The organism is Psychrobacillus sp. FSL H8-0484 (assembly GCF_038005325.1).
GTDB lineage: Bacteria > Bacillota > Bacilli > Bacillales_A > Planococcaceae > Psychrobacillus.
This window is the reverse complement of record NZ_JBBOSZ010000001.1, coordinates 1,481,617-1,596,959: the sequence shown is the minus strand read 5'-3', so window position 1 is coordinate 1,596,959 and position 115,343 is coordinate 1,481,617. Positions and strand designations below refer to the sequence as shown.

130 protein-coding genes, 3 pseudogenes and 1 riboswitch (2 of these 134 only partly in view) are annotated in these 115,343 nt (G+C 36.1%); of the genes and pseudogenes, 16 read left to right on the top strand and 117 right to left on the bottom strand.

From position 1 onward, the window contains the following. A protein-coding gene (locus MHH81_RS07505; protein ID WP_340919664.1) for a M50 family metallopeptidase crosses the window boundary here: on the bottom strand, positions 1 to 348 show its 5' end (the start). 741 nt of this gene lie to the left of the window's left edge; only the first 348 of its 1,089 coding nucleotides appear in the window; the start codon lies at positions 346 to 348; the stop codon falls past the left edge of the window. 208 nt (positions 349 to 556) lie between these two features. Here MHH81_RS07505 and MHH81_RS07500 point away from each other — a divergent pair. After that, positions 557 to 1,537, top strand: a pseudogene (locus MHH81_RS07500) (IS3 family transposase); the annotation flags it as partial. Between the two features lie 49 nt (positions 1,538 to 1,586). Here MHH81_RS07500 and MHH81_RS07495 read toward each other — a convergent pair. From MHH81_RS07495 to MHH81_RS07445, 11 genes and pseudogenes are all read right to left on the bottom strand, one after another. Next, a pseudogene (locus MHH81_RS07495) lies at positions 1,587 to 1,871 on the bottom strand (IS3 family transposase); the annotation flags it as partial. A gap of 134 nt (positions 1,872 to 2,005) precedes the next feature. Further along, positions 2,006 to 2,695, bottom strand: a complete 690-nt coding sequence (locus MHH81_RS07490) for an amino acid ABC transporter permease (RefSeq protein ID WP_340919662.1) — start codon at positions 2,693 to 2,695, stop codon at positions 2,006 to 2,008. 31 nt (positions 2,696 to 2,726) lie between these two features. Continuing rightward, the gene (locus MHH81_RS07485; RefSeq protein ID WP_340919660.1) at positions 2,727 to 3,398 is read right to left on the bottom strand and encodes an amino acid ABC transporter permease; all 672 of its coding nucleotides are present in this window, start codon (positions 3,396 to 3,398) and stop codon (positions 2,727 to 2,729) included. Between the two features lie 191 nt (positions 3,399 to 3,589). Beyond that, positions 3,590 to 4,423: a transporter substrate-binding domain-containing protein gene (locus tag MHH81_RS07480; RefSeq protein ID WP_340919658.1), complete on the bottom strand. Its 834-nt coding sequence runs from the start codon at positions 4,421 to 4,423 to the stop codon at positions 3,590 to 3,592. A 5-nt stretch (positions 4,424 to 4,428) separates the two neighbouring features. Next, positions 4,429 to 5,199: an amino acid ABC transporter ATP-binding protein gene (locus MHH81_RS07475; protein ID WP_340925170.1), complete on the bottom strand. Its 771-nt coding sequence runs from the start codon at positions 5,197 to 5,199 to the stop codon at positions 4,429 to 4,431. Between the two features lie 43 nt (positions 5,200 to 5,242). Further along, positions 5,243 to 6,280, bottom strand: a complete 1,038-nt coding sequence (locus tag MHH81_RS07470; RefSeq protein WP_340919655.1) for an NAD/NADP octopine/nopaline dehydrogenase family protein — start codon at positions 6,278 to 6,280, stop codon at positions 5,243 to 5,245. A 57-nt stretch (positions 6,281 to 6,337) separates the two neighbouring features. After that, positions 6,338 to 7,015, bottom strand: coding sequence for a GntR family transcriptional regulator (locus MHH81_RS07465; protein WP_340919652.1), 678 nt, complete (start codon positions 7,013 to 7,015; stop codon positions 6,338 to 6,340). 674 nt (positions 7,016 to 7,689) lie between these two features. Continuing rightward, positions 7,690 to 7,956, bottom strand: coding sequence for an alpha/beta hydrolase (locus MHH81_RS07460; RefSeq protein WP_340919650.1), 267 nt, complete (start codon positions 7,954 to 7,956; stop codon positions 7,690 to 7,692). Positions 7,957 to 8,049: 93 nt separating this feature from the next. After that, complete coding sequence (locus tag MHH81_RS07455) at positions 8,050 to 8,178, bottom strand: hypothetical protein (protein ID WP_340919647.1); 129 nt, start codon at positions 8,176 to 8,178, stop codon at positions 8,050 to 8,052. Positions 8,179 to 8,449: 271 nt separating this feature from the next. Continuing rightward, a complete protein-coding gene (locus MHH81_RS07450) occupies positions 8,450 to 9,028 on the bottom strand; it encodes a recombinase family protein (RefSeq protein WP_445678076.1) in 579 nt (192 codons plus the stop codon). Between the two features lie 556 nt (positions 9,029 to 9,584). Beyond that, a complete protein-coding gene (locus MHH81_RS07445; protein ID WP_340919645.1) occupies positions 9,585 to 10,460 on the bottom strand; it encodes a hypothetical protein in 876 nt (291 codons plus the stop codon). A 327-nt stretch (positions 10,461 to 10,787) separates the two neighbouring features. Here MHH81_RS07445 and MHH81_RS07440 point away from each other — a divergent pair, with 327 nt between their 5' ends. Continuing rightward, on the top strand, positions 10,788 to 11,183 hold the full coding sequence (locus MHH81_RS07440; RefSeq protein WP_340919643.1) for a VOC family protein: 396 nt from the start codon (positions 10,788 to 10,790) through the stop codon (positions 11,181 to 11,183). A gap of 356 nt (positions 11,184 to 11,539) precedes the next feature. After that, positions 11,540 to 11,695, top strand: a complete 156-nt coding sequence (gene sspO / locus MHH81_RS07435; protein WP_340919641.1) for a small acid-soluble spore protein O — start codon at positions 11,540 to 11,542, stop codon at positions 11,693 to 11,695. Positions 11,696 to 12,194: 499 nt separating this feature from the next. Here sspO and MHH81_RS07430 read toward each other — a convergent pair whose 3' ends face one another. The 14 genes from MHH81_RS07430 to MHH81_RS07365 form a co-directional block, all read right to left on the bottom strand. Next, the gene (locus MHH81_RS07430; RefSeq protein WP_340919639.1) at positions 12,195 to 12,440 is read right to left on the bottom strand and encodes a cold-shock protein; all 246 of its coding nucleotides are present in this window, start codon (positions 12,438 to 12,440) and stop codon (positions 12,195 to 12,197) included. 221 nt (positions 12,441 to 12,661) lie between these two features. Beyond that, positions 12,662 to 13,138, bottom strand: a complete 477-nt coding sequence (locus tag MHH81_RS07425; RefSeq protein ID WP_340919636.1) for a hypothetical protein — start codon at positions 13,136 to 13,138, stop codon at positions 12,662 to 12,664. Positions 13,139 to 13,347: 209 nt separating this feature from the next. Next, on the bottom strand, positions 13,348 to 13,614 hold the full coding sequence (locus MHH81_RS07420; protein ID WP_340919634.1) for a hypothetical protein: 267 nt from the start codon (positions 13,612 to 13,614) through the stop codon (positions 13,348 to 13,350). 388 nt (positions 13,615 to 14,002) lie between these two features. Further along, complete coding sequence (locus MHH81_RS07415) at positions 14,003 to 14,740, bottom strand: hypothetical protein (protein ID WP_340919632.1); 738 nt, start codon at positions 14,738 to 14,740, stop codon at positions 14,003 to 14,005. 824 nt (positions 14,741 to 15,564) lie between these two features. Beyond that, positions 15,565 to 15,744, bottom strand: a complete 180-nt coding sequence (locus MHH81_RS07410) for a hypothetical protein (protein ID WP_340919631.1) — start codon at positions 15,742 to 15,744, stop codon at positions 15,565 to 15,567. 189 nt (positions 15,745 to 15,933) lie between these two features. Continuing rightward, positions 15,934 to 16,230 carry a hypothetical protein gene (locus MHH81_RS07405; RefSeq protein ID WP_340919629.1) on the bottom strand — a complete coding sequence of 99 codons (297 nt, stop codon included), beginning with the start codon at positions 16,228 to 16,230 and terminating at the stop codon, positions 15,934 to 15,936. Between the two features lie 262 nt (positions 16,231 to 16,492). Further along, the gene (locus tag MHH81_RS07400; protein ID WP_340919627.1) at positions 16,493 to 17,263 is read right to left on the bottom strand and encodes a DUF4037 domain-containing protein; all 771 of its coding nucleotides are present in this window, start codon (positions 17,261 to 17,263) and stop codon (positions 16,493 to 16,495) included. 174 nt (positions 17,264 to 17,437) lie between these two features. Continuing rightward, positions 17,438 to 18,001 carry a hypothetical protein gene (locus MHH81_RS07395; RefSeq protein ID WP_340919625.1) on the bottom strand — a complete coding sequence of 188 codons (564 nt, stop codon included), beginning with the start codon at positions 17,999 to 18,001 and terminating at the stop codon, positions 17,438 to 17,440. A gap of 98 nt (positions 18,002 to 18,099) precedes the next feature. Further along, entirely contained in the window at positions 18,100 to 18,330 is a 231-nt protein-coding gene (locus MHH81_RS07390; protein ID WP_340919623.1) for a hypothetical protein, read from the bottom strand. 321 nt (positions 18,331 to 18,651) lie between these two features. Further along, positions 18,652 to 19,299 carry a hypothetical protein gene (locus tag MHH81_RS07385; protein WP_340919621.1) on the bottom strand — a complete coding sequence of 216 codons (648 nt, stop codon included), beginning with the start codon at positions 19,297 to 19,299 and terminating at the stop codon, positions 18,652 to 18,654. A 263-nt stretch (positions 19,300 to 19,562) separates the two neighbouring features. After that, positions 19,563 to 19,781 carry a hypothetical protein gene (locus MHH81_RS07380; RefSeq protein ID WP_340919620.1) on the bottom strand — a complete coding sequence of 73 codons (219 nt, stop codon included), beginning with the start codon at positions 19,779 to 19,781 and terminating at the stop codon, positions 19,563 to 19,565. A 577-nt stretch (positions 19,782 to 20,358) separates the two neighbouring features. After that, a complete protein-coding gene (locus tag MHH81_RS07375) occupies positions 20,359 to 21,042 on the bottom strand; it encodes an MFS transporter (RefSeq protein ID WP_340925167.1) in 684 nt (227 codons plus the stop codon). A 69-nt stretch (positions 21,043 to 21,111) separates the two neighbouring features. Next, positions 21,112 to 21,576, bottom strand: coding sequence for a GNAT family N-acetyltransferase (locus MHH81_RS07370; RefSeq protein WP_340919618.1), 465 nt, complete (start codon positions 21,574 to 21,576; stop codon positions 21,112 to 21,114). Between the two features lie 194 nt (positions 21,577 to 21,770). After that, complete coding sequence (locus tag MHH81_RS07365; RefSeq protein WP_340919616.1) at positions 21,771 to 21,947, bottom strand: hypothetical protein; 177 nt, start codon at positions 21,945 to 21,947, stop codon at positions 21,771 to 21,773. An 803-nt stretch (positions 21,948 to 22,750) separates the two neighbouring features. Between MHH81_RS07365 and MHH81_RS07360 the strand changes: the two genes are divergently transcribed. Further along, positions 22,751 to 24,205, top strand: coding sequence for a PQQ-dependent sugar dehydrogenase (locus MHH81_RS07360; protein ID WP_340919612.1), 1,455 nt, complete (start codon positions 22,751 to 22,753; stop codon positions 24,203 to 24,205). A 527-nt stretch (positions 24,206 to 24,732) separates the two neighbouring features. Here MHH81_RS07360 and MHH81_RS07355 read toward each other — a convergent pair. Beyond that, positions 24,733 to 25,293, bottom strand: coding sequence for a hypothetical protein (locus MHH81_RS07355; RefSeq protein ID WP_340919610.1), 561 nt, complete (start codon positions 25,291 to 25,293; stop codon positions 24,733 to 24,735). A 322-nt stretch (positions 25,294 to 25,615) separates the two neighbouring features. On the opposite strand from MHH81_RS07355, the pseudogene MHH81_RS21305 reads away from it, so the two are divergent. From MHH81_RS21305 to MHH81_RS07340, 3 genes and pseudogenes are all read left to right on the top strand, one after another. Further along, positions 25,616 to 25,716, top strand: a pseudogene (locus MHH81_RS21305) (IS1595 family transposase); the annotation flags it as partial. 231 nt (positions 25,717 to 25,947) lie between these two features. Continuing rightward, positions 25,948 to 26,265, top strand: coding sequence for a DUF6442 family protein (locus MHH81_RS07345; protein ID WP_340919608.1), 318 nt, complete (start codon positions 25,948 to 25,950; stop codon positions 26,263 to 26,265). Position 26,266: 1 nt separating this feature from the next. Next, positions 26,267 to 26,476, top strand: a complete 210-nt coding sequence (locus MHH81_RS07340; protein WP_340919604.1) for a helix-turn-helix transcriptional regulator — start codon at positions 26,267 to 26,269, stop codon at positions 26,474 to 26,476. 278 nt (positions 26,477 to 26,754) lie between these two features. On the opposite strand, the gene MHH81_RS07335 is transcribed toward MHH81_RS07340, so the two are convergent. From MHH81_RS07335 to MHH81_RS07260, 16 genes are all read right to left on the bottom strand, one after another. Then, positions 26,755 to 27,060 carry a YpoC family protein gene (locus tag MHH81_RS07335; protein ID WP_340919601.1) on the bottom strand — a complete coding sequence of 102 codons (306 nt, stop codon included), beginning with the start codon at positions 27,058 to 27,060 and terminating at the stop codon, positions 26,755 to 26,757. Beyond that, a complete protein-coding gene (gene nth / locus MHH81_RS07330; protein WP_340919599.1) occupies positions 27,047 to 27,703 on the bottom strand; it encodes an endonuclease III in 657 nt (218 codons plus the stop codon). Before nth ends, MHH81_RS07335 begins: the two co-directional genes overlap by 14 nt. Before the next feature lie 8 nt (positions 27,704 to 27,711). Continuing rightward, positions 27,712 to 28,422: a DnaD domain-containing protein gene (locus MHH81_RS07325; protein WP_340919597.1), complete on the bottom strand. Its 711-nt coding sequence runs from the start codon at positions 28,420 to 28,422 to the stop codon at positions 27,712 to 27,714. 46 nt (positions 28,423 to 28,468) lie between these two features. Beyond that, on the bottom strand, positions 28,469 to 29,764 hold the full coding sequence (gene asnS, locus MHH81_RS07320) for an asparagine--tRNA ligase (protein WP_340919594.1): 1,296 nt from the start codon (positions 29,762 to 29,764) through the stop codon (positions 28,469 to 28,471). A gap of 15 nt (positions 29,765 to 29,779) precedes the next feature. Next, positions 29,780 to 30,268: a cell wall elongation regulator TseB-like domain-containing protein gene (locus MHH81_RS07315; protein ID WP_340919591.1), complete on the bottom strand. Its 489-nt coding sequence runs from the start codon at positions 30,266 to 30,268 to the stop codon at positions 29,780 to 29,782. A 2-nt stretch (positions 30,269 to 30,270) separates the two neighbouring features. Beyond that, positions 30,271 to 30,441 carry a YpmA family protein gene (locus MHH81_RS07310; RefSeq protein WP_340919588.1) on the bottom strand — a complete coding sequence of 57 codons (171 nt, stop codon included), beginning with the start codon at positions 30,439 to 30,441 and terminating at the stop codon, positions 30,271 to 30,273. Positions 30,442 to 30,469: 28 nt separating this feature from the next. After that, positions 30,470 to 33,217 carry an ATP-dependent DNA helicase DinG gene (dinG, locus tag MHH81_RS07305; protein WP_340919587.1) on the bottom strand — a complete coding sequence of 916 codons (2,748 nt, stop codon included), beginning with the start codon at positions 33,215 to 33,217 and terminating at the stop codon, positions 30,470 to 30,472. 452 nt (positions 33,218 to 33,669) lie between these two features. After that, complete coding sequence (gene panD, locus MHH81_RS07300) at positions 33,670 to 34,053, bottom strand: aspartate 1-decarboxylase (RefSeq protein WP_340919585.1); 384 nt, start codon at positions 34,051 to 34,053, stop codon at positions 33,670 to 33,672. A 4-nt stretch (positions 34,054 to 34,057) separates the two neighbouring features. After that, complete coding sequence (panC, locus tag MHH81_RS07295; protein ID WP_340919582.1) at positions 34,058 to 34,903, bottom strand: pantoate--beta-alanine ligase; 846 nt, start codon at positions 34,901 to 34,903, stop codon at positions 34,058 to 34,060. Next, the gene (panB, locus tag MHH81_RS07290; RefSeq protein ID WP_340919580.1) at positions 34,878 to 35,735 is read right to left on the bottom strand and encodes a 3-methyl-2-oxobutanoate hydroxymethyltransferase; all 858 of its coding nucleotides are present in this window, start codon (positions 35,733 to 35,735) and stop codon (positions 34,878 to 34,880) included. Before panB ends, panC begins: the two co-directional genes overlap by 26 nt. A 238-nt stretch (positions 35,736 to 35,973) precedes the next feature. Next, entirely contained in the window at positions 35,974 to 36,954 is a 981-nt protein-coding gene (locus MHH81_RS07285) for a biotin--[acetyl-CoA-carboxylase] ligase (protein WP_340919578.1), read from the bottom strand. Continuing rightward, the gene (locus tag MHH81_RS07280; protein ID WP_340919576.1) at positions 36,938 to 38,206 is read right to left on the bottom strand and encodes a CCA tRNA nucleotidyltransferase; all 1,269 of its coding nucleotides are present in this window, start codon (positions 38,204 to 38,206) and stop codon (positions 36,938 to 36,940) included. Before MHH81_RS07280 ends, MHH81_RS07285 begins: the two co-directional genes overlap by 17 nt. Beyond that, a complete protein-coding gene (gene bshA / locus MHH81_RS07275; RefSeq protein ID WP_340919574.1) occupies positions 38,124 to 39,254 on the bottom strand; it encodes an N-acetyl-alpha-D-glucosaminyl L-malate synthase BshA in 1,131 nt (376 codons plus the stop codon). The genes MHH81_RS07280 and bshA overlap by 83 nt, the downstream gene beginning before the upstream one ends. 12 nt (positions 39,255 to 39,266) lie before the next feature. Beyond that, the gene (gene mgsA / locus MHH81_RS07270; protein WP_340919573.1) at positions 39,267 to 39,674 is read right to left on the bottom strand and encodes a methylglyoxal synthase; all 408 of its coding nucleotides are present in this window, start codon (positions 39,672 to 39,674) and stop codon (positions 39,267 to 39,269) included. Positions 39,675 to 39,684: 10 nt separating this feature from the next. Beyond that, on the bottom strand, positions 39,685 to 40,461 hold the full coding sequence (gene dapB / locus MHH81_RS07265; protein WP_340925165.1) for a 4-hydroxy-tetrahydrodipicolinate reductase: 777 nt from the start codon (positions 40,459 to 40,461) through the stop codon (positions 39,685 to 39,687). A gap of 2 nt (positions 40,462 to 40,463) precedes the next feature. Then, positions 40,464 to 40,796 carry a nucleotide pyrophosphohydrolase gene (locus MHH81_RS07260; RefSeq protein ID WP_340925164.1) on the bottom strand — a complete coding sequence of 111 codons (333 nt, stop codon included), beginning with the start codon at positions 40,794 to 40,796 and terminating at the stop codon, positions 40,464 to 40,466. Positions 40,797 to 40,904: 108 nt separating this feature from the next. Between MHH81_RS07260 and MHH81_RS07255 the strand changes: the two genes are divergently transcribed. Continuing rightward, positions 40,905 to 41,774: a YitT family protein gene (locus MHH81_RS07255; protein ID WP_340919570.1), complete on the top strand. Its 870-nt coding sequence runs from the start codon at positions 40,905 to 40,907 to the stop codon at positions 41,772 to 41,774. Positions 41,775 to 41,896: 122 nt separating this feature from the next. On the opposite strand, the gene MHH81_RS07250 is transcribed toward MHH81_RS07255, so the two are convergent. The 34 genes from MHH81_RS07250 to prsW all read right to left on the bottom strand — a co-directional run bounded on the left by MHH81_RS07250 (position 41,897) and on the right by prsW (position 71,847). Continuing rightward, the gene (locus tag MHH81_RS07250; protein ID WP_340925163.1) at positions 41,897 to 42,574 is read right to left on the bottom strand and encodes a zinc metallopeptidase; all 678 of its coding nucleotides are present in this window, start codon (positions 42,572 to 42,574) and stop codon (positions 41,897 to 41,899) included. A gap of 60 nt (positions 42,575 to 42,634) precedes the next feature. Then, entirely contained in the window at positions 42,635 to 43,231 is a 597-nt protein-coding gene (locus tag MHH81_RS07245) for a DUF1405 domain-containing protein (RefSeq protein ID WP_340919568.1), read from the bottom strand. Positions 43,232 to 43,295: 64 nt separating this feature from the next. Beyond that, positions 43,296 to 44,075: a menaquinol-cytochrome c reductase cytochrome b/c subunit gene (locus MHH81_RS07240; RefSeq protein WP_340919566.1), complete on the bottom strand. Its 780-nt coding sequence runs from the start codon at positions 44,073 to 44,075 to the stop codon at positions 43,296 to 43,298. A gap of 41 nt (positions 44,076 to 44,116) precedes the next feature. Then, positions 44,117 to 44,791, bottom strand: a complete 675-nt coding sequence (gene qcrB / locus MHH81_RS07235; RefSeq protein ID WP_340919565.1) for a menaquinol-cytochrome c reductase cytochrome b subunit — start codon at positions 44,789 to 44,791, stop codon at positions 44,117 to 44,119. Between the two features lie 21 nt (positions 44,792 to 44,812). After that, positions 44,813 to 45,316, bottom strand: coding sequence for a QcrA and Rieske domain-containing protein (locus MHH81_RS07230; protein WP_340919563.1), 504 nt, complete (start codon positions 45,314 to 45,316; stop codon positions 44,813 to 44,815). A gap of 155 nt (positions 45,317 to 45,471) precedes the next feature. Continuing rightward, entirely contained in the window at positions 45,472 to 45,918 is a 447-nt protein-coding gene (locus MHH81_RS07225) for a YpiF family protein (RefSeq protein WP_340919561.1), read from the bottom strand. Positions 45,919 to 45,929: 11 nt separating this feature from the next. Then, a complete protein-coding gene (locus MHH81_RS07220; protein WP_340919559.1) occupies positions 45,930 to 46,481 on the bottom strand; it encodes a ReoY family proteolytic degradation factor in 552 nt (183 codons plus the stop codon). A gap of 20 nt (positions 46,482 to 46,501) precedes the next feature. Beyond that, entirely contained in the window at positions 46,502 to 47,746 is a 1,245-nt protein-coding gene (locus tag MHH81_RS07215) for a tetratricopeptide repeat protein (protein WP_445678075.1), read from the bottom strand. 696 nt (positions 47,747 to 48,442) lie between these two features. Further along, complete coding sequence (gene aroA / locus MHH81_RS07210; RefSeq protein ID WP_340919557.1) at positions 48,443 to 49,744, bottom strand: 3-phosphoshikimate 1-carboxyvinyltransferase; 1,302 nt, start codon at positions 49,742 to 49,744, stop codon at positions 48,443 to 48,445. A 16-nt stretch (positions 49,745 to 49,760) separates the two neighbouring features. Then, positions 49,761 to 50,861: a prephenate dehydrogenase gene (locus MHH81_RS07205; RefSeq protein ID WP_340919555.1), complete on the bottom strand. Its 1,101-nt coding sequence runs from the start codon at positions 50,859 to 50,861 to the stop codon at positions 49,761 to 49,763. Next, the gene (gene hisC / locus MHH81_RS07200; RefSeq protein ID WP_340925159.1) at positions 50,861 to 51,961 is read right to left on the bottom strand and encodes a histidinol-phosphate transaminase; all 1,101 of its coding nucleotides are present in this window, start codon (positions 51,959 to 51,961) and stop codon (positions 50,861 to 50,863) included. The genes MHH81_RS07205 and hisC overlap by 1 nt, the downstream gene beginning before the upstream one ends. A gap of 136 nt (positions 51,962 to 52,097) precedes the next feature. Next, complete coding sequence (gene aroH / locus MHH81_RS07195; protein ID WP_340919553.1) at positions 52,098 to 52,460, bottom strand: chorismate mutase; 363 nt, start codon at positions 52,458 to 52,460, stop codon at positions 52,098 to 52,100. A 3-nt stretch (positions 52,461 to 52,463) separates the two neighbouring features. Then, on the bottom strand, positions 52,464 to 53,549 hold the full coding sequence (aroB, locus tag MHH81_RS07190) for a 3-dehydroquinate synthase (protein ID WP_340919551.1): 1,086 nt from the start codon (positions 53,547 to 53,549) through the stop codon (positions 52,464 to 52,466). Between the two features lie 3 nt (positions 53,550 to 53,552). Beyond that, positions 53,553 to 54,734 (bottom strand): chorismate synthase, encoded by a 1,182-nt coding sequence (gene aroC / locus MHH81_RS07185; RefSeq protein ID WP_340919549.1) that lies wholly within the window; start codon positions 54,732 to 54,734, stop codon positions 53,553 to 53,555. A gap of 103 nt (positions 54,735 to 54,837) precedes the next feature. Then, complete coding sequence (locus MHH81_RS07180) at positions 54,838 to 55,608, bottom strand: CheR family methyltransferase (RefSeq protein WP_340919547.1); 771 nt, start codon at positions 55,606 to 55,608, stop codon at positions 54,838 to 54,840. A gap of 112 nt (positions 55,609 to 55,720) precedes the next feature. After that, positions 55,721 to 56,167 (bottom strand): nucleoside-diphosphate kinase, encoded by a 447-nt coding sequence (gene ndk / locus MHH81_RS07175; RefSeq protein ID WP_340919544.1) that lies wholly within the window; start codon positions 56,165 to 56,167, stop codon positions 55,721 to 55,723. A gap of 99 nt (positions 56,168 to 56,266) precedes the next feature. Continuing rightward, positions 56,267 to 57,241 carry a heptaprenyl diphosphate synthase component II gene (gene hepT, locus MHH81_RS07170; protein ID WP_340919542.1) on the bottom strand — a complete coding sequence of 325 codons (975 nt, stop codon included), beginning with the start codon at positions 57,239 to 57,241 and terminating at the stop codon, positions 56,267 to 56,269. 20 nt (positions 57,242 to 57,261) lie between these two features. Beyond that, positions 57,262 to 57,966: a demethylmenaquinone methyltransferase gene (locus MHH81_RS07165; RefSeq protein ID WP_340919541.1), complete on the bottom strand. Its 705-nt coding sequence runs from the start codon at positions 57,964 to 57,966 to the stop codon at positions 57,262 to 57,264. 3 nt (positions 57,967 to 57,969) lie between these two features. Next, positions 57,970 to 58,731: a heptaprenyl diphosphate synthase component 1 gene (locus tag MHH81_RS07160; protein ID WP_340919538.1), complete on the bottom strand. Its 762-nt coding sequence runs from the start codon at positions 58,729 to 58,731 to the stop codon at positions 57,970 to 57,972. A 129-nt stretch (positions 58,732 to 58,860) separates the two neighbouring features. Further along, positions 58,861 to 59,082, bottom strand: coding sequence for a trp RNA-binding attenuation protein MtrB (gene mtrB / locus MHH81_RS07155; protein WP_340919535.1), 222 nt, complete (start codon positions 59,080 to 59,082; stop codon positions 58,861 to 58,863). Between the two features lie 67 nt (positions 59,083 to 59,149). After that, a complete protein-coding gene (gene folE, locus MHH81_RS07150) occupies positions 59,150 to 59,719 on the bottom strand; it encodes a GTP cyclohydrolase I FolE (RefSeq protein ID WP_340919533.1) in 570 nt (189 codons plus the stop codon). A gap of 311 nt (positions 59,720 to 60,030) precedes the next feature. Then, entirely contained in the window at positions 60,031 to 60,303 is a 273-nt protein-coding gene (locus tag MHH81_RS07145; protein WP_340919531.1) for an HU family DNA-binding protein, read from the bottom strand. A 172-nt stretch (positions 60,304 to 60,475) separates the two neighbouring features. Next, positions 60,476 to 61,954 carry a stage IV sporulation protein A gene (gene spoIVA, locus MHH81_RS07140; protein WP_340919529.1) on the bottom strand — a complete coding sequence of 493 codons (1,479 nt, stop codon included), beginning with the start codon at positions 61,952 to 61,954 and terminating at the stop codon, positions 60,476 to 60,478. Positions 61,955 to 62,044: 90 nt separating this feature from the next. Then, entirely contained in the window at positions 62,045 to 62,755 is a 711-nt protein-coding gene (locus MHH81_RS07135; protein ID WP_340919527.1) for an LptM family lipoprotein, read from the bottom strand. Positions 62,756 to 62,768: 13 nt separating this feature from the next. After that, on the bottom strand, positions 62,769 to 62,972 hold the full coding sequence (locus MHH81_RS07130) for a DUF2768 domain-containing protein (RefSeq protein ID WP_340919524.1): 204 nt from the start codon (positions 62,970 to 62,972) through the stop codon (positions 62,769 to 62,771). 270 nt (positions 62,973 to 63,242) lie between these two features. Then, positions 63,243 to 64,262, bottom strand: a complete 1,020-nt coding sequence (locus MHH81_RS07125; protein ID WP_340919522.1) for an NAD(P)H-dependent glycerol-3-phosphate dehydrogenase — start codon at positions 64,260 to 64,262, stop codon at positions 63,243 to 63,245. Positions 64,263 to 64,290: 28 nt separating this feature from the next. Then, positions 64,291 to 65,601: a ribosome biogenesis GTPase Der gene (gene der / locus MHH81_RS07120; RefSeq protein ID WP_340919520.1), complete on the bottom strand. Its 1,311-nt coding sequence runs from the start codon at positions 65,599 to 65,601 to the stop codon at positions 64,291 to 64,293. A gap of 106 nt (positions 65,602 to 65,707) precedes the next feature. Then, a complete protein-coding gene (gene rpsA, locus MHH81_RS07115; protein ID WP_340919518.1) occupies positions 65,708 to 66,847 on the bottom strand; it encodes a 30S ribosomal protein S1 in 1,140 nt (379 codons plus the stop codon). A 93-nt stretch (positions 66,848 to 66,940) separates the two neighbouring features. Next, positions 66,941 to 67,528: a lysophospholipid acyltransferase family protein gene (locus MHH81_RS07110; RefSeq protein ID WP_340919516.1), complete on the bottom strand. Its 588-nt coding sequence runs from the start codon at positions 67,526 to 67,528 to the stop codon at positions 66,941 to 66,943. A 1-nt stretch (position 67,529) separates the two neighbouring features. Beyond that, positions 67,530 to 68,204, bottom strand: a complete 675-nt coding sequence (cmk, locus tag MHH81_RS07105; RefSeq protein WP_340919514.1) for a (d)CMP kinase — start codon at positions 68,202 to 68,204, stop codon at positions 67,530 to 67,532. Between the two features lie 77 nt (positions 68,205 to 68,281). Continuing rightward, positions 68,282 to 68,929, bottom strand: coding sequence for a flagellar brake protein (locus tag MHH81_RS07100; protein WP_340919512.1), 648 nt, complete (start codon positions 68,927 to 68,929; stop codon positions 68,282 to 68,284). 74 nt (positions 68,930 to 69,003) lie between these two features. Continuing rightward, positions 69,004 to 70,287, bottom strand: coding sequence for a PepSY1/2 domain-containing protein (locus MHH81_RS07095; protein ID WP_340919510.1), 1,284 nt, complete (start codon positions 70,285 to 70,287; stop codon positions 69,004 to 69,006). Between the two features lie 9 nt (positions 70,288 to 70,296). Continuing rightward, complete coding sequence (gene sleB, locus MHH81_RS07090; protein ID WP_340925157.1) at positions 70,297 to 71,061, bottom strand: spore cortex-lytic enzyme; 765 nt, start codon at positions 71,059 to 71,061, stop codon at positions 70,297 to 70,299. Positions 71,062 to 71,154: 93 nt separating this feature from the next. Next, positions 71,155 to 71,847 carry a glutamic-type intramembrane protease PrsW gene (gene prsW / locus MHH81_RS07085; protein ID WP_340919508.1) on the bottom strand — a complete coding sequence of 231 codons (693 nt, stop codon included), beginning with the start codon at positions 71,845 to 71,847 and terminating at the stop codon, positions 71,155 to 71,157. A gap of 79 nt (positions 71,848 to 71,926) precedes the next feature. Here prsW and MHH81_RS07080 point away from each other — a divergent pair, with 79 nt between their 5' ends. Continuing rightward, complete coding sequence (locus MHH81_RS07080; RefSeq protein WP_340919506.1) at positions 71,927 to 72,898, top strand: asparaginase; 972 nt, start codon at positions 71,927 to 71,929, stop codon at positions 72,896 to 72,898. 650 nt (positions 72,899 to 73,548) lie between these two features. Here the strand turns inward: MHH81_RS07080 and MHH81_RS07075 are convergent. From MHH81_RS07075 to MHH81_RS07050, 6 genes are all read right to left on the bottom strand, one after another. Then, complete coding sequence (locus MHH81_RS07075) at positions 73,549 to 74,529, bottom strand: YpdA family putative bacillithiol disulfide reductase (RefSeq protein WP_340919505.1); 981 nt, start codon at positions 74,527 to 74,529, stop codon at positions 73,549 to 73,551. 25 nt (positions 74,530 to 74,554) lie between these two features. Beyond that, positions 74,555 to 75,322, bottom strand: coding sequence for a metallophosphoesterase (locus tag MHH81_RS07070; RefSeq protein WP_340925156.1), 768 nt, complete (start codon positions 75,320 to 75,322; stop codon positions 74,555 to 74,557). Between the two features lie 87 nt (positions 75,323 to 75,409). Further along, positions 75,410 to 76,042 carry a CBS domain-containing protein gene (locus tag MHH81_RS07065; RefSeq protein WP_340919503.1) on the bottom strand — a complete coding sequence of 211 codons (633 nt, stop codon included), beginning with the start codon at positions 76,040 to 76,042 and terminating at the stop codon, positions 75,410 to 75,412. Between the two features lie 73 nt (positions 76,043 to 76,115). Next, entirely contained in the window at positions 76,116 to 76,706 is a 591-nt protein-coding gene (locus MHH81_RS07060; protein ID WP_340919500.1) for a LysM peptidoglycan-binding domain-containing protein, read from the bottom strand. Positions 76,707 to 76,789: 83 nt separating this feature from the next. Continuing rightward, entirely contained in the window at positions 76,790 to 78,208 is a 1,419-nt protein-coding gene (locus MHH81_RS07055; RefSeq protein WP_340919497.1) for a RecQ family ATP-dependent DNA helicase, read from the bottom strand. After that, the gene (locus MHH81_RS07050) at positions 78,201 to 79,175 is read right to left on the bottom strand and encodes a helix-turn-helix domain-containing protein (RefSeq protein WP_340919494.1); all 975 of its coding nucleotides are present in this window, start codon (positions 79,173 to 79,175) and stop codon (positions 78,201 to 78,203) included. The genes MHH81_RS07055 and MHH81_RS07050 overlap by 8 nt, the downstream gene beginning before the upstream one ends. A gap of 171 nt (positions 79,176 to 79,346) precedes the next feature. On the opposite strand from MHH81_RS07050, the gene MHH81_RS07045 reads away from it, so the two are divergent. After that, positions 79,347 to 79,595: a ferredoxin gene (locus tag MHH81_RS07045; protein WP_340919491.1), complete on the top strand. Its 249-nt coding sequence runs from the start codon at positions 79,347 to 79,349 to the stop codon at positions 79,593 to 79,595. 46 nt (positions 79,596 to 79,641) lie between these two features. Here MHH81_RS07045 and MHH81_RS07040 read toward each other — a convergent pair whose 3' ends face one another. From MHH81_RS07040 to MHH81_RS06985, 12 genes are all read right to left on the bottom strand, one after another. Then, on the bottom strand, positions 79,642 to 80,235 hold the full coding sequence (locus MHH81_RS07040) for an ECF transporter S component (RefSeq protein ID WP_340919488.1): 594 nt from the start codon (positions 80,233 to 80,235) through the stop codon (positions 79,642 to 79,644). Between the two features lie 154 nt (positions 80,236 to 80,389). After that, positions 80,390 to 80,522, bottom strand: a riboswitch (FMN riboswitch). 200 nt (positions 80,523 to 80,722) lie between these two features. Continuing rightward, positions 80,723 to 82,000: a hypothetical protein gene (locus MHH81_RS07035; RefSeq protein ID WP_340919486.1), complete on the bottom strand. Its 1,278-nt coding sequence runs from the start codon at positions 81,998 to 82,000 to the stop codon at positions 80,723 to 80,725. After that, positions 81,993 to 82,529, bottom strand: coding sequence for an RNA polymerase sigma factor SigX (sigX, locus tag MHH81_RS07030; RefSeq protein WP_340919483.1), 537 nt, complete (start codon positions 82,527 to 82,529; stop codon positions 81,993 to 81,995). Before sigX ends, MHH81_RS07035 begins: the two co-directional genes overlap by 8 nt. A 50-nt stretch (positions 82,530 to 82,579) precedes the next feature. Further along, on the bottom strand, positions 82,580 to 84,355 hold the full coding sequence (locus MHH81_RS07025; RefSeq protein WP_340919480.1) for an ATP-binding protein: 1,776 nt from the start codon (positions 84,353 to 84,355) through the stop codon (positions 82,580 to 82,582). Then, on the bottom strand, positions 84,348 to 85,064 hold the full coding sequence (locus tag MHH81_RS07020) for a response regulator transcription factor (RefSeq protein ID WP_340919478.1): 717 nt from the start codon (positions 85,062 to 85,064) through the stop codon (positions 84,348 to 84,350). Before MHH81_RS07020 ends, MHH81_RS07025 begins: the two co-directional genes overlap by 8 nt. A gap of 120 nt (positions 85,065 to 85,184) precedes the next feature. Then, positions 85,185 to 86,363 (bottom strand): c-type cytochrome biogenesis protein CcsB, encoded by a 1,179-nt coding sequence (gene ccsB / locus MHH81_RS07015; RefSeq protein WP_340919476.1) that lies wholly within the window; start codon positions 86,361 to 86,363, stop codon positions 85,185 to 85,187. A gap of 4 nt (positions 86,364 to 86,367) precedes the next feature. Continuing rightward, positions 86,368 to 88,017, bottom strand: a complete 1,650-nt coding sequence (resB, locus tag MHH81_RS07010; RefSeq protein WP_340919473.1) for a cytochrome c biogenesis protein ResB — start codon at positions 88,015 to 88,017, stop codon at positions 86,368 to 86,370. 13 nt (positions 88,018 to 88,030) lie between these two features. After that, complete coding sequence (gene resA / locus MHH81_RS07005) at positions 88,031 to 88,567, bottom strand: thiol-disulfide oxidoreductase ResA (protein WP_340919472.1); 537 nt, start codon at positions 88,565 to 88,567, stop codon at positions 88,031 to 88,033. 95 nt (positions 88,568 to 88,662) lie between these two features. Continuing rightward, complete coding sequence (locus MHH81_RS07000; protein ID WP_340919469.1) at positions 88,663 to 89,397, bottom strand: pseudouridine synthase; 735 nt, start codon at positions 89,395 to 89,397, stop codon at positions 88,663 to 88,665. A gap of 106 nt (positions 89,398 to 89,503) precedes the next feature. After that, positions 89,504 to 90,463: a D-alanyl-D-alanine carboxypeptidase family protein gene (locus MHH81_RS06995; RefSeq protein WP_340919465.1), complete on the bottom strand. Its 960-nt coding sequence runs from the start codon at positions 90,461 to 90,463 to the stop codon at positions 89,504 to 89,506. 53 nt (positions 90,464 to 90,516) lie between these two features. Then, on the bottom strand, positions 90,517 to 91,104 hold the full coding sequence (gene scpB, locus MHH81_RS06990; protein ID WP_340919463.1) for an SMC-Scp complex subunit ScpB: 588 nt from the start codon (positions 91,102 to 91,104) through the stop codon (positions 90,517 to 90,519). Next, positions 91,076 to 91,855, bottom strand: coding sequence for a segregation/condensation protein A (locus tag MHH81_RS06985; RefSeq protein ID WP_340919460.1), 780 nt, complete (start codon positions 91,853 to 91,855; stop codon positions 91,076 to 91,078). The genes scpB and MHH81_RS06985 overlap by 29 nt, the downstream gene beginning before the upstream one ends. 55 nt (positions 91,856 to 91,910) lie before the next feature. Between MHH81_RS06985 and MHH81_RS06980 the strand changes: the two genes are divergently transcribed. Continuing rightward, positions 91,911 to 92,414, top strand: coding sequence for a DUF309 domain-containing protein (locus tag MHH81_RS06980; protein ID WP_340919457.1), 504 nt, complete (start codon positions 91,911 to 91,913; stop codon positions 92,412 to 92,414). A 5-nt stretch (positions 92,415 to 92,419) separates the two neighbouring features. Here the strand turns inward: MHH81_RS06980 and MHH81_RS06975 are convergent, their stop codons facing one another. The 12 genes from MHH81_RS06975 to MHH81_RS06920 all read right to left on the bottom strand — a co-directional run bounded on the left by MHH81_RS06975 (position 92,420) and on the right by MHH81_RS06920 (position 103,213). Beyond that, on the bottom strand, positions 92,420 to 92,845 hold the full coding sequence (locus MHH81_RS06975; protein ID WP_445678074.1) for a GNAT family N-acetyltransferase: 426 nt from the start codon (positions 92,843 to 92,845) through the stop codon (positions 92,420 to 92,422). Between the two features lie 232 nt (positions 92,846 to 93,077). Further along, positions 93,078 to 94,394, bottom strand: coding sequence for a diaminopimelate decarboxylase (lysA, locus tag MHH81_RS06970; RefSeq protein WP_340919456.1), 1,317 nt, complete (start codon positions 94,392 to 94,394; stop codon positions 93,078 to 93,080). A gap of 69 nt (positions 94,395 to 94,463) precedes the next feature. Continuing rightward, positions 94,464 to 95,882, bottom strand: coding sequence for a spore germination protein (locus MHH81_RS06965; protein ID WP_340925152.1), 1,419 nt, complete (start codon positions 95,880 to 95,882; stop codon positions 94,464 to 94,466). Positions 95,883 to 95,908: 26 nt separating this feature from the next. After that, positions 95,909 to 96,697, bottom strand: coding sequence for a SigF/SigG family RNA polymerase sporulation sigma factor (locus tag MHH81_RS06960; RefSeq protein ID WP_340919454.1), 789 nt, complete (start codon positions 96,695 to 96,697; stop codon positions 95,909 to 95,911). Then, the gene (spoIIAB, locus tag MHH81_RS06955; protein WP_340919452.1) at positions 96,697 to 97,143 is read right to left on the bottom strand and encodes an anti-sigma F factor; all 447 of its coding nucleotides are present in this window, start codon (positions 97,141 to 97,143) and stop codon (positions 96,697 to 96,699) included. The genes MHH81_RS06960 and spoIIAB overlap by 1 nt, the downstream gene beginning before the upstream one ends. Continuing rightward, positions 97,133 to 97,489 carry an STAS domain-containing protein gene (locus MHH81_RS06950; RefSeq protein WP_340919450.1) on the bottom strand — a complete coding sequence of 119 codons (357 nt, stop codon included), beginning with the start codon at positions 97,487 to 97,489 and terminating at the stop codon, positions 97,133 to 97,135. The genes spoIIAB and MHH81_RS06950 overlap by 11 nt, the downstream gene beginning before the upstream one ends. A 490-nt stretch (positions 97,490 to 97,979) precedes the next feature. After that, positions 97,980 to 99,284, bottom strand: coding sequence for a pyrimidine-nucleoside phosphorylase (locus tag MHH81_RS06945; RefSeq protein WP_340919448.1), 1,305 nt, complete (start codon positions 99,282 to 99,284; stop codon positions 97,980 to 97,982). A gap of 15 nt (positions 99,285 to 99,299) precedes the next feature. Further along, positions 99,300 to 100,478, bottom strand: a complete 1,179-nt coding sequence (gene deoB, locus MHH81_RS06940) for a phosphopentomutase (RefSeq protein WP_340919446.1) — start codon at positions 100,476 to 100,478, stop codon at positions 99,300 to 99,302. A gap of 72 nt (positions 100,479 to 100,550) precedes the next feature. Further along, positions 100,551 to 101,453: a site-specific tyrosine recombinase XerD gene (gene xerD, locus MHH81_RS06935; RefSeq protein WP_340919444.1), complete on the bottom strand. Its 903-nt coding sequence runs from the start codon at positions 101,451 to 101,453 to the stop codon at positions 100,551 to 100,553. A 168-nt stretch (positions 101,454 to 101,621) separates the two neighbouring features. Further along, the gene (fur, locus tag MHH81_RS06930; RefSeq protein WP_053589843.1) at positions 101,622 to 102,062 is read right to left on the bottom strand and encodes a ferric iron uptake transcriptional regulator; all 441 of its coding nucleotides are present in this window, start codon (positions 102,060 to 102,062) and stop codon (positions 101,622 to 101,624) included. A gap of 85 nt (positions 102,063 to 102,147) precedes the next feature. After that, the gene (locus MHH81_RS06925) at positions 102,148 to 102,615 is read right to left on the bottom strand and encodes a hypothetical protein (RefSeq protein ID WP_340919440.1); all 468 of its coding nucleotides are present in this window, start codon (positions 102,613 to 102,615) and stop codon (positions 102,148 to 102,150) included. 55 nt (positions 102,616 to 102,670) lie between these two features. After that, complete coding sequence (locus MHH81_RS06920) at positions 102,671 to 103,213, bottom strand: NUDIX hydrolase (protein WP_340919438.1); 543 nt, start codon at positions 103,211 to 103,213, stop codon at positions 102,671 to 102,673. A gap of 156 nt (positions 103,214 to 103,369) precedes the next feature. On the opposite strand from MHH81_RS06920, the gene MHH81_RS06915 reads away from it, so the two are divergent. Beyond that, entirely contained in the window at positions 103,370 to 104,272 is a 903-nt protein-coding gene (locus MHH81_RS06915) for an aldo/keto reductase (RefSeq protein WP_340919437.1), read from the top strand. Between the two features lie 201 nt (positions 104,273 to 104,473). On the opposite strand, the gene MHH81_RS06910 is transcribed toward MHH81_RS06915, so the two are convergent. The 3 genes from MHH81_RS06910 to MHH81_RS06900 form a co-directional block, all read right to left on the bottom strand. Next, positions 104,474 to 104,812 carry a hypothetical protein gene (locus MHH81_RS06910; protein ID WP_340919435.1) on the bottom strand — a complete coding sequence of 113 codons (339 nt, stop codon included), beginning with the start codon at positions 104,810 to 104,812 and terminating at the stop codon, positions 104,474 to 104,476. A gap of 764 nt (positions 104,813 to 105,576) precedes the next feature. Then, positions 105,577 to 105,837, bottom strand: a complete 261-nt coding sequence (locus MHH81_RS06905; protein ID WP_340919433.1) for a YqkE family protein — start codon at positions 105,835 to 105,837, stop codon at positions 105,577 to 105,579. 168 nt (positions 105,838 to 106,005) lie between these two features. Further along, positions 106,006 to 107,187 (bottom strand): acetyl-CoA C-acetyltransferase, encoded by a 1,182-nt coding sequence (locus MHH81_RS06900; RefSeq protein ID WP_340919431.1) that lies wholly within the window; start codon positions 107,185 to 107,187, stop codon positions 106,006 to 106,008. Between the two features lie 185 nt (positions 107,188 to 107,372). On the opposite strand from MHH81_RS06900, the gene MHH81_RS06895 reads away from it, so the two are divergent. Continuing rightward, the gene (locus MHH81_RS06895; protein WP_340919429.1) at positions 107,373 to 108,269 is read left to right on the top strand and encodes a hydroxymethylglutaryl-CoA lyase; all 897 of its coding nucleotides are present in this window, start codon (positions 107,373 to 107,375) and stop codon (positions 108,267 to 108,269) included. An 11-nt stretch (positions 108,270 to 108,280) separates the two neighbouring features. Further along, positions 108,281 to 109,210, top strand: a complete 930-nt coding sequence (locus MHH81_RS06890) for an alpha/beta hydrolase (protein ID WP_340919428.1) — start codon at positions 108,281 to 108,283, stop codon at positions 109,208 to 109,210. A gap of 201 nt (positions 109,211 to 109,411) precedes the next feature. On the opposite strand, the gene MHH81_RS06885 is transcribed toward MHH81_RS06890, so the two are convergent. The 5 genes from MHH81_RS06885 to yneA form a co-directional block, all read right to left on the bottom strand. After that, on the bottom strand, positions 109,412 to 109,633 hold the full coding sequence (locus tag MHH81_RS06885) for a YneF family protein (protein ID WP_340919425.1): 222 nt from the start codon (positions 109,631 to 109,633) through the stop codon (positions 109,412 to 109,414). Positions 109,634 to 109,783: 150 nt separating this feature from the next. Further along, entirely contained in the window at positions 109,784 to 111,784 is a 2,001-nt protein-coding gene (gene tkt, locus MHH81_RS06880; protein ID WP_340919423.1) for a transketolase, read from the bottom strand. An 87-nt stretch (positions 111,785 to 111,871) separates the two neighbouring features. Then, positions 111,872 to 112,105: a DUF896 domain-containing protein gene (locus tag MHH81_RS06875; protein WP_340919421.1), complete on the bottom strand. Its 234-nt coding sequence runs from the start codon at positions 112,103 to 112,105 to the stop codon at positions 111,872 to 111,874. A gap of 65 nt (positions 112,106 to 112,170) precedes the next feature. Further along, positions 112,171 to 112,818, bottom strand: a complete 648-nt coding sequence (locus MHH81_RS06870) for a YneB family resolvase-like protein (RefSeq protein WP_340919419.1) — start codon at positions 112,816 to 112,818, stop codon at positions 112,171 to 112,173. Next, positions 112,815 to 113,132 (bottom strand): cell division suppressor protein YneA, encoded by a 318-nt coding sequence (yneA, locus tag MHH81_RS06865; protein WP_340919417.1) that lies wholly within the window; start codon positions 113,130 to 113,132, stop codon positions 112,815 to 112,817. Before yneA ends, MHH81_RS06870 begins: the two co-directional genes overlap by 4 nt. A 177-nt stretch (positions 113,133 to 113,309) precedes the next feature. On the opposite strand from yneA, the gene lexA reads away from it, so the two are divergent. After that, entirely contained in the window at positions 113,310 to 113,930 is a 621-nt protein-coding gene (gene lexA, locus MHH81_RS06860; RefSeq protein ID WP_340919415.1) for a transcriptional repressor LexA, read from the top strand. Positions 113,931 to 114,175: 245 nt separating this feature from the next. Continuing rightward, complete coding sequence (locus MHH81_RS06855) at positions 114,176 to 114,439, top strand: excalibur calcium-binding domain-containing protein (protein ID WP_340919413.1); 264 nt, start codon at positions 114,176 to 114,178, stop codon at positions 114,437 to 114,439. Positions 114,440 to 114,601: 162 nt separating this feature from the next. Here the strand turns inward: MHH81_RS06855 and MHH81_RS06850 are convergent, their stop codons facing one another. Together MHH81_RS06850 and MHH81_RS06845 are read right to left on the bottom strand one after the other, a co-directional pair. After that, complete coding sequence (locus MHH81_RS06850) at positions 114,602 to 115,027, bottom strand: OsmC family protein (RefSeq protein ID WP_340919410.1); 426 nt, start codon at positions 115,025 to 115,027, stop codon at positions 114,602 to 114,604. Positions 115,028 to 115,047: 20 nt separating this feature from the next. Beyond that, positions 115,048 to 115,343, bottom strand: partial view of an amino acid ABC transporter ATP-binding protein gene (locus MHH81_RS06845; protein WP_340919408.1) — the 3' end only. 451 nt of this gene lie beyond the right edge of the window; only the last 296 of its 747 coding nucleotides appear in the window; the start codon falls outside the window, past its right edge; it ends in the stop codon at positions 115,048 to 115,050.

Here is a 115,343-nt window from a genome sequence, read left to right as displayed (position 1 = left end):
CGCTACAAAAATCGCCCACTTTTTAGTAAGAGATTCCTTCTTCATCTGTGGTGGCAACATCATTGCTACTCCACCAAAAAATAACCAATGTTTGTTCTCTTTCATTTTGATTCCGTCTATTGTTTTTTCAATTTGGACTGGTCCAAATGCAAAGAAAACAAATTCAAAACCACTCAAGTATCCGAAAATGACATGACCAAGTTCATGCATAGCAATTGCTACCCACATTGCTAACAAAAGACTCCCTATTATGGCTGTCATTTCATATGTATCTTTAAAACTAAGTCCAACTAAAATTAGAAGGAATCCAAAAAAAGATACCCATTTAGGTGTTAAAATAGATTTCATTTCCATTCTCCCTTTTTACTCACTCAGTAAACAATTATAGATAAATATTATCTTTCTTCTTCAACTAAACTGCTGCGTTAGTTTAAGTGTAACATTCACAATGGATCCCCGAAATCATATTGATGTTTTGAACGTAAAAATAGACCATCGAAATGAACTGCACCCCAATTGTTAGACACAATCTAACAATTGGAGGTGCAGTTTTTCTATGACAAAATATAGTCCTGAATTAAAATTACAGGCAGTTTTAACGTATCTAAAAGGAACAGCTTCCTTTAAAACAATAGCTGATCAATTTAATATTAGCTCAAGCCCATTAAAGGATTGGGTAGCCCAGTATAAAGAAAATGGAGTAGAAGCTCTTCATTCTTCCTATACAAATTATGATTTGAACTTTAAAATGGATGTACTAAACTATATAAATGATTTTGGAGTAACTCCTAATAAAGTAGCCGCGATTTTTAACATCCCATCTCCATCAACGGTACATAAAAGGGTTAAATTGTACACCACAACTGGTATTGACGCTCTGAAATCAAAGGAAAAGGGGCGTCCATCCATGAAAAAAGAGTCAAATAAACAATCAAAACGAGTTCCAGTTGAAGGATCAGTCGAAGCTCTTGAAGCACGTATTAAGCAACTTGAAATGGAAAACGAGTATTTAAAAAAGTTGAATGCCTTAGTTCAAAACAAGGAAAATCACCAAACAAGTCAAAACACAAATAGTCTTTCAATTAAGGCACAAATATCAGGTGAAGGAGCTCGTTGAGCTCGCTGGTATTCCACGAAGTACTTATTATGATTTAGTGAAGAGAATGAATCGTCCAGATTCAGATGCCGAGTTAAAAGCTGAGATTAAAGCGATTTATGAAGAGCATGAAGGTCGTTACGGTTACCGTCGTATTCGCGATGAGCTAGTGAACCGTGGGCAAAAAATAAATCATAAGAAGGTTCAACGCATTATGAAAGAGCTAGGTTTAAAGTGTGTTGTGCGTATGAAAAAATATAGGTCTTATAAAGGTACTGTTGGTAAGACCGCACCAAATATTTTAGACCGCAATTTTACTGCAGTTGCCCCCAATCAGAAATGGGTAACGGATATTACGGAGTTTAAATTACTTGGCGAGAAGCTTACTTATCACCTGTTTTAGATTTATTTAACGGAGAAATTATTACGTATACAATCGGCTTGAACTGCGCCATAAATTTCGGACAGTATAATAAAAGCAACCTTCTACTTAAGCAGCTATCAGATGACTTCGGTATTCCACCGGAGTCATCTTTTTTAGATTCCATTGTCTTCTTGATTCATTGTAGAAGATCATGTAGCGATCGACCAGTTGTTTTAATTCTTCAAATGTTTGTGATTGTTTATATTCCATCTCATCTTTCATGTGACCAAAGAAGGATTCCATTGGCGCATTATCAATACAGTTGCCTCTTCGAGACATAGATTGCTTCAAATTCATTTGTTTCACACGTTTTTGAAATTCTGGATGTATATAATGGAACCCCTGATCGGAGTCACGAGTGTAGAATCTGTAGGAAATCAATCAAGATTAAGAGTACCTGCTGCTTAAAGAGGCATACAAAAACGCCCATGCGGTTGCAAGGACGGATGTGTATGTATGGATGGGGCTTGTGTGATGGCATGAGCTCATTTGATTCGCACATCATTCTCATAGCGGTCGGCGAACTTGGTGATTAAAATACCGATTCCCCAGTAAATGAGTGCCACCATCAAGAAAGCCTCGACAAAGCGAAAGTTCTGGGCTGCCATGATTTTGGCTTGTGCAAAGATATCAATCACGGTGATTAAAAACCCGAGTGAAGTGGCTTTGATGGCCACTGTGAAAGAGTTTGCGAAATCAGGGATGGCATGGACAAAAGCTTGCGGGGCAACAATTCTCGTAAACGTTTGAGAAAAACTATAGCCCAAGGATTGCGCCGCCTCAATTTGCCCCGGATCTACCGCTAAAAATGAGCCTCGGATGATCTCAGATTGAAAGGCAGACAACGTGAGGCTAACTGTGACAATTAAAATAACCAGAGGCGACATATTGTTCATATTATAATCGATACCTAGAAGTGTAACGATGAACTGTCCAATGGCAGGGAGTGCATAATACATCAAGTATAAAAACACCACCATAGGTGTCCCTCGTAAAAACAGTTTAAATAATTTTGTAAGTTGATCCAGCACAGGGATTTTATATTGTTGTATCAGAGCCAACACCACTCCTAGAAAGGTGGATAATACAAGTATAGTAATCGCTATGAGTAAGGTTTCAGGAAGTACACCCAATATCCCTAAAAACATTTCGTATGAAGCCTCTAAATCAAACATGTTAATCCCCCCTGCTTATTGTGTTTAACCTTTATCGAATGGCCACTCTCTTCTCCAGTTTTCTAACCAATCCGTCCGTTGTGAAGCACATAGCCGAAAACATCAAGGCAATGATAAAGTAAATTAGGATTTGATTAGTACCGTAAGATCGTGAGATAGACAATTCTGCGGTTCCCATAATATCCACGATGCCAATGGCAAAGATCAACGACGTATCATGAATCAAGTAAACCAAGGCATTGCCGTATCCCGGGAGAGCAACAGGAACCATTTGGGGCAGAATAATTCGGAAAAACTTTTGCATTGGTGTGTACCCCAAGCTATCTGCAGCTTCATGTTGACTTTTTTCAACGGCGAGATAAGCGGGTCGAAACACTTCAGAAATATAACCAGAATGATAAAATCCCATGGAAATAATAGCAGCATGCATCGGGCTTATATCATATGTGCCCAAACCGATGAGAGGTAACACTTTTGGAATTCCAAAGTACGCTATAAATAGTAAAATCAGTCCAGGAACACTTCGCGCAAAAGATACATACAAATCGGCTAATTGACTAATGACGGGAATTCTCTTTAGTCGCACAAACGTTAATAGCACAGCAAAGAGTAACCCAAGCGCAGCCGACAAGATGATGATGATAATATTGATCGGAAGCGTTTTAAGAAACTCCATTAGTAATTCTTGCATACCCGTTTCCATCGTCATTTCTCCCTTCTCTAATGAATATCTCTTCTGTACATGACGGTGTCATGTCTATGTTTTTCGTCTTAGTCTACATCCATATTCTCAAGGGATTCAACCAAACGAGAGAATATGGATGTGCTCTAGTCGATCCGGAGATATTCACTATGACCTTATCTGACTCGAACCAAGACGTTCATGTAAAAGCCTCAATCGTATTGAAACACATCTTCTGCGTAGAATTCAGTAGACAACTCAGAAAGCACGCCTGCTTCTGCCAATTCCTTTAGACCTTCATCGATGGCCTGTTTCAGTTCCTCATTTTCCTCTGATTTGTGAATCATAAAGAACGTAGGAATAATTTTGACTGGGTCCAATCCCACAACAGGTAGATTTTGATCTTCAATGATTTCGATTTGTCCGTAACTCGATGGATAGAACAACGCATCATATTTGCCAGTCGCCACTTCTTTTAGTCGATCTGCGATTGGAATTCCCACATCAGCCAAATCATACTCTAGCTTAAATTCAGGATTTTCTTCTTCCCAATCCTTAACAGTTTTATATGTGGCACCCGCTGGGGATAGAGGAGAAATTTTCTTCCCTACCAAATCTTGAATGCTCTCAATTCCACTATCTTCTGCCACGTAAATCTTGACCAGGGCACGACCACTCGATTCTGAAGGAATGATATATTGCTCTGCACGTTCCTCCGTGAACCCTAGACCACCTGCCAACATGTCGTACTTTCCAGTAGCTAGTCCTGTTTCACCCGCTGAATCTTCCACACCGAACAATTCAAATTCATAGTCTTCAAGTACTTTATCCAGTTCTTTTATCAGCTCAGGCTCATAACCCGTCACTTCGCCGTTCTCATCGACCCAGCTCAATGGTTTTGACGTGTGGCCAGTCGCCACTTTGATTGTTCTTACGCCTGAATCCCCAGTGCTCTCAGCTTGTGACTTGTTGTCAGTGGAATTGCATGCAGTAAGGAGAGATAAACCCAGTACAGAAGCTGCTACTAAAATTGACTTTTTCTTCATTCTCATCAACCACCCTTAATGTTTAATTTTTGTTGGTCTTGCTCTGCATAGATCTTTTTCAAAAACTGCCTTGTTCTCACATTCACTGATTTCTCGAAGATTTGTTCAGGCGTTCCCACTTCCACAATGTAACCATTTTCCATAAAGACCACTTTGTCGGAAATCCGCTTGGCGAAGTCCATTTCATGGGTGACAAGAAGCGTTGTCATGCCGGACTTTGCTACATCTTCTATTACTTTCAATACCTCCTCTACTAATTCGGGATCAAGAGCTGAAGTAGGTTCATCAAACAAAATCAACTCGGGTTCAAGCGCCAAGCCACGTGCAATGCCGACCCTTTGTAATTGTCCTCCCGATAAGCGAGATGGATATTCATTTATTTTATCTTTAAGACCTACCTTTTCTAATTGTTTCAAACTCATGGCATACGCTTCGTTTTTGGACTTTTTCTGAACGGCTATTTGAGCATCCATTACATTTTGGATGACCGTCTTATGTTTGAAAATGTTGAACATCTGGAACACCATGGCGGTTTTCCTGCGAAGCTTTAGGGTGTCTTGCTTGGATAAACTTTGATAATTGAGATGCAGATCCCCGATTTGAATTTCGCCCTGTTGGGGTTTTTCTAAGTAATTGATGCATTTTAATAAGGTGGTTTTCCCTGTTCCACTCGGACCAATAAACGATACAACCTCGCCTTTTTCGACCGATAGGTTAATACCTTTCAACACTTCTTTTTGGTTGTATGAAACATGCAAGTTTTTAACGTGTAAGATAATCTCTACCTCCCCAAGTGCTTTATTTCAAATCCTATATGTGCTATACCATGGACATCCGCCGTAGATTCTCCTCGGTCAACCCCTGAAAGCGAATCCCTACTTGCCTATAGTCGCTGTTCATAAGTAAAGATGCCGTGCTGATGATGGAGTCGGTATACGGTGTTGCCAACCCTAAGATTTTCCCTAATTCTGAAATCGGAACAAGTCCAAAAGGAATGTCTTCTGTCAGATACCTATAATCGAGTGTCGTAGGACCTAATCCAGTAGGAAACAAGCCAGGCAAAGCTTCATATAACGTGGGATAATCGGAATCATAAAATTCATTCAAGATACTCAAAATACTTTGAAGATCGACATGTAGACGACTTGCTATTTCCATTCGTTCTTTATCCATCTTTTCTACGTAGTTACAGGAATAGGGAGATGCTCCGTCAGGATAGAACTGAAATCTCTCGGATGCGTCAATCCTTGCCGCGTTAAACAGGGTGATCGGAGGATGAATCACCACATTGGAATTATTTAAGGAAGTCTCAAATACACTTTCTCCCGGAATCAATTGCGGAAACCTTTCCATAAACGATGGAGCAATCTGGTTCTCTTTACGCAACGTACTAATTAGTACGTTGTATTTAATTTTAGTGATCGCTACTGAACCGACTTGATCGGCCAAACTGACAAAAGGCATGGCACTCGTTTCGGCCACTGTAATGTTCTTTTCTGTAATCAAATCAGTACCCAGAATTCGTTCACATTCTAGTGCACCCCAGTAGCCTGGAAAAAAGATGATGGTTTGATTGGGTTGCAAGAACGGTTTAATTTGATTGACAATCGTCTCATGCCCTATAGCCGTCGTCGATACAATGATAAACTGGGCCTCTGCAATCACCTGATCTATGGTGGTCGATGCCTCTAAATCGACGTGCCCCGAATAGATCCCTTTCACTTCCAACCCTTGTGTAGAAATTCTTTCAGCTTTCTGTGGATCACGGGTATACAATTTCACGCTTTCTCCGTTCAATTTCAGATATCCTGCAATGGCCTGCCCTGTATTTCCACCGCCCATTACTGCATATGTCATGAACTCTTCCTCCTCTCATATGGTTCGCAATCTGTTTCAATCTGTACCTTTCTCTTGTTAGAATTGGGTATGTTCGTATTTTTCGACCGTCTTGATGGCTTGATTCAACGAACCTAAAATATGTTTCTTCATTTCTTCTACTGCGTTGATCTTGTCTTTTTGGATGATGTAATGAAGGATCATCTTATGTTCTTTTACGGATTGTTTTGTATCGCCAATACTTTTGTGTGCCAATCGCCTGTACCGGTTGATCATGCTGTTGAGCTGATACAAGAACTTGACCGCTATCTTGTTGCCACTCACCGTGTAAATGTATTCGTGGAATTGCTTACCAAATCGATCGATTGTCTCATAATCTTCCAGGCTTATCGCCATTTTGAGTAATTTGATGAGATGGGTTAAGTGGTCAATGTCCTTTTGCGTGATATTATCAATGGCATCTTCAACGACAATCCCTTCCAAGTTGCTACGGATAACAAATATTTCTTTCACTTCTTGGATCGAAATCGGCGCCACATTCATTCGGCCGTTTAAACTGCGATTGACCAATCCTTCCAGTTCCAAGATCTGAAGAGCTTCTCTAAGAGGGGTTCGACTGATCTGTAGCTCTTTGGCTAACTCTTCCTCCGCAATTGGTTGACCCGGTTCCAGTTCACCTTTGATGATCATTTCTCTCAACGCTTTATGTGCAATATCTTTCGTAGAGACTCGACTGACTTTTGCTCTTTCATTCAACTGGTTCACCGCCTTTAAAATAATTGTATACAATTATAAAGTTATTCTAGCACACATTTTAAAAAAAGAAATAGAATATTTCGTTTTTTCTGATTTTTTTTTTTTTTGTACCTGTGCGCACTAATCGAATAATTTCTCGACATTAGTAGCTACCACGTCATTCCTAGCATTTTTCCTCTCACCCGAACAATTAATCTATACATCCATATTCACTCTGCATAAAGAAAGACCTCGCTGCAGCAAGGGGCGGTGAATAAATATACTTAGTGTATAAATCCGACGGGTGCGCTAGTGTTGCTTATTAGTTATACACGCACAAATATGGATAATTTTACAACAAATTTTGACTGCTGAAATTAAAAAAAGGACCCGGATCTCTAAAGATGATTCGGTCCCCTTTTTTTGTCATTTAATTATGGGCGAGTTTATGAAGAAATAGGCTGTGCAACGACATAGGCTTCGCAAAGGAATTTTTGTCCCTGCAGCTCGAGAATCATTTATAATTAGTTTGGTCAGATCAAAATTATTTGTAATTAACTACATTCTCGATACTTTAGAAACAGAAATCTGAAACGGATCCAGTACAAAAGGGAAACTATCCATCGTGAATTTACCTAAGCGGCTAATATCCTTATTTGGGGCAATTTGATCACGAACTTTCTGATTACTTGTATCTACAAGGTCGTTACAATCAAACCTTTAACTTGTTTGCTCATACTAGCCGCATGATATGCAAGCATGCCTCCGATACTGGCTCCTAATAAAACAATTGGTTTACCGTCTCGCTTGAATTCCTGTTTGATGAACTCCGTAATTATTTTTACCCAATCTCGGTAATCCATGGATTTTAATGACTCAGTGAAACTGAGACCATAAAGAGGGAGATCTGGGGATACAACATCATATCCATGTACTTGTAGCATCCTTGCATAGGGTGCCAATAGCCGACCGTTTCCAGCTGCACCATAAATTAAAATAACTTAAATTTGCGAACTTGGAAAGGGCATTCGATCCAGATGGATATGATAATCGTTCTAATCCCACCATTCTTCTTTTGGTAGATTTTTTTCATTTATTCGCAGTTCTTCAGGAAAAAATCTCTGATATTTCTTCCAATAAACTTCGGTTTCATTGTATGTTAAATTTTTTGTATTAGAATTCACTCTCTTTTCCCCCAAACCGTATTGTAATGGCATTTGCTATCTCTTCTAAAACAAAGTAACGGGGGTATTTCGTGTGGTTTTATGCAATCTTATTACATATTTCTAACAAATCTTAATCTTTAAATCTGTTACACTTGGGAAACAAAAAATGTTTAAACTTCAAATTTACCTCCTCCTTTACTATATAGACCATATTATTTATAATTCCGTTTCAAATAAACTTGTTCTTTTACTAAACTGCTTCGTTAGTTGCACAAGATCACTTCTTCGTTTATTCTTTCATCTTCAAATAAATAGTTGGCTTCGGCACGCCAGTTATTTTAACGATGTCAGCAACAGTCAAACCATTTTCCTCTCTTGTAGCCATCAAATTTAATGCTTGTTGGACTTTCTTTTCCGGTTGTCCAATACGGCCCATATGTTTCCCTGCTGCCTTTGCTCGTTTCCTACCTTCACTCGATCTTTCAACAATAATATCACGCTCAAATTGTGCAAAGCCCCCTAAGATGTTGAACATCAATTTGTTTAGGCTTGTGTTGTCCTTACCTGCTCCAAACGTTATGTTGTCCCGAAGGAAAACAACACTAACACCTTTCTCGTTTAATTCTGTAACAATTTTATTTAAGTCGATAATGCTTCGAGCCAATCGATCAATTTTCGTACAAACCACTGTATCGCCTTCGCGAACATATTCAAGTAATTCTTTTAGCTTGATACGATTCTTTGTGCTTGTGCCAGTTACTTTCTCAACGAACAACCTTTTACATCCTTCTTCATTTAAGGCTTCAATTTGTGCCGATAAATCTTGACCGTCGCCCGACACGCGACCATAACCAACTTTTTCACCCACAATTCCACCCCTCTGTTTAATTGTTATCAATGTTTTGTACTAATATTTATATACATACTTTTAGACAGATATTCGGTGGGATATGGAATACATTTCGAATGAATTATTGATGGTCTATTTCTTAACACTTTTAGACTTTGGATCTCCCCTTCGTATTTCTGAATACCTACATGCTCTGTTTCAACAGGAAGTGTAATAACCACAAATAACTCCTGGCCCAATGTAAATGGTAAGTAGTAAAACTTACACATAACGAAGGTTCCAGGAGCTATATTAATTTTTCCCTTAAGTTCCCTGCCATTAAGTCAGCTTGCTTTACCACCATTTCCACATTGTGTTCCTGTAGATCAAGTTGATGGCCGTATTTCTTCAGCAGGTGCAGTGCATATTTCTCAATCAATAGGTGTCGGTGGTTTCAATTAGTTAAAGTACTAAGCACCCGTTAGCTTAAGGACAATCTTTCACAAACTTATTATCACTTTGATTTACTGAAATAACTCAAATAAAAAGAAGCGTTCCTTCTCTGAAAGAAACACCCCTTTCGTAAGAACTATATTTAATCAAACGTACGGCATTGTTTTTCGATTTCTTCTTGCGAAATATGTTTCTTTATTTTTACGTTTGTCACTTGTAACCCTGTTAGGTTAGAATCACTTACAGAAAAAGTAAGTTTATCATAATCTCCACCGTGGTGTCCTGAATAGTTTAAAGCACTGCCAAAAATGAGATGTCTCCTAGGATCTCCATCAATGGGTTCAATATTGATTTTTGGACAGTCAAAAAATTCCGAATAAGATGGGCCCAAATGATATAAATAACGTGTAAACAATGCTTCTTCAAGTAACTCTTCTTTAGTAGGTCCGTCCACTTCTTTTCTCCACCCTACCATGAGCCAATCATAAAGAGATTGTGACTTTAATCGCACTTTTTGTCTATTTTCCGAAACGATTAATTCCCCTTCTTTAGCCGTGCAGGTTTTGCTTTTATTGTCAACTACACATGTATAAGCGGGTTCAATAGTGATCACTTCATCATTTGCCATTTTTAACGTCAATTTATTGGATGGATTATCTAAAGATACCTCGATTGTTCCATTAACTCGGTCAGAGTTATTAAGCCAGTAAACTACTTTTCTGAGTACACGTTCTTGAAAACCATCATTGATACTGAATACACGCTGAAGTCCGGAATTATTTTCAACTTTAATGTTTTGAACATCATTATGCACTAATGAATGCGTCATCAATTGTTCCAAAAAAGGTTGATTGGTATTCTTTTTTGCTTCAGCCATTTGGCTGGCTGAATTAATTAAATTTACATCAAAAAAATACTTATTAATAAAGTCTTGGTTAGGTGCTTCTTGCTTCGCAAAAACAACAGTATTATTTACGAGAAATAGGATACAAAAAAGCACGTAGAGTTTTTTCTTCAATAAAGCCCACCTACCTTTTCTTTATAGGTACCTTTCCCGAATATTCTTCAACTATCCTGCTGCGTTAGTTCAATAAGAAAAAAGGCTTTACCACTAATTGAAGTAAAGCACCCATTAGTTGAATAAGCACCTTCTCTTTTATTACACATTATAGTCGAAAGCTTATTAGATATTAATCGTATTTTGTCCACCCATATGTCATACTTCAAACTTCATGTATCAAATGGAATTAGCGATAAATTTTTTTCCATTCTTAATGAAACTTAAGAGGGATTTCTTAATTGAGTGTAGAAAAATATATGTGCAAACAAAACACAGGAGGCTACTATGACTAATTTAATTTCACATATTGCTACACTGGAAATACCTGTTACTAATTTAGAAGAATCTATAGAGTTTTATATCGATATCCTTGGTGCCGAAGTCCACTTTCAAGGAGAAAAAAATGCTATGCTTACTATGAAATCAAAAGGAGTTCCAACGATTTTTTTGGTTGAAACTGAAGAAATTAATGGATTATCATTCAGAAATACAAATACTAATATCGTTCATAGCGTAATTGACTTTTATACTCCTTCCTTAAAAGAATTATATGAGTGGCTTGAAGGAAAACAAGTTGAAGTTGGTCCTTTAAATTTACAAGGCGATTTTGGAGGTTTTGGATTTAAAGATCCTTCTGGAAATTGGTTAAGTGCCTGCAATATCCTTCACCCAGAACAGTAAAAAATTTTTTTTACTGTTCTGGGTGAAGGCGTTTTGCGCCTTTCTTTCTAGTACACATAATGAGTCTAATGCGACATAAAAACTACCATTCTCTTCTTCAACTAAACTGCCCCGTTAGCCATCCATGAAGACCAGCTTCACCACAGAATATGAAAGAAAATTACGTTCTTCCATGGTAGTACAATAGGCTATCACAGAAAGAAGTAACTTTTTTACATTCTTTAAATGCTGCGAAGGAGAGAACCTAGTAACCGCATTTGAAGAGATAATCAATTACAAAACAATTACCGTAAGATTTAACAAAAATGCATACTAAGGACACCACGTGGCAAACTAAAATCATGGAGGTGTATATAGTGAGCAAAAGCCCGAATAACAATTTAAGTGGTAACGCTAGTGATGAGCAAGCGGCTAGGAAGAATTTATCAAGAGAGTTTGATCATGAACTTGCAAACAAACCCTTGACACCGGCAGAGAGACTTAATAATAAGAAAACGAAGAAGCGGCAATGAGCTAAAATGATGTAAGCCCGAATTATAAAAAATAAGCGCACCTTTTTTAAATCGAATACACGGCTTACTTCATTTATTTACTATATTCCGTTTAGATCCGTAAAAAGTTCCTCAGGTATTCGTAGAAATCCAAACCGTTACTTTTGGCGGTTACTGCGATACTCAGACAGATGGCGTTTGCTTTTCTCCAATACTATCCGACAGACGTAAATGCCTCTGACAAATTGATGCATTGGTCAACAACATTACCTATTACGTGTATCGTCTTTAATAAGTTATCAAAATGATACAACAAGCCCCCATCTATAGTAAGGTGGGGGCTATTTGACGCATAAATTTATAATACAATCGCACAAGCTCTATTCCGATGGCATCGTATTATTATTTACACGAGAGGGGTGAACATACTTGTTATATGAACGAAAACGGTTCGTAAAAGTTCGAAATTACACGCAATCTTTCTTCAACTAACCTGCTGCGTTAGTTGAATAAGATTTCTTTAGACAGAGATAATTATTACATTTTCTGCAACTTGTTTCTGGTCAGTAGAATTTGGGTTTTCAATTAAATCAAAGGATACTTTTTGACCTTGTTTAAGGAATCTGAATCCATCCGAAAATCTTTCTTTATCAAGTAAAATCGAACTAAAATGAACAAAAACATGATTTCCATCCTCACCGTCAAGCATAATTCGACCATAACCCTTGTCTTCTTTAAACCATTTAACGATTCCCTCTCGTTTCATATTCGTTCGACCTCCTTCCCATTTCTTTCTTGAACTAACCTGCTGTGTTAGTTCAATAAGAAAAAGCTACCCTTACAGGCAGCCACTTGTTTAACTAAAGCACCTGTTAGCCATCAATGAAGCCCTGCTTCACCACAGAATATGGAAGGAAATTACGTTCTTCCATGGTAGTTGAATAAGGAGTAATAAGGGAAGTCAGTACCATTTCTTCTTGGTATTTACTATCTAGCCAAATCTCCGAAGGCAGAAGTAAATTCTGTTCTTACCTGGATGATGAATTCTATCGGTTCTCCGGTATTATCTTTGGTATGTAGATTCTCACGGGTCTTACCTTCATACCAAGTTCTCTTACCATCAAAGGTCTTTTTAATCTCTTCGTCGCCTTCAAAGTAAATTTCAAAACCTTTTTCTTGTTCTTTATAATAATCATACACTTCTTTTTCACTAAGTTCAGAATATAACTTTTTGTAGACAACTACAGTTGGTTGTCCCCCACTACCCCATGGTCCTCCACCGTAGCTAACTCCATAATCAAATCCTTGTTCAAGCACTTTTGTTTTTGGAGGAAGTGGATAAGAAAAGACTTTATTTGCAAACTCTTCAGCAGTCTTTTTATCTTGGCTAAAAAAAGATACAACCAACCACGAAAGTGCTAAAATGATTGATAAGATAATCAAAATCTTATACTTTTTATTCAAGAAACCTCTCCTCTCTTAATATCTCTTTTTATACCCCTGCCTTATTCCATGTACTTAAATAATTCCTCATATTATCTCAACTTCGCCAACTTTCTATAAACTCCTTCTTATTCAACTAAACTGCTGCGTTAGTTCTATAAGAAAAAAGGCTTTACTCCTTCTTGAAGTAAAGCACTCGTTAGTTGAATAAGAAAAAAAATTTATTACTTCTATTCATTAATATTAAAGATCTTGTAAATTGCAAACAGAATAGTAGCAAGTCCAATCCCAAAAAGTATACTTCCGGCGGCCAAGAAATTATTTGTGAAACCTTCAATTACAATTAGGTATATTGAAGTGTCTGCCCCACCTTGTTTGGCTAGCCACTTTTCGGCAAGTGATGTTCCAAAATTCACACTGAAAAATAGCAATATAAAACCAATTGCAGATAATAAAGAAGCTAATACACCCAAACCTATTAATTTATCTTTTTTCAAGACACTTCCTCCATTCCATTCTTCCTAACCTGCCCTTAACTTTAATGCGTTTGAAACAAATTGAGGTTCCAAATAAAGTAAGTATTACAATGAAAATTAATATGAAAAAAGAGTTGCCGAAGCAACCCTATGATCTTTACTAAAGCACCCGTTAGCCATCCATGCAGCACAAAATCAGTGCTGCACCACAGAGAATGAAAATGGTTAGGAAGTGTCAATACTGATACTGACCTTAATCCAGTCATCAGTATTCCATAAGCTTATTTACGCTCTCCTCTTTTTTTAACGATTAATCAGGGGTCTTCTTAAGTATTGTCATTTTTCTTTTCTTGAAGAAACTAATTTTCATGGTAGTTTAACTAGAAAACCCCTATCCACAAATCAAAAATTAGTTCTCTGATATTAATCTTACAAACTCAGCATAACTCGGCAGAGAGTCCGATTCAGGAACTTCGTTATAAGAATAATTTTTAAAAACTCCAACTATATCTAGTTGACCATCTTCAGGTAAAGCCTCTAATTTGTCGCCCAATGATTTTCTTAAATCTTCATTATTTGTAATTTCAAAGAAGATACTTCCTTTTTCAAATTGCCATAATGTGTGTGGCATGGTCTCCAAATTCTCTTTGACTATAAAGGAATACTCACTTTCTCCACTCACATCATGAATGATGGAGCCTCTGACTTCAAATTCACCAGTGAATTTTATAAAGTAACCTGTTGCGTCATTGTTTGCCTCCTTCTTTACATCTGAAACGATTAGATCGGCGATTTGGTTATCCGTTTTTACTTGATCAGGAGAAAAGATATTCAAAGCATCGGCGATGGTACGATTACCCGAAATGGAAAATCCCAGTACATTCTGATAACGATTAATTATTTCTTTTTGCTTTTCATTGTCGATTTGTAATGAAGTTATTTCACTAGTTAATTGATCTTTTTTCCTAGATGCTTCCAAGCTAGCTATTTTCAAATCTAATTCTAATTCCTCTTTAACTACTGATAACTTTGCATTTTCTTGCTTTAACTGTTCATTTTCTTGTTTTAAATCATTCCCAGACCCATTATTAGAACATCCACTCATGATCAATATAGAAATTATGATAATCGTATATAAATATTTCACAGACACCCTCCCAGTTTTAACTACTTATAATTTTTCATTATCAATTCTTATAACTCGTTAGTTCAATAAAAAAGTACCAGTTCCAACTTTAAGTAAAGTATCCCTTAAAACACCTTTTTTTGTTCAAAAATTTCACATATATTAACTTATTCAACGCCATTCACACATAAACCTTCTTATTCCACTAACCTGCAGCTTTAGTTCAATAAGAAAAAATGCTTTACCCTTCTTGAAGTAAAGCACACCGTTAGTTTAGGTATAATACTTCACAATCAGTGCTGAAAATTTAGGTTAAAATCAATATATATGTTAAGGGAATTAAGATTAAATGAGCAAAAAATATCAACCAAGTATGCTTAGTATTCTGATTTAATTTCATGGAACGCTTAAATAAGTAATTCAAAATAGTAGAACCTACGACTGTAACGAATAAGGAGAAACTATAAAATATTATATCTAATGTACTTTCAGAAACAGTAGGACTATCTGCTGCAAAAGTTAGCATAAAAAGTAAAGGGTAGCTGCACGGGTAAACGAGTATATAGGAAAAGAAATAAAGCAAATATTTAATAGAAGTTATTTTAGTCATACTTTTATATCTCCTTAGATAAAAATTTTGAAGTTATTATCAATATTCTATATAAAATTAATGAACTCCTTATTAAACTAACCTGCACCTTTAGTTCAATAAGAAAAAAGCCTTTACTCCTTCTTGAAGTAAAGCACTCGTTAGTGCAAGAAGACTCTAATTATGCTGAGGGGATAATAACTCTTGATAGCTAAATAATTCTGCTAATTTTATTGTTCTTAGAATGACCGGAACTTTAATGTTTAGGTTTTTGTCCTTGCAACTTACTTAAGAGAAAAATTGTTGTAGCGAATATAAAAATAGTTGTACTTAACCACATTGTAATTCCGTTCCAATAACCGTCTAAGAAAGAAATATTACTTATAATAAGTTGCATTAAAACAACAGTAATATATAAAATTAAATTGTAACGCAAAAATCTCCCCCCTTTTTTCGGTATAGTATTCTGTCTGATGCTTGAAAAACTCCATATACAATACCTACTTCGATACCCTTCAGAAAATTCCTCCTCCCTTGTTGAACTAAACTGCTGCGTTAGTTCAATAAGAAAAAAGGCTTTACTCCTTCTTGAAGTAAAGCACCCGTGGGTTAAATAGAATTCTTTTTATTTTTGAACATTAGATGTATTCTTTTCACTTTTCGTTTCTAAGTAGGGCATTTTTGTAATAATAATTGGATCACTGAATTTAGCATTTGGAATTAATTGAGGTCCACCAATATTACTTGGCATATATTCAACATTTTCAGCTTCAGGAGGAAGTGGTTCGTTAACAGAGTCAATTATTATGAACTTCCGTTTATATTGTTCCTTACTTATTTCCTGTCCTACTTCCTTGTTACTACATCCGAATGAAGAAACACTAATAATCATAGTTAATGTAACTAATATTAATTTTTTCATTATCCTCAATTCCTTATTATTCATTTTTATTAAAGTGGCGAACTATTTATCACAAGCTTTTCTTCACATCAAGAAATTTAAACCCATACGCTAATTAGACGTATGATTGGCAGAAAATGTTACTTTATTCTTTGAGGATCAATCCGTAAAACATCTATTCAATTGCTTAAGCTTCTTCAACTAACCTGCTTCGTTAGTTCAATAAGAAAAAAGCTTCACTTCTTCTTGAAGTAAAGCACCCGTTAGCTTAACAAGGTTTCTATTATATTTCATTTTTTGGTCTCAAAAATAACGATTTATCAAGAACTAAAGATAAATCTAATTGAGGAAGTTCACGTTGTATTAGTTCGTACATTTCCTCAATTATTACTTCTAATTCTCTTATAGAAACCTTTGGGTCATCAAGAAAAATAGACTCTAAGCGATTTGATATATTTTTAGGAGTGATTTCCATTGAACTGAGTGTATGTTTTTGCCACTTAAAGGCTGGATGGTGTACGAATTGACGGTTTAAACCGAATAATACGCCCATCAAATTGGTTTGAACGGCTACCATTACTTTATAAAGCATTAACCAATCTTTACGCACTAGTAAAGCCTCACGATTAGTCCATCTGTTTCCTAAAAAAATATTCTCCTTTACCATAGCCACACTTAATTCATAAGGGTATTTACTTACTTTCTCCTTCATGCAATTAATAACAAAATCACCGCTAAGGGTAACTCCGTTATAAACCGTAGCTACAATACATTGCTTATCTAAATCCGTATCATAAGATATAATTACATCTCCTATAACTTTGTTAATTGTATCTGTTAGAAAATTGCTTATTTCTAATTTTACACCCTGAGTTATGTAAGTTTCTGACCATTCCTCTTCTTCATATGGGTGAAAGTCAATAATATTACCATTTAATTCTACGATTGGAGCCTTCCTTTCCTCGTCAGTAGGAGCTCCTTTCCAAAAAACAAATAGTTCAATATCCGAATATTCATCATGCCAATTTCGTGATACAGAACCTCCTAAATCCACATAATCTCTCCCTTTCGGAAACCTTTTTTGCTTCTTCCACTAAACTGCTTCGTTAGTTGAACAAGAGACGCTCTACCTTATTGAAGTAAAGCACTCGTTAGCCATCCATGAAGCCCTGCTTCACCAGAAAATTTGCAAGAAAATTACATTCTTCCATGGTAGTTTAATAAGATTTTATCGATATCCACCTTCAGCTTCAGGAAGTTTTTTATATTCGTCTTTATTTTTAACTAAAGAGAAAACGTAATTTCGTAACTCAATTAATTGCTTATCATCAGATGTTTCTGAACAGTACTGTTCAGAAACGGTATGAGTAATTACACCACCATTAATCGTAATTTCCCATTCATCTTCACTAAAGGGTATTCTTAAACAATTTGTTTGTGGATTAGTGTTTTTCTTTCCTGTTATATTTATCTCTTTCATTTTCTGATAAATCTTATCCATTTCTTCTGTTGTAAATGTCAAATTAGTTGTTACTGTTCCATCAGCTACTAAATCCTTTGTTACTGTGTCTTCATAGGTATTAATTACATTCCTTTTACGAACACCAAACTCCACGATAAAATCGAAGTCACTTGGTATTGCTTCTGGCATAGTAATAGTATTACTATCTTCTATTACCGCTTCTTTCTCCTCGATTACTTGATTTTCTTGTGAACAACCAATTAGGAGAAAACAAGTAAGAAGTAAAATAAATAAACCTGTCTCACTTTTCTTGAATTTATTTTTAAACATTTCCATAGCCCCTTATTTATCCATAGTTATTCAACTAACCTGCTGCTTTAGTTTAAAAAGTTCTAAAAAAAAATCGTTAATCCAAGAGATTAACGCAGTTAAAAGCCATTTAAATTCATCATTCGGTTCAATAGATACAATTGATATAACACAGGAAATATTAAAGCTAGAAGAAGACTCAATACTGCAAAAAGTTTTGATTGTCTTATTAGACGGTCATCATCATTTTTTAAATGTTCAAAATATGTAAGAGAGAAATATAGACAAATAGCAAACGTAAAAGCAGAAAATATCCCTATCCATATCCCCATAGACCCCAGTTGATTCACACTTGAAACCGCCTTTCACTTATCAAATAACCAAATTATACCATTAGAAGTTGATACTGTCATTTTTTTGTTACCCTGCCTCTTTAGTTGAACAAGAAAAATGTGCTGAAATAACAACTCAATAATTTTTCACTAAAGCACTCCGTTAGTTGAAGAAGAATTCGAACTATATATATCTTGTCCATTACACACTTCTTCGTAACCAAGACACTTGCTTCAGAATGGGTTAGTATGCAAACAACCTGTACACAGTTTTCTCAGGAATTAAAATTAATGAGAATAAGAATGCCTTGCCATAAATATATGTGAGATTTTTTTCACTTATTTACTCTCCTCTATAACTTTTTTCATTATGTCTTCAAATAAATCCTTATCTAACAATTGACTATCTTTGTTACTATTGTCGTTACTATTAATGTTTCTGTTATCTTTTATCTCAATAGTTGTTAACACATCGTCTCTTAAAGCCCACTTTTTAATTATATTATTATCAATAATAGAGTAAATGTTAGTTTCCTCTCCTAAAATCCAGTAGGTGTCTGTCCCATCAAATCGATCTCCAACTGCTTTTTTAAGAAATAAAATATATTTTTCATCTTTTTCAAATAATGGATTTCCATTAAAACTATATTCTTTGGTTCCTTGTTGTAATACCTTAATATCTTTTAGGCTTGAATCATTCGTATAAGAATTTATTATTTTTGCATCAAATAACGTCTTTGGTGAAGGTTCTTTTATTTCTTCTAAGTATTTATCTATTTCTATTTCTGCAATTAATTCTGCCTCACTAACAGCTTCCTCAAAACTATATGTTTCTAATAAAGCTGTAGTCGTCCCTACTTCTACTATTTCTCTCTCTAAATCACCATTGTTAGCAGTCTTATTATCTCCCTTATCTTTCTCCACGAGATAAATAATAGTACCAAATACCAACAACAATCCCAAAGCGATGAAAAATGTTTTTTTCATTCCGAAATCTCCTTTTTTCTATATTGGGCACAAAATGCATATTCTTTGTTGTATTAACAAAAGCTCTTTCAGCATTTGTTTTTAGAAAATGAAGCATATAAAAAGGTTGAAGAATTAAGTAAATAAGTATCCAAGTTGGTAGAATTAGCAGCAACAAGTGATATTAAAGAGTAAAATAATTAGATAACACATTGTTTCCTTCTTGAACTAACCTGCTGCTTTAGTTCAATAAAAGTCCTTTTAGAATAGAAACACTAAGTAATTTAAGTAATAGAAGATTCTTTCTTCTGCTTCCTTCTATATAGATAACGCCATATATAAAAAATCAACCAACCCATTACAGGAAATAAAGACACCAAAGATTGGTATTTAATTTCAGTAAAAAGCATAAATAATACACTTCCTATCACAACTGGTACCATAATAACAAACCATATTCTAACTTCCTTGTTTTTAAAACTTAGTTCAAATCGGTCACTCATATACCTACACCCCTAATTTGAAATTATTTTTTCTTATACGTTAATATGTAATTATTTCCAAAAAGATTAATATTTAGTTCAACTATCCTGTTTCGTTAGTAACAAAGAGTCTCCACTTGTTAGTTGAATAACTGAATAATCAGCTGTTTATTAAAGTGTAACACATTTACAAATATTGGTGTTCTTTGTTAAGTCTCGGAGAACAGCACTCAGACGATTCGAGAATGGGATAGATGGATAATTTAATGGTATGGATTGCTCTCACAGTCGATTCTATGAAGCGTTCTTGTGATTGTTATGAGAGCATAACAAAAGGACTTCCATATATGAAAATTAATCATAAACACAAGTCCTGTTCTTATTAAACTAAAGCACCCGTTAGTTGAATAAAAAAAAGCTATACCCTCGATAGTTGAACAAAGGGTTATTCTCTTTTTGTAGCCAGTTTTAACTGATAAATTCTTTTCTTTATAGATCCCATCATTATCAAATATTAATAACTTCTCTTTGAATATTTCCCCAACCAATTAACTGTCTTCTATTTGTTAATTGGTCCTTTACTTATGTCTTCAAAAAATCAATTAACTTCTTTTATTACTTTTGAATTCAGTGTAAATATTACTGAAATGACCACGATTAAGATTCCACATAAAAGCATTATGTTTGAGATTGTTAGGTTCATGACAAGAGCCAATGAAACAAAAGCGTAGGAGAGAGGAACAAGTCCATTAGACGAGGCATTAATAAGGCTCATCACTCTTCCCATTTTTTCTTCATCACTTTGCTCTTGAATAGTTGAAATGAGTGAAACATTAATAATGGATGAAAGTACACCCATCATTGAAAGCAAGACAATGCCTTGCCAAAGAAATCCGATTTGACCAAGTAGGGACAGGAGAATTCCGAGGAAAGTTATCATTATTAGGATGATCAATCCCCTTTTCTTTCTTAAGTTAAGTATCCCGACAATTATTGCCCCAACGAGCATCCCTCCTTGGTAAGAACTCTGTAAGAAGCTTAAATCTAAAGCCACTCCATAAATCACTTTATCCACTATGAGTGGTATGCCCATAAGTAGAGGACCAAAAAAGAAAAAGTTAATAATCACTAGAATAAAGAGCATATTTTTTAGAAAGGGCATCTTCCAAACATAGGTTAATCCTTCTCTTAATTTCTCTTTTGTCGAACCCTTTTTTTGTGGAATTGTATTTACATCTTCTTTTATTAAAAACGAGAAAATGAAAGTCATAGTTAAGAAGATAGCGATGATTTTTTGTAATGTGACCTACCCCAATTAGTTTCTTAACACACTAATACTCCCTATGTCTTTTCAATTAAATTCATAGCGCATTGTATGGCTCACATCTATAAATCCTTGCTTTTCATATAAAGTAATAGCACCAATATTTTCAGACAGTACATTCAACTCTAAGTAATCTAAATTTCGATTTTCAGCCCATTTTTTTGCTTCTAATAACAAAGCTGAACCAATTCCTTGAGATTGATATTTGGTTCCAACAATTATATCTGGAATAAATGCGTATTTATGTTCAACCAAACACGTATATGATGGTGTGATTAGTTCTTGAATAAGTAAAAAACCTATAGTACAGTTATCAATTTCAGCTAATAAAATATCCGAATCCTTTTCATTGATTGTTTTCCTTATAAACTCTAAATCCTGCTTTGCAGGCTTTATATATTTGGGCTGAAAGTTTGACATTTTTAAAAAAAGCTCTTGATATAAAATTTCTATTTGATTAACTTGCTCTAGCGTAGCTAACTTTATATTCATATTGTTCCTCCAAAGTTCTTTTAAAATTATTTAAAGCAATATACTCTTATGTGAAATAATAACATATTTCTAAATTTAGAATTAACTATTCAAAATCTGATATTTATTAAGCTAACCTGCCCCGTTAGCTTAATAAGGAAAAAGTCTTTACTCCCTTCTTGAAGTAAAGCACTCGTTAGTGTAAAACTAATAATTCATTTTGCAGTATTTTTAAACAAGTTTAATCCAGTAATCCCTACGATTATGGAAATAAATAGCACTACATAAATAATCTCTCTGTAATCAGCTTCGGTAGTGTAATCAACGTATAGCCAAAATACCTCAATAAACAGAACAAGAACCCAGACAATAAATAGATACAGCAATTTCAATATTTCCCCTCCCAAATTCCTTATCTCTCTATTACTAATTCTTTAACAAGTCCGATACTCCTTCTTGAACTAAACTGCATCGTTAGTTTAAGTACATTCCTTCACAAACTAATTCAAATTTTGACATAAATATCCAGTTTAGGAGAAGTATATTTTATTAAATGTAGGGAAGGCGTCATCATACCATTTTACGATAAATCAACCTTTTCCTTTAACATAGCCTAAAAATAAAAGAATGGCCGCTTTTCTATTAATTATGTTAGTGTCCGAAGGAAGATACAATTTCGGGCACTACATCCTTTTCTACGTTTTGTTCCCTGCTAATTCTAACAAAGAGGTGTTGGTTTGGAATAAAAATTGATTAAAATACAGCTACAAATGCTGATTCTAATAGAAAATCATAGCCCCTATTTTGAAAAAAGATTGATCAAAAAGGGGCTATTTTTTATCCCTCTTCCCTATCTCGAGGTGACATTTATGTTTTTATAGTTATAACCTTATTTAAAGGATAGCTTTCAATTTTTAATTTTATATTATAAATAGAATGTTCAGTCAGTTCAATTGTTTCAAAACTAGCTAGAAGTCTTGCTTCCTCCCTTGCTTTATAAAACATCAAATGATCAATTTGTCAATATAATGTGCAAAAACAAATACGTCCCCAATGACCGCCCTGGATTCTTCCGACGTTGGTGCGGAAAATGGTGCAATGCCTTGTCAGATTCTCCGGCCCTACTTTGGTACTAATAGAACAGTTCTAATCATATTCATAAAAAAGAAAACAATAAGAAGGAGTCTAAAGTTAGTTGATAAAAGTTAAGGTTAGTTTACGGCCCATTGTAAATAAAATAAATTTACCCACTGTTTTGAAAACGACTATAGTTCCGGGTGACTCAATCGAAAGATTATTTATTGCAACCCAGGTAGGAGAGATCTTTTACATTGGAAACGGAGTTATAAGGACTTTTTTAGATATTCGCCCGCGAATCATAAAACTAGGTGTTTCTGGTGGTGGATATGATGAACGAGGATTGATAGGGCTAGCGTTTCATCCCGAATTTCATTATAACGGTCTGTTTTATCTTCATTATTCTGTAGCTGGTACACAAGGTCCAGGTGCTCTTCCTAATTCAGAAGCTGCAGGACGAGGCCAAGATGGTCTTCCTGAATTTTTTCAGCCTAATCCGTGTGACCCCAGAACCTTAAACCTAAAGTGGATTAATAGAGAAACTCAATTTGATCATATTGATACAGTTGAAGAATGGATTTTACAATCGAATGGTCAACCTCAAAAACGGCGGGCATTACTTAACTTAAAAAGACCATTTTTTAATCATAATGGTGTCAATAGCTTAAACTTTTCACCTGAAACAGGAAAACTTGTTTTAACAACCGGAGATGGTGGATCAGGCTATGATCCATTTAATTTAAGCCAGGATGATATGGAAATCGCCGGTAAAATAATTGAAATTGATGTAGCTAAGAATACATTTATCGGTAATCCACCCGTAGTCACACGTTTTAATGAACTTCCCGCACCTATTCAGGAAACACTTACGGTAATTGCCAAAGGAGTTCGTAATATACCCGGTATTTCATTTCAAAGGTTTGATAATCAGTATATCAAATATGTGGGAAATGTCGGACAGGATTTAGTAGAGTCGATTTTTTCATTCGTTCATTATAAACCAATACCGGTTACTCAACTTATTCAAGCTTCTTTAATGAAATCCGAACCTGACCAAGAAGGATTTATTAACTTTGGCTGGCGAGGGTGGGAAGGTGCTTTTCCTGCTTCCATTATAAGGGGCTGCTCTGCAAATCCGACTTTGGAGGAGAAAACAATTGCATATTACAATGATGCAGTAAAAACTTCAGTGTTACGTCTTCAGCCTCTGACTAGTTATTTTCATAAGGATCCCCGACCTGATAAGTTTGGAGGTACTGCACTTACAGGAGTGCAAGCCTATATGGGAAATGGAATTCCCGATTTAAAGGGCAGCGTTGTGTTTACCGATTTTGCCCGGGATGAAGGATCTCAACCACCGGTTAGAGGGGTTTTAGCTTGTACCAAGGTAAGTCCAGATTGTAAATTAAATGATTTTAGTGTTATTGAAACCGATTATAATTTTGGGTCTCAATCAGCTTTTTATGTTAGTTTGGGAACGAATCTGAATCAAACCAGACTATATTTAGGGGTTTATGGCTCTATGAACGTGACTGATTTTAACCAAGGTACTATTTTTGAAATTGTTCCATGATTCATAACTATTAAATTCGACTTAATACCAGATGAATCTCTTTCTTGGATTTAATTGAATCGAAAAATAAAACAAACAAGAGAGCAATCAGGCTCCCTTGTTTGTTTATTTTTCCGGGTATTTAAAAGCTGAACACCTTGATTTCATCCGGAATATTTGTATTTCTCTTACATTAGAACGGATATCATGTTGCTTTTACTTGTAAGATAACTCGCAGTCTCTGAAGAAGTTATATTCCGCGGCAGCAGGCCTGTCGAGAATTTTCCTGATGAGTTTCATTGGATTAGATAAGGAATGTAGTATGGTTGAACGGATTATCCGGGTGGTCTCCCAATCACAAATCCACACTTTAAACCGGAAGGAAAACTACAGCCATCGTTTTTACTTGCCCAGCATCCTATGCAACCGCCTAAACTGGTTGTTACATTTGCCCCACATACGGCGATTATAGGCTTCGATTTCAACGATGACTCTTCTCGGTACAAAAATCTATACCGTTCCAAATACTGGGGTGATTTGGAGAGTCACTAAGTTATAACGGTCTTTAATTTTTTAAGGAAGAATAAAGCCAGCTCAACCCATAACCAGTTATAAAGGAAAGAAAATACAAAAATACTTCCTGCTGTAAGGAATGAATAGGAATCAGATACGGTTGGACCAAGTACCGGAAAGTGGAAAACATATAGTAGACTCATACTACCTAACGTTAAGAGTATGGCACCAATAAAAATAATGCTTAATCTCTTCTTGAAAAAGGAAAAAGCTGCACCTATACCAATCCCTAACAACCCTGTTGTAAAAGGAAAAATGACTAGTTCACTTGGAAACAGTATGAATAGCAACAGGATGGTAAGAAAATAAGACATCACTCCAATCTGAAGGGAAAACATTGCACCAATCAAAATGGGTAAAGTAGCAAATGGGCTGATAAAATATCCGATCCCTGGTAAAAAGCCACCAGCTGCCTGAAGTACAGCAGCCAAACAGGCGAGAAAAGATCCTAAAACAAGCCTCTTCGATTTTGTATGTTTACGAAATTCTAATTGGGCAAATCGAACCTCATCTGAAATTGATTTTAAAAAACACATCGGTCCACCTCATTCAAAACGGTTATTAGATACAATACAACGCAACGTCCTCCAACAAACAAAAAAAGTTTCTTTTTTTCATTAGAACTTCTTATAAAAATAGTATTTTTACTATTGATATTTTATTACTTTTTTAAATAACCTTTTCAATACTTAACAGACACACCATTTTATTTTTTTACTTTAGCTTATTGAACTAAAATTAACCCCTTCAACAGTGATATTCACAGATGCTTGGAGAGCATTTAAAACGTATGCGAATGATAAAGGGTTTACGCACTATCGTTTTAAAACAGGTACAGAAAGAACAAAAGGCATCTATCATCCAGAATGTAAACAAACTATCACCAACGTTTAAAACAATGGATAATGCGATATAAAGGTGTTGCAACGAAATATCTGCAACATTATTTGGCGTGGTTTTGTTCTTGGACTCAATTTCATTTGATACAGATGAACGAAGTATTCGCACATTTGCGGTTGAAAGTTGCTTGTACCCAACGAATGAAACTAATACATCTATTTGCAAAAATAAATTTTCAGCTTAATCTTTTTTTATATTCCCTTTAAAAAGGAATATATTACAAATTAACGACAAGTTTTATTGACACTTTGACAAGTTTTGTTTACAATCAATATGGAGGTGATGATACAATGAATAAAGATGAAATTTTAGCTAAAAGTCGGAAAGAAAATGTGTATATGGATGAAAGAGAAGAAAAAATAGATAGTGAATCAGGTTTAACAGGATATATTGGCATTACCATTCTTCTTATTTTGTTTATCGTTTTTAAAGGAACAATGAAGCAACCTATCGCAGATATATTATCAATTTTAACTGCACATTTAACAATCGTTTCCATTTATAAATACCGACGAATTCCAGAAAAGAAATTCTTCTTAACAACAGGTGTTATTTACGGTTTAATTACATTGTTTTTAATTGGTTTCTATGTAATTGAGGTACTGTAATATGAAAGAAGAATTAAATCTAAAGAATAACTTGAAAGTTGCCAGAGTCGAAAAACATTTATCTCAAACTGAATTAGCTAAATTAGTTGGTGTCTCTCGTCAAACTATTAGTTCAATTGAGACAGGTCAATTTAATCCAACTGCAAAGTTAGCATTAATTTTATGCATCGCATTGGATAAAAAATTTGAAGAACTTTTCTATTTTAATTGATTAAGTAAGCGTACTCGAAGCAACAATCGAATACGCTTTTTATTTTGAAGAAAATCAAAAATCAAGTTAAACAGAGCCTAAAACTAAAAAAGGAAACAAGATCCGAAAACAATGAGAAACAAAGTAAATATGTATATCCATTTTCGAGAATGTACAATAAGTGCTGGAATCTGGCCATTCACTGAGTGATATAGCCTCTCATACTCATTAGAAAAAGCGAGCTGTCCTGCTCTTAGGACGACTCGCTTTTTATATTGTTCAAGAAAGCATTAATTCTTCTATTTTTGGGTTTCCATAACGCGAAGACGTGCAATTTTCTTTTTAGTTTCATTAAAAAGCTCGTCTAATTGGCGAAATGCTGCATAGCTATGTCTATTTTTTTTGATAAATGCAAATCGCTCCTCAAAATTTAGTGGGTCTGCTCCTTCTGCTTTTTCTAAAACATTTGCTAGCAGAACGATACCATTCTCCATTAATTCTGTCGTAGGTTTTCGCTTATCTTTGAAAAGATCAGTTAATTGTACCCTAATTTCTATCCAATCATCGAAGTCTTGTTGAAAATTATCGTGATCAAGCTTGGGCAATTTTATTCATCCTTTTCTTACCTTCTCTACAAACTGACAATAGTGGACAGGTCGGACAATTCGGGTTCTGTGCTTTGCAATGATAACGACCGAAGAAAATAAGTTGATGATGTGCTTTGGACCATAGTTCCATTGGTGTCTTTTTCATTAACGTTTCTTCCACTTGGAGCACGGAATCCTTCCATCTACAAAGCCCTAAACGTTTGGATACTCGTTCTACATGTGTATCCACCGCGATTGCAGGAATATCGAAAGCGACAGAAACTACCACGTTTGCGGTCTTTCGCCCTACTCCAGGAAAAGTCGTAAGCAAATCGCGGTTAGGTGGAACTACCCCATCGTACAATTCTATTAATTGTTTACTCAATGCTTGTATGTTTTTAGCTTTATTGCGATATAGACCAATCGAACGAATGTCATTTTGTAATTCTTCGATGGATACTGCTAAGTAATCTTCTGGCTTCTTATATTTTTGAAATAAGTCTTTTGTTACTTTATTTACTAATACATCAGTACACTGTGCAGACAATAAAGTAGCTACTAATAATTCGAAAGGGTTTTCATGCACTAGCTCACAATGAGCATCTGGAAACATTCGTTCCATCTCATCTAGGCAATATTGCCATTGTGCTTTCGTAAGCATCTTTTCACCTACTCTCTTTCTTCTAACCAGTTATAAAAAGGCACTTTCGCTGAACCCGATTGTGGCTCAGCTGATTTTTGGGCTGGAATATGTTGTCTAAATTGAGCTGTTTGATTTTCAGCTGCTTCAACGGTTTTAATATTTTTCTTTTTCCATTCGAATAAAATACGGTCGATATATCGTAAACTGAGCTTCTGTGATAACACCGCTTCTTTTAATGCTAACCGAATTAAGGAAGCAGAATGCTGGTCTTGGTCAAACCACATACCAATAGTTTCATATTCCATTGGTGACAATAGTCGACCAAATTCTTGTTCAAACAATTTATAAATTTCGCCTTCTTGGACCCGAACTTGCTCGTCCTGCATACTATTTTCTTGTTGCTCGACACAATCTACAAGCAACTCCCATAGATGATTAAAAGCATAGTATTCATAGAGAACACCATTTGGATCTTTATGCTGCTCGATTTGAATTAAACCTTTTTGCACAAGACGCTGTAAAATAGTCACTACTTTATTTTCATTGAAATGTGTACGGTCCACTAAATTTTGTGGTGTCGGAAAATGATTTCCTGCTTCTCCATAAGCAAATAAATGCAATAAGAGAATAGCTTCCTCATCTTTAACATTAATGGCTTTATAATGGCTAAAAAAAAGCTGGGAAATGGTTACATTTCCCTGCTCAGTCCAGATACGGAGACGATCTCGCTTTTGCATACTCGTACTCCCTTTCTTATTATATTACTTTTAAATTATTTACTGATTACGGATATAAACGGTTCAATAAACGTGGGAATGGAATCGATTCACGTACATGCTCTGCTCCACTTAGCCATGCTACAGTTCGCTCTAATCCTAATCCAAATCCAGAGTGTGGTACGGAACCTTGTTTACGAAGTTCCAAATACCAAGCATATGAGGATTCATCTAGGCCATGTTCTGCTAAACGTTGTTTTAATAAATCATAATCATGAATACGCTCAGATCCACCAATGATTTCTCCATACCCTTCTGGTGCGATTAAATCTGCACATAATACAACATCATCTCTGTGTGGATGTGGTTGCATATAGAATGGTTTAATACCTAATGGGTAATGTGTGATAAAAACTGGCTTGTCATATGCTTCCGCAATTGCTGTTTCATGTGGAGAACCAAAGTCATCGCCCCACTTAATGTCATCAAATCCTTTTTCATGTAAAAACTTGATTGCATCATCGTATGAAACACGTGGGAATGGCGCTTTAATATTTTCAAGTTTAGAAACATCGCGATCTAGACGCTCTAATTCCAATGTGCAGTTTTTCAATACAGCTTGTGCAATATATTCTACATATTGCTCTTGTACTTCTAAGTTTTCTTCGAATTCTACGAATGCCATTTCTGGCTCAATCATCCAAAATTCAATTAAGTGACGACGAGTTTTGGATTTTTCCGCACGGAAAGTAGGTCCAAATGAAAATACTTTTCCTAAAGCCATTGCTGCTGCTTCCATATACAATTGACCTGATTGAGAAAGAAATGCATCCTCATCAAAATATTTTGTATGGAATAATTCTGAAGTTCCTTCTGGTGCTGATCCTGTTAAGATTGGTGGATCCATTTTAACGAAACCATTTTCGTTGAAGAATTCATATGTAGCACGTATAATTTCGTTACGAATTTTCATAATAGCATGTTGTTTTCTTGAACGAAGCCATAAATGACGGTTATCCATCAAAAATTCAGTACCATGTTCTTTAGGTGTAATTGGAAAATCAACTGCTGCATGAATCACTTCTATTTCTTTTACTTGTATTTCATAACCAAATGAAGAGCGATCATCTTTTAATACTTCACCAATGATATACATGGATGTTTCTTGCGTCATACCTTTAGCAGTTTGGAAAATTTCTTCTCCAACCTCTTCTTTGACAACAACTCCTTGTACAAAACCAGAACCATCACGAAGCTGTAAGAATGCAATTTTACCGCTTGAACGTTTATTTGCAAGCCATGCACCAAGTTTTACTGTTTCTCCAACATGACTTGCCATGTCTTTAATCATAATTTTTTTCATGTTATCCTCCTAGGTTTATAAGTTTGAAATTCGCTTCCACCAATCTCCATTATCAAATAATAGATAGACGTAATTAAGTTTGTTTGTTTCATTGACATACGTTATTTCCCAAACTGGCCCTACTTCTTCTACACCAAGTTTTGCATGCAATAATTTACTATTTGTTTCATCTTCCATCGCTAGTTGGATTGCTTGCTCTTTCGATATTCCATCTTGTAACTTCACTTCCATAATTGCATCATCGTTTTCTTTTTCAGGAATGAAAAATGCTTTTTCCTCACCCTTTGCCGTCTTACCAATGATGGTGTGGAATGTAGTAGAACTGTTATATACATAAGCATCTTCTACCTGTGCTAATAAATTGTTTTCGGTTACATAGGTTTCGGCTGATTTATTAGCATCTTTAAACGGTGCTTTTGCTTGAAAGTAAATTAGTAGACTGAGAATAACTGTTAAACTAACAGCAAAAACAACAAGAAATAATAGCCATCTTTTAAGTATCATTGTTAAGTCCTATAAATCGTAAAAACAGCTTTTTCTTGGTCGTCTTTATCTAGCGCTAGTCCGAACATTAAATCTCGCTCTTTTAATGTTCGATTTAGTACGTCAACTAATTTATACAAGTCCGATTGGTAATTGACTGTGACGGTTGACAGCACATCAATTTTGTTTTCCATATTTCTACCCGCTTTCTAAAACTAATCCTCAATTAGTATACCAATTTTCTAGCTCTAAAACCATATTTTCTAACGATACTTTCTTTACTGGAATATTAGGAATTGCCTGTAAAAAGTCACTTCCATATGACTTCGTTTCAATTCTTCTATCTAATACGATAAAAACTCCTTTATCGGTAGATGAGCGTATTAAACGACCGAATCCTTGTCTAAATCGGAGGACCGCTTCTGGGAGTGAATAATTTGAAAATGGATTTAGGCCATTTTTTGTTAAGAGTTCTGCCCTCTTTTTAAATAATGGGTCGTCTGGAGATGAAAATGGTAAACGAACCATAATAATGACCGAAAGGGCATCTCCCGGTACATCCACACCTTCCCAAAAGCTATTCGTCCCAAAAAGCACCGATTTTGAAAAGCGTTGAAATGATTTCAATAAGCGCATTCTACTTCCAGAAGTCATGCCTTGTGCAAATAACATATAATCTTCTAGTAAATTTGTGTCTTGAATTAAATCAACTGTTTTCCGAAGCATATCTTGTGATGTAAATAAAACAAAGCATCTGCCTTCAGACACAAGCACTGTCTGTACAATCGCCTCAGCTACTGATTCAATATAATCATTCTGAGATACATGTTGAATATCGGGCATATCTTCCACTATTAAAAGTTCTGCTCCATTATAATAGTTAGACGCAACTTTAAACTGATGTATCGGAATTTGAGGACTTAATCCAAGTTGAGCAGTGATAAAATGTTTATTTGATGGTACCGTTAGCGTTCCAGAGGTCCAAATGACTGCTCCAGCCTCTCTTAGTGGTGCCATTGCATCATTTATATCTTCCTGATAGTTTAATGGTCTTTTAATAATTGTTAAGCTACCAGGTATACTTCTCTTATCAATTTCTAACCATTTCGCTTCTACTGCCTCATCTTGCAAAAATATTTCATCCCATTCACTAACTTTAATCTCTAGCTCTCTTAACCAATATTCCCACTCGTTTAACAAAATAGGTGTTAGTTCTTCTTCTACATTCTTTGAGTAAGAATCAATAATCGATTTAGCAGATAATACATACGTTTGAATAGACGTGGCAACTGAACGGAAAATAGAACTATCTAAATTCAACCCTTCTAACGCTACCATTCGTTTAGTACTTTTTGAATGAGCACCTAAATGTTGAATAGATGAAATAATATAAGAAACTGCTCGATCAAATGTACATACAACGTCTACAAACTGTTTTTCCAGTCTTAATTGCAAAGCTAATGGTATTCTTAGTAATGCAAGTTTACCTAGTAATTGATCTGTATCTAACGTACCAAACTGACCTAATGCATACTTCCAATTTGTATAGGAAAAAATACGTTCTTTACGAGACATACTTGCATGAATTAGTTGGTGAGCTTCATCAATTATGACTGCACAACCATGCGATAAGAGTTTATTTTCTCTTTCTTTGTCTGCTAGAACCATCGCATGATTTGTTACTAAAATATCACATTTTTCACTTTTGCGAACAGCTCGTTTATAAAAGTCAAAGTCTCCAACTTCCCTTAACTTCGACTGTGCGGTTCTTCTAATTTTATCGACGAATAATTGACCTCCACCAGAAACGTTTAATTCTGTTAAGTCCCCTTCCTCCGTCATCGTTAGCCATACTAATATTTGCATCACTGTAAATGTTTCATCATAGGACTCATCTTCCAGCTGAAGATGTTGCCAAAAGCGATACAAATCAATATAATGGTGCATCCCCTTTAATTTCGCTACACGCGTTTCAGTACCTAAAATTTCATTTAATTTTGGAATTTCTTCTAACACTAACTGATCAATTAAATGGGTTGTATATGTACTAATAATAATAGGTTTTTGACGATCTAACCCATAAATCGCAGTTGGTAGCAAATAGCCTAATGTTTTCCCAATGCCGGTTTCCGCTTCGCAAACTATTTCTGTTTGTCTTTCTAGCGCATGATGAATTTCGTCCATTAATTCAAACTGACCATATCTTTCTTCAAAACGGGAAAAACCTTTTTGAAATAATTCTTTTTTTAATTCTTTTGTGGAAGGGTACGGTATGGACGATGGATACAGATTGCTTTCTACTATTTCTTTGATGGGTATCCCTCGATAAAGTGGAAAATCATTCGACTCCACTTCTTTTCTCTTTTTTGTTAAGACATCAAAGAATAGGATCGACAAATTAGACTTTAACTGAAAAGATCTTTTATGTAATAGTTCTATCGTTTTTAGAGGCAGACTTAAAAGCTGCTCAATGCATTTTAACAATAAGTGTGCAGTAGCTAATGCATCATCGTCTGCTCGATGAGCGGATTGTAATTCTATATGCAATTCTGTAGCAATATCCTGCAGTTTGTAACTATATACATTTGGAAACATTAGCTTGGCAAATTCAACTGTGTCCATAGTTTTGCAAATCAACTTTGGTAGCCCTACTCGTATTAATTCTTTCTGTAGAAACGAAAGATCAAAATGAATATTATGTGCAACAAAAATATGATCTTGCAGTAAATCCAAAATTTCTGGACCGATTTCTTCAAATCGCGGAGCATTTTGCACATCGACGTCTTTAATTTTCGTTAAATCTTGAATAAAAAATGGAATCGGCTTTTCTGGATTAACAAATGTAGAAAAAGTATTCACTATTTTGCTGTTTTCAATAAACACTATTGCAAGTTGAATAATACGGTCACCATTGGAAGATGAATGGCCTGTTGTTTCAATATCGACAACTGCATATTTATGATTTTCCATCTTTCTTCAACTCACAGTCATTATAATTAGCTTGGTAATTCTCTCTTTTTTTGCATCTTTATAAAAAATTGTACCACATTCCTTAAATAGAAACGAAAAATATGCTAAATAGAAAAGGGGATGTCCTTAAAGTCATATAATGACTGATAGATGGTCCCTTTTCCATTGTATTGATTTCCGTTCTAGACGGACGCTCTCCGCGGGCATGGCTTCAGTCTCCTCGTCGCTTTCGCTCCTGCGGGGCCTTCACTTCATGCACCTGCCACTTCGCTTTCGGTGCAGAAAACATCTGCTATTCCCGCTGGAGTCGCCGTCTTTCACTACAATCAATTGCCTACAAAAAATAGTAGTTTAATAAAAAGTATACAAAAAACAGGTGTAGAAAAAGAGAGTCGTTTTTCTACACCTGCTTCAATTTATGGGCTTGTTGGACAGCCCATTTAGAAAAGTTCTTACATGACAGTTGCTTCCGGTTCATAATGAATAATTTGATTTATTGTGTTGTCTGGATTCATAATGGCAACAGTTGGTTGATGTGTTTTCACTTCTTCATTCATTACATACGCATACGATAATATAATAACTATATCCCCACGTTGCACAAGACGTGCTGCTGCACCATTCACACAAATTACGCCACTGCCACGTTCTCCCGCAATAATATAGGTTTCAAAACGAGCACCATTGTTATTATTGACGATATGCACTTTTTCATTTGGTAACATACCAACTTCATCTAAAATATTTTGGTCAATTGTAATACTTCCTACATAATTTAAATCCGCTTCCGTGACTACTGCACGATGAATCTTTGCGTTTAACATCATTCTTAACATTCCGTCACACTTCCTTTGTTTCTACTAAAATATTATCTATTAAACGAGCTTTTTCAAAAAATACAGCTGTTGCAAATAAAAGTTGATCGGTTTGTTCCGAAACAAGTTGTAATGTTGGGTAGGTTAATACTGCAAAATAGTCTATTTTCCCAGACGTATTTTCTACAATATGCGCTTTTCCTTTTGCAATTGCTTCTTCTACATTTTTTGATTGCTTCCATGTCTCTGTAGCTAGTTGTAAAGCTTTGTATAAATGAACCGCTTGCGCTCGTTCTTGTTGACTTAAAAAGACATTTCGAGAACTTTTTGCAAGTCCATCCGCTTCACGAACTGTTGGAACTCGTACAATCTGTACCGGAAAATTATATGCATTTACAAATGTATCAATAATTGCTAGCTGCTGCGCGTCCTTTTGCCCAAAGTATGCTTTAGTTGGTTGAACGAGATTGAAGAGCTTCGTAATAACTTTTAAAACTCCATCAAAATGACCTGGTCTACTTTCTCCACATAATTTCGTCGAAAGCTCTCCTACTTGGATCGTAATACCGCTTTCAAATGGATACATTTCTTCTGGAGTCGGAACAAAGAGTACATCTACTCCCGCTTCAGTAGCTAGTTTTGTATCACGTTCTATATTTCTTGGATATCGATCTAAATCTTCATTTGGTCCAAATTGGGCAGGATTCACGAAAACACTTGCTACAATGAAATCATTTTCTTCTCTAGCTTTATTTAATAATGCTTGATGTCCTTCATGTAAGTATCCCATTGTAGGAATAAACCCAATTGTTTTCTCTTTATTTACCTCAATAATATGCTTTAACTCATTGATTGTTTGAACTGTTTGCATGATTGCCTCCGTACAATTGGTTTAGTTGCTCTTCCTTCATCGTAAATGAGTGCTCAAGCGCTGGGAAGACACCACTCTTTACCTCTTCTACATACTGTTTAATACCATCAATAATTGGAACACCAACGTTTGCAAATTCTTTTACAAATTTAGGAATGTGATGTGTACCGTATTTCACCATGTCGTGGAACACTAATACTTGACCATCTGCAGTAGCTCCTGCTCCAATTCCAATGGTAGGTATTGTTAGGGCTTCGGAAATTTTTTCAGTAAGCTGATAGGGTATACACTCTAATACAAGTGCACAAGCACCTGCTTGTTCGCATTTTTTGGCATCTTCTATTAATTTTTCTGCAGCTTCTGTCGTTTTACCTTGGACTTTATAACCACCAAGTACACCAGCAGATTGTGGCAACAAGCCAAGATGAGCAACAACTGGAATTCCAGCAGATGTCAACTTTTCAATAACAGGTAGCACATCATCAGCACCTTCAAGTTTGACCGATTGAGCACCTGTTTGTTGCATGATTCTCACAGCATTTGCAAGCGATTGATCAACTGATCCGTGGTATGTGCCAAAAGGCATATCTACTACTAAAAAGGTGTTTGGTGCACCTCTCCTAGCAGCTTTTCCGTGATGAATCATATCCTCCATTGTTACAAGTACTGTAGAGTCGTAACCAAGGACGACCATTCCTACTGAATCTCCGACTAACACCATATCAATTTCTGCATCTTCTGCAAACTTAGCTGTTGGAAAATCATACGCTGTCATCATGGTAATCTTTTCGTTGTTCTTCTTCATGTTCAAGAAATTACTTGTCGTTTTCAAAAAATCCCTCCTCATATTAAGTGAAGAGAAAACCAAATATAAAGCCCTTCAAATCCAGTTATGGACAGAAGGGCAGAAAATGTAAATTAGTAGGTTTTCTCCGTCCCTGTCAATCATAGATCAAGGCAGACTATTCAATTGAATTGCAAATTACAACAGGTGCAGTTCTATTCAGATACTGCCCTACGCATACAGAATAACAGAAAATATTGGCTACGTCCAAATTATCTTCTCATAATTAAATTAGATGAATATCTGCCGAGTAAATACCTCGAATTTCTCCATTATCTAGTTGAAGCTCTAGTACTCCATCGTTTGTAATGCCAATCGCAACGCCTTCTAACGTTTCCCGCAGTAAGTTTGCTCGAATACGTTTACCTATCGTGCAATTATAACTTTCCCAAAGTATTTTAATTGGTTCAAAGCCATTTTCAACATATATATTCGAATACTTTTCCAGATAATCTAGAATTTTAGCTACTAGAACCACACGATCTATTTCATCGCCGGACTCTATTTTTATGGAAGTAGCGATGGATTGAATGGATTGTTCAAACGCATCGATCTCCTGATTTACATTTACGCCAATACCGATAATAATTGACTGGACTCGATCCATATCAGCTTGCAGTTCTGTTAAAATTCCTGTCACTTTTTTCCCGTTGATCTGTAAGTCATTTGGCCATTTTATATTTGGTGAACATTTGGTCGTATCTTCAATTGCACGTGCTATAGCTACAGCAGAAACCAATGTAAATTGCGCTGCAAATTGTGGACTTATTTCCGGGCGAATGATGACACTCATCCAAATCCCTTTATTTGCAGACGAATCCCAACTACGTTCTAGTCTTCCTCTACCAGCTGTTTGTTCCTCCGTAATAACAACTGTTCCATGAGGGGCACCTTCCCTTGCTATGGAAGCTGCGATATTTTGAGTGGAATCACAAACAGGATAATAGACAATATTTCTTCCTAAGTACTCTGTTTGTAAATTGGGAGTTATTCGTTCAGGCGAGACAATGTCAGGGATTGATTTCAAGACATATCCTTTTTTCTTGATAGCCTCTATAACATAGCCGTCATCCTCAATACTTTTTAAATGTTTCCAAATCATGGTGCGAGAAATTTTTAATTCGTCAGCAAGCTTTTGGCCTGAAATCGGGATTCCCTCTGCACCTAGTAATTGGGAAAGAATCTTTTCTTTAATTGGGATATTCATGAAAAAACCATTCCTTTATATGTTTTCTATCATTTTTTAACCTGTTATTTACTATCGAGAGCGTTGCGTTTTCAAGAACTTCCCTAATCCACGGACCGCTTTTTCGTCCTGTCCACTCCATAAAATCATGACCACTTACCACAATATCTTTAACAGTCGAAATAGGAATGGAGGCTTTCATGTGATGAATATCTTCCTCTGTATAAGGAACATCCTTATTCCATATAGCTTTTGCATAGCTTGCAGCAATTACTAATACTTCTTCCGTAAACTGAAAAAAGTCATAAGGCGTCCAATCTCCCTTTTGTAGTTGGTCTACCGCCTTCACTACATTTTTCACATGTGCTTTTTCGGCATTAGAACATCTATAAAAGGAGAGGATAGCATTTACTTCCGTAGGTTGCTGCATGAGCACAAAATATGCCCATCCATTCGCTGGATTTCCAAAGCTAGAAAAATTCTCCCAGCTTTTTTGATAAGAAGACCAATCTCCAAGAAAGTTTTTTGCTAAATTAGTAGAAATAAATAAATCCATCCCTTTTCCTACATGTTTACTAGCCCAAATTTTTTCAAGCTCTACTTTTACTCTTTCCATCGAAACATGGGAGATAAGTGCATGGAGTGTTTGGATTGCCTCAAAAGTACTTGTATGTAATGTAAAATTCAACTGAGCTGAAAAACGAACAGCTCGAAGCATCCTTAATGCATCTTCGGAGAATCGTTGCTTAGGATCTCCTACCGCTTGAATAATTTGCTTGTTAATATCTTCCCTACCATTGAAATAATCGATTACCTCATCAGATTTCGTTAACGCCATGGCATTCATCGTAAAATCACGCCGTTGTAAATCTTCTTGTAGGGATCGAACAAATATAACTTCATCGGGCCTACGAAAATCGGAGTAGGTCGCTTCGGAACGATAAGTAGTTACCTCAATAGTCTCCTCTAGTACAATCAACACTGTTCCATGCTCAATTCCTACATCTATCGTGTGATGAAATAACTGTTTGACATCGCTCGGTGTTGCATTCGTTGTTACATCCACGTCATTTGCATTTATATTTCGGACAAAATCGCGGACCGCACCTCCTACAACAAATGCTTCGAAGCCAGCATTTTCAAGCGTTTCAATTACTTTATAAGCATCTGGCCACCGGTTTCTCATCATGTTATTTTCTCGCCACTCTTTCGTACATTGCTTCATATTGTTCCACAATTTTTGATGAACTAAATCGCTCTTGCGTAATCTCAAGAGAGTTCTCCCTTAATCGCTTATGTAAACTAGGATCTTGTAATATTTTTATACCGTATTCTGCAACTTTTCCAATATCACCTAGTTCAACTAAATAGCCATTCTCACCATGAGTGATAACTTCTGGAATGCCGCCAACATTTGTACCTATGCAAGGTACCTCACACGCCATTGCTTCTAACAAAACTAATCCAAACGATTCTTTTTCTGAAAGAAGTAACATTAAATCGGAAATAGCATAAAGTTCAGATAGATTCTCTTGTTTACCTAAAAACAAAACATCTTTTTCCATAGATGTACCTTTTACATATTCCATGACCGGATGCTTTTCCGGTCCATCACCAACTAATAACAATTTCGCTGGTACCTCTTGTCGGATTAGTTCAAAGCTTTTTACAACATCTGGCACATGCTTTACTTTTCTAAAATTAGATACATGAATTACCACTTTTTCTTCCGGTCTGATTCCAAAAAGTTCTTTTAGGTTACCAGGATCCTTCTTTCTATACTCTCGTTCATCGACAAAATTATAAACAGTTTCTATTTCTTTATGAGGAGATATTAATTCCATCGTTTGGTTAACTAAAGAATTGGAAACAGCTGTCACAATATCCGATTTTTCAATACCATAACGAATAGCACCTGACAGCGATGAATCATATCCAAGGACTGTAATATCTGTGCCATGCAACGTTGTGACAATCCCAATATTGGAATTCGCCATATCTCTTGCAAGAATTGCACAGACGGCGTGAGGTATTGCATAATGAACATGTAGCACGTCTAGCTGCTCATCTACAATAACTTCCGCCATTTTATTCGCAAGCGCAATATCATAAGGTGCATATTGAAAAACAGAATAGTTGTTTACTTCCACTTGGTGATACGTTATGGTTGGATACATTTTATTTAAACGGAAAGGTACACTAGAAGTTATAAAATGAATCTCATGACCTCTTTCCGCTAGCATTTTGCCAAGCTCCGTTGCAATGACACCGGATCCACCAACAGATGGATAACAAGTAATACCTATTTTCAATTTTCGCATAACTTCACTTCCTTAACGTGAACGTCTTTCTTCTAACAATCGCCAATCTAAAAAGCCTTCTTCTATCCCTTTTAATAATATTTCCGCGGTTCCCATATTCGTCGCGAGTGGAATTTGATACACATCACAAAGTCGAATTAAAGCAGAAACATCTGGCTCATGTGGTTGCGCAGTAAGTGGATCTCGGAAAAAAATAACCATATCCATTTCATTATTAGCAATAGCGGACCCTATTTGCTGATCGCCACCGAGAGGTCCTGACTTATATCTAAATAATGTTAATCCTACCTCACTCATAATACGCGTTCCAGTCGTTCCTGTAGCAAACAATTCATGTTCTTCTAATATATTTTTATATGCAGTTACAAATTGAATTAAATCTTCTTTTTTCTTGTCATGTGCAACTAAAGCGATTCTCATGTTGTCACTCCTATAAAATAATGTCTTCTAAACCGTAAATTAGCGTATTTCGCTTCATTATTTCATTAATTGATAAAACGATACCTGACATGAACGATGAGCGGTTAAACGAATCGTGACGTAATGTGAGTAGTTGTCCTTCCCCACCAAGTAAAACTTGTTGATGTGCGACTAATCCAGGTAAACGAACACTATGTATATGCAGGCCTTCTATGTTTGCCCCTCGTGCCCCTTCTACTATTTCCTCTTCCTCTGGATGTCCTTGTTCCACATTCTCTCTTACAGCTTGAATCATTTGTACTGTTTTCATTGCTGTACCTGAAGGAGCATCCACTTTTTGATCATGATGCATTTCAATTATTTCTACATTCGGTAAGTACTTAGCTGCCGTTTGTGCAAATTTCATCATAAGAACAGCACCTATAGAGAAATTTGGAGCAATTATACAACCAACCTTTTTCTCTTTTACTTTGTTGCTTATTTCATCTAATTGTAATTCAGTAAAGCCCGTTGTGCCAATAACAGGTCTTACCCCATACTCTAAAGCCGTCATAGCATGATCGAAAACGCTTGAAGGAACCGTTAAGTCTACTAATACATCCGGTTCTGTTTGCTCAATTAATTCTTTTAACGAAGTAAAGACAGAGATGCTTTCTCCTAAATAGACTAAATCTTTTTTACTGTCTAACACACTTACTAAACGAAATTCAGGGTTTTTAAGAATAGTATCTATTGCTTCTCTTCCCATTCTGCCTCTTGGTCCTGCCACTGCAACTTTAATAACCATCATTAGTCCTCCTTTTTAGTCCAACGATCTTTATCCCGAGTATTGTATTTATGTAATACACTTTGAAGAGAATCTTGCAAATCAATTCCTTCTGCATTAGCCATACAAATTAATACAAAAAAGAAATCTCCCATTTCATCGGCAAGTTCTTTGTCGACTTCTGTCTGCTTCTTTTTCTTCGTTCCGTACTTATGTTGTACCTCTCTAGAAAGCTCTCCTAACTCTTCTGTTAATCTTGCCAAAAGTTCCATTGGAGGAAAGTATCCCTCTTTAAACTGGTTTATGTATGAATCCACTTCATTTTGAAGCGCATATAACGTCTTCTTTTCTTTCATCATTCTTCACTCTCCTTCTCTCATCGTAATAAATATCACCTGTAGTTGTCAAAATCAATAAAATAATCGATAATACATTAAGTATGTATTATTAAAAGAGGTGAAACAATGGGTCTTGGATTAAAATTAAAAAATATTATCATGATTATTATTGGATCTGCGATATTTAGCTTTGGATTTGTACATTTCAATATGCAAAATGCACTTGGTGAAGGTGGATTTTCTGGAATTACATTGATACTATACTTCGTATTTCATTGGGATGTAGCTTTAATGAACTTATTACTTAATATACCTATGTTTATCATTGGATGGAAACTACTTGGACGTAAAGTATTTTACTATACAATAATTGGAACAATCTCAGTATCTGTATTCCTTAAAGTATTTCAAACGTATGAAATACAAATTGGAATAAATGACGACCTATTTCTAGCATCGTTATTTGCAGGTGTATTCATTGGTACAGGACTCGGTATAATTTTCCGCGCAGGAGGTACTACAGGTGGAGTAGACATCATTGCTCGACTCGCTCAAAAGTATCTTGGATGGAGCATGGGAAAAACCATGTTCATGTTTGACGCAGTAGTAATTTTACTTTCTTGGCTCACCTTCTTAGATATTCGTTCCATGATGTATACACTTGTTGCAGTGTTCGTTGGAGCAAGAGTCATTGATTTTGTGCAAGAAGGCGGATATGCTGCTCGTGGTGCATTTATCATTTCTGAACATCAAGACGCAATTGCTAACCGAATCACGAACGAAATGGAACGCGGTGTAACAGTTTTAAGAGGTTACGGCCATTATACGAAAAAAGAGCGAGAAATTTTATATTGTGTCATAGGCAAAAATGAAATCGTTCGCTTAAAATCAATTATTACAGCTGTGGATCCTCATGCATTCGTTTCTGTTACTGAAACTAACGATGTAATGGGCGAAGGATTTACGCTGGACGATGAAAAACGACCTTTAGACTGAGAAATGACCAAAGGAAAGTGTAGTGATTTTTGGTAGGTAATAACATGTTCGTTTAACAGAGCCTAGCTTTAAAAAAGGATTGTCCCTCGTCAAATTTGACGGGACAATCCTTTTCAAATATTCTACTCGTCTCTTGTCATACCTGTGTAGATTAATATTAAACGTACGAGCTCAAGAACTGCAACTGCTGCTGCTGCAACATATGTTAACGCAGCTGCATTTAATACTTTTTTCGCATGACGTTCTTCTTCATTACGGATAACTCCTAAAGACACCATTTGATCCATGGCACGATTAGAAGCATTAAATTCGACAGGAAGTGTTACAATTTGGAACAAAACACCTGCTGCAAGGAGAACAATCCCTACTAATAACAAACTAGAAAAACTTGCTAGCATACCTATCATTATGAAAATCCATGAAGCGTTGGAAGAAATATTAGCAACAGGAACTAGCTTATGTCTTAATGTTAGGAAAGAATAAGACTCTTTATGTTGAATAGCATGGCCGACCTCATGGGCTGCAATCGCTGCTCCAGCCACGGATGCCTCATGATAGTTATGAGAAGACAACGCTACAATTTTAGTCATAGGATTGTAATGGTCACTTAAGAATCCACGACTTTCAACTACTTTCACGTCGTATAATCCATTTGCATCTAAAATAGATCTAGCCACATGTGCACCAGTCATACCAGAAGTAGATCTAACTTTAGAATATTTTTTATACGTACTTTTCACTTTCATTTGTGCATATATCGGCAATAACAGTATTACTGCAAAATATACGATATAATTCATCATCAGTTATTTCCCCCTCTCAATCTATACTTATTATTTTAATAGGAAATGGACGTGCAATCAACTAATTCGCTTTATGCTTTTTTGATAAACGATAATAGCAAGACCAATACATGCTATGGATAACCAAAACGTGAAATAGCCAATATTAGCCGCATATTGGTCCAGACTTCGATAAACAGGCATTTGTCCAAACACATAGTCAATGACATCATTATGCAATGTCCATACAGAGGCTATAAGTATATGCACCCAAGTAAATCGATAAAAAGGAATGTATAACACAGCTTGCAGTGCCATTGCAAAGTGGGAAGCAACGAGCATCCAGCCCATCCAACCAAGATAGTCATTTTCAATATACATCCAGATATTCATGACAACTGCCCATAATCCGTATTTTACCAACGTAATTAAAGCAAGTGCCTCAATCAACTTCCAATTTTGTTTTAACAGCCATCCCAGTAATGCGATGGTAAAAAATAAACTTGCTGTTGGACTATCCGGAACAAATAGAAGGAATTTAGACTCCGTTACGGACAATTGTCCTTCATACCAAATGTAGCCATAAATAGTGCCCACTAAGTTAACAAAGAACAATAACCACATAAAGGATTTATTAAAGAGCATTAATTTCAAATACGTTATCATGTCTTTCATGTATACGCTCCTTCATAATAGTAAAAAAAGAGAGCCAGTTTCCTGACTCTCTTTTTTTTAAAAGTTATTCTGCTGGCTGTAAAGTTGTAATAAACTCTGCAAGCTTGTGAAGTTCTTCTTCAGTACCTTGGTAAGTACCACCTGGCATACCACCACGACCCTCATGGGCAATATTAACGATTTCGTCAGCAGTTAACTCTACGCCTACTAACGGTAAACCTATACCACCTTCAAATGCGTTACCGTGACAGCCAATACAAGACGAGGCTTGATATAGCTGATAGCCTTCCGAAGTTTCATCAAATTCAACTGAAACCTCTTCTTTTATTTTACCGTATTCTGCAGCAGCTTCCCAGTCATGGTTTACAACTGATTCCCATGTTAAGAAAATCATTGCAGCTAGTGCTAGCAACATAAAGCCAGTTGGTAAAGGACGTTTCCATGGACTTCTTTCCTTACTAGTGTCTAGGAATGGTACTAATAAAAGTGAACCAAATGCTAAACCTGGAATAATGATTGCTCCAATAACATTAAAAGGACCTGACGCAAATTCATACTTTAATAACTGATATAAGAATAAGAAATACCAGTCAGGTACTGGAATATATCCTGTGTCCGCTGGATCAGCTGGACGTTCAAGTGGCGACGGATGTGCAACAGTTAAAACTAGATAACCTACTAAGAAAACAGCACCGACTAACCATTCTTTCAATAAAAAATCAGGCCAGAAAGCTTCTGTTTTACCAGGATACTCAGAATAGTCTTTCGGAGTTTTCTTTGGTCTGCTAGCTGGATCTGTAATACGTGAGTCACCAACAAATTTCATACCTTTACCGCGATGCATAATGTCCCCTCCTTGTAAGAATTATCTGTACCACTTACCCATTATAGTGGTCCAGAAATACCTTGACGACGAATCATGATAAAGTGAGCTGCTAGTAATGCAAACAGTGCAGCTGGCAAGAAGAACACATGAATCGCAAAGAATCTTGTCAATGTTTGAGCACCGATGATTGTTTCATCACCAGCTAAAAGTGTTTTAATTACTCCACCAATAACTGGTACAGATGCTGCAATTTCAATACCTACTTTCGTTGCGAACAATGCTTTCATGTCCCAAGGAAGTAAGTAACCTGTAAATCCTAAACCTAGCATAACAGCGAAGATTAATACTCCAACCATCCAGTTTAGTTCACGAGGTTTTTTATAAGAACCAGTAAAGAATACACGTAATGTATGTAAGAACATCATAACGATAACAAGAGACGCTCCCCAGTGATGCATCCCACGCACAATTTCACCGAATGCTACTTCATTTTGAAGGTAGTAAACAGATTCCCATGCATTTTCAATGTCTGGTACATAGTACATTGTTAAAAACATACCAGATAAAATTTGAATTACAGTAATGAAGAATGTTAGTCCTCCGAAACAATAAACAAATGCAGAGAAATGGTGTGCGGGGTTTACGTGTTCTGGTACTTCGTGGTCTGCAATATCACGCCAAATAGGTGTAATATCTAGACGTTCATCCACCCAATCATAGATTTTATTAAGCACTGATGTCGTACCCCCTTACTTTTAAACTAATGTGTTAGGTATAGCTTTTCCAATTTCTAAGAAACCGTCATTTTCACGAACTTCAAATTGATCCAACGGACCTAGAGGTGGTGTTTTTGGAACATTCTTTCCGGTTTTCTCATAGCGACCACCATGACATGGACAGAAGAATTGATTTTTGTGCGCTGGGTCACCTTCCCAGTTTACGGTACAACCTAGATGCTTACATACTGGAGAAAGTGCAATAATACTATCTCCTTCTTTGTAAACCCATGCAGAATTTGTTACATCAGACTTGTACCATGCATCCACCTGTTCATAAGTGAAATCTACACGTACTGGAGTATCCGTAATATCTGCAATTTTCTTTTCAGTTAGTACGAAATCTCCGCCTTCTTTTTTTTGCAATATAGGATCAACTGCAAAACGTACCATAGGCATAAGCATTCCTGCAGCCATGAATCCGCCAACACCAGTTAAGGTATAACTTAGAAATTGACGTCTTGATACTTTATTGTTACTCATCCTTTTCCCCCCTCTTACTTAAAGGTCAGTCCAATGGACATACTTGCTTGAAATAATAATACTAGGACATATACATGATATATCAACTAAAATAGAAGGTCAATATTCCAATGACGCGAATTATGAACTTTGTGAACAAATGATTGAAAATGTCACTATTTTGCCCATTTTGTTGCAAAAATCGGAATGAGTTGTCGGAGTTGGTCTTCTAAGACAGAATTCCTCATTTTTTGATCCATAGAGTCGAGTGGCACGGATGGTGTCCAAATCACATTTTCTTCCTCAGCCATTGTACTCCAATCTCTATCAGAAGTAACGAAAAATATATGCTTAAATCCTACTTGATTTAACTCATCTTTCCAAATTTTCATTACTAGTTGCTTGTCCTGACTTCTTGTATAAGAAAAGGAAGGAAATAAAACAATCCTTCCTTTGAATTGATTTTCAATCACATTCGCTAAGGATAAAGTAAAATCAGCTGCAGATGCTGCAAATTGAAATCCATGCTCCGAACCGTCGATTAATATTAGCGGAATCACTGCTGTATCTATATATTCTTTTTGTGCTAGAAATACTGCACTATCTTTTCCGTTCCAATGCATGACTATCTCTCCTAATTTTCTCTTTGTTGTAGTTGTTTCCATAACGTGGAAAGTTCTAGAAATTTTTCTTTATTATTTTCATCAATTGCTTGATCGATTTGCTTTTTTAATTGTTCTACCTGAAATGAATGAAGACTTTCTGTTAATATATCTTCGGCAATAAGTTTGTCTTTCTCACTAATATGCAAATATTTTGGCATAAAAGGATTTTCTTCTAGTACCGCCAAATACTCTGGACTTGGTGGTAGTGTTTGAAAGTTCAGCTGAATATACATATCTTCTTCTGGATGCAAACGTAAATCGTGAAAAGACTTTTCCGCATCAGCGGTCATAATACTCCCTTTATAAAATCGAAAAGGGATGCCCGAGGAAGTAGTAACAGACATTATCATAGCTCTAGGGCAGTAATGTGCTTCCTCTACAAAATGGACGTTATTCAACAGTGTTTCGTGACTTATTAGGTAATTCAAAATCCAAACGCACTCTCTTCTCTTCATTTGATACTTTTTTAGAAACCAACGAACAAATTCTTTTTTCTCGCCAACTGAAACAGAAGCAGTCACGTAACCTCTCCTTCCTTTATTTATTCCAACATGTCAAACCATTCACTATTTTCTGGCTGAAGTATCTGCAATATGGATATTACTTCAAGCGCTTCGTCTCTTTTCCCTTCCTCTAACAGGAAATAAACGTACTCCTGTAAGAATGGAGCATCCTCTTTATGTTCAGTATATGCTAGCTTATAAAATTCGTATGCTTTTTCATATAATTCTAAACGCTCGTATGCAGCAGCTAAAAATGGATACATGGAAGACCATTCAAAATGTTCTTGTTTCAGCGTTTCATATAGGTCGATTAACTCATGATCCTTCTCTTCTGAAGAAAATAGAGAAGAAAGGATGAAAATTGCCTCCATATATTCAGGATCCAATGCAATGGCTTCACGCAAAAATGATTCCGCTTCTTTCACTCTACCCAATTTCAAAGAAATTTTACCTGCAAATAAATAATATTCTTTTTCAAATTCATCTCGAGCAATTCCATCTGTTATTGTCTTTAATGCTTCCTCATTTTTCTCTAGCATTGCATACGTTTCAGCAAGTAACATATAGCCAGAGAAATAATCCGGATCAATTTCTAATAAACTTTCTAAATGTTTTGCAGCTGTTTCATAATGCTGTACTTGAAAAGACGCATAGGCAGCATGAAATAAAACATCAGGTGCTACCTCTTTTTCTAAAGCCTCCGTATAATAAGGGATCGCTTCTTCGTATGCTGCTCCGGCACTATAAACTTCAGCTAACTTAAGCGATAAATTGACCCCTTGCAACGTTTCTTGATGCGGTACTAAATCCTCCATTAATCGAGCAGCTTCCAAATATCGACCTGTTTCAAATAAAAGTTCTCCTTTTGCATACAAAAGAAGAGGTTCAGATGGCAATAAAGCAATAGCTTCATTTATTTTTTGTTCAGCAACTTCATATAGGCCAATCATTTGATAATAATCAGCTAGCGTTAGCAGCGCTTGTGGATATGCTTCACTTGACTTTTCAACCATTGTCAGCATTTCTAAAGCGTCATCTTCCTTATCCAATTCTAAGTAAAGCTGAGCTTGATCAATTTTTAACTGATTCTCTTCCGGGAACAAATATTGCAAATGTTCCAAAACTTGTAAAGCCTCTTGTAAAAAACCATATTGTGTTAATAAATCCGCGAGTTCGTATTGCTCATCTGGATTTCCATCTAATAAAAAAGCATCCAATATTACACTTAGCTTCTCAATATTTCCTTCTTCCATTGCTTCCAAAAATGGTTGTAATTTATTCAATAAAATCACCCGTCCTTCTAGTGTCCTATTTATCGTACAGGACAGATTCATGTCATACAAGAGAAAATCCTTCAATGAACCAGAGTTCATAGTTTTATCACACTTAAAAGCTTTTTAAAATGTTGAAAAAAGTTCCAAATTCTGAAATTAGAATTTTTTTATCACCAATAATTCTGCAGATAGATTGAACAAAAGTCCAAGTCTGCACAAAAAGAGTACATAGATAGATAAAGTAACGAGGAATGGAAACTTATATGGAGAGATGAATTTAAAAATGAATTTTCATGGAAGAATTGGAATTTACAAGATTGGCCATCAGATTATAATGGAGAGTTACAATATTATTCTCCTGAAGATATCAAGGTAAATAATGATATTTTCATAATTGAAAGTATGAGAGAAAAATATAAGGGACGAGAATATACTTATGAAATAGTAATTACCTTAGAAGCAGATAGCGTATTAGGTAGCCTCTCGTGAAGACCATTTATATGAAATACCTAGATTTTCAATACAATATACAACTACTTTTTAATTATGTCCTTATAATTACTGACCACACCAATTATATGTCCCCTGATAAAACACAGCTCAATCTACTAAAAAAACCGTGAGTGACATGAAAAATAATGTCGCTCACAGTTATCAGATTCGTTCAGAAGGAGCGTGTCATAAAATTAATATGAATTGTTTTCATCACAGGGATGCTAAAACAACGCTATCCAGTTGCTCAAAAAAGTTTGGATATGACACGGAAATACATTCTGGATTATCAATTGTAACAGCACTAGAAGTAATTAGAGCTGCAATCGCAGCCATCATCCCAATTCGATGATCACCATAGGTTTTTAACTCTCCACCATGCAGAGATGTTGGCCCTTCTATAATCATGCCGTCATCTGTTGCGGTGATGTTCGCACCGAGTTTTTTCAGTTCATTCACAACCGCGTCAATTCGATTAGTCTCTTTGACTTTTAATTCTTCTGCGTTTTTAATTACTGTTTTTCCGACTGCTTGTGTTGCCAATAAAGCAATAATCGGAATTTCATCAATAAGTCGTGGGATGAGATCTCCACCGATTTCAGTTCCAGTTACTTCAGAGGTCTCGATTTCAATCGTACCCATTTGTTCATGACTATTATTTTCCGAATCATTGATGCATAACTTTGCACCCATCGCTTGCAGTACATCCACTATTCCAGTTCTTGTCGGATTTAACCCAACGTTTGTTAAAGTGAGCTTAGTATTAGGGACAATTGCACCTGCTGCTAAAAAGAATGCAGCAGACGATATATCTCCAGGTACGACAACATGTGTCCCGGTAAGCTTTTGTCCACCTTGGAGGCGTATAGTTCTGTCTTCTACCGAAACGCTAGCACCAAAATGTTGTAGCATTTTTTCCGTGTGGTCACGAGAAGTTTCTATTTCTTCTACAACTGTTTCTCCCTCAGCATTTAAAGCAGCTAGAAGAATAGCAGATTTCACCTGTGCACTAGCAACAGGCATTTTGTAGTGTATAGATTGTAAACTTGTTCCCTCCACTGCAATTGGTGTATACTGCCCATTTTCTCTACCAATTAGCTTTGCACCCATTTGCTTTAAAGGATTCGTGACACGTTTCATCGGACGTTTTTGAATGGACTCATCACCAATTAATACAGAAGAAATGGGAGAGCCTGCTAAAATTCCAAGCATCAGTCGAGTGGTCGTACCCGAGTTACCAGTATATAAAATTTCGTTTGGTTCATTCCATGCTTGGATTCCGTTACTTTCGATACGAACATATTCTCCATCCACCGTAATTTCTACTCCAAGCTTCGAAAAGCAATCAATCGTACTTAAACAGTCGTCACTTTGCAAGAAACCTTCTACAGTCGTCGTACCTTCCGCAATAGAACCAAACATTATGGAGCGGTGAGAAACAGACTTGTCTCCAGGTATACGAATTGTTCCTTGTAAGGAAGGTTGCCCATAATCTAATGTTTTGCTAGTTACCATCGTCCTTTTACCTCCCCTAAGAAATATACGTTTCAAATGTCGTTTTATTTGCTATACATGCAACTGCTTTAGCCCGGTCATCTATCGTCTGAAAACTGATAACTAGAATACCAAATATATCCTCGCGCGTTTCAACTATTCGTAAATTTGTAATACTGATACGGTCTTCTGCTAAATAACCCGTAATTTCAGAGATAACACCAGGATAGTCTGGAATATCCACATATAAGTCATATACGGTGTACATCGCACCTTGCGCAGTAATTGGCAATTCATCTCGAACCTTTTTTGCTTTAGAGAAGTATGCTTCAATGTCTTCCGCATTTGCGTGTAATAAAAGATTTTGTAGCTTAATCATCTCTTCCGTCCACACTTGTAATTGATTGCTTAATTCAGTCCGATTTTGGACGGTAATGTCTCGCCACATAATCGGATTTGCAGAAGCAATTCTTGTTAAATCACGAAAGCCTCCTGCAGCAAGTTGCTTAGTAAATGGAAATTGTTCATTTTCTCCAGCAAGCTGGTGCACAAGCGAAGCCGCAACTAAGTGAGGAAAGTGGCTGACTACAGCGGTCATATGATCATGTTCCTCTGCGCTCACTTCTACTACTTTCGCTTTTGTCACCTGCAATAAGTCCGAAAGAATCTTGACCTCAGCTTTATTTTCACCAGGAAAAGGTGTTAATAAATAGTAGGCATTCTCAAATAAATGTGCTCTCGCTGCTTCAACACCACTTTTATGTGAACCAGCCATTGGATGTCCACCAATGAACGTAATACCAGCATTTTTTAGCTCTTCGGCCGCACTCATAATTTCTTTTTTTGTACTTCCTGTATCTGTAACAATGACATGCTTCTTTATATGCCAGTTAGGCATTTCTTTCATCAATCGTATGGTTTCACTGACAGGAGTAGCAAATACAATAACGTCTGCACATTCAGTAGCATCTGTTATCTGGACGGCCATCTCATCAATGACACCAATTCTTTTTGCTGTTTGAAGGGTGTGACTATACGAGTCATGGCCTATGATCGTGATCTCTTCATTTCGCTTTAAACCCAGCGCTAAAGATCCCCCTATTAATCCTAGACCAATGATGAGAACTGTTTGCTTCATTATAGTACGCCTTCCTCTTGTAAAACCTCGTCTAATTTTTGTAATAGCTCTGTATTTTGTTCCTCCGTACCAATGGTAATTCGAAGATATCCTGGTTTACCTAGCGCATTTCCACTACGAACAATAAACCCACGCTTCATCAATCCTTGGAACACCACATCACTATCTGCTTTTACTTCCATTAGAATAAAATTTGTATGGGAAGGATAGAAATCGAGATTACGCTCTTTGCAAAATACTTCAAATTGAGCTCTGCCAGCATTATTTTTTTCTTTACACTCGGCAATAAATGCTTGATCCTCTAAACCAATAATTGCGACTTCCTGGCTTAACAATGTGTTATTGAATGGTTCGCGTGTTGGTTCAAGCTGGCTAATTACTTCTTCTGAACCTATGGCATATCCAACTCGGAAGCTCGCTAAGCCATAAGCTTTAGAAAATGTACGCATGATTAGAACATTTGGATATTTTTCTAATAATCCAATAGAACCTTCATATGTATCATCTGTTATATATTCTGTATAGGCTTCATCTAACACGATCAATACATCGCTTGGTACTTTTTCAACGAAAGCTCTAATTTTGTCACTAGGTGTTAGTGTTCCAGTTGGATTATTTGGGTTACAAATCCATACAATTGCAGTATTTTCATCTACTGCTTCTGCCATTTTTTCTAGATCATGTTCACCTTTTTCTGTTAGTGGGATTGCACGGACTTCTGCTCCTTCGACAACTGCATTATGTTTGTATTGACCGAATGTTATATCTGCTACAACCGTATTTAAACCTGGCTGAAGTATTGCTCGAGAAACGATGAGAATATTATCATCCGATCCGTTTCCAAATAATAATTGTTTTTCTGATACATTTAAATGTTGTGCTACAGCAGTTCTAAGTTTAGTAGCATATCCATCTGGATAAATGGCATAGTCTACATTGGCATTATTTAAGTACTCTTTTACTTTGGGAGATGCACCATATGGATTCTCGTTTGATGCAAGTTTTGTTACCTTTTCTAAGTTATACATTTTTTTTACTTCGTCCATTGTTTTTCCAGGTTGGTATGCTTGTAAACCAGCAATTTGTTTTTTAAATTTCATCATAAAAACCTCATCTCTTTTATTTATTTGGCACTGTTTTATTTTACTGTTGTTTCTTAGCATATAATTTGCGGTAGAATCCGCGTAGAGGGAGCGGATTCTACCAAATAACAATTATGTAGTTTAACATCGCCATTTATTTAACTAAATCAGGCCTCAATTGAACAGCATTGTTTAAGTAAATATGTTGAATATCATGTTGTGCTTTTTCTGTATTAACATGCATTAATAATCGGATACATTTCTCAAGCGCACCTGGAACGTTCATTTCGTGCGTACACATTACTGGTACATAACTCCAACCTTCTAACCCGCGAACAGCTCTAGCAGGAAAAGCAGACGTAATGTCTGTCGTTGTTGAAATAATAACCGAAGCAACTGTCTCTGGATCAAGGTCATTTGCTTTTATCATTTCTTGAACAAGTCGTACTGTTTCTTGTAGCACTTGGTCATTTGAATCTTCCGTTACAGTTATTGCCCCTCTTACGCCTCTAATCAATTTCTACGCCTCCTTGATCCATTCCCTCAATTGTCCATCACATTTCTTCACTTCATCCATGGAAATAACTTTTACAAATGGTTCTCCGATGGTTTGAAGTAATGCAAAATGAAGTTCCCCATTGGTCGTTTTCTTATCTTTCAGCATAAAACCCGCTAAATCCTCGAATGGACAATTTAGTACATGCTGAAAATTATATCCAAGGCTATTCGCAAAATAATAGACTTTCTTTGCATAGCCTTGTTCTACTTCACCATTTATTTCACTTAACATTAAAGCAGGAATCATACCAATCATGACTGCTTCTCCATGTGTGATTTTCCCGTAACCGACAGTAGCTTCGATAGCATGGCCATATGTATGTCCAAAGTTTAAATACTTTCGATAAGATTGCTCTTTTTCATCAAGCTCGACTATATGTGCTTTGACGCGAATCCCTTTTTCAAGCCAAATGAGCAGTTCTACTTTGTCGATAGATTCCATACTAGATAGCGAGAAAAACTCTTCCATCCAGACTTGGTCACTAATTAACGCGTGTTTAATAACTTCCGCAAGACCGGAACGGACTTCTTTTTCAGGTAAGGTTGCTAGGAAGTGAAAATCATATAGCACTTCCGCTGGTTGATAAAAAGCACCAATCATATTTTTCCCGTTTGGATGATTAATGGCTGTCTTTCCTCCAACTGCACTATCATGAGCTAGAATAGTTGTTGGTATTTGATAGAATGGAATTCCTCGCATAAATGTAGCTGCAACAAATCCAGTTAAATCTCCGACAGCACCTCCTCCTAATGCGAAAAGAGCAGAGTTTCTTGAACAATTTTCTTGTAATAAAAACGTTTGAACATTGAAATAAGACTCAAATGTTTTACATGCTTCTCCATTTGGAACGATAAAAAGTTTAAATGGGAATGTAAAATGTTCACGAACATATTGTTCATGTAAACTCCAAACATGCTCGTCCGTAATAATGACTAACTGATCTACTTTTTCTAAAGTTTCTGCATGTCGAATACAAAACTCGCTTAATATGTTTTCACCTAAATGCACCTCGTACGAAGTATCTTTCGTTTTTACCGGGATAATCATGGTTTAAAACCCCTTTGTATAAGCACGATGTCTTTCTATGTCTGCTTTTAACGTATCTAGTTGATCTCCATTAAAAGTATCTAATACCGCTGCTGCAATCTCCCAAGCAATAACTGCCTCTGCCACTACCGAAGCAGCTGGTACAGCACAGCTATCGGATCTTTCAATACTCGCTTTAAAAGGCTCTTTTGTATCAATATCTACGCTTTGTAATGGTTTATATAGTGTTGGGATTGGTTTCATTACTCCTCGAATAACGATTGGCATGCCTGTAGACATTCCGCCCTCTAAACCACCAAGTCTATTTGTGTCACGCGTATAACCTTTATCTTCATTCCAAGAGATTTGGTCATGTACTTGGCTTCCAAATAGATTCGCCATTTCAAATCCTAAACCAACCTCTACTCCTTTAAATGCGTTAATACTCATCATCGCCATTGCGAGTTTAGCGTCTAATTTTCGATCATAATGGACGTAACTACCAACTCCAGCTGGCATTCCTGCTATAATAACCTCTACTACTCCACCAATAGTATCTCCTGCTTTTTTAGCATGGTCGATCGCTTCTACCATTTTTTCAGAAGCTTCCGAATCTAAACAGTAAACAGGATCCGCTTCCACAATCGCTCGAATCTCTTCAATCGTTTTTTCAGCAGCTAAATCTAGATTCGCTTCAATTCCACCAATTTTTGTAACATGAGCAACAATGGAGATTCCTAATTGACTTAATAATTGTTTTGCTACTGCTCCTACGGCAACTCTTACAGTCGTTTCTCTAGCAGAAGAACGCTCTAACACGTTTCGCAAATCACGATGGCCGTATTTCATACCTCCAACTAAATCTGCATGTCCTGGGCGTGGTCTAGTAATTTGTCTTTTAATATCCTCAGGATCAATTTCTTCTCCTAGTGGTTCAATCCCCATGATATTTGTCCAATGTTTCCAATCATCATTATTTACTACTAGACAAACTGGTGATCCTAAAGATTTTCCGTGACGAACACCAGCTGTTATGGCAACTGTATCTTTTTCAATTTGCATGCGTCTACCTCTACCATGCCCACCTTGACGTCTCTTCAATTCTTTATTAATCTCTTCACTTGTAATTTCTAATTGTGCTGGTAACCCTTCAATAATTGCTGTTAGTTGTGGTCCATGTGACTCACCTGCTGTTAAATAACGCACAACACTTTCCCCCTTCAACTCGCTAAAGTATTTGTTCTCCACTATATCATAAAAACTATTTCAAAGTATAGAAGAAAAACTGTCCGTTTTTTCTCCGGACAGTTTATTTTTTACGATAAAAGAATGTATCTTCCGTTTCAAATCCGTATTTCCCTGGATTAAATATTTGTTCTGTACTACCTACAAACAAAATGCCTCCTGAACGAAGGGAATCACTGAAGGTTTGATAAATTTGATCTTTTGCTTCTTCCGTAAAATAAATCATCACATTTCGACAAATAATTAAATCAAAGTTTTTCTCATATGTATCTTTTAATAAATTATGTTTTCTAAATGTTACTGTTTTCTTAATAGCGTCGTCCACTTTATAAAATTGATTTTGTTGCTCAAAATATTTGCTCTTCATTTCATCTGGAACTTCAGCAAGTGATCGCTCTGGATAAATTCCAACTTTTGCACGTTGAATCGCATTTTCATCTAAATCTGTCGCTTGAATAGCTATTTGTGATAAAGGGATATGGTTAGATAAAACCATAGCTGTTGTATATGGTTCTTCCCCTGTCGAACAAGCTGCACTCCATATTTTTAAGCGTTTGTTGTTAGCAAGTAACTTGGGGAATATTTTAGTTTGTAATATCTCCCACCGCTTTCCATTCCGATAAAATTCCGATACATTAATCGTCATTCTATCTAGAAACTCATTCATGAGGTCTCTGTCTTTGTCGAGCGCCTCAAAAAACGTAAGGAAGTTTTTATACCCCTTTTTTTCATATAAGGAAGTAAGTCGACGTTTCATCTGTGCTTCTTTGTAAGCTGCAAGATCAATACCTGTTTTACGCTTAATGGAATCCACAAATTTTATATAATCTGGCAAATGACATCGTTCCTTTCAACTAGCCTATATTTAGTATATCTCAAACGATTCGTTTCGAAAATAGAAAAAGACAGACAAATGTGAACATTTGTCTGTCTTTTTATTTTTAAAATTAGTTAATCCAGTTGTTAGCGTCTTTAGCGTAAGCTACTAATTCTTCTTTGTTGAAGAATAAGCCGATTTCGCGTTCAGCGCTTTCAGGTGAATCAGAACCGTGAATAATGTTTTTGCCCACAGTTACTGCGAAGTCTCCACGAATAGTTCCTGGAGCAGATTCTTTTGGATTTGTAGCACCCATCATAAGACGTGCTGTGGAAATAACATTTTCACCTTCCCAAACCATTGCGAAAACTGGTCCAGAAGTGATGAATTCTACTAATTCGCCAAAGAATGGACGTTCTTTATGCTCGCCATAATGTTGTTCAGCTAATTCTGCTGGAATTTGCATTAATTTAGCTCCAACTAATTGATATCCTTTTTTCTCAAAACGACTTACGATTTCACCGATTAAGTTACGTTGTACGCCATCAGGTTTTACCATTAAAAATGTTTTTTCCATGAATAACACTCCTTCAAATATAAAATGGATTAAATTCTCCACCGTTACAAATAATATCACTTTAATGCATTATTTTCAAATTAAATTGGCCTTCACTGATTAAAACTTACGTTTACTCATAAATAATGCAATATTTTGTAAAGATTTCTTTGCAGAATTGGACGGTAACTGCTTTACTTCGTTCAAAGCTTTCTGCAAATACATATTACTAACTAGTTTTGCCTGCTTCATTCCATCTGAATTGCTAATTTCAATTAATAGCTTTTGTCTGTCTATTTCAGAAATAGTTCCTTCTAGTACTTCATGTAACAAAGGGGCAATCGCTGGATCATTTTTCGCATATAGAACTGGTAACGTAATGTTACCTTGCATTAAATCGCTTCCCGCCGGTTTGCCAAGTTGTTCATCTGAAGAAATTATGTCTAAAATATCATCAATTATTTGGAATGACATCCCAACATAATGACCAAAACGCTTTAAGTGTCTTACTGTTTTTTCATCAGCTTGGGAGGCAACAGCACCTAATTCACAGCTTGCTGAAATTAATATAGCGGTTTTTCTCTTTATTCTTCTCAAATAATCTCGAACCGTTTGATCTAACAGACGCTTATCCTCAATTTGAATAATTTCCCCAATACAAAGCTCTACCATCGTATGAGATAATACTTCATGTGCATATGTATTTTGTACTGCCGTTATGTATTCAATTGCTTTAGCGAAGAGGAAATCACCTGTATACATTGCTACTCGATTATTCCACTGAGCTTTTACTGTTTCTCTACCTCTTCTTGTTTCAGCATCGTCTATTACATCATCATGAACGAGGGAAGCCATATGTATTAGTTCAATTGAGACTGCAACATTTTTAATGGATTCAATCGAATAGTCTCCAAATTTTGCTGCAAGCATTACAAAGACAGGACGAATTCGTTTACCGCCAGCAAGAAGCAAATGAAGGGAAGCTTCATTCAATAAGTGAGAGGAAGAATTCACCGCAGTTATAAGTTCTTTTTCGATGACATCTAAATCCGACTTTAAGTCGGAATAAAGTAATTTCAACTTCATCTTATCCACAGATACAAACCTTCTCCCACTTAAATATCTTTTTTAAATCCAATATGCCTTGCGGCTGCTCCACCACTGTATGGCTTACTTGTGACGTTTGACATCTCGACCTCTTCAAATAACTTTGTTAACTCCGCTCTATTTGGAAACTCTTTAGCTGATTCTTGTAACCAGGAATATTCTTTGTAACTTTTTGCAAATAATTTCCCAAATATCGGCATAATATAACGGAAATAAAAACGGAAACCAGCATTAAATAATTTTGAATCTGGCTGTGAGGTTTCTAAGCAAACGACCATGCCCCCCGGTTTTGCAACACGGTTCATCTCTTTTAGCACTTGTTTATAGTCTGGTACATTTCGAAGACCAAAACCAATAGTTACATAATCAAATGTATTGTCTTCAAAAGGTAATTCCATTGCATTTCCATGCAACAATTCAATTTGAGGGATATCTTTTACTTTTTCTTTCCCCACACTCAGCATGTTTTGACTAAAATCTAGTCCAGTTACTTTTCCGGTAGGACCAACAGCATCCGCTAGCGCAATGGTCCAATCTGCAGTTCCGCAACATACATCCAATGCGCTGCTGCCTGTTTTAACTTGCATCGCTTTCATCGTGTCACTACGCCAAATTTTATGTTGCTGAAAGCTAATCACTGAGTTCATCGAATCATAGTTAGTCGAAATCTTTTCAAAAACCTCATGTACATGTTGCTCTTTTGATTTTCCCACCGTTTAACCTTCTCTCAACTGCTTTTCTAGCGCACGTTCAGTTACTCGCTCTAAAATAGCATGTTTTACGTGTTCTTTTAATACTTCCGAATTTCGGATATCTTTAATCAACTCTTTTTCAATTTTTTCTATCTCTGATTGAAAAATGTCTAATTTTGTTTGTAATTTAATAGATTTACTAATATAAAATGCACTCTCTTGGTTCTCAAAAGCGGTCAATTCTTTTTTCATGGAGGATAATAATAACGCCTCTTTCATGATAAACACGTATTCATGAAATGAGTAGTATTCCATAAACTGTTCAATAGGTTTGCTTTCGATTAGTTGGATAGATTGAATTAGCTGTTCAAATGAATAATCTTGATGATCATAGAATCTCGTTTTATGCTCCGTTATGGAAGCGACGCCATCTGATAGTTGTTGAATCAATTCAATCTTGTTATCTTTTGCTAAAAGCTGATAGTATTTTCCGCTATAGTAATCTCCAGCTAACACCTGTAATTGCTGTACTTTTGATGTTGCTTTTTGTTCTTTCACTAAATCATGTGCAGCAAGTGCAGCAAAAATAAGGGAAACTGCAATTGCAGAAACCTTAACCGATTCGTTCCAATCTTCACCATTGAGGAGTGGTAAAAGTGTAAAAAACAAACGCTCTTCGTCAATAACAGGACTTCCTGTATATTTTAACAAAGTGCTTTGCTGAGTTTGCATGAGAATATTCTTTTTATATTGCTCTACATGTTGTGTGATCAAAGATTCGTTCATACACTTTACTCCATTTCCCAACCGCGCTTGATTTTTCTATGTGGTTCTTTATATTTAAGTTTTGCGAAGTTGTCACTCAGACTGTCATCAGCAAACAAAGAAGTTTGCAGCTTTGTTTGTCAGTCTGATTTATTTTTTTGATTCGCTTTGAATTATTCCGTTTGCAGAATGAATGGATGCTTTTCCTCTAATTTTCATGGCTGAAGTATGTTCCGTAAATTGAGCGATCATCACTTCACCAGCATCAAGCTTTTCAGAATGATGGAATTTAGTATCTGTGCCACGTGTTAAGCCGATTACATGAACGCCATCTTCTTCTGCTTTTATAACGATAAAATCTGAACTAGACATTTTATAGTCTCCTTTGTTCACAGTCTTTTTTTATCATACCATATTCCGAACCATTCATCCAAAACTGTTACTTCATCTGTATAAAGGATAAAATCTCCGAACGTTTTACATCGTCTGTTTCTAAAATCCCTCTAGCAACAGCAGTTACCGTTTTAGTACCTGGTTTCTTAATACCACGCATCGTCATGCACATATGTTCCGCTTCAACTACTACGTACACTCCATGTGGGTTTAACATTTCCATAATATCATCTGCAATGCTAGAGGTAATTCTTTCCTGTAATTGGGGCCGTCTAGCAGTTGTATCAACAGCTCTTGCTAATTTACTTAAGCCTGTTACTACCCCATCACGTGGAATATAGGCCACATGAGCCTTTCCGTAGAAAGGAACTAGATGATGCTCGCACATGGAATAAAAAGGAATATCTTTCACTAAGACAAGCTCTTCATGGTCTTCATGAAAAACTGTTTTAAAATATTCTTTTGGATCTTGATGTAATCCTTCGAACATTTCTGCATACATTTTGGAAACTCTTTTCGGTGTTTCGAGTAATCCTTCTCTTTCTGGATTTTCTCCAACTGCTTCTAAAATCATTTTAATTGCTTCTTCTATTTTTTTCAGATCGACGTTCGTCATATCTGCTGACCCCCTAAACTAAACTGCGTAAATATATCATAAGCATCTTAGCATATGAAACAAATTTTAGAAATAAATTTTATCTATGTATATTGAAATCTTTCGTATTTGTTATGTAATTGAAATGCTCCGTTTAACGATAATGTTGTTACCTGCCGAAAATCCGCTCACTTTCCACAGGAGTCTCACGGAGATTCGTAACAAAATATATTTTTCTAATAAACAGTTGCCTAATATAACAGAGCCAATTGAAAAGAACGGCTACCGTGAAGCAAGCTCCACAATAACCGTTCTATGTACTACGTCATCAGTTATTTAACTGCGTCTTTAAGTGCTTTACCTGGCTTAAAAGCTGGCACCTTGCTTGCAGCGATGTCGATTTCCATACCTGTTTGAGGGTTACGCCCTTTACGTGCAGCACGTTCACGAACCTCAAAGTTACCAAAACCGATTAATTGAACCTTTTCACCATCTGCAAGAGCAGTTTGAATTGATTCAAATACAGCTTCTACAGCTTTAGAAGCGTCTTTTTTAGAAAGATCTGCAGCCTCTGCAACAGAGTTCACTAATTCTGTTTTATTCATACCATTCACCTCCTCTCAAAGGAAGATAGCTTCAATCCTGTAAAAAGAGTATCACAATGGAAAACCCTACGCAACACTATTTGTGCGTGTTTCGCGAACTTTCCCGAAAAAACTTGTAAAATTATGAAATAACAGGACTTTTCGCATAGATGCGAAAAGCCCTGTAGCATATTTACAGTATAAATGTAACCATCCCTCGATCGCCTTCATTGACCATTCGTTCAATCGTTTGTCTCATTCTTTTTTTCGCAACAGTTGAAACGCTATCCGTTTTATATCGCAAGCTCTCTTTCAACACTTCGACTAAGGATGTTCCAAAGACTTGTGTTTGCCATAGGGCATCACGATCATGTAAATAACCATGTTTTAAATCTTTTAATAACTGTTGACTGTGAAACTCTGAGCCAATGAGTGGTGCAAATTCTGCTTCCATGTCTACTCGAATAATGTGAAGAGACGCGGCTTTTGCCTTTAAACTAACTCCATAAAAATTATTTTGCTTAATAATTTCTGGTGCAGAAGGCTGAAAGTCTTGTAAAGTTGGAAGTGAAACCCCATAACCAGTAGTTTTAGCTGCTTCCAATGCTTCAGAAAATTTATTGTACGCTTTTTTCGCGGTAGAAGCTTCTTTCACAAATAAGAGCCAGTCTTTTTTGGATTGAATTGGTTCTTCTAGCCACTCATCACACACTTCTTGAAATACTTCTGGTTTTAAGCCTATTTGAATGCATGCAGACCCTCTACCTGGATTCGCTTCAACTACTTCTGCTGATTGAATAAAAGGCACTTGCTTAAATCTATTAGCTAGTTCTTTTACATCTTTCATCTTTGAGACGATTTGAAGCCATTCCTGTAAGGAAGATGTAATTGCATTATTCACAAAATGATCTGGTTCTAATACATCGGTCCAATCTGGCTTTACTAATTCAATGTCGGTAATTGGAAATTCATACAATGCTTGTTGAAGTATGTATTGAATTTCCTCCGGCGTCATTCGATCTACTGCAACGGGAATAACAGGAACTTCGTGTAGTTTTTGTAATTCTTCAGATAATTGAAGTGTCTCAATATGACCAGGCGTCTTACTATTTAAAACAATAACAAAAGGCTTTCCTATTTCTTTTAATTGTGCAATTATTTGTTGTTCTGCCGCTTCCGCCGCTTTTCTAGGAATATTATTAACTGTTCCGTCTGTAGTTACAACAATGCCAATGGTAGAATGGTCACGAATTACCTTATCAGTTCCAATTCTAGCAGCTTCTTCAAATGGTATAGCCTCATTGTGCCATGGTGTGTGCACTAGTTTCTGCCCATCTTCACCTGAGTGCGTCTTTATGCCATCAATCATGTAACCTACACAATCTACTAACCTTATTTGTAGACGTAGTTGGTCTTCACCAAGATGAATATTCGTTCCATGCGCAGGTACAAATTTAGGTTCAGCAGTCATAATAACATTACCTGGGGAGCTTTGAGGCAGTTCATCTTGCGCACGTAATCTTTCTGATTCCTCTTGAATATTCGGAATGACAACTAGCTCCATTACTCTTTTAACAAAGGTAGATTTACCTACCCTCACCGGACCAACTACACCAATATACACATCGCCATTTGTTCGTTCTGCTATTTGTTCATACAGTTTACTCGACATGGATACTCTCCTTTCTTCGCCATTTAATATATGCACACAAAAAACGTTTCATGCATAAAGCATGAAACGTTAAATTTACGAAAATTCAATTTATTTAGCGATCATAAAAACCGGCTCATTATTTTCATTTACAGTGTAGGGTAGTGAGTAAGCTGGAACAATTGCAAAATTATCCGTCAAAAGAAAGCGAATATCTTCCCCTGGCTTTACTTCAGCTTTCGTTTCTTGAAGCAACCGACTCAACTCAATAGAATAATCTACATATACCTTTCCATCACCAGTAGCTACTAGAGGTAGCTGAGTATCCGAATACGGGCTTTGAACAGACAGTTCACTTTTATATCCCATCTTCTTGTAATCTAGCTTATATACACCTTCAGCGATGGTTTCTGCAATAGGGCCAAACCCATTAATCCCTTTTCTGAAATTTATGTCACGTAGGGTATCTGCTATTCGCAAATCAACTAATTTTACAGTCGGATTTTCTTCAACATCCATTAATACATATTGATAAATCCCACCTGCTTCATACGAATTTGCTGGTGCTTTACCCAAATAAGCTGGAACGATTTTTTTAAAGTCTATTGGATATTTAATATATTGATCGGTCTCCATATCACGTGTCTTGATTGGTAACAAACCACTAGAGTTTTCTTTAAAGCTGTCGACAGCTTTTTGTACAGCGTCTAATTGATCTTCATATGGCAATAAATTTTCTGGTTCATAACCACTTTTATAACCGCATCCGGTTAATAGCAGTACCCCAAAGGCAAGAACTGCAAAAAGACTAATTTTTTTCATCCGAATCTCCTTACTAAGCTTTTGTTGGATTAAAGATAATATATACCATCGTGATAAAACCTATAAATAACAATATGTATGCAAACAAACCGAAGATAAATTTCAAGAAACTGTTTGTAAACTTATTTTTTACAAAGTACATAACTATCATAGCTAGCAACAAACATCCCATAGACCCAAATGAAATCCACATCTTATCCATTGATGATATTAACAACAAGAGTTCCCCCACCTTTCTACAGTTAAAAAGTATACCATAACAAAAAAGAGTTGTATTTCATACAACTCAATTTGTTGTTTTAAAATGTTCTTCAGACGGAATGAAAACACTCGTCCAAGAAAGCAACCTAAGTTCGCGAAATCATGTCACAACGGTTGCAACTCTTTTGTCTGCGACGAGTAACCGCAGGAGCAACGCTTTTAACTGCGACGAGCTTGCGCAGGAGCAAGCAACGAAGAATGTGAGCGTTTCTCAACAGTCTGAAGTTTAGAACGTTTTATAATCCTCTAGCTCATGTTTTTTTGTGCGATGCATAAGGATATCTACGGCTTCTTTTGGTTGACCACCTTCAAATAACACCGAATATAATGCTTCAGTAATAGGCATGTCTACTTGCTGCTTTTTCGCAAGTTGGTATGCTGCTTTCGTTGTTCGTACACCTTCCACAACCATTCCCATTTCATCTAGAACGGTTTCAAGTGTTGCACCTTTTCCAAGCATATTACCAGCTCGCCAGTTTCTAGAATGAACACTTGTACAAGTAACAATTAAGTCACCCATCCCAGTTAATCCAAAGAAAGTATAAGGCTCTGCACCTAAACTAATTCCTAGTCTTGAAATTTCTGCTAGACCTCTTGTAATAAGAGCTGCTTTTGCATTATCCCCATACCCAAGTCCATCTACAATACCAGTTGCTAAAGCAATAACATTTTTCAGAGCTGCTCCTATTTCTACACCAATGACATCATCATTTGTATATACACGGAAATAATTATTCATAAACAAATCTTGTACTTTTTCAGCGGCTTGCATTTTTTCACTAGCGGCAGTAATGGTAGTAGGATGTTGTAAAACTACCTCTTCTGCATGACTCGGTCCAGATAACACGACAATCGCTTCCACCAAATGAGCTGGAAGTTCGTCCTTTAACATTTCTGAAATACGTTTTAACGAATCGGGTTCAATCCCTTTTGAAACATGAACAAACAATTTTTTTTCATTTAAATGTTGTATCATGTCTTGACATACTTCTCTGATAGCCTTCGTAGGTACTGCTATAACAATTGTTGATGCATGTTGAATTGCTTGCTCAAAATCACTCGTCGCTTTTAAGTTACTAGGTAAAAGTGTATTCGGTAAATACTTATTGTTTGTATGATGTTCATTTATTTCGCTCGCTTGGTCTTCTCGATGTGACCAAAGGAGACAATCATGATTATTATTAGCAAGCACCATTGCAAGTGCTGTTCCCCAGCTACCTGCTCCAAGTACAGTTACTTTCTCCATTTCAATTACGCCCCCTAAACCTATATGATCAAGTTCTTGCGCGAGTAATAATTCGTATTGGAGTCCCCTCAAAATCAAAGGATTCACGAATTCGATTTTCTAAAAATCGTTCATATGAGAAATGCATCATTTCAGGTTCATTTACGAACACAACAAATGTAGGCGGCTTAATAGCTACTTGAGTTGCATAATAAATACGAAGTCGTTTTCCTTTGTCTGTTGGAGCAGGATTACGTGCTACCGAGTCCTCAATTACCTCATTTAATACGGAAGATTGAACTCGTAGTGCATGGTTTTCACTTACTTTATTAATAACTGGGAAAATAGCATTTACACGTTGTTTGGTTTTTGCTGAAACAAAAACAATCGGTGCATAGTCTAAGAATTGGAAATGTTCACGAATGGATTTCGTCATTTCATTCATTGTTTTGTCATCCTTTTCGATTGCATCCCATTTATTCATAATAATAATTACTGCTTTTCCGCCTTCATGCGCATATCCAGCAATTTTTTTATCCTGCTCTTGAATTCCTTCTTCCGCATTTAAAACAACTAAAACAACGTCAGAACGTTCGATAGCCTTTAAAGCACGAAGCACACTGTATTTTTCAGTTGTTTCGTATACTTTTCCTTTTTTACGCATTCCAGCTGTATCAATCATCACGTAATCTTGATCGTCAAATGTATACTCAGTATCAATAGCATCTCGTGTCGTACCAGCAATTTCACTTACAATTACGCGATCATGCCCTAAAAATGCATTGATTAAAGAAGATTTACCAACATTCGGTCTTCCGATTAGAGAGAATTTGATAACTTCTTCGCCATACTCTTGATCTTCTACTTCTGGGAAGTTTTTCGCCACTTCGTCTAATAAATCTCCTAAACCAAGACCATGAGATCCTGAAATAGGGAAAGGTTCACCCATTCCTAATGAATAAAAGTCATAAATCATTTCACGCATATCAGGATTATCAATTTTATTTACTGCTAAAACGATTGGTTTCTTTGTTTTGTATAAAATCTTAGCTACATACTCATCCGCTGATGTGATTCCTTCGCGACCATTTGTTAAGAAAATAATAACATCTGCTTCATCCATTGCGATTTCAGCTTGTTGTTTTATTTGTTCTAAAAACGGTTCATCACTTAATTCAATACCACCTGTATCAATAATATTAAATTCATGTGTTAACCAATCGGCAGAACTATATATACGATCACGTGTAATTCCTGGAATATCTTCCACGATAGATACACGCTCTCCTACGATTCGATTAAATATAGTCGATTTGCCGACATTCGGCCTACCAACGATTGCTACTACTGGTTTTGTCATTACTTATTCATCCTTCCAACTTCGTCTATTTTGTATTATACAACAAAATGACAAAAGCAGGCGACTTTATTGAAGTCACCTGCTTTGTGATTCTTAGTTACTAATCTTATTTTGTAAAGTTTTTTAGTCTGTCACCTAGCACATCACTAATGGAGAAACCTTTAGATTCTTCCGGTAGTTGATAATCAGCTAAATTAAATGCATCCTCATTTTCAACTAGTTCTTTAATACTTAAAGAAAGTCGTTTTTCCGCACTATTAACCTCTAGCACTTTCACTTGAACTTCTTGGCCTTCTTTTAACACTTCTTGCGGTGTACCAATATGTTGGTGTGCTATTTGAGAAATATGAACAAGTCCTTCTACACCAGGGAATACTTCAACAAAAGCGCCATAAGAAACAAGTCGTTTTATTTTACCTGTTAATACAGCTCCTTTAGAAGCTTTTTCTTCCATTTCTGCCCATGGACCAGGTAAAGTATCTTTAATTGATAAAGAAATTCTTTCTGCATCTCTATCGATTGAAAGTACTTTCACTTTCACTTGTTGTCCTTCTGATAAAACATTAGCAACACTCTCCAAATGTTCATGAGAGATTTGCGAAATATGCACAAGTCCGTCTACTCCACCTATATCTACGAAAGCACCAAATGAAGCAATTCGTTGTACTGTTCCAAAAACTATATCTCCACTTTGAATGGAATTCAATGTTTTTTGTTTACTAACGGATTTTTCATCTTCTAGAACTGCTTTATGTGACAGGATTAATCGATTTTTATCTTTTTCTAACTCGACAATTTTAAAAGTTAATACTTTGCCTTTATAATCTTCAAACGATTCAACGAAATGATCTTCAATTAAAGAAGCAGGTATGAATCCGCGTACGCCTAAATCTACGACCAATCCGCCTTTAACTACCTCTTTTACATCTGTTTCAATAATTTCTCCTGCTTGATATTGCTTTTCTAGCTGTTCCCATGCTTTTTCAGCATCCACTTTTCGTTTAGAGAGAACAAAGTTTGCTTCTTCTACTTTTGTAATCATAAGTTCTAATTCATCACCGATGGAAACGGAGTCGGATGCTTTTTCAATATGCAAGCTAGATAGTTCACTAATTGGAACTATTCCATCGAAAGGTGCACCTTCAATTGATACGATTACGGATTTTTCATCTACCTGTGCAACCGTCGCTTTTACTAGATCTCCCTCTTTAAACTCATGTGTGTTTAAGTTCATTTCTTCTGACATATGATATTCCTCCTTCACAACGTCTCTTATCTATTTTATGCGAACTAAGACAGAAATACAAAAAGAAGCACTTCTGGAAAATAAAAATTCTAATTATTTTGTTTTATGTTCTTCAAGTAATTGAGCAATATTCGCCATAATAACTTCCGTCACTTCTTCAGGAGAAGCCTTTTTTTCTCGATATGGCTGCATATCTATTGCATTTCCATAAACTACCTTTAAGCGTCTGAACGGCTTATATGGACCGACAATCGCACATGGTACGACGTTTGCCTCTCCTCTTAAAGCAAAGAATCCTGCACCGCTAAAACCCTTTCCAAGCTTCCCATCTTTACTTCTTGTTCCTTCTGGGAAAAGACCGACCACTTCGCCTTCTTTTAATAGCTTTATAGCTCGACGTAGTGCATCACGATCACTCATTCCTCTTTTTACGGGAAATGCATGCACTCCTGGAAGGATACTTTTTAATAATGGTATTCGAAACAATTCTTCTTTAGCCATAAAATTTACGGGCCTCGGAGCGTTTATCCCGACAACAGGGGGATCTAATGCATTAATATGATTGGTACAAAGTAATATCCCTCCATCTTTTGGAAAGTTATCAGCTCCAATCACTTCAAATCGATAAATTGGCTTTAAGGCGGTATAAACGATCGTCTTTGCAAAGGAATAAAGATTCATTTTAAACCATCCTCTCTTTAGCTAGCTGCATAATTTTCTCGGAAACTTCTTCGATTGTTAGCGAGGTTGTATCGATGTAGATGGCATCTTCAGCTTGTAATAAAGGAGATGCTTCTCGTTCACTATCTAATTTATCTCTAAGAGCAATCTCTTTTATTAGTTCTTCTAAACTTGTACTAATTCCTCTTTTTTGGTTCTCTAAAAATCTTCTACTTGCTCTTTCTTCCACGCTAGCAGACATGAATACCTTAAGCTCTGCATTGGTTAATACATGTGTCCCAATATCCCGTCCATCCATTACGATACTGCCGTTTTTACCCATTTCAACCTGTCTTCTTACCATTTCTACTCTTAAGTTTGCATGAGCAGCTACAGCTGAAACGGAAGCAGTTACTTCTTTAGAACGAATTTCTTCCGTTACTTCTCTATTATCTAAAAATACTAGTTGTCCTTTAGGAGAAGGCTTTAACTCAATAGAGGTTTTTTTCAATAGATCCGTTAATTTTTCTCCGTCTTGCAAATCTATGTTTGAATGTATTGCTTTATACGTAATAGCTCGATACATTGCTCCTGTATCCACATATGTATACCCTAATAACTCGGCTGTTTTTTTAGCTATTGTACTCTTACCTGCCGCAGCTGGACCATCAATAGCAATTTGTATTTGTTTCGTCATATTTTTATCCTCCACTCTATTCGAATATATTTTATCATAGAATGATACGAAAAAAAAAAGCCTGTAAAAACAGACTTTTACTTCAATCCTTTTTTCCTCATTAATAACTGTCTTTCAAAGCAAAAACGTACAATGTGTTGCTTATCTATATCATCCGTATCAGTAAATTGCAAGGATGCTAACGTTAGGGAATCTTTGTCCCAAATGCGCACAACTTTAGCAATAGTAGATACGTATTTAATATCCCCATTGTTGAATGCTAAGGGGATTAATATCGATACATCGTCATTAGCTTTAAATTTTACCTCTCGATTCAATAATATTGCACTACCACCTGCACTAATATCGTCTGTAATAAATTGATACTTTTCATCTTCAAATTGAACAGACACATCTAGGGGTGAATGGACACGTACAAAATCTCTTCGTTGAATTTTAATAATTTCGGAATCACCTGGATACGAAAGTCTAATCATTGGAATTTGCCCATTCCTCTTTCCTAACACTTCTGTTTGGAAGGCAAACGCTGACTTTAATTCTTCCACATAGGTGGCACGTAGCTGGGCACCGTCAATTAAAAATACGGTTTTGTTTGTTATTGTGTCGATAGGATAATCCACATAAATATATTGATCATCCATATCAACTACTTTACAACGGTATTTTTCTTTTTTCTCAGTAAAGATTGGCTCTAAGGTTAAATTTGTACCTAACTTGATTTTCATGATTTTACCCTCTTTAAATGTCATAATACTTTTATTATGACATTTAAAGTTTTCATTTTCTATAAGAAAATATTTTATGGGAGTTTTTCTGAGTGTAATATTTCGTGAGTTTCCGTATCAATATATATTTTATATGTGCCAATAGTATCACTTCTTGTTAAAACTTCATATGCAAGACGTTGTTGTAATTGTTGATTTTCCACATAAGATAATCGCTCTTCTTCTACAGAGAAATTCCCGGAAAATAGTTCATCATAGTTTATAGGAATAACTTTTTGAGGTACAAGCTTTTCCTTTTGTATATATTCCATTGCATTTAATCCTAAAAGCTCTCCATTATCTTTTGCAACTTTCAACTGAACGCCATCCGCATACACTAGTGCATTATTTTCAGCATCATTTCTTGCAAAAGCTAAATGCCAAGCAATATTATTTTCTCGGAAATCAACCATTTTCGTATCGGCATAATCAAAGGATTTCATATATTTTAATGCTTTAGCTTTCATTTGTTCAACACTAATGGTTGTATTATCAAAAGGTCTTTCCAATAAGAAAGATAGTAGATGACCTCCTTTTTTCGTGAAATCCGCATATCCAATTCGAATTCCCTTATGAAATTCTACATGATAAAAGGGATAAGGAGCATCTTTTGCACTTTCTGTAACATGCAGTTTAGCATCTTTTAGTTCAGGGAACAGCTCCCTAAACTTTTGTTTTACTTGATCCATACTAATCTCTGCGTCTTCAATGTGTTGCAAATCCTTCTTCTTTTGTTGATCCGTTTCACTTGCAGTCATTGGAAAATCACTTTCCGTATAAGTTTTTACAGAACTCCCTAGAGCTTTCCAACTCTTCTCATTTTCTTTACTTACTTTGTTTTGTACAAAAGATGCTACGATATAATCTTTCTTTCCATCCTCTCTAGTCGTAAAAGCCCATTGATCAGATAACGATCTTAAATTATCACGAGCACTTGTCATGTTTTTTTGCCATTCTTCTATTGGCACTTTTCCAGCCTTAACTTGCGAAGCGCCATTTCCAATACGGGTTAAATAATTCATCCACACCGTGGAGGTTTCTTGATCTATTGGTAAGGCTGAAATAGATGCCCGCACATCAGAAGACACTCTCCATACATCATCTAGAGGTTTATCGAGTGCAGCTTTATCTTTAAATAGTAATGTCTGATCAATGGAATCACTTAATACCGTAAGCTGTTCAGAAGCTGTTGTTAATTGATTTGCATATTGGTTTGCAAGTGCAGTTTCTAATCGAGTGTTTTGGGCTTGAACAGACAAATGATATACAAGAAATAAGGCGGCAGCAGCAACAACTATTATCCATCCAAATTTTTTCATTTTATCTCCTTATGAACAAAATATATGCTGTCCGATTTTTTTAATTTGTGGTCTAGACCAGATCCATTCACTAGTAGCAGTTTCCGGGTTAAAGTAGTAGATAGCATTTTCAGTTGGATCCCATCCATTTAGTGCGTCTAATACCGCCTCTTTAGCACGTTCATTCGGCTCTAACCAAATTTGGCCATCTGCTACTGCAGTAAATGCGCGTGGTTGGAATATTACTTCGCTAATTGTATTTGGAAAATCAGGGTGATCAACTCGATTTAATATAACTGCTGCAACTGCAACTTGCCCTTCATATGGCTCTCCCCTAGATTCTCCATATACTGCGTTTGCAATTAGCTTTAAATCTTTTTCTGTGTATTTTGGGGGAAGCTGCATATTTGTACTTTCCGGTTTTTTATTTTTTACTTGTGCCTTTAGGTCCTTCCCACCGTAATGTGTAAAACTATTACCTTTTTTTATTTGTTCATGCACAAATTTCTCGTTGAATTCCGAAGCATTCACAAGTTTTTTCTTCGTTTTTTCACCTAACATTCCATCGACAGGAAGCCCGTATTTCTCTTGAAAATTTCTAAGGGCCCAGTAAGTGCTGTATCCAAACTTACCGTCTATTTCACTCGTGTAATATCCAATGTATTGTAGTCTAGCTTGTAGCTCAATTACATCATCTCCGTATGCTCCCCGTTCTAATATCTGAGCGGAGAAAGCCTGTGTAGGTTGCTCTTGATTTAAAAACGCATAACTAGCTGTACAAATAACCAAGCTAATAAGGATGTATTTAATTTGTTTCAAACGACATCTCTCCTTTTTATATAGCTTGGGTAAGTTTTTACTAAATATACAAAAAAAATCTAGCATCAGCTAGATTTCCTCTCTAATAAAATATTCATGATGTTCATATCTTCTTTTATGCGATAAAATATGTGCTTTCTTTACTTTTGATAAGCCAAATACCCATAAAAAAAGCATGAATGGAACCATTAAGATTAGTTCAAATCCAGTAAAAATTAAAATGCTATTATATATTATATGCAAGACTAAAGGAGCTGCTAATGCATACGTAATTTCATATCGGGACTTATTTAAAGTTGAAAATTTTGCTCTACCTAAATAATAACCCATTACGACGCCAAATAATGCATGACTGGAAACTGGAAGCAACGCACGCATAAATGCATCATGCATACCAAAGTTTAATAGGAACAAAATGTTTTCGACCGTTGCGAATCCAAGAGAAACACTAGCTCCATATAAGATCCCATCGTAAGGATCATCAAACTCCACATGTTTGTATATAGCCACTAGAAGTGCTAACCATTTGAAAAACTCTTCTAAGGTGCTAGAAAATAAGGCATTTCGAACAAATAAGCCTGAAATTACTTGCTCTTCTTGAATTACATGCTGAATAAATAAAATTGGAAAAGTTAATATAGCGCCATATATAAATGTGTGTAACAATAATCTAGAAGGCTCTTTGGCAATTTCTTTACGTAAATAAAAATAACTTAAAAGTGCAAGTGCAGGAGCAATTGCAACGGAAAGCAGTATGAACATATCCTTACTCCTTCCAATTCATTATCTTTATTATACATTATTATTTGCATTAATTGTAAAAAATTTGGGGGTTTTTCTATTGAAAACAATTTTACTAATTCATACAGGCGGAACGATATCTATGCAAGTAAATGCGGAAACTGGTGCAGTAGTTCCTGCTGCTCAAAACCCTCTCATTGTAGAGGCAGAAAAACTAAAAAAACTTGCAAACATTTTGGAAATCGAGGCTTTTAATTTACCTTCTCCTCATATTACCTCTGCGGAAATGTTAACTCTAAAACAGTTAATCGATCAGTATATAGTAGAAAAAAATATTGATGGAGTTGTCATTACACATGGAACAGATACACTGGAAGAAACAGCCTACTTTTTGGACATAACAGTCGATACATCGATCCCGATCGTGATAACAGGTGCAATGAGATCTTCCAATGAAATCGGCTCAGATGGTTTATACAATTTAGTTTCTGCTATAAAAGTAGCCTCATCCAAGGACGCAATTGGTAAAGGGGTATTAATTGTCTTAAATGATGAGATTCATACCGCAGAAAATGCGACAAAAACGCACGCTAGCAATGTCAGCACCTTCCAAAGTCCGCAATACGGACCTATCGGTTTTATTTCAAAGTCCATTGTACATTTTCATCATTCCCCTAATTACCGGACAGTTTTCCCAATTCAAAGTATCTCGAAACGAGTGGCACTTTTTAAAGTATATGCAGGAATGGAACCAGATTTATTAGAATCATCCATCCAGCTAGGCTATGACGGAATAGTATTGGAAGGATTAGGTCAAGGAAATGTGCCGCCGAGCCTTGTTCCTATTATTGAAGATATCTTGCAAAGAAACATACCAATTGTACTTGTTTCTCGTTGCTTTAATGGAATAGCACAAGATGTATATGGTTATGTAGGTGGTGGAAAAGGGTTAAAAGAGCTAGGAGTCATATTTGCACAGGGCATAAACGGTCAAAAAGCAAGGCTGGCACTCCTCATTGCTCTTAATCATCCAGACCCACAAAATGCAATGAACCATATTTTCTCTATCTAAGAAAAGTGCAGGGCGACGGCCATACGATTACCAAAAAGAAGGGGCTGTCCAATAAGCCCATAAATTGAAGCAGGTGTAGAAAAACGAGTCTTTTTCTACACCTGTTTTTTGTATACTTTTTATAAAACTACTATTTTTTGTAGGCAATTGATTGTAGTGAAAGACGGCGACTCCAGCGGAAATAGCAGATGTTTTCTGCACCGAAAGCGAAGCGGCAGGTGCATGAGCTGAAGGCCCCGCAGGAGCGAACATAGGAACGAAGGCTAAGAACGCCACCTCGTGTGGCAACGCCTTCGTGACCAACATCGTGTTGGCCTGAGGAGACTGAAGCCATGCCCGCGGAAAGCGTCCGTCTGGAACGGGAATCAATACATTGGAAAAGGGACCATCTCTCAGTCACTATATGACTTTAGGGACAGCCCCTTCTAGAAATCCCGGTAATGGTGTAATGTCGCTCTGTCCATAGCAATCCGAAAACAAGGAGAAACAAAGTAAATATATGCATATCCATTTTCAAGAAATGGTTTGAAAAGTGCTGAATCTGTCTAGTTACAGAGTATTCTATATGTCATTTCTTTCAATCGATACCGCGAAAGCTTCGTTCTGGTTCTAGAAGTGACCTCTGAAACCTGGGTCACAAGACCAAAAATTTATATTTTTGCGTCTTTTCTCTTGCGTTCTATTTCTTGAGCAATTTGATTTCCGTGGAACCTTCCATTTTCAATAAAAATTTCATTTGCATTATTCCCTGCCGCTATCACACCTGCGATAAATATACCTTCTACGTTTGTTTCCATTGTTTCTGCATTATATGTAGGTCGCCCAGATGTTTGGTCTATCTGAACACCCATTTTCTCTAAAAATACATGATCAGGATGATAACCTGTCATCGCAAAGACAAAATCATTTTCCATTTGGAACTTTCCTTCAGGTCCAGTTAAATAGACAAACTGCTCGTCTATTGACAAAACTTCTGTATTAAAATGCATTTGAATCTCTTCGTTTCGCACGAGCCCCTCAAACTCTGGTAATACCCAAGGCTTTATACTAGGGGAGTATACACTTCCACGATAAGCGACAGTGACATTCGCTCCGGCCTTATTCAGCTCAAGAGCTGCATCTATGGCAGAGTTTTTCCCTCCAATCACCAAGACATTTTGAGCGAAATACGGATGGCCTTCTTTAAAATAATGAAGTACTTTCGGTAAATCTTCTCCTGGAATTCCCATAAAGTTCGGATGATCATAATAACCAGTTGCAATTATGACGTAGGTAGAGTGGTAAGTTGCTTTTGATGTCGTTACAAGGAAGTAGTGATCCTTTTTTTCTACCTTTTCTACATGTTCGTATTTATTCACTTGGATATTTTTCAGCTTCGTTACTTCTCTATAGTATACTAATGCTTGATTTCGCTTTGGTTTTCTTTCCTCTACAATAAAAGGTACATCTCCAATTGCTAATTTTTCACTTGTGCTAAAGAAGGTTTGATGAGTTGGATAATTGTATATTGCTTCTACAATGTTTCCTTTTTCGATTACAGTTGTTTTCAAACCAAGCGCTTGAGTGGAAATTGCAGCAGCTATTCCACATGGCCCTCCTCCTACAATTAAAACATCTACATGTTGTACCACTGATAAAACTTCCTTTCTCTTCTTACTACCTTTGATCAATAGGTGTGCCATGCATCGTTATAATATGACACTCCGATTTTGCCCCTAACCTAAGTGGAACACCCGTCGTACCAAAACCATTGCTTACAAGCTCCGCGCTATTCTCATTTATTTTAAAAGTTCCATTTTCATACATACCAAAAGGACCTAAACGAATTTGACCTCCGTGAAGATGGCCAGCTAATAGTAAATGAGGTTTACTTATCTTTTTCGCATGATGGAAATACGCTGGCGCATGTGAAACAAAAACGAGGATATCCGTATCTTTTACTTCCTGAAAGGCCTCATATATTTTTACATTCCCACTAAATCCATCATTAATCCCAACAAGGCGAATCAAAGAGCTTCTAAAATTAAGTTCGACCGATTCGTTTACGAGCATGCGAACGTTATGCTTATCGAAGATAGATTGAAGTCTTCGTTCATTTACTTCTCGATCGTTATTGCCGTACACGTAATATACTTTTCCCAGTTTTTTTAATTGCTTAATATTGTGCTCTGTACGCTTTAGTGGTACTCCCTTTTCTGTTAAGTCCCCACCAATAATAACTATGTCTACTTTTCCCATAATCGAGTGAATCAGTTTGTCATCTATTTTTCTTCGGTGAATATCGGATATGAAAAATAGGTGAAACTGTTCTCCGTCCTGCATTTCTTTTATTTGTATAGAATGCTCTTTAACGTTAATTTGAAATGCAAGAAATAGCATATATAAAAATAAGATGATGAAGATAACGACAATAGATATGACCATATATATCAACTATAAACCTCCTAAGTAAACATGCAAAAGGACAGGGAATTATCCCTGTCCTTGCTCGTATTTTCTATATTGATAATTTTACTCATCTTTTTCAATATGTAAAACACGAAAACCTGACCTCTCGAGATCCTTTAAAATTCGATCTATTTTTTGATCATTATCAATTTTGAGCACAATTCGGCGAACAAGTTTGTCTGTTTCATCAAATGTTACAAGTGAAATAACAGATGTATGATACTTATGAAGAATATCAGACATTTTTAGAATACGCCCTTCTGATTCAACTGAAGTAAACGTAATCCTCGTACCTTTACTATTCATTCCGAATGCACTTTTAAATTGAGTAATTGTATCATAGCGAGTAACCAGACCAAGAAACTTGTCGTCTTCTACAACCGCAAGGATTGGAAAATCATAGAGCTTGATAAATGCTTTTTCAAATACATCCTCTATTTGAACAAACGTATCTTCTCTAGTAATAACATCTGATACTGTTGTTTGTTGTAAAAAGCTTTCTTTATCTAAATCACTATAAAAAAAGGCTTTGTATAAAAGATACTTATTGAACATTCCTTTATACTTTCCATTTTCAATAATCGGTAGTGCATCAATCTCTTTTGCTTCTAGTTCTTGTAGAGCTTCTAATACTGTAGTATTCACATGTACCGTTAAACATTTTTCTTTCGGAATCATGACACTTTTTACAAACATATAAACACCTCTCCCAAACAAGATACATATTTATATTCAACAAAAGCCACAATTATCCTTCTTTTTATCCTCATTATGGCAGAATTAATTTTTGACCAACAGAAATTTCATTAGATGATAGACCATTTGCGTCTTTAATTTTATCTACTGCATCAGGATTATTATAATAGTTCATAGCTATACGATAAAGTGTTTCTCCTTTCCCTACAATATGTGTGTTAGATTGAACTTGTTGACTGGTTTCTACTTGTGTTTCCTTTTTTTCTTCTAGATTTTCTACATTTTTTGTCTCTTCTTTTTCTTCTGTTTCATTAGTTGTTACAGGTGTTTGTTCTACGCCTTCAGTACTTTCATCGACAGTTTCTTTCGCTTCTTCCTGTTTACTTAATCCATTTGAAATTGTTTTAGTTTCCATTTGGATTATACCAGGATCGGTAACTTCTTCCTTTTCCGGTGTGTAGAAAAAATTAAAATAAATGAACATGGAAAGGGGAATTAAAATAAAAACACCAAATAATGTGGGAATTAATACATTTTTCGACTTTTTCTTCGCCTTTTTCGATGAATTAGATCTTCTGCTTCTTCTTAATTCAGTAGAATCATCTTCTAAACTGATTGATTGTCTATGTTCATCAATTTTTTTCTGATAGTCATCTTGTTTCATATTAGTCTAACTCCATTTCTGCCTTCTTATCTACTTCTATTATGCCGAATTTTGTTGAAAATGTAAACTTATCAAAAGTTTAACTAGAGGAGCAGGCTATTTAGTCTATTTTTCCAATTTAACTCAATTTTCTCTATCTTTTGTTCTTTATCCATTTGAAAAATATCTTGTATATGAAGACCGCATTTAGAACAACAATGAACCGGCCTTTCCAACAACTGTTCATCGAAATAGTGTAATAATTGTTCTCTCACACATACCTCATTTTGAAGCATTGTGTATAAGCTTTGAATTTCTACCCACTTCTTTTGTTTAATGTTTTGAAATAAATGAATTGTTTCCTGTTCAGTTAACTCTTCCTTCCAGTAATTTAAAATACGGGCAGTTGTTTCTGGAAGCTGTAATTCCATACCCTCTAATTGGTGTTGGTAGGTCAATCGAATATCAGGTTCACCTGGAAAATCTTGCATTGCAACATAAAATGCTTGTTCTACATCTGAGCTCGAATATATGATGGAGGCAATAGATTGCTTACCGTCGCGGGCAGCTCTACCTACCTCTTGCATATAACTAGCAATAGAAGTTGGGATATGATCATGTATAACTTGTCTTATATCACCTTTATGTATACCCATTCCGAAAGCATTTGTAGCACAGATCCAATCCAGTTGTCCTTGCTGAAACTGCTGTTGAATTAATATGCGATCGTCTTGATCCATTTTAGCATGATAGAACGCAACACGAATTCCTCGATTTCGTAGCTCCTCTGCATAAAATTCTGTTTTTTTTCGGGACTGAGTATATAAAATACCTGGTCCTCTTGTGGAAGTTATCCTTCCAAATATCCATGCTATTTTTTCTTGTTGGTTTTCTACCTCTCGTGCTTCGTAAGCAATAGAAGTACGGTCAAGCGAATGGATATATTCAAATGGACTTTTCATTAATAACGTCGATTTAATATCTTCTACTACATTTTTAGTTGCAGTAGCAGTCAGTGCGAGTACAGGAACATCTTTAACATTTTTTAGCGATTTCGATATTCTTAAATAATCAGGTCTAAAATCAAATCCCCATTGCGAGATACAATGTGCTTCATCCGCCACAATATAGGCAATCGGTATTGCAGATAGCGCTTTGTTAAAACGTTCGTTCTGTAGCATTTCAGGCGAAGTAAAAATAAACTTATAGACGGCTAAATTCCTAAGAACTATTTCTTTTTGGTCATAAGATAAAAATGAGTTAATGGCAATAACTCGTTTCTCCCCCATCATTTTAAGTTGTTCTACTTGATCTTGCATTAACGATAACAAAGGTGAAATGACAATAACAGTCCCATCCATAAAGTAAGCTGGCAACTGATACAACAACGATTTCCCCATGCCAGTGGGTAAAATCGCAACTACATCCTGTCTTGCAAGAACTTGCTCTATTACTTCTTTTTGACCTTCTCGAAAAGAAGTGTAACCAAATTTACTATGAAGTACTTCAGTCAACTTATCCATGCACTTCTTCCCCTTTTGTTAAAGCGAGTCTTATTTGAAAATAACTTAAATCCGAAGCATTTTCCCGAATAATTTTTAATTTTTTCGTTTTTAATTGTTTAGATATATCCAACACTCTTTGAAGTTGCTCAGATGTTATAAAAGAATAAATAGGAAAGCTTTGATTAGCGGAAACAATTTCAATGACATGATCTTCAATTGTATTTAATTTTAAAAAGCGCATTTGTGCAATTTCATCGATGGTATATCCTTTTTCAAATAATTGACTTGTTTTCGTTGCCGAATCAGTTAAAGGAGTGAGGACATAAATATCTTTCAATAGTGCATACAAATCTGGAAATTTCTCAGCAGTTATATCACTTAACAGGATATGCAGACACTCAATAAATTGAAATTTCATATCTAAAATTGTTGAGTTTTGTGCCTGCGCAAGCTGCTCCCAGGTCAAGCCGCTTTCTTTATATCCACTTAGTCGATACACAAACAAGGTGCGATGTATTTCTAATAATTTTGGATTTTCGAGAAGTATCATAAGTTGATTCTTAAATTGGGAACCAAAAGTTGAGGATTGGAAATTTCTCTCTAATAAAAATCCCCTCACAAAATGATGTATAGCGTTATCTTTTTGATTTGGTATAAATCTTTTCTCGTTTGCCTGGAAATGGGATAATGTTTGTACAGTAAGATCCAATCTCCTCCAGAAAATATGTTCATTACCTCTTAAGTCCCATCCATTGTAAAGAGTTTCTCTCATCGACTTGATTTGCCCAAGTCCTTTTTCGGTAATAAAAATAAACGCTTCTTTCTCTTCTATAAGATTATTGGAGAGAAGTGTTGAAATTTCGACATTATATTCTTCTTTAGATAGTTTAGGATAAAGAGAGAAAAAAGGATGAAGATCAAAATAAGTAACGTCTTGTATCGTTTGTCCTGATTTCTTTCCTTTTAATAGATAATACGGTGCCATGGAAGACCGTTCTCCATTAAATTTATGTATGATTACAAGTAAAAGTTTTTGAAAATACAATTGAAATACCTCACATTTATAAAGTATTTTTGTTGAAAAGTAATGAAAACATCTTTAGAATGAATACGATAGCTAAATCGTGTAAGTAGGTAAAAAGGAGAGAATATAATTATGGCTAAATATACAATAGTAGATAAAGATACATGTATCGCATGCGGAGCTTGTGGAGCAGCTGCTCCAGATATCTATGATTATGATGATGAAGGAATTGCTTTCGTCATTTTAGATAATAACATGGGTACGACGGAAGTTCCAGAAGAACTGCTAGAGGACATGGAAGATGCTTTTGAAGGCTGTCCTACAGATTCCATAAAAGTAGCAGACGAATCATTCGAAGGTGACGCTTTAAAGTTCGAATAATACAATACGAAAGGTCGTTTCTCTCCATTAGAGAAACGACCTTTTTTTAATTTACATTAGGAAGTTGAAATGAATGTGTTACTTTATCCAGCAAAGGTTTCATTCGCTTAAATAAAACAATCATAACAATTGTCACTAAAATACCTTTTATTAAGTTAAACGGTAAAATACCGAAAATAATTGTATTGAATAATGCTGTACCTGTTTCCATTGGGAAATTTAAAAAATAGGAATACATAGGTAAGAATACATAATAATTTAAAATACTCATGCCAAAGGCCATCGAAATTGTTCCTGCTCCTAAACCAAACGCAATTCCTTTAGAAGATGTAACTTTACGATAAATTAAATAAACAGGTGTTAAAAATAAAATACTTGTTACGAAGTTAGCCATATGTCCAACTGGTACACCAGTTGGACTACCTGCGAACAGCCAATCTAACACATTTTTCAAAAATGCAACGAGTACTCCTGCTATAGGTCCCATAGTGATTGCAGCAATTAATGCTGGAATATCACTGAAGTCCACTTTCAAATATGCAGGTAAAGCAGGTAACGGAAACGCCAGCAGCATTAATACAAAAGAAATACTACTCAACATAGCGATTGCAATAAGCATTCGCGTCTTACTTTTAATCATAAATCCTCTCTCCTTTTGCGATTCACTCCACAAGAAGAAAGGTTCAGATCGTTTGTATAACTCAGAAAATCCCTTAAGCGGTTATTTGCTTAAGGGAGTAAAAGGTACACTTAAATAAGCGTATCCGTATAGAGCATACGAAAAACGACTGCACCTTCACCTTCTCCCATCCAGACTATACTGTCGGCTTTGGAATTTAACCAAATCCTGCCTTAACGGCTCGCGGGCTCAAGAAAAAAAATTCTATTACCGCCGATCGGGAATTGCACCCTGCCCCGAAGATGAATCAATATTTTTTTGTCCTTCAAGCTAGTTATCTTGAATTAATAACATCTTAACAAAATAATGGAGGAGATGCAATAATACTGTTTCATATTTTAGTAGAAGGCTCTGTTAAACGATCATGTTGTTATGAACGAAAATCCGCTCGCTTTCCGATAGAAAAAAAGAATGCTACCCCTAAGATATTTAAGGGTAGCATTCTCAGCTATTGTTTTGTTTGCAAGATAAATCCATTAGGACCTAGTGGTTTAGGAAGTGTCTTTGTTAAATCAAATTCCTCCCATTGCTGCTGGACAATATTTTCCAGCTTCACTTCAGTCTCAAAGCTAGCTGCTGTTAAAGCGAATGCTTCTATCATCAGGGTTGCATCTTTTCGATCCAATGTTGTTAAGTCTAGAGGTTCATCAAACTGAATAACAGCAGTCCCATTGTCATCTCTATAGGAATAAGTAACTTCATTTGGAATAACAGGAATGTAAAGATCACTCTCTCGTTTCTTCATTTGCTCAAATGCCTCAGAAATTGTTGTAACTGCATTTACATTGGAAGTTAAATACGCTCCACCGTTCAAAGCTACATATTTGTGATAGTAACGCCCATTTACACCAGTTAAAGGGGTAGGTTCATCCAAGGGTCCGAACTGATCCCAAACGCTAGGAGTTCCATCCTCGTTTAATCTAACTAACCAATCAAAGTCTGAGAAAATTTCATTTATTGAAGTCCAATAAGGAATGGATGTGCCAGAAGCTGTATCATAGCCATGGCCTTCTGGTAAATAATGCTTTAACACATTATCCTCTGCCACAAAATAACCTTTGTATGGATGATAATCATTAAATCCTAATGCCTCTTCATCAATCATTTCTGCATAGCGTTCATACAACTGTAGACTATTTGGCTTTATATCAGGAAAATCAATAGCTATTTGCTCTTTTGGAATAATAATGGTCACTGGAAGCGAATATGCATTTTCCACTAACGAAAAGTGGAATACCGTTCCTCCATTTAAACTATCTCCATATACAGCCGTTGCGGAAGAATTAAGTGGTAGCAACTCTACTGGAGACTCAACAATACTAGCCATTGTTGTCATTTCATTTGTTTGTTCTTGTTCTTTTGATTTACTATCATTGGTCTCTATTGATTTATCTTCCTCTACACTTTCTTCTGTTACATCCATAGAACGCATACTTTCTTCTTTTGAAGATCGGTCAGCCTTACTTTCTTCTTTCATCGTCGTTTCTTCATTTATATAAGAGGAGACAAGAAAAGTTAACAAAATAACGGAAGCAACTGAAACGACTAAAGGCATCCATCTAGATACAGAGCCGCTAACTTTATTTCTTTTATCTTCAATCTTGTGACCTTCTAGTTCTGTTTGTACCCTCATTAACACTTCTTCCTTAGGACGATGATCTGTAAATTTGGGCATGTTACTTAAAAGCTCATCTAAGATGCGATCTTCTTTTTCCATGTTACTCATGATGAACATTACCCTCCTTTTCTTTTACAGATAACCGTTGACGAAGTGCTTTTACTGCACGATGCTGCGTTGTCTTCACTTTACCTTCTGTCCAATTTAATATTTGGGCTGTCTCCGCAATCGAAAGCTCTTGAAAATAACGCATAATAATGACCATCTTTTGGTCACCCGTGCATTCATCTAAAGCAATCAGTAAAGTTTTCATTTCATCATTTAACTGCACTAAATCTTCTGGAAGCATGTCTGTAGACGCGAGCTGCATGTTCTCCCAATCAAACGAATCAAACAATCTTTTCTTTCTAACCGCATGTTTTCTAAAATGATCAATTGCTACATTCTTAGCAATTGAAAATAACCAGGTTTTTTCCGAACTTTTTCCTTCGAATTTACTATAAGCTCTTAACACACGAACATATACCTCTTGGACCAGGTCTTCCGCAGTTTGTCTATTTTTCACTAAATAGATCAAAAACTGAAAAACGTCTTGATGATAACTATCATACAAGCGGTGGAAAACGGAGTCATTCATATGCTCCCCCCGTTCTTTCAATTAGTCGTTTCATGTACAGTTTTGTTTCACTAACTTAAAGGTAATTTAATAAAGAATGTCGTCCCAATGCCAACTTCGCTTTCAACTGACAAAGAACCATTATGTCTTTCCACAATATTTTTAGCTATTGCAAGCCCAAGCCCAGTTCCACTCTTCCCTCTTGTTCTTGCTTTATCTGCTTTGTAAAAACGTTCAAATACATACGGAAGGTCTTCTTTCGGAATACCATATCCTGTATCCGCTACCTCAATCGTAATTTTCTGATTTGCATGTGCTAATTTAACCTTTACGGCCCCGTCATCTGGTGTATGTCGAAGTGCATTATCTATTAAATTAGTAAGTACCTGCTCCATGCGATCTTCATCAATTTGTAAATAAAGTCCTTCTGATAGTGTATGTTCAAACGCCAATTGTATATTTTTTTCTTTTGCAATTTGATCAAACTTTTGAGTAATACGTTCTATCGTTGGAATAATGGAAACTTCTTCTTTGTAAATACTTAAATACCCAGACTCTAATCGAGCTAGATCGAGTAGCTCTGTCACTAATCTTCCCATTCGTTTCGACTCATCATAAATAACACGTATCATTTCGTTTTTGTCTTCTTCTGTCGTTACTACATCATCTATAATTGCTTCACTATATCCTTGTAACATGGAAATAGGCGTTCTTAGCTCATGCGAGACATTAGCAATGAAATCGGATCGCATCTTATCCAAACGATGTTGTTCCGTCTTATCTCTAAGAACTACTACCGCTCCACGAACAGAGTCTTTACTATACAGAAGACTAATAGATACGGAGAAATAGGCTCCTTTAATCTCTAATTCTTCATCTATTTCTTCCTCCAAGTTAAATACATGATCTAGTAGATGATGTAACTCTGCAGGTAGATGGGAATTATTAGTTGTTTCATTGTTAGCATACCATTTTTGAAAGAGCTGGTCTGCCTGAGGATTGCTTACAATAACATTAAAATCTTTATTGAATGTAATGACGGCATCTGTCATAGATGTGAGAATACTAGAAAGTTGTTCTTTTTCTTGATTAATCACTTCCACATGGTGCTTTAACTGTCTTCCCATTCGGTTAAAAGCAGAGCCCAGCTCCCCAATTTCATCTCTTTGAAGATATGGAACTTTCGTTTCAAAGTTTCCTTTTGCTAATTCCAATGCTGCTTCTCTCATACTTCGCAGAGGAGATGTAATTCGAGAGGTTAAAAAGAAGGTGAACATAGTTGTTAGTAACAATGCAATAAAACCAGATAAAAAGACTATTTTTGTCGTACTATTTGAAGTCTTATTCACTACTTCTAAACTTTGATAAATAAATACTGCTCCATGTTTTTCTTTGTCCGATTCTAAAGGAGAAGCAAGAATAATATAGTTTTCCATCCGATCTTCAAAAGTCATGGAAGGCATAAGCGTCTTTTTAATAATCGTTTTATCAGAAGTATATATTTTAGCAAGATCCGTATCATCTAATATCTTGTCTTTAATTACGTCTTTATTTAGTCCTTCATGGACTGATAAAAAGACAGATTCGGAGTTTCGGACAATTAAGGCATTCGTTTCAGAACCCAAAATATCTTGGATGATTTCCAGGGAGTCTTCTACTTCATCATGCTGTTCCACTATCTTTCCAATGGTAGCAGCTTCTTGTCTAAGTGACTCCTCCGCTTGTTGCGTATGGAAATCTTCCAAAAATTCCAGCATTAATACCGTGACTATAAACAACACAAATAAGACGAGAAGCAATATGGTTCCCCATAGCTTCCCGACAACACTATTCCAAATTCTATTCATTGACTACCTCAAATTTATAGCCTACACCCCAAACAGTCACAATCATCTTCGCTGATTTTTCGGATACTCTGTTTAACTTCTCTCGTAAACGTTTCACATGTGTATCTACTGTTCTTAAATCTCCAAAGAAATCATAATGCCAAACTTCTTTTAGTAATTGTTCACGATCGAATACTTTATCAGGTGCTTTCGCTAAGAAATAAAGTAACTCATATTCTTTCGGAGTTAAACTTACCTCAACACCATCAGCAGTAACACGATGTGCATCGTGATCAATGGTAAGATGTGGGAATACCACGATATCTTTCGAGACTGAAATCCCTTGCGTTGGAGAAAACGCAGATGATCGCTTTATAAGAGCTTTTACACGTAATACAACTTCTCTTGGGCTAAAAGGTTTTACGATATAATCGTCAGCCCCTAATTCAAAGCCTTCTACGCGGTTTGCTTCTTCCCCTTTTGCTGTTAACAATATGATTGGGGTTTCTTTATGCTCTCTTAGCTCAGTAATTACTTCAATACCATCCTTTTCAGGCATCATGATATCTAATAATATACAATTATATTCATTTTCTAGTGCAAGTTGTAAAGCAACCTCACCATTTTCTGCTTCTTCTACAGCATAACCTTCTCTTTCTAAGTACATTTTCAATAAACGACGAATACGTTCTTCATCATCTACTACTAGAAGTTTTATCATTTCAGACATAGATTATCATACCCTTCTTCAACATCTACTATATATTGTACAGTTACTCTTACTAAAATGAAAGAAAAGCTCTTAACTCTTTAGTATAAGAGTTAAGAGCTTTTCTTATAAATGTAACAATTACGCGTAGGAGTGAAGCCCAGCAATAATTAAGTTGACAGCAATTAAGTTAAACATGATAATGATAAATCCTATTAATGCAATCCAAGCTGACTTCTCACCTTGCCAGCCTTTTGAAAGACGAAGATGCAAGAATAATGCATAGAATAGCCATGTAATAAGTGCCCACACTTCTTTTGGATCCCAGCCCCAGAAACGTGACCAAGCTTCATGTGCCCAAATCATTGCGAAGATAAGTGCACCTAGCGTAAATACAGGGAAACCAATCAATACAGCCCGATATCCAATTTCATCCATTAGCTGAGAGTTCGCCTTTTTAGCCAATGGTTGTAAGACAGCAGCAAGACGCTTACGTAGGATTAATCTTAATAATAAATAGATAACTGTACCAAATAAAATTGCCCAAGTAACGGTTGTTAATTTCTTTGCGTTTACAAGTGGAGGCATCTCTGCAAGAGGCTCAAATGCATTTTCAGTAAGTGCTACAGATTGATTCATACCAAATAATGCTGGCATATTATATTCAATCGTATGCTCCGTTTCGTCTTTACTTACATACGAATACTCTGCTTTATAATCTGCAATTGCAAAACTTGTTTGTGCTACAACAAATCCAACAACAAGTATTAGCAGATACATTACAGCTTCAATCCAAAATCGTTGTTTCGATTTTTTCGTCATATCAATATTTTTTAATAACCAAATAAACCCTGCAACCGCACTAATTGCTAAAATTGATTCACCTAGTGCTGCCGTAATTACGTGAATCGTTAACCAATAACTCTTAAGTGCAGGGATTAACGGTGTAATTTCTTTAGGGAACATACTCGCGTATGCAATGATTAATACTGCAATTGGTAAAGCAAATAGACCAAGAGCAGGCGTTTTATAAATAAAATAAATTAAAATAAACGCACCTACAACCATCATTCCAAATGCAGTTGTAAATTCAAATAAGTTACTAACTGGCGCATGTCCAGCTGCAATCCATCTAGTAATGAAATATCCTAAGTTGGATACAAATCCAATTATCGTTACAATAATTGCCATTTTCCCCCAACGAGCATAGGACTTAGTTGATTCTGAACTAGAGGATCTAACTGCACCACCAAATAAAAATGTCCCTATTAAATAAGCTACGAATGCAATAAATAATAAATTACTACTTAATGAAACCATCTTGTTATACCCCTTCCTCTTTTTCCTCTTGGGAATCTATATCTTGTTGATCTTCATATTGTGGGAGATTTGAAACTTTTGAAACTTCATCTAAATCCTTTTTAACACTGAGCCAGTTTTTATTCGTATGCGCTGCTACTACAACTTGTCCATTTTCTAGTAGCTGAATCCAAATACGACGATGGTTCCAATAAGACCCTTGTGCTACCCCAATCATAAAGATAAGACCGCCAAGTGCAAGAATAGGAAGTGTTAAATCTTTTCGAATCGTTAATCCTGAAACGTCTCTTGTTTCTACGCTTTGGAAGGCAATTTTATGTTTGTTTTCTCCAAGCGGTTCCAAAGTTTCTTTAATCATAACGAAACTAGTTTCACCTTTAGGATATTCAGGACTATACATTTTCACTAAAAATGCCGGATTGTTTGGAATTGGAGACTTTGATTGTGGTACGCCTTCTTCAAAACCAGTAAAGTCAGCATAGTAATCTAGAATTTCAACTTTATAGCCATTTTGCAATTTATATTCGGTTTGAGGATTTGCTAAATCAATTGTAAATTCCCCAAACGAATCTGCCGTTGCTTTGTCCTGTAACTGGAACGTCATTGATTTCAGTTCATCTAGACGGAAATCCATTTGAAAAACAGAAAAATGATCGAATTTCAATGGCTTATTTACTTGAATAGATTCTTCTTTTACAAAAGCCAAATCTTCTGGTTGTCCTGCAACTGCATCTTCTGGTCCTTTATACAAAGCGACATCTGATTGATAGTTCTTTGCTATGCTACCAACACGATCTAGAGCAGCTCCATATACTTCTTCCGATTCTTCCTTTGTATAAGTTTCATAAATGAATTCCTTACTTTCTAAGAAATAACCATCTGTTTTTGGAATATATAACGTTTCTCCTTCACGCAACCACATTGTCTCATCTACGTAGAAACCTGGCAGTGCTCGAAGCATGACACCAAATAAGAACAATATAAGACCTAGATGGTTCACATAAGGGCCCCAGCGGGAAAAACGACCTTTCTCAGCTAAGATAGCATTTCCATCACGTTTCACTTTATAGCGCATTTTTTTCAACTTTTCTTCCGCTTGTTCAATAGATTTGATCGGAGAATCCACTTCACCCGTTCCATAAACACGTTGTCGAGTCAAAAAACTAATATGTCTTTTGGTTTTCTGTTTTTTAAGTGATTTATAAAGCGGGATAACTCTATCTAAACTCGCAATTACCAAAGAAATACCTAGCATTCCAACTAGTCCTTGGAACCACCAAGAGCTATACAAATCGGATAATCCAAGCTCGTAATAAATTGTTCCAAAAGTCCCGTAAATTCTTTCATAATAAGCTGCAATTTCTTCTTCGTTAACTGCGGGTACATAAAACACTTGAGGAAGTATAGTACCAATTGCTGCTGCAATTAAAATAGCTACAATTATCCACATACCTACTTTAACACTCGAAAAGAAATTCCAAATTTTATCAATAATTGTTTTGTTATATGTTTGTGATCGTCTGGCAGATCCTTCATACCTCATATCTACCAATTTCTTATCTTTTGTCTCTTGATTTAAAGGACGCCCACAGCTTTCACACAATTCTGTGCCAACTGGATTAACATGTCCACATGTACAAACTATCTTGTCCATTTATAAGACTCCTTTAGGAAGGTTTAATTTGTTCCATAAAATTCGCTATGTCTTGCTCTGTCATTTCACCTTTAATAATCTTTTCAATTTTTCCTTCAGGATTTATTAAAAATGTTGTTGGCAAAGGATCGATATTATATGATTCCATTACGCTCTTATTTCGATCGATTGCAATAGGAAATGATAATTTATAGCGATTCGCAAAGCTATTTACTTTTAAATCTGATTCACCAATATTAATTGCAAATGTTTGAACTCCTTGATCTTTGTATACATTAAATTGATTGTCCATAGCAGGCATTTCTTTGGCACATGGCTTACACCAAGTTCCCCAAAAATTTAAAAATACCCCTTGCCCTTTATAATCAGAAAGTTTATGTTCATTACCTTCCATATCAACTAATACGAAATCCGGTGCTTTATCGCCAACTTGTAAAACTGCATTTTTATCTTTTGTCAAGTTTGAATATACAGTAAATACAATAGCAATTGTAAGCACTACCAAAATAAAAGTTCGAATATAAAATCGTTGCTTTTTCGATTGAGCCACTCTTTTTCCTCCAGTCCATGCATAATCGTCAATATTATACCAAAATAAACCTATCAGAAAAGGACTACATTTGAATGGTTTGTGAACTTTTTAGATCAGTTACCTATTTTCCCAGTTTCAGCTAACACGCGAAGCTGTTTTATTTCATGTGTTGTTAATTCGCGCCAATCACCAGCATTTAGGCCATGTAATGTTAAAAAGCCAAATCTTTCGCGTTTTAATTTTTGCACAGGAAAACCAATAGCATCAAACATACGACGCACTTGTCTATTTTTTCCTTCATGAATGGTTATTTCTACTATTGCTTTATTCGTTTTTCTTTCTCCGGATAATAACTTTACTTTAGCAGGAGCCGTTTTTCCATCTTCTAAAACGATTCCACGCTCTAAAGGCCTTAACTGTTCCTTTAATGGAATTCCCTTTAATCTTGCTACATACGTTTTATCTACTTTAAATTTTGGATGCGTTAGAGCATATGAGAAATCACCATCATTTGTTAAAAGTAATACACCTGATGTTTCATAGTCTAATCTTCCTACAGGGTAAAGGCGCTCTGTTACATGAGGCAATAAGTCTGTCACTGTTTTCCTACCTTTGTCATCCGAAACAGCAGATATTACACCTCTTGGTTTATAGAGTAAGTAGTACACTTTTTGTTCTTTTTCTAATTTTACTCCTTCAACTTCTACCGTATCCGAATTCGAAACTTTTGTTCCTAGTTCCGTAATAACTTTTCCGTTCACTTTCACTTTTCCTTGAAGGATTAATTCTTCCGCTTTTCTTCTCGATGCTACACCTGCATGTGCAAGTACTTTTTGTAATCTTTCCAACACATTCACCTCGTCCATTCTTTCCAGTTACATGACTGAATTATGTCACACTTTCCATTAAAATAAAAGAAGACAGTCTTTTGTAAAAACTGTCTTCCAGATTATTCTACTTTATTTTCTTCACATTAAAACGCAGAGCGACTTGATTGTCTATTGTAACGTTCCACAAATATGGATTTTTTACACTGGCTTTTCGAGGAATTAACAGCACATTATTTAACTTTTTTTGTTCTTCTTCATTTAACAATAAATAATAATCCTTATTGACTTCAATTATATCCTTTTGAAAGAGGCGATACTTCCCTTTTTCTACTACTTTTACGACATCATAGTTTTGGAAAATTTGTTCTGCAAGAGCGGTATGAGTAGCCCAGTCATTTGAATGGTTTAAAGTGACAACGATCACTTCTTTTTCTTTTTCCTTAAAGTAAGTGACGAGCGTACGCCCTGCTCTTTTCGTATATCCAGTTTTTCCTGCAACTGCGTGATCATTATCATGCAATAATCTATGCTTATTACGCCAAATAACAGCGCGTTCTTTTGGTTTAAAGGTTTTGGCTGAAGCAATTTTTTTAAATTCCTCATTTTGTAACGCCAGTCGGAACATATTTGCCATATCTAATGCAGAGGCATAATGATCATCATGATGGAGTCCTGATGGATTTGTAAAGTGTGCATTCTCTAATCCTGCAAGCTGTATTTTTTCATTCATCATTTTTGTAAAGCCTTCTAGTGATCCCCCTGTATGTTCCGCAAGGGCATATGCAGCGTCATTTCCAGATTGTAAAAGAAGACCATGCAATAACGAATTAACTGTCCACACTTCCCCAGCTTGTAAATACAAAGAAGAACCTTCTTGAATGGCAGCATTAGAAGAAATAGTTACTTCTTCATCCAACGAAGCGTTATCAAGCACCGTTAATGCAGTCCAAACCTTTGTAAGGCTCGCTATTGGCAGTTCCGCATTTACATTGCTTCCTTCTAATAATCTGCCTGTTTTTGCATCAATTACTGCATATGAAGAGGAAGCCTCCACATCGTTAACGTTCCAAATCAGTAAAAACAAAAATAGAATGAGCGCTTTTTTATAAATAGAAAATACTCCTCTTTATATTATTTCTATCCTTCAAATGCTTCTTGAAACTTCGTCATAAAAAGATCCGTGTCTTCCATCTCATCTACAGCTACATCCTCCGGTAATGGTGGAAGTCCATGAATATCTTTTAAACCAAAGTATTGAAGAAATTCATTAGTTGTACCATACAAAATAGCTCTGCCTGTTCCCTCTGCGCGTCCAACCTCTTGAACAAGCCCTTTAGCAGACAATGTATGTATTGGTCGTTCGGACTTCACTCCACGAATATCTTCAATCTCCACTCTTGTAATCGGCTGTTTATAGGAAATTATCGCCAATACTTCCAGAGAGGCTTGTGATAGAGATTGCGTCGTAGGATTTTCTACTAATTTCTGAATACATGCAACATTTTCTTCTTTTGTCACAAACTGAAAAGTACCTGCCAGTTGCTTAATTTGTATCCCTCGATCTTCATTGTCTTCGTAAGCCATTATCATATTATCTATAGCTTCTGCTACTTGTTCTTCCGATGATTCTGTTAAAAAAGCTAGCTGCTTTTTTGTTAAACCATCTTCTCCACTTACAAAAAGCAAGCTCTCTATACTACTCTTCAATTTCGTCTTCGAATTCACTACCTATATCTTCCTTTCGCAAGTGAACAAATAAATCTTCAAAATTACTTTTTTGCTCCACTTGTACAATCTGACGTTTCATAAGCTCGAGCAAAGATAGAAACGTCGTAACTATCGTAGTTTTATCTCTTGTTGGAAAAAGCTCGTAAAAAGATAATCTTCCCCCACTTTGCTTGAGTGTGGCAATGACATTTTTCATTTGATCTTTTATCGACACTTCTTGTTTACTAATTCGCGTGTGGAGTGGAGCGTTCAATTGTTTTCTTCGAAGCATTTTTTGAAATGCTCCAAGCATGTCATACACATTGACGTCAAGTTCAAATAAGGCAAGTTGTTGATTACTTTGGTATCCACTTAAATCTGTAGGTGGCCGTGTGTAAAAGAGATTACGAGTTTCCTCCATCTCTTGTAAACTATTAGCAGCTTCTTTGTACTTTTTATACTCTATTAATTTGAGTACTAACTCGTCCCGCGGATCATTCAAGTTGATATCAAAATCATCATCCATCTCATCATCTTGATGAATGGGGAGGAGCATTTTACTTTTAATGGACAATAGCGTAGCGGCCATTACTAGATATTCACTTGCTTCGTTAAGCTCTAAAACTCTCATAGCATGTATATGGTCCATATACTGTGTTGTTATTTCTGCCATTTTAATATCATATATATCTATTTCCAAACGATTTATTAAATGCAATAATAAATCGAGAGGCCCTTCAAATGCTTCTGTTTTTACTTCATAAGACATAAAACTCCACCTATTATTCGGTTTTTAACACTATTATAGAGGAAAGGTGATTGTATTGCACCCCACATTTCATCCTAGTTTTGTTCATTTTTTAAAAGAATTTAATGACACATACGATTATTTTGAATGCCATGAGCTATTAGAGGATTATTGGAAAGAAATTGCTCCCAGACAAAAGAGTCATCCACTAGCAGCACTCATTCTATTATCAACATCTATGTATCATTGGCGTAGAGGAAATAATACCGGAGCGATTAAAACAATGACGGGAAGTATTAATCGACTGGAAGAAACAAGAGAGTCCCCTTTCTATGAAACGATTAATTACACAAAATTGATGCATGATGCGACAAATGCTCTTCGCTTGATGAGAGAAAATAAAGCATTCTCAAAATTTCTTATTGAAATTGAAAATGTACAGCTACTTTCTTTAGTCAGTGATATGGAAGTAGAAACCAGAGAAGATTTACATTTTCTTATTCATAAGCATATGCTTCGAGATCGATCAGAAATACTGGAAGAACGAGAAAAACAGAAAAAAAGAAGAGATGACTTATAACAAAGTCAATCCTCTTCTTTTTCTATTTGGCACTTTTCGAAGAAAGATTTTATTTCTTCCGAAGGTTGAATAGACGAAGTATGTAAAATGTTTGGCAACGTTTGAATCATTTCTTTTCCAATTCCTTCTCCGCGATGGGAGGGACTAACTGAAATATGCTGAATGATTCCAATAGTTTCATCCACACGAACACCAATTATCCCAATAAAATCCTCTTCTTCTTTCCATACAAACAAATGCCATTCTGGATTTGTCTCATACTGATGAATGGTTTCTAATAATTTTTTCATATCTTTTTCTTGAGGCATAAAAGAAAGAAGCCCCATAGAAATCTTCTCAAATGCTTTTTTATAACGAAGTAACATATTTTTAGACCCTCTTTTAATTTCATCAAATACGCCTTGGCGTATTTGAGCAAGATCTTGCATCATGCTTCTTCCACAATGAACTATCTGCGGCATCCACCGGAGGCTTTAACTTTTTCATTAGAAGTAGCTTCTTCTGTTGCATAAGGTTAAAAAGAACTTTTTAATCGTACACGACATTTGTCCAAATTACAAATTAGCATTTGGAGCAATGAAGAGCCAATAAATTAATCCCCAAATAACTCCTGTTAAGAAAATAATGGAAAATAAAATGACATTTAACTTTTTCAACCTAACTTCACCCCTTTTCCAATGTGAAGGGAAGGTCAAGTTGAACGATGTCTTCCAAAGTTTCTCTTCTTACAGCTAATTGATGCATTCCTTTTTCTACAAAGACAACAGCTGGTCTTGCTAAACGATTATAGTTGCTTGCCATAGCATAGCCGTAAGCTCCAGTACAAAACATTGCTAAAATGTCCCCAGGTTCTGCTTTTGGCAATGATATATTATCAATCAGCTTATCCCCAGATTCACAACATTTCCCTGCAATTGTATAGTCTTCTTCCCTTTGTTCGTCCATTTTATTTGCAATAACGGCATCATACACCGCGCCATACAAAGCTGGGCGAATATTATCAGACATGCCTCCATCCACAGCTAAATACTTGCGAACATCTGGCACTTCTTTTTCAGATCCGATTGTATACAGAGAGGTTCCTGCATCCCCTACCAGCGAGCGGCCTGGTTCTATCCAAATTTCTGGCATAGCAAACTGTGTTTCAGCTACTAAATCCTTTACAACAATGATCATTTCCTTTACGTATACGGATGGCTCTAGAGGCGTATCTTCTTTCGTATATTTAATACCAAAGCCACCACCTAGATTTAAAACCGTACACTGGAATTGATAATTATTATACCATTCAAACATCTTCTTGATCAGTTTTTCAGCTGCCACTTTAAAACCAATTGTTTCAAATATTTGAGATCCAATATGACAGTGTAAACCAAGGAATTGAATCCATTCATCTTGATACACTTGCTGGAAAGCAAGATCTGCTTGTCCATTCATTAAGTCAAAACCAAATTTTGAATCTTGTTGACCTGTTGTAATATAGTCATGGGTATGTGCTTCGACACCTGGGGTTACTCGTAGCAAAATATTTACTTTTTGGTTATGTTCTTTAGCTAATTTTTTTAATAACTCAATTTCATAAAAATTATCTACTACGATACATCCAATTTTATGCTCGATTGCCAATAATAATTCATCTTTACTTTTATTATTTCCATGAAAATGAATTCGATCTACTGGATATCCAGCTTTTATAGCTGTATAAAGTTCACCTGCAGAAACTACATCTAACGATAAATTCTCTTGTTTCATCACTTGATACATTGCAATACTTGAAAAAGCTTTACTCGCATACGCTACTTGCGCTTTAACATTCTGTTCTTTAAACGTGTTAATAAATGCGCGAGCTCGTTCTCTTATAAGAGACAAATCGTATACAAATAGCGGAGTACCGTAGGTTTTTGCTAGTTCTAAACTATCCATTCCACCTATTAAAAGGTGTCCTTTTTCATTTACTGCATGCTCTGATACCATCACCATGTATCTCGCCTCATTTCCTCTATTTCTATATGAACTTTACCATATTAAATGAGGAAATTGCAATTCTATTCAAGACCTTTTACGAACAGGTGATCTTGTAATAAACGGGCGCTTCGCATCCACAGGCATAGGAAAACGGATCAGCGTTCGCATAAATGCATTTGGGAAAAAAGGAAGTACAGGCCATAAATAAGGCACATTTAAAGGTCTTACAGAACACACATACCAAAGTAAACATACCGACGCTATAAAAAATCCGTTAGCTCCAAAAGCTGCCGTGCTTAGTAAAATAAACGTTCTAAAAATTTTAGTTGTTATGCTCAGTTCATACGATGGAATAGAGAAAGTAAAAATTGCTGTTAGTGCTGTATACAATATTACTTCTGAAACAAATAAACCTACATCTACCGCCATTTGTCCTATGACTAGGGCTGCGATAATTCCCATTGCCGTAGACAAAGGAGACGGCGTATGAATGGCTGCTAATCGTAAAAATTCAATTCCGATATCTGCAACAATTATTTGGATTAAGAGTGGGATTTCGCCCATTTCTTTTGGTCCCAAAAAGTCAAGTGCTTTCGGTACAAACTCTGGATACTTGGATAACAGGTACCAAAAAGGTAATAAGAATAAACTTAAAAATACACCAAAAAAACGAATCCATCGAACTATTGTTCCAATAGCAGGAGCTTGTCGATACTCTTCTGCATGTTGCAAATGGTGAAACAGTGTAGTTGGCACAATAATTGCCGATGGAGAAGTATCCACTATAATTAAAATATGACCTTCTAATAGATGAGCAGCTGCTATATCTGGTCTTTCTGTAAAACGAACAAATGGCAGTGGATGAAACCCTTGCTTAAATAACCACTCTTCTATTGCTTTATCAGTCATAGTTAATCCATCGTGCTTAATTTGTTTCAATCTTTTTCGAATTTGAACTAAATTATCTTCATTCGCAATACCTTTTATATACGAAATAGCTATATCTGTTTGACCTAAGTTAGTCACTTGATGTAACTCAAAACGTAAATTAGTGTCTCGGATTCTCCTTCTAACGAGGGCTGTATTTTGTACGATATTTTCCGTAAAGCCATCTCTAGAGCCTCTCACTACTTTCTCATTATCCGGCTCTTCCGGATTTCTTCCAGGATAATGACGGACATCTATTGTATAAACAGATCCATTATTTAAAATAAATGTTACTTGTCCACTTAGGAGGGCAATAAGCCACTTTTCTTTTGAATCATATTGTGTAATAGAATAATACGGGAAGTAATGCTCCATAATTTCATTTTCATCTATTTCCTTTTCCGTAAATCTCCTTTGTGTATCCGTTAGTAACTCAGTTAAAACTAAGCCGTCAACTAATCCATTAATATAGACAAGTAATACCGGAAACTCATATAAATGAGTATGCAAAGTTCCAAAATCATAGGACTCATTTACTCCAAACTTTTCCTTCAAAAACTCTTCTGCTTCTGTCATACTTTTAAATAATGATTTCGTTTCAATCACCTATCTTTAGCTTTTGAATTATTAGCAAAACCTACAGGTACTAGCCAAGTCTTTAGCTGAGTTAGTATTTTTTTCTCTAATCTCGATACTTGTACTTGAGAAATACCTAATCTTTCTGCAATATCACTTTGTGTACAGTCTAAGTAATAACGTAAATAAATAATCATTTGTTCTCTTTTTTCAAGTTTTTCTACCAATTCTCTGAGAGGTATATGGTCAAAGGACTTTTCTGATCGTTCATCTTTCATTTGATCCATTAATGTCAGAGCATCCCCACTTTCATTCTCATAGAGCTGCTCTTGTAAAGATGCTGGGTCTCTCAATGCGTCTGCAGCCATCACAATTTCTTCTCTAGAGACTTCTAATATACTTGCAAGTTCTAAAATAGTTGGTTGGCGTTCATGCGTTTTTAAAAAATCGTCCGTTGCGTGACGAATTTTAAAATTTAATTCACGAATAGAGCGGCTAATTTTCACCATTCCGTCGTCTCTTAAAAATCGCTGAATTTCTCCAATAATCATCGGGACCGCATACGTAGAAAACTTTACCTCATAAGACAAATCAAACTTATCAACCGACTTCATTAGACCGATACAACCTATTTGAAACAAATCCTCTAAATCCGCTCCTCTGGAAGCAAATCGTTGAACAATGGACCAAACTAATCTTGTATTACCTTCAATCATCTGCTGTCTTGCAAGTTTATCACCAGCTTGCGATAGTGCTATGAGTTCCCTCATTTTCTCTTGCGTCAATAAAGTAGTCGGCTTATTATTATTCATCATTAGACGATCCTACAAGATTCTTGAATTGGTACAAATTTCTTCGTAATAGTTACAGTCGTCCCCCTATCAGGAATTGAGTATATCTCCACATCATCACTAAAACTTTCCATAATCGTAAATCCCATACCCGAACGTTCTTGTTCTGGCTTAGTTGTAAAAAGAGGTTCACGCGCTTGCGTAACATCTCGAATTCCACGACCATAATCCACGATGGAAACTACAATATCTCGATTTGTTCTTTGTGCATGAATTTCGATCTTACCAACTCCATCTTCTTCATAGCCATGTACAATAGCGTTTGTTACTGCTTCCGAAATCACCGTTTTAAATTCAGATAATTCTTCGATTGTTGGATCTATTGCCGCGATAAAACTAGACATAACCATTCTTGCTAATGCTTCATTCTCGCTTTTGGCAATAAAAGATAGTGTGATCTCATTGTCCATAAACAATTCCCCCTAATTTTGACATTATTTCAATTTCTGACTCGCTATAAATATATGGGCTTAACCCCGCAAACTGAAAAATTTTACGCATGGTTGGTGATGGATTCACAATGATGGTTTGTCCATCTATTGGAGCTAGTTCTCGCATTCTACCTAGGATAAGTCCTATTCCTGAGCTATCCATAAAATGCAAATCTTTTAAATTCCAAACTATTACTTTAATAGAACCATTTTTAATCATTGGGACAATCTCGTTTCGGATATCATTTGTACTATGATGATCTAGCTCACCTTTTAATCGAATAATAATAATTTCGTCTCCAACTTTTTCTACTTCATGAATCATAAAATCGCCTCCTCTGATAGCGCAATTCCACATGAACAGGTTTAATTCCTTGCGCTTGACAAAAGTAGAAGAAATCATTGTTTATTAGTCGATTTTCGACAAAGGGCTGTTCACTTAAAGTATGGGAATCTTTATTATTTTTTAAACAAAAAATAGACATCTCATAAAAGTTTTTATAAACCTTTACGAGATGCCTATTTAAGAAGAATTAAAGATACACATAAGCTCTGTTAAACGATCATGTTGTTACTTGCTGAAAATCCGCTCGTTTTCCTCGGACGAACTGCCAAGCCTCCTCGGGCCAACAGGATGTTGGTCACGAATCCGTTGCCACATGGATGTGGCGAACTTAGGATTTGTTCCTATAAGCCCGCTCTGGGGTCTTGGCAGCCCGTTTTTCCGCAGGAGTCTCGCGGATTTCCGGCACAAAATTTATGCTTCTAAAAACAACAGCCTAGTTTAACTGAGCCTAAAAATCGAGCGATTCTCATCAGTCTGTAATTATTTCATAAATTAAAGGAGGAGCTTCTTTTCTTGTAGATTCTATTTCAATAAATTGAGTCAATTTATTCAACACTTCCTCTACATTCTCCGAATTTGCATGTATAGTTGCAAGTGATTCACCTTTTTTAACAGAATCTCCAACTTTTTTATTTAGCATAATCCCTACTGCTAAATCAATTTCAGATTCCTTTGTTGCTCGACCTGCACCTAATAACATTGCAGCAGTACCAATTTCATCTGCTTCCATATACGTTACGTAACCATCTTTTGATGCTGGCACTTCAAAAGTATAAGCTGCTTGTGGAAGTAATGACACATCATCCACAATTTTTTCATTTCCACCTTGCCATTTGATAAACTGTTTAAAGATTTCTAGAGCCGAACCATCTTTAATTACTTGAAGCAACATTTCTCTTGCTTCTTCTAGTGTATCCGCTTTCTCTCCAACGACTACCATCTGGCTGCCAAGGGTCAAACAAAGCTCCGTTAAATCTTTTGGTCCATTTCCTTTTAACGTATCAATTGCCTCTATGACTTCCAAGGAGTTTCCAATCGCGTTTCCAAGAGGTTGACTCATATCAGAAATAATGGCCATTGTTGTTCTTCCAACATTATTTCCGATTCGTACCATCGCTTTTGCTAATGCACGTGCGTCTTCTGTTGTTTTCATAAATGCACCGTCACCAGTTTTCACATCTAAAACGATTGCACCTGCTCCTGCTGCGATTTTCTTACTCATAATGGAGCTCGCTATTAAAGGAATACTGTTAACAGTAGCAGTCACATCACGCAGCGCATACAATTTCTTATCTGCTGGCGTTAAATTTCCGCTTTGTCCGATTACGGCAACTTTTATCTCATTTACTTGTTTAACGAATTGTTCAGATGTAAGCTCCACATGGAAACCTTCAATTGCTTCTAACTTATCAATAGTTCCTCCAGTATGGCCTAACCCACGTCCACTCATTTTAGCAACAGGAACACCGCATGCTGCTACTAGCGGCCCTAGAACTAACGTAGTCGTGTCACCGACTCCACCAGTGGAATGCTTATCAACTTTGACACCTTCAATCGCAGATAAATCAATTTGCTCTCCAGAGTTCACCATTGCTAAAGTTAAATTAGCTCGTTCATCGTCATTCATATTTTGAAAGAAAATGGCCATAAGAAGCGCGCTCATTTGGTAATCAGGAATCGTATTATTCGTGTATCCAGTTATAAAGAATTCGATCTCTTCTTTTGTTAAAGGATGACCGTCTCTCTTTTTTTCAATAATATCAATCATTCTCATTGCTTAACACACCCTTTATTTTAATAAAGATAGAAAACTATCTCCAAATGCTGTTTTTGCTACGCCAAAATTTTCAGAAATTGTCGCCCCAATATCCGCAAATGTTGTGCGAAGTGGTAATTCTTTTATTTCGTTAAATTTTGGAGAATATACAGTCAGAGGAACATATTCACGTGTGTGATCTGTTCCTGGCATCGTCGGATCATTTCCATGATCTGCTGTAATAATTAACAAGTCTTCTTCTGTTAACTTAGGTAAAACTTCTTTTAATCGGGCATCAAATTCTTCTAAAGCTTTACCATATCCAATTGGATCACGACGATGTCCAAATAACGCATCAAAATCGACTAAATTTATAAAGCTAATTCCAGTAAAATCCTTATCTAATGTGGCGATGAATTTATCCATCCCATCCATGTTATCTTTCGTTCTTTCGGCAGAAGTTATACCTTCTCCATTGTAGATATCATGTATCTTACCGAGTGCAATAACATCTAGTCCAGCATCTTGTAATTCATTCATAGCTGTACGGCCAAATGGTTTTAATGCATAGTCGTGACGATTTGAAGTACGAGTAAAGTTACCTGGTTCTCCAACGAAAGGACGAGCGATAATTCGGCCAACTAAAAACTCTTCTGACAACGTTAGCTCACGGGCAATTTCACAAATTCGATATAATTCTTCTAATGGAATAATCTCTTCATGCGCAGCAATCTGTAAAACAGGATCAGCAGATGTATACACAATAATAGCGCCTGTTTGCATATGCTCTTCTCCAAGTTCATCCAAAATTTCTGTACCGCTCGCTGGTTTATTTCCAATAACTTTACGACCTGTTTTCTCTTCTAATGCTTTTACTAATTCTTCTGGAAATCCATTCGGATATACTTTAAAAGGTGTATGAATGTTAAGACCCATAATTTCCCAGTGCCCTGTCATTGTATCCTTCCCAACAGAAGCTTCTTGCATTTTCCCATAGTACGCTGTAGGCTTATCAGCTGGAAGAATGCCTTTGATAGTGTCAATATTACCTAATCCTAGTTTTTGCATTTCCGGCATATGAAGACCGTTCATTTGTTCTGCAATATGTCCTATAGTATGTGAGCCTACATCACCGAAAGCTGCTGCATCTGGAGCTTCTCCAATGCCAACAGAATCCATGACGATAACATGTATGCGCTTAAATTTGTTCATTTTATTCCCTCCTACTATTTTCTTCTAGTTTACCAAAAAAATTTACAAAGTACAGGTCAGACCTCTGACAAATTATGCACGAGGGTGAAATTGTTTGTATACTTCTTTTAATCTTGTCTTACTTACATGTGTATATATTTGAGTAGTAGCAATATCTGCATGCCCTAGCATTTCTTGAACCGCACGTAAATCTGCTCCATTTTCGATTAAATGAGTAGCAAACGTATGTCGTAGCACATGAGGGGTTATATCTTTTTGTATACCGGCATTTAATGCGTGCTTATTTAATAATTTCCAGATTCCTTGTCTTGTTAAACGCTTTCCTCTTTGATTGACGAATATTGCATCTGTACGCTCACTAGATTTTAGTAGTTTTGGTCTTGCTTCCTCAATATATTGAGTACATGCACGAATAGCCGCACCACCTAAAGGAATGATGCGTTCTTTGCCTCCTTTACCGAATACTCTCACAAACCCCATCGTTAAGTGTAAATCTTCTAAGTTTAAACTTAAACACTCACTAATGCGCATACCACTCGCATACATTATTTCAAACATAGCTAAATCTCTCACGCCTTGTGGCTTTGATAAATTGATACTACTTAGTAGATTATTAAGTTCTTCAACAGATAAAAAGTTAGGTAATTTTTGTTCTAGTTGGGGAAGTTCCAAATGGATCGTTGGATCTTTACTCGTCACTTTCTCACGCAATAAAAATTGATGAAAGGAACGAATTGATGATATATGTCTGGCAATCGTTCGAGCAGACTTACCTTCTTCTTTTAGTTTTCGAAGATGGACAAGAATATGCTGACGCTCTACCACATCTAACTTATGTAATTGCTGTGTTTCTAGTATAGATTTTAAATAATCTGTTAAATCTTTTTTGTAAGAAACGAGTGTGTTATTTGCCAATTGACGCTCAATACGTAAAAAATGTAAATAGTCCTCTAAGTGAAGTAACCCGTCTTTCAACCTAATACCTCCCGATTAAAAAAAGGATAGCAGTTAGCTATCCTTTTTTTATTATTTGGCTTTGTTAAACGATAAGTTGTTGCCTGCCGAAAATCCGCTCGCTTTCCGCGGATTTTCGGCACAACATAGATTCTTCTAAAAAACAACAACCTAATAATACAGAGACTATTATTTATCTTGGCAACGATGACATATACCGTGAAAAGTTAATCGATGATCCTTAATTATAAAGTTCCATTTTTTTTCAACAATAGCTTCTACGTCTTCTAATAAATCTTCTTGTATTTCGTCCACTGCTCCACATTCAATACAAACAAGATGATGATGAAAATGAGCTGCACCTTCTTGTCGTAAATCGTAACGTGATACGCCATCTCCAAATTGAATTTTATCCACTACATTCAATTCGTTTAATAATTCTAATGTACGATAAACTGTAGCAAGTCCAATGTCAGGGGACTTCTCTCTAACTAGTAAAAAAACATCCTCTGCACTCAAATGATCTTCTTCATTTTCTAGCAAAACTCGGACTGTCGCTTCACGCTGTGGCGTCAGTTTATAGCTCGCACCAGATAATTGCTTTTTAATACGATCAATACGGCTTTCCATATGACGCCCCCTTAACTTCTTCCATTATACCAAGAATTGAATTCTCATTACAAGAGATTCAATCTATAATAACTATTAATAGATACTAATTATTAAATAATATTAATGGCATTAAGAAGAACTCTATAATAATAACGATTATATAGAAGGACAGCGCGAATAAATTAACCCGATTTGCTAGAGCTAGAAGAAGGATACAATAGACTAATTGAAATGGGAACCACCAAAATACATATGGAAATGTAGAATCTTGTGATTGAAGCAAATAACTAGAGCAGAAACCGTAAAATGTAATTTTAAAAGCACAAATAACTAAAATGAGTTTTCGCAAATAACGGTGTTGATAAAACAAAAAAAATACAACTGCGATCATCAAATGAGGAAAAATAGTTTCTAGAAAAGTAGGTTGTTCTACTAATAGAACACGTGCGTCCAAGAGATTAATAATCCATTGCTGCTGTTCTGGTGTGCTTTTTTCAAACAAATATAATCCGCCGATAAAACTAATAACAAGTACGCATAGTGAAATGAAAATAGTATAAGTCTGGTTCAAATTGGAACACCCCCTATCTATTTTCATCATATGCTTGTACTAGTTTAAATCATGCCTATTTTAAATAATCTTTTAACCAAAGAAATGCAAAAGCTGTTTTCGCATCATAAACTTGTTTATTAGTAATTAAATCTTCCATTTCTTCCATAGAAACATGCATTAACTCAACAAACTCATCCTCATCTAGATCTGCTTTTACTGTCAATTTCTCAATATTCTCTGCAAAATAAAGATGTATAATCTCATCTGCAAACCCTGGAGATGTGGCAAAAGATTGAACATATTGCAACTTACTAGCAGTATACCCGGTCTCCTCTTCCAATTCTCGGAGTGCAGTTACTTCTGGCGGTTCGCCAGGTTCAATTTTCCCAGCAGGAATTTCTACTAAAGAACGTTCTAACGCTTTTCGATATTGTTCCACTAAGACAATCTTTTTATCTTTCGTCAAAGCAATAACAGCTACTGCTCCCGGGTGTTTCACAATCTCTCTGTTACTAGTTTTTCCGTTTGGGAGTAACACTTCATCCACTTGTAAGGTGATAATTCTCCCTTTGTATATAAGATCAGATTGAGTAGTTTTTTCCTCAAATTTTTTCATTTCTATCTTCCTCTCCTATCAAATGTATCTCGGAGTATTGCATCAGATTAAGTAAATCTATGCAATCCCCAGAGACTTCTACCTTATACCAATGATTGTATAAGGTTGAATCTATATAGTACTAATTGTAACATGGAGTAAAGGACGTGATGAATCTTGAAAACAAGACAATTAGGAAAAAGTGATATATATGTTTCGGAGATTGGCTTAGGTTGTATGTCGCTTCCAACAGATCAAAAAAATGCAGATAAAATTATCCATACAGCAATCGATAAAGGAATAACTTATTTTGATACAGCAGATTTATATGATAAAGGTGAAAATGAACAGATTGTCGGAAATTCTTTCAAAAACAATCGACAGGATATTATTCTCGCAACGAAAGTCGGCAATCGCATGAAGGAATCAGGAGAAGGATGGAATTGGGATCCATCGAGGAAATGGATAACTGCAGCAGTTCACGAGTCATTAAAGCGTCTGCAAACTGATTATATTGATGTGTATCAATTACACGGAGGAACAATGGAAGATGATGTCGATGAAGTGATCGATACGATGGAATCACTGAAAAAGGAAGGACTTATCCGCGAATATGGTATCTCCTCTATTCGACCAACTGTGATTAATCGTTTTTTACAAAAAAGCAATGCTGTCTCCGTTATGATGCAATATAGTTTACTAGATAGAAGACCAGAAGAATGGTTTTCATTATTGGAGAATAATGACGCTTCCTTGTTTAGTCGCGGAACACTGGCTAAAGGATTATTAACTGCAGACGGGCTAAATCGCGCAAATAAAACCAATGAATATTTGTCATACTCTAATGCGGAATTAATGGAGACTATCGAACAATTACAATCTTTAAATGCCCCTATTACTTCCGTTGCACTTAAGTATGTATTACAAAGAAAAGTGACAGGTTCAATGATTATTGGTGCAAGTAGTAGTGAACAGCTTCTAGAATCCATCGAAGCATACGATGTGCATGTTTCGGAAGACCTATTGCAAAAAGTTAACCAGATTACGAAACAAGATGTATATACAGAGCATAGAGTTTAATCATATGTTTACATGGTATAAAGCTCCTAGCGTGATGTCACCTAAGAGCTTTTTGTCGTTTACCGTATATATGAAGCCACGAAAAAAAGATCTCCTATTCAAAATGAAGATCTTCTAAAAAATTTCTATTTTGGTTAGTACACAGTCTAATATTCTTGGTAAAATGTATTTCATTTTGGGTAGTTCATTCCATCATTCATTCTATTTATGGTTAGTGCTCTTTTTTGGGTTGTCTGCCGGTTCTAAACGGTTAAGGACTAGCTCTAACAATTTGTTGAACTTATCTATGTCTGGGCTTGTTTGAGCCTTCTTTAATTCATCAATTTGACTTTGCAGGTTTTGCAGTTCTTGTTGCTGCTGTTGGTCGGCAATATTACTCTCTTCAATTGCAATTGCTCCTCCAATTACTTGCATTGTATCCCCTAATGTGGATACTACAGTACCCCAAAGAGCGAGCAACGGTCCAAAGTTTTGTGAACTGTTATTATTACTCGAATTATTGTTATTGTTATTGTCAATAAACGGGTTTTGAAAACCCAATGTTATCTCCCCTTTATTGTATGATCGCCCATGTATAATTTACCTATTAATTACTATATGCTTATTCTGCCCAATGACTTGGGAACTTTTATTATTCTGCCAAAACACCAAAAATAAATGGGGCTGTCCCTAAAGTCATATAGTAACTGAGAGATGGTCCCTTTTCCAATGTATTGATTCCCGTTCCAGACGGACGCTTTCCGCGGGCATGGCTTCAGTCTCCTCGTCGCTTTCGCTCCTGCGGGGCCTTCAGCTCACGCTATTCCCGCTGGAGTCGCCGTCTTCCATTACATTCAATTGCCTACAAAAAATAGTAGTTTTATAAAAAGTATACAAAAAACAGGTGTAGAAAAAGACTCGTTTTTCTACACCTGCTTCAATTTATGGGCTTATTGGACAGCCCCATTTATTCGCTCTATATATTGTTTTTATTTCATCAAAAAGACCATTTACCAAAGCTTATCGTTTTTTGATTAGGCTCTTTTAAAAAATGATGTTGTTAGCTACCGAAAATCCGCTCGCTTTCCGCGTTCGAACTGCCAAGACTTCTCGGTGCAAAAGGATGTTGGTCACTGCGCCCCTTCTACGTCGAAAGGCGTAGCCGACAAACGAAAATCCGTTGCCACATGGATGAGGCAACGGATTTGTTCTTATAAGCCCGCTATGGGGTCTAGGCAGCCCGTTTTTCCGCAGAAGTCTCGTCGATTTTCATCACAAAATCTATTCTTCTAGAAAACAATAGTCTAATTTAACAGAGCCATTGATTAAAACTTTGAACCACCATAACCATATTCATCCAGTAGTTCTTCAAATGATTTATTTTTTTCTTTTTGCTTCTTCTCAAAAGCCAATTGTGCTTGTCGCTCTTCCTCTTTCTCTTGCTCCACTGCCACTAGTTGTTTCTTTGTTTCTTTTAGTTTAGCAAGTACATCAGATGAAAGTTGATCGAATAGACCGTTTCCTTCTTCCTTTGGAGCAGAAGGTTTTACTTGCCGCTGTTGTTGTCTCTGTTTTTTCTTCGCCAAAATGTTCACCTACTTTAGTAAAAATATAAGAAAGTATAACCTTCTTCCTTAGCTACTGTCTAGTTGCAGCGCCTAGCCCCTCGAGGTCAAATGCCAATTTCCTGCTTGCGCAAGCTCGTCGCAGAAGAACGTTTCTTGTCGAGGCTTAGCAAGTCGCTTCCGCTTTTCTTATCGTGTAACGATTGTTGCTACTCCTTGCCCACCACCGATACAAAGTGTTGCAAGTCCAGTTTTTGCATCCTGTTTCTCCATTTCATGAAGTAAAGATACAAAAATACGTGCTCCACTTGCACCAATTGGATGGCCTAAAGCAATAGCTCCACCATTTACATTTAGTTTATCATGATTAAAGACTAGTTCTCTATCAACAGCAATCGATTGGGCAGCAAAAGCTTCATTTGCTTCAATTAAATCAATATCCGCAAGTGAAATTTTTGATTTGTTCAATACTTTTTTCACTGCCTCCACTGGTCCGATTCCCATAATACTTGGATCTACACCTGCAGATGCATTTGCAACGATTGTCGCAAGAGGTTTTAATCCTAACTCATCTGCTTTTGCTTTAGACATCACGACTACTGCAGCGGCTCCATCATTAATACCAGAAGCATTTCCCGCAGTGACAGATCCATCCTTTTTAAATGCTGGACGAAGACCACTTAATTTTTCTTGCGTAGAGTCTTTTTTCGGATATTCATCCGTATCAAATATGATTGGATCGCCTTTTCGCTGTGGAATTTCTACAGGGACGATCTCATCCCGAAATTTTCCTTCTTCAATTGCTGTTGCTGCTCTTGCCTGTGAACGTGCAGAGAATGCGTCTTGCTCTTCTCTTGTAATGCTATATTGATCACATAAGTTTTCGGCTGTAATTCCCATATGATAATCATTAAATGCACACCATAAACCATCTGAAATCATGCTATCCACAACTTTTTGATCACCCATACGGAAGCCATCTCTCGCATTTTTTAACAAATAAGGAGCTTGGCTCATGTTCTCCATTCCACCTGCTACAATAATATCTGCATCACCAGCAATAATTGCTTGAGTTGCGAGATGAATTGCTTTTAAACCAGAGCCACATACCTTATTAATGGTAAGTGCCGATACAGATTGTGGTAACCCTGCTTGAATGGACGCTTGTCTTGCTGGATTTTGCCCAAGACCTGCTTGAAGGACATTCCCCATTATCACTTCATCTACTACTTCCTTTGACACCCCAGCTTTTTCCAACGCTTTTTCAATTACTATTGCCCCTAATTTTGTTGCAGGTACATCTTTTAACGCACCTTGGAATGACCCAATTGCAGTTCTTACTGCACTAACAATCACTACTTCATTTGTCACGTTACTTCCTCCTCATTTTCCCCTAAATTCAAATCCTATTTACCTTATTTACTCCTACGCCAAGCTCTCGTCACAGTCTCAAATCTGTGAAATCTGCCGGAGGGTTTAATCTTATTCTATTAAATTAGAATAAAATTTGCTTGTTTAGCCATCCATTCCTTACAATATAAGAGGGAGGGATGATTATGTTTAGTTTACCAAATAAAGTGACAATTATCGAGGTAGGACCGAGAGATGGACTACAAAACGAGAAAAGTGAAGTGCCTACAGAGGTAAAATTAGCATTTATTGAAAAGCTCCAATTGGCTGGGGTGGAAGAGATGGAATTGACCTCATTTGTATCACCAAAATGGGTTCCACAAATGAAAGATGCCCAAGAAATTGTTGCTAACGCTAAAAAAGTAGGACGACAATTTGTGTTAACACCAAATGAAAAAGGCGTCGAACTTGCAATACAAGCTAACGCTAGCAGCTTTGCTGTTTTTGTTGGGGTATCTAATAGCTTTAATAAGAAAAATATTAATAAAACAACGCAAGAAAGTATGGATGAACTTCAACCAATTGTGGGAAAACTACTAGAACAAGGGATTTTTGTACGTGCATGCATATCTACAGCTTTTCATTGTCCATATGAAGGAGCAATTGATTCCAAAAAAACAATCGAATTATGTAGAAAGTTTGTTTCTTGGGGTGTAAACGAACTAAGTGTTGCGGATACAATAGGAATGGCAAATCCAAAAGAAAGTTATTATCTATTTGATGCCTTACTAAAAGAATTTCCAAACACACTCATTACAGCTCATTTCCATGATACTCGAAAAATGGGACTAGCTAATATTTTGGCTGCACTTCAAGCGGGGGTTAACCGATTTGACACCTCTACCGGTGGATTGGGAGGTTGTCCTTTTGCACCTGGAGCAACTGGAAATGTAGCAACCGAGGATGTTGTGAATATGCTAGAACAAATGAATATTGAAACGAATATTGACCTCGATTTATTAATAGAAGCTGTAGATACAATTGAACCATTTGTATCTCGCCCAATTGAAACGGGGATGTATAAACTATCCAAAAGCAAGTAGGAGTTGAGAGAATGAAAAAAAGAGTAATCGTTTGGACGAGTATTTTTACAAGCGTTCTTACAGCAATGGCTACTGTTTTTGGTTTTTTTGTGACGAATAAGCTAATGTATATGAAGAAAAAAGAATATGACTTTATCTTAAATCGAGAAATTACCTCAAAACGATTGGACGAAGTATGGTATAACACTGTCAATAAAACAGAACAGTGGATAGAGTCTAAAAATGGATACTCGTTAAAAGCAATTTTTCTAGAACCATTACAAACAAACAATTACGTTATTATTTGTCATGGAGTGACCGAAAACAAAATCAATTCCCTTCGATTCGTTCGGATGTTTGAGAGATTGGGCTTTAACACTGTGGTGTACGATCATCGTCGACATGGAGATTCTGGAGGAAAAACAACAAGTTTCGGTTTTTATGAAAAGATAGATTTGCAATCCATTTTAGAAGCAGTAAGAGAACGTGCTGGAGAACAAGCTATTATAGGAATCCACGGGGAATCTATGGGTGCAGCAACTACTCTTCTTTATGCTGGGTCCATAGTAGATGATGCGGATTTTTATATTTCTGATTGTGCTTTTTCAGATTTTGAAGACCAGGTGTATCATATTATGACACAAACTACCCCAATTCGTTCCAGTCTTGCTATTCGTTTCGCAAATTTATTTTTAAAAATACGTGATGGTTATACGTTAAATCTCGTATCACCAATTGACGTAGTAGATAACATTGAAAAGCCTGTGTTATTTATTCATAGCTTACAGGATGATTTTATTTTACCTAAAATGACGAAAGATTTATATGAGAAGAAAAATGGCCCGAAAAAGCTTAAAATGTTTGAGATTGGCGAACACGCTAAGTCTTTTAATGAGAATAGCGAGGAATATGAACAAGTTGTTGCAGATTTCCTTCTAGAAAATAATTTATTAAATAAATAGGCGCTGTTAAATTACATTGTTGACATCTACTAGAATCCGCTTGCTTTCCGCAGGCGAACCGACAAGCCTGCGGGGTCTTGTCTGTCTCGCTTTCCAGCTAGGAGTCTGTCCGGATTCTAACGTAAATTATATGCTTAAAACAACAGTAAAATATAATAGCTCTAAACAAATAAAAAAGCACTCAACTTCGAGTGCTTTTTATTATTTTTGCATTTTATTCATTTGATTCATCATTTGTTTTACTTGTTTTTCAGAAGGCTTACGACCCATTTGAGCCATCATCATACGAAGCATTTGTTCATTAATTGGTGGATTTTCTTTCAAATATTTCATCATATATTGACGTGCTGCAAAAAATCCAAGTGCTGCACCAGCGATTAACGCAACTACTACAATTATAATCCAAATCCATGTATCTAACATACTTTCTCCTCCTTTACGTTCTTGTCTACGTGTACAAGACACCAATGAAAATTATACTATAGATTCTGTATGCATTCTATATATAAATTCCAATAAAAAAGCAATTCGAATACTTTTATAGACAAGTATTCGAATTGCTCTTACCATTTTTTATTTTTGAAGTAAGTTTTTCATTTTAGAAACGACATTCTCTACAGAGAAGCCGTATTCTTTCATGACAATCTCACCTGGAGCACTTGCACCAAATTTATCGATAGCAATTACGTCTCCTTCAAATCCAACATAACGATGCCACCCTAGAGAAGATCCCATTTCAATAGCAAGACGTTTTGTTAAATGTGATGGTAATACTGATTTTTTGTAAGCCTCATCTTGATTCTCAAATAAATCCCATGAAGGCATAGAAACAACAGATACTTGAATTCCTTCTTTAGCAAGTTCTTGTTGAGCTTCTACTGCAAGACTAACTTCAGACCCAGTTGCAAGTAAGATTGCTTCAGCGTTCTCGTTTGGAGAAACAACATATGCTCCTTTAGAAACTCCTTCGCTAGCTTGCTCCACTGAACCTTTTAGTGTCGGTAAGTTTTGTCGTGAAAGAACTAGTACTGTTGGTTTATTTTTGGCAGATACTGCAAGTCTCCATGCTTCTGCAGTTTCATTCGCATCAGCTGGACGAATAACCGATAAACCTGGCATAGCTCTTAAAGATGCTAAATGCTCAACCGGCTCATGTGTTGGACCATCTTCCCCTACTGCGATACTGTCATGTGTAAATACATAAGTAACAGGAAGGCCCATTAAAGCGGATAAACGAATCGCTGGACGAACATAATCACTAAAGACAAAGAATGTTCCACCAAATACATTTAAGCCTCCATGAAGAGCCATACCGTTCAATGCAGCACCCATTGCAAATTCACGTACACCGAACCAAATATTTTTGCCAGCATAATCAGTTGCAGAGAAATCTCCTGCATTCTTCATAGTTGTTTTGTTTGACCCTGCTAAGTCTGCACTTCCTCCAAAGAATGAAGGGAGATTTTGTGCAATAGCGTTAATTGCATCACCAGATGCAGAACGAGTCGCATGAGAAGTTCCCTCTTCATACGTTTTTAACGCATCTGCAAAGTTTTCAGGAAGCTCTCCTGTTATTGCTTGTTTTAGGGTAGAAGCTAGTTCAGGAAATTCCGATTCATATGCATTAAAAGTTTCATTCCATGCAGATTCTTCCTCTACTCCTAAACGGTCGGCAGCTTGCTTGAAAGTTTCATACACTTCTTCAGGTACGTAGAAATCATTTTCAAATGCCCACTCATACGCAGCTTTTGCTAAAAGTGTTTCTTCTTTACCAAGTGGCATACCGTGTGCATCTGATTTACCTGATCTGTTTGGAGAACCAAATCCGATTACTGTTTTTACTTCAATGATTGTTGGTTTGTCATTTTGTGCTTTCGCTTTCTCGATTGCAGCAGAAATTTCAGCAATATCATTGCCATCTTTTACTAAAATATAATTCCATCCATAAGATTCAAAACGCTTCTCGATTTTCTCAGAGAATGATTTATGTAAATCTCCATCTAAAGAAATATCATTACTATCATACAACACAATCAGCTTATCTAATTGTAAATGTCCAGCAAGGGAAATAGCTTCCGCTGCAACGCCTTCCATCAAATCTCCATCACCACAAAGTGAATAAGTATAATGATCGATTATCGAATGTTTACCTTTATTATAAGTTGCCGCTAAATGAGCTTCAGCCATTGCCATCCCAACAGCCATACCAATACCTTGACCTAGAGGACCAGTAGTTGCTTCTACACCAGCAGTATGCCCAAATTCTGGATGTCCAGGAGTTTTTGAGTCCCACTGTCTGAAGTTCTTAATTTCCTCCATTGGTAAATCATATCCACCAAGATGAAGCAAACTATAAAGAAGCATTGAACCATGTCCGGCAGATAATACAAAACGGTCCCGATTAAACCAATTTGGGTTATTTGGATTGTGACGCATATGTTTTGTCCATAATGTATAAGCCATTGGTGCTGCTCCCATAGGAAGACCTGGATGACCTGAATTCGCTTTATCGATCGCATCAATAGATAATGTACGGATCGTATTAATTGCTAGTAAATCTGATTGTAATGACATAAATGACATCCTCTCGAACAAATTTTTTTCTATAATACTAGTTTAGACAAGAATGTCTGTATTATCAATGGTTTCTGAAATGATTAATTAATTCAGAAATTTACCTTTTCTCGCTTGCTGTACTTTTGCAGGAGTAACATCATTTCCAGCTGGGTCAACAATCTTTACGCTCTCAATCGTGTCTCTCATAGTAGAACGAAATGTTTCTAGGTATTCTTTTCGTAACGCGCTTTGTTCTTTCGCCTCTTCTATAGATAGACCATTAGTTTTTGATTTTTTCGAAAGTTCACTAATACGTGCTAACTTTTCTTTACTTAACATAGTTTTCACCCTTTCATTTAATTCCTTATATAAAGGTAAGGAAAAAACACACAGAGTGCAAGTCTTTACCCTCCGTGTGTTTCAATAAATTCAATATATCTTCGATGAACGGTCGCTTTACTAATTTCAAACCCTAACCCTTTTAAAGTGGAGGATATTTCTTCATAAGTTAATCCTGCTCTACGAAGTCTTACAATCTCATCGACAGGTATATTAATACGTTCCCTTCCTTCTGGATTACCTCTTGTTTTTAAATTTTTCTCTGGGCGGTACCCCTGAGAAATTGCTCTTTTCATACCTCGTTTAATTTTGGCATTATGAAGCTTTCGTTGATATTCTTCCACCAATGCTAATATTTCTAAAAGCATAGTGTCCATTTCATTTAAATTTAAAACGCCTTTTTCTTGTAAAGTAAAAACAGAAGTGTTTGTTTTCTGCAAAAGATGCAATACAGCCATACGACCATTCCCACGACCAATTCGAGTTTCATCTTGAACAAAAACAGCTTTAATATCATGTTCTTTTACATATGTAAGTAAATCAAGTAAACCATCACGGTCCATATCGTAGCCACTATGTTGATCAGTAAACACTTCAGCAACTTCATAGCCTTGTAGTGCCGCAAATTCTTTTAGTTCTTCCTCTTGTCTTGTTAATGATGTCTCTTGTGTTTCTTTCTCCGTGCTTACACGGCAATATATTACTGAGTTCATTTACCATCGCCCGCTATCTCTGTACCATAATCTAAATGATAATTTTCTTTTACCTCTGGAATAACCAAAGTATCTCCTGCTTTAATTTGGGCAGTTTCCAAGTTATTCATGGCCATTACTTTATTGATCCAAGCTTCTTTTGGCTCGTCAGCTCCAAATTTGTTTGCAAGCTCCCACAATGAGTCGCCATGTTCTATTTTAATTTGATAATCTTCTTCTGTCGATAATGTATTTGAAATAAGGATTGTCACCATAAAAACAATGTTTAATCCTAAAAATAGCGCTATAAAATAATTTTCTTTCATCCAATTCATTATAAATCCCCCTAATTAGAATGTTTGTTCGGTATGTATGTTCTAATCATAAAACGAACACTTGTTTTTGTCAACGATTTTTAGAACCTATGTTTGCATAATCTTTTGGAGACTGTTATACTACTATTAAGAAATATTCTAATAGGAAAAATTAATTAACAAAAAGAGGTGAACTCATTGAAAAAAGCATCTAAAAGACAAGAAGATATTTTAGCTTTTATAAAAGAAGAAGTTCGAAAAAAAGGTTATCCACCTTCCGTACGTGAAATCGGGGAAGCGGTAGGGCTTGCGTCTAGTTCAACTGTACATGGACATTTAGCTAGACTTGAAAGTAAAGGATTAATTAGAAGAGACCCAACTAAACCACGTGCAATTGAAATACTTGATGGTTTTGGAGTTACTGCAGAAAAACAAGGTGTGGTTCATGTTCCGTTAGTAGGGAAAGTAACTGCGGGTATGCCTATTACAGCAATTGAAAATGTAGAAGAATTCTTCCCTCTTCCAGAAACATTCGGTACTTCTGATGACAATTTGTTCATGCTCGAAATTATGGGTGATAGTATGATAGAAGCGGGAATTTTAAATGGAGATTATGTTGTCGTTAAACAACAGCAATCTGCTAACAATGGGGATATTGTAGTAGCAATGACCGAGGATGATGAAGCAACTGTAAAACGTTTCTTTAAAGAAAAATCATACTTCCGCTTACAACCTGAAAATTCATCAATGGAACCAATTATCGTAAACCAAGTTTCGATACTCGGAAAAGTTGTAGGAGTTTACCGAAATATCCAATAATTTCACTATACCTTGACAAAATCTCGTATTGTACGTATGATTACGTAGAGCCGATATCATATCTAAACGAAAAGTGGACATTTTCGTTTAGATCATCGAAAAAACCCCTTTACCTTTATGGTTGAGGGGTTTTGTTTTTAGTAAAACACTATTTAATGGTAAATGAAACCAATTGTATATATAATATGTATTATAATAATGAGGGTGTTCTTTAAAAGGAATTTCCCTTAAAAGGAGATTTTTAATTGAAACGATTTATTCTAACACTATTTTCCACACTATTAATATTTGGAATAATAACAGTAGAACCTAAAACCACTGATGCAGCCGAAAAAACCTTTAAAAATTGTACTGAGCTAAACAAAGTCTATAAAGGTGGAGTTGCAATAGATGCCAAAGTCAAAAACAAAGGCGGCAAAACTAAAAATAAACCAACAGTATCTGGAGAAATTTACAAATTAAATGAAAGCAAAGATCGTGACAAAGATGGCATTGCATGTGAAAATTGATTTAATGAATCTTATCTGGTCTCATCACACGAATTAACGAAAATTCTTGCGAAGCTATTTGCCAATCATTTTCTAGCATTTACATCTAAAGTAAACTCCCTCATCCAACTAAATGAATGAGGGAGTTTTAATTTTTAATGAATAAGTGAAGAACTTATTATTTTATTCTGGCATCTCTATTTCTTCACCATTTAAGATTAATCGATGCGTAATATCTGCTTTTAAAGAAGCAGAAACTGCACAATACTTTTCTTCTCCAAGTTTTATGGCACGTATTACTTTTTTTGCATCGATATCCCCTTTCACATCGAATAATAGTTCAGCTGCTGTAAATGCAGTTGGCATTTCTTCTCGTCGTGTGCCATCTACTGTAATTTCAATGGATTGAATCTTTTCTAAATGAGGTTTCAAGATCATCGTGATATCTATTCCGATACAGCCCGCTAAAGCACTTAGTAACATTTCTGTTGGTGTTGGTGCCTTACCTTCCCCTCCATAAGTTGGTGTTGCATCCATAGTCATTGGATAACCTGAAAGACCTTTTGCTTCAAAAGCACGTCCACCTTGCCAAATTGCTTTTACTTCCATTTTTATCAGCCTTTCTTAAGTTAGAATTCATTGACTTTAGCCAAAAATCGCTGTGCACGTTCTGTCGCTGGTTGTGCAAAAAATACTTTTGGTTCTGAGTCTTCCACGATTTGACCATCTGCCATAAACAATATTCGATCAGCGGCGTCTTGGGCAAATTTCATCTCATGTGTTACGATGACCATCGTCATACCTTCATCCGCTAATTCTTTCATGACTTTTAATACTTCTCCCACTAGTTCTGGGTCTAATGCTGATGTAGGTTCATCAAACAACATGATTTTTGGTTCCATTGCAAGTGCACGTGCAATTGCCA

Excerpts from the sequence above, each read along its gene's own strand:
- MHH81_RS07490 (WP_340919662.1), bottom strand. The coding sequence starts at position 2,695 with ATGTTTGATTTAGAGGCTTCATACGAAATGTTTTTAGGGATATTGGGT.
- MHH81_RS07485 (WP_340919660.1), bottom strand. The coding sequence starts at position 3,398 with ATGGAAACGGGTATGCAAGAATTACTAATGGAGTTTCTTAAAACGCTT.
- MHH81_RS07480 (WP_340919658.1), bottom strand. The coding sequence starts at position 4,423 with ATGAAGAAAAAGTCAATTTTAGTAGCAGCTTCTGTACTGGGTTTATCT.
- MHH81_RS07470 (WP_340919655.1), bottom strand. The coding sequence starts at position 6,280 with ATGACATATGCAGTAATGGGCGGTGGAAATACAGGGCAGGCCATTGCA.
- MHH81_RS07440 (WP_340919643.1), top strand. The coding sequence starts at position 10,788 with ATGACTAATTTAATTTCACATATTGCTACACTGGAAATACCTGTTACT.
- MHH81_RS07430 (WP_340919639.1), bottom strand. The coding sequence starts at position 12,440 with ATGAAACGAGAGGGAATCGTTAAATGGTTTAAAGAAGACAAGGGTTAT.
- MHH81_RS07405 (WP_340919629.1), bottom strand. The coding sequence starts at position 16,230 with ATGAAAAAATTAATATTAGTTACATTAACTATGATTATTAGTGTTTCT.
- MHH81_RS07395 (WP_340919625.1), bottom strand. The coding sequence starts at position 18,001 with ATGTTTAAAAATAAATTCAAGAAAAGTGAGACAGGTTTATTTATTTTA.
- MHH81_RS07385 (WP_340919621.1), bottom strand. The coding sequence starts at position 19,299 with ATGAAAAAAACATTTTTCATCGCTTTGGGATTGTTGTTGGTATTTGGT.
- MHH81_RS07380 (WP_340919620.1), bottom strand. The coding sequence starts at position 19,781 with ATGAGTGACCGATTTGAACTAAGTTTTAAAAACAAGGAAGTTAGAATA.
- MHH81_RS07370 (WP_340919618.1), bottom strand. The coding sequence starts at position 21,576 with ATGAATATAAAGTTAGCTACGCTAGAGCAAGTTAATCAAATAGAAATT.
- MHH81_RS07355 (WP_340919610.1), bottom strand. The coding sequence starts at position 25,293 with ATGTGTTTTTTAAAATCAATTTCAGATGAGGTTCGATTTGCCCAATTA.
- MHH81_RS07345 (WP_340919608.1), top strand. The coding sequence starts at position 25,948 with ATGAATAAAGATGAAATTTTAGCTAAAAGTCGGAAAGAAAATGTGTAT.
- MHH81_RS07340 (WP_340919604.1), top strand. The coding sequence starts at position 26,267 with ATGAAAGAAGAATTAAATCTAAAGAATAACTTGAAAGTTGCCAGAGTC.
- nth (WP_340919599.1), bottom strand. The coding sequence starts at position 27,703 with ATGCTTACGAAAGCACAATGGCAATATTGCCTAGATGAGATGGAACGA.
- MHH81_RS07325 (WP_340919597.1), bottom strand. The coding sequence starts at position 28,422 with ATGCAAAAGCGAGATCGTCTCCGTATCTGGACTGAGCAGGGAAATGTA.
- asnS (WP_340919594.1), bottom strand. The coding sequence starts at position 29,764 with ATGAAAAAAATTATGATTAAAGACATGGCAAGTCATGTTGGAGAAACA.
- MHH81_RS07315 (WP_340919591.1), bottom strand. The coding sequence starts at position 30,268 with ATGATACTTAAAAGATGGCTATTATTTCTTGTTGTTTTTGCTGTTAGT.
- MHH81_RS07310 (WP_340919588.1), bottom strand. The coding sequence starts at position 30,441 with ATGGAAAACAAAATTGATGTGCTGTCAACCGTCACAGTCAATTACCAA.
- dinG (WP_340919587.1), bottom strand. The coding sequence starts at position 33,217 with ATGGAAAATCATAAATATGCAGTTGTCGATATTGAAACAACAGGCCAT.
- panD (WP_340919585.1), bottom strand. The coding sequence starts at position 34,053 with ATGTTAAGAATGATGTTAAACGCAAAGATTCATCGTGCAGTAGTCACG.
- panC (WP_340919582.1), bottom strand. The coding sequence starts at position 34,903 with ATGCAAACAGTTCAAACAATCAATGAGTTAAAGCATATTATTGAGGTA.
- MHH81_RS07285 (WP_340919578.1), bottom strand. The coding sequence starts at position 36,954 with ATGAATATCCCAATTAAAGAAAAGATTCTTTCCCAATTACTAGGTGCA.
- bshA (WP_340919574.1), bottom strand. The coding sequence starts at position 39,254 with ATGCGAAAATTGAAAATAGGTATTACTTGTTATCCATCTGTTGGTGGA.
- mgsA (WP_340919573.1), bottom strand. The coding sequence starts at position 39,674 with ATGAGAATCGCTTTAGTTGCACATGACAAGAAAAAAGAAGATTTAATT.
- dapB (WP_340925165.1), bottom strand. The coding sequence starts at position 40,461 with ATGGTTATTAAAGTTGCAGTGGCAGGACCAAGAGGCAGAATGGGAAGA.
- MHH81_RS07260 (WP_340925164.1), bottom strand. The coding sequence starts at position 40,796 with ATGAAAGAAAAGAAGACGTTATATGCGCTTCAAAATGAAGTGGATTCA.
- MHH81_RS07255 (WP_340919570.1), top strand. The coding sequence starts at position 40,905 with ATGGGTCTTGGATTAAAATTAAAAAATATTATCATGATTATTATTGGA.
- MHH81_RS07250 (WP_340925163.1), bottom strand. The coding sequence starts at position 42,574 with ATGAATTATATCGTATATTTTGCAGTAATACTGTTATTGCCGATATAT.
- MHH81_RS07245 (WP_340919568.1), bottom strand. The coding sequence starts at position 43,231 with ATGAAAGACATGATAACGTATTTGAAATTAATGCTCTTTAATAAATCC.
- MHH81_RS07240 (WP_340919566.1), bottom strand. The coding sequence starts at position 44,075 with ATGCATCGCGGTAAAGGTATGAAATTTGTTGGTGACTCACGTATTACA.
- MHH81_RS07230 (WP_340919563.1), bottom strand. The coding sequence starts at position 45,316 with ATGAGTAACAATAAAGTATCAAGACGTCAATTTCTAAGTTATACCTTA.
- MHH81_RS07225 (WP_340919561.1), bottom strand. The coding sequence starts at position 45,918 with ATGCATTGGAACGGAAAAGATAGTGCAGTATTTCTAGCACAAAAAGAA.
- aroA (WP_340919557.1), bottom strand. The coding sequence starts at position 49,744 with ATGGTAACTAGCAAAACATTAGATTATGGGCAACCTTCCTTACAAGGA.
- MHH81_RS07205 (WP_340919555.1), bottom strand. The coding sequence starts at position 50,861 with ATGAAGCAAACAGTTCTCATCATTGGTCTAGGATTAATAGGGGGATCT.
- hisC (WP_340925159.1), bottom strand. The coding sequence starts at position 51,961 with ATGAAATTTAAAAAACAAATTGCTGGTTTACAAGCATACCAACCTGGA.
- aroB (WP_340919551.1), bottom strand. The coding sequence starts at position 53,549 with ATGATTATCCCGGTAAAAACGAAAGATACTTCGTACGAGGTGCATTTA.
- ndk (WP_340919544.1), bottom strand. The coding sequence starts at position 56,167 with ATGGAAAAAACATTTTTAATGGTAAAACCTGATGGCGTACAACGTAAC.
- MHH81_RS07160 (WP_340919538.1), bottom strand. The coding sequence starts at position 58,731 with ATGAACGAATCTTTGATCACACAACATGTAGAGCAATATAAAAAGAAT.
- mtrB (WP_340919535.1), bottom strand. The coding sequence starts at position 59,082 with ATGTCTAGTTCAGATTTTATCGTTATAAAAGCAGAAGAAGATGGCGTT.
- folE (WP_340919533.1), bottom strand. The coding sequence starts at position 59,719 with ATGACGAACGTCGATCTGAAAAAAATAGAAGAAGCAATTAAAATGATT.
- MHH81_RS07145 (WP_340919531.1), bottom strand. The coding sequence starts at position 60,303 with ATGAATAAAACAGAATTAGTGAACTCTGTTGCAGAGGCTGCAGATCTT.
- spoIVA (WP_340919529.1), bottom strand. The coding sequence starts at position 61,954 with ATGTCGAGTAAACTGTATGAACAAATAGCAGAACGAACAAATGGCGAT.
- MHH81_RS07135 (WP_340919527.1), bottom strand. The coding sequence starts at position 62,755 with ATGAAAAAAATTAGTCTTTTTGCAGTTCTTGCCTTTGGGGTACTGCTA.
- MHH81_RS07125 (WP_340919522.1), bottom strand. The coding sequence starts at position 64,262 with ATGGAGAAAGTAACTGTACTTGGAGCAGGTAGCTGGGGAACAGCACTT.
- der (WP_340919520.1), bottom strand. The coding sequence starts at position 65,601 with ATGACAAAACCAGTAGTAGCAATCGTTGGTAGGCCGAATGTCGGCAAA.
- rpsA (WP_340919518.1), bottom strand. The coding sequence starts at position 66,847 with ATGTCAGAAGAAATGAACTTAAACACACATGAGTTTAAAGAGGGAGAT.
- MHH81_RS07110 (WP_340919516.1), bottom strand. The coding sequence starts at position 67,528 with ATGAATCTTTATTCCTTTGCAAAGACGATCGTTTATACCGCCTTAAAG.
- cmk (WP_340919514.1), bottom strand. The coding sequence starts at position 68,204 with ATGACGAAACAAATACAAATTGCTATTGATGGTCCAGCTGCGGCAGGT.
- MHH81_RS07100 (WP_340919512.1), bottom strand. The coding sequence starts at position 68,929 with ATGAAAATCAAGTTAGGTACAAATTTAACCTTAGAGCCAATCTTTACT.
- MHH81_RS07095 (WP_340919510.1), bottom strand. The coding sequence starts at position 70,287 with ATGAAAAAATTTGGATGGATAATAGTTGTTGCTGCTGCCGCCTTATTT.
- prsW (WP_340919508.1), bottom strand. The coding sequence starts at position 71,847 with ATGTTCATACTGCTTTCCGTTGCAATTGCTCCTGCACTTGCACTTTTA.
- MHH81_RS07070 (WP_340925156.1), bottom strand. The coding sequence starts at position 75,322 with ATGGTCATATCTATTGTCGTTATCTTCATCATCTTATTTTTATATATG.
- MHH81_RS07065 (WP_340919503.1), bottom strand. The coding sequence starts at position 76,042 with ATGTTTGTAAAAAGTGTCATGATTCCGAAAGAAAAATGTTTAACGGTA.
- MHH81_RS07060 (WP_340919500.1), bottom strand. The coding sequence starts at position 76,706 with ATGAAACAAGATGACTATCAGAAAAAAATTGATGAACATAGACAATCA.
- MHH81_RS07055 (WP_340919497.1), bottom strand. The coding sequence starts at position 78,208 with ATGGATAAGTTGACTGAAGTACTTCATAGTAAATTTGGTTACACTTCT.
- MHH81_RS07050 (WP_340919494.1), bottom strand. The coding sequence starts at position 79,175 with ATGGCACCGTATTATCTATTAAAAGGAAAGAAATCAGGACAAACGATA.
- MHH81_RS07045 (WP_340919491.1), top strand. The coding sequence starts at position 79,347 with ATGGCTAAATATACAATAGTAGATAAAGATACATGTATCGCATGCGGA.
- MHH81_RS07040 (WP_340919488.1), bottom strand. The coding sequence starts at position 80,235 with ATGATTAAAAGTAAGACGCGAATGCTTATTGCAATCGCTATGTTGAGT.
- MHH81_RS07035 (WP_340919486.1), bottom strand. The coding sequence starts at position 82,000 with ATGAGTAACATGGAAAAAGAAGATCGCATCTTAGATGAGCTTTTAAGT.
- sigX (WP_340919483.1), bottom strand. The coding sequence starts at position 82,529 with ATGAATGACTCCGTTTTCCACCGCTTGTATGATAGTTATCATCAAGAC.
- MHH81_RS07025 (WP_340919480.1), bottom strand. The coding sequence starts at position 84,355 with ATGAATAGAATTTGGAATAGTGTTGTCGGGAAGCTATGGGGAACCATA.
- MHH81_RS07020 (WP_340919478.1), bottom strand. The coding sequence starts at position 85,064 with ATGTCTGAAATGATAAAACTTCTAGTAGTAGATGATGAAGAACGTATT.
- ccsB (WP_340919476.1), bottom strand. The coding sequence starts at position 86,363 with ATGGTTTCATTAAGTAGTAATTTATTATTTATTGCATTCGTAGCTTAT.
- resB (WP_340919473.1), bottom strand. The coding sequence starts at position 88,017 with ATGGACAAGATAGTTTGTACATGTGGACATGTTAATCCAGTTGGCACA.
- MHH81_RS06985 (WP_340919460.1), bottom strand. The coding sequence starts at position 91,855 with ATGTCTTATGAAGTAAAAACAGAAGCATTTGAAGGGCCTCTCGATTTA.
- MHH81_RS06975 (WP_445678074.1), bottom strand. The coding sequence starts at position 92,845 with ATGATGCAAGATCTTGCTCAAATACGCCAAGGCGTATTTGATGAAATT.
- lysA (WP_340919456.1), bottom strand. The coding sequence starts at position 94,394 with ATGGTGATGGTATCAGAGCATGCAGTAAATGAAAAAGGACACCTTTTA.
- MHH81_RS06965 (WP_340925152.1), bottom strand. The coding sequence starts at position 95,882 with ATGACAGAAGCAGAAGAGTTTTTGAAGGAAAAGTTTGGAGTAAATGAG.
- MHH81_RS06960 (WP_340919454.1), bottom strand. The coding sequence starts at position 96,697 with ATGATGAATAATAATAAGCCGACTACTTTATTGACGCAAGAGAAAATG.
- spoIIAB (WP_340919452.1), bottom strand. The coding sequence starts at position 97,143 with ATGGACAATGAGATCACACTATCTTTTATTGCCAAAAGCGAGAATGAA.
- MHH81_RS06950 (WP_340919450.1), bottom strand. The coding sequence starts at position 97,489 with ATGATTCATGAAGTAGAAAAAGTTGGAGACGAAATTATTATTATTCGA.
- MHH81_RS06945 (WP_340919448.1), bottom strand. The coding sequence starts at position 99,284 with ATGAGAATGATTGATATTATTGAAAAAAAGAGAGACGGTCATCCTTTA.
- deoB (WP_340919446.1), bottom strand. The coding sequence starts at position 100,478 with ATGAACAAATTTAAGCGCATACATGTTATCGTCATGGATTCTGTTGGC.
- fur (WP_053589843.1), bottom strand. The coding sequence starts at position 102,062 with ATGGAAAGCCGTATTGATCGTATTAAAAAGCAATTATCTGGTGCGAGC.
- MHH81_RS06920 (WP_340919438.1), bottom strand. The coding sequence starts at position 103,213 with ATGAAAAAATTTGAGGAAAAAACTACTCAATCTGATCTTATATACAAA.
- MHH81_RS06895 (WP_340919429.1), top strand. The coding sequence starts at position 107,373 with ATGTTTAGTTTACCAAATAAAGTGACAATTATCGAGGTAGGACCGAGA.
- MHH81_RS06890 (WP_340919428.1), top strand. The coding sequence starts at position 108,281 with ATGAAAAAAAGAGTAATCGTTTGGACGAGTATTTTTACAAGCGTTCTT.
- MHH81_RS06885 (WP_340919425.1), bottom strand. The coding sequence starts at position 109,633 with ATGTTAGATACATGGATTTGGATTATAATTGTAGTAGTTGCGTTAATC.
- tkt (WP_340919423.1), bottom strand. The coding sequence starts at position 111,784 with ATGTCATTACAATCAGATTTACTAGCAATTAATACGATCCGTACATTA.
- MHH81_RS06875 (WP_340919421.1), bottom strand. The coding sequence starts at position 112,105 with ATGTTAAGTAAAGAAAAGTTAGCACGTATTAGTGAACTTTCGAAAAAA.
- MHH81_RS06870 (WP_340919419.1), bottom strand. The coding sequence starts at position 112,818 with ATGAACTCAGTAATATATTGCCGTGTAAGCACGGAGAAAGAAACACAA.
- yneA (WP_340919417.1), bottom strand. The coding sequence starts at position 113,132 with ATGAATTGGATGAAAGAAAATTATTTTATAGCGCTATTTTTAGGATTA.
- MHH81_RS06850 (WP_340919410.1), bottom strand. The coding sequence starts at position 115,027 with ATGGAAGTAAAAGCAATTTGGCAAGGTGGACGTGCTTTTGAAGCAAAA.